At 70.4% G+C, this 111403-nt stretch carries 108 protein-coding genes and 4 pseudogenes (2 of these 112 running past the window's edge); 59 read left to right on the top strand and 53 right to left on the bottom strand.

All coding sequences use genetic code 11. From position 1 onward, the window contains the following. Together G4Z16_RS11320 and G4Z16_RS11315 are read left to right on the top strand one after the other, a co-directional pair. Positions 1-1262 carry the 3' portion of a thymidine phosphorylase gene (locus G4Z16_RS11320; RefSeq protein WP_197354372.1) on the top strand. 19 nt of this gene lie to the left of the window's left edge, so the window shows 1262 of its 1281 coding nt (coding positions 20-1281); the start codon falls outside the window, past its left edge; it ends in the stop codon at positions 1260-1262. Between the two features lie 136 nt (positions 1263-1398). Then, entirely contained in the window at positions 1399-1989 is a 591-nt protein-coding gene (locus tag G4Z16_RS11315; protein ID WP_197350696.1) for a Uma2 family endonuclease, read from the top strand. Between the two features lie 19 nt (positions 1990-2008). Here G4Z16_RS11315 and G4Z16_RS11310 read toward each other — a convergent pair whose 3' ends face one another. Then, positions 2009-3322 (bottom strand): MFS transporter, encoded by a 1314-nt coding sequence (locus tag G4Z16_RS11310; protein ID WP_197350695.1) that lies wholly within the window; start codon positions 3320-3322, stop codon positions 2009-2011. A 90-nt stretch (positions 3323-3412) separates the two neighbouring features. On the opposite strand from G4Z16_RS11310, the gene G4Z16_RS11305 reads away from it, so the two are divergent. From G4Z16_RS11305 to rox, 3 genes are all read left to right on the top strand, one after another. Then, a complete protein-coding gene (locus G4Z16_RS11305) occupies positions 3413-4354 on the top strand; it encodes a LysR family transcriptional regulator (protein WP_197350694.1) in 942 nt (313 codons plus the stop codon). A gap of 27 nt (positions 4355-4381) precedes the next feature. After that, positions 4382-5263: a class I SAM-dependent methyltransferase gene (locus tag G4Z16_RS11300; protein ID WP_246530795.1), complete on the top strand. Its 882-nt coding sequence runs from the start codon at positions 4382-4384 to the stop codon at positions 5261-5263. A 305-nt stretch (positions 5264-5568) separates the two neighbouring features. Continuing rightward, a complete protein-coding gene (rox, locus tag G4Z16_RS11295) occupies positions 5569-7095 on the top strand; it encodes a rifampin monooxygenase (protein WP_197350693.1) in 1527 nt (508 codons plus the stop codon). Positions 7096-7218: 123 nt separating this feature from the next. Here rox and G4Z16_RS11290 read toward each other — a convergent pair whose 3' ends face one another. After that, positions 7219-8013, bottom strand: a complete 795-nt coding sequence (locus G4Z16_RS11290; RefSeq protein ID WP_197350692.1) for an alpha/beta hydrolase — start codon at positions 8011-8013, stop codon at positions 7219-7221. A 150-nt stretch (positions 8014-8163) separates the two neighbouring features. On the opposite strand from G4Z16_RS11290, the gene G4Z16_RS11285 reads away from it, so the two are divergent. Then, positions 8164-9285 (top strand): adenosine deaminase, encoded by a 1122-nt coding sequence (locus tag G4Z16_RS11285; protein ID WP_197350691.1) that lies wholly within the window; start codon positions 8164-8166, stop codon positions 9283-9285. Between the two features lie 178 nt (positions 9286-9463). After that, complete coding sequence (locus G4Z16_RS11280; protein ID WP_197350690.1) at positions 9464-9727, top strand: ATP-binding protein; 264 nt, start codon at positions 9464-9466, stop codon at positions 9725-9727. A 90-nt stretch (positions 9728-9817) separates the two neighbouring features. Here the strand turns inward: G4Z16_RS11280 and G4Z16_RS11275 are convergent, their stop codons facing one another. The 5 genes from G4Z16_RS11275 to afsQ1 all read right to left on the bottom strand — a co-directional run bounded on the left by G4Z16_RS11275 (position 9818) and on the right by afsQ1 (position 13770). Continuing rightward, entirely contained in the window at positions 9818-10015 is a 198-nt protein-coding gene (locus G4Z16_RS11275) for a PspC domain-containing protein (RefSeq protein WP_197350689.1), read from the bottom strand. A gap of 80 nt (positions 10016-10095) precedes the next feature. Then, positions 10096-10689, bottom strand: a complete 594-nt coding sequence (locus G4Z16_RS11270) for a VanZ family protein (RefSeq protein ID WP_197354368.1) — start codon at positions 10687-10689, stop codon at positions 10096-10098. Positions 10690-10733: 44 nt separating this feature from the next. Further along, complete coding sequence (locus tag G4Z16_RS11265; protein WP_246530794.1) at positions 10734-11381, bottom strand: hypothetical protein; 648 nt, start codon at positions 11379-11381, stop codon at positions 10734-10736. Next, positions 11378-13096, bottom strand: coding sequence for an ATP-binding protein (locus G4Z16_RS11260; protein ID WP_425508069.1), 1719 nt, complete (start codon positions 13094-13096; stop codon positions 11378-11380). Before G4Z16_RS11260 ends, G4Z16_RS11265 begins: the two co-directional genes overlap by 4 nt. After that, positions 13093-13770, bottom strand: a complete 678-nt coding sequence (gene afsQ1 / locus G4Z16_RS11255) for a two-component system response regulator AfsQ1 (protein ID WP_078505381.1) — start codon at positions 13768-13770, stop codon at positions 13093-13095. The genes G4Z16_RS11260 and afsQ1 overlap by 4 nt, the downstream gene beginning before the upstream one ends. A 237-nt stretch (positions 13771-14007) precedes the next feature. Between afsQ1 and G4Z16_RS11250 the strand changes: the two genes are divergently transcribed. Continuing rightward, the gene (locus G4Z16_RS11250) at positions 14008-14775 is read left to right on the top strand and encodes a SigE family RNA polymerase sigma factor (RefSeq protein ID WP_197350688.1); all 768 of its coding nucleotides are present in this window, start codon (positions 14008-14010) and stop codon (positions 14773-14775) included. A gap of 354 nt (positions 14776-15129) precedes the next feature. Here the strand turns inward: G4Z16_RS11250 and G4Z16_RS11245 are convergent, their stop codons facing one another. Continuing rightward, a complete protein-coding gene (locus G4Z16_RS11245) occupies positions 15130-15765 on the bottom strand; it encodes a hypothetical protein (protein ID WP_246530793.1) in 636 nt (211 codons plus the stop codon). 215 nt (positions 15766-15980) lie between these two features. Here G4Z16_RS11245 and G4Z16_RS11240 point away from each other — a divergent pair, with 215 nt between their 5' ends. Both G4Z16_RS11240 and G4Z16_RS11235 read left to right on the top strand, forming a co-directional pair. Further along, positions 15981-16301, top strand: coding sequence for a hypothetical protein (locus G4Z16_RS11240; RefSeq protein ID WP_197350687.1), 321 nt, complete (start codon positions 15981-15983; stop codon positions 16299-16301). Between the two features lie 16 nt (positions 16302-16317). Continuing rightward, positions 16318-16584 carry a hypothetical protein gene (locus G4Z16_RS11235; RefSeq protein ID WP_197350686.1) on the top strand — a complete coding sequence of 89 codons (267 nt, stop codon included), beginning with the start codon at positions 16318-16320 and terminating at the stop codon, positions 16582-16584. A 158-nt stretch (positions 16585-16742) separates the two neighbouring features. Here G4Z16_RS11235 and G4Z16_RS11230 read toward each other — a convergent pair whose 3' ends face one another. The 5 genes from G4Z16_RS11230 to deoC form a co-directional block, all read right to left on the bottom strand. Next, the gene (locus G4Z16_RS11230) at positions 16743-16994 is read right to left on the bottom strand and encodes a type II toxin-antitoxin system RelE family toxin (RefSeq protein WP_197350685.1); all 252 of its coding nucleotides are present in this window, start codon (positions 16992-16994) and stop codon (positions 16743-16745) included. Then, positions 16991-17245, bottom strand: a complete 255-nt coding sequence (locus tag G4Z16_RS11225; RefSeq protein WP_246530792.1) for a type II toxin-antitoxin system Phd/YefM family antitoxin — start codon at positions 17243-17245, stop codon at positions 16991-16993. Before G4Z16_RS11225 ends, G4Z16_RS11230 begins: the two co-directional genes overlap by 4 nt. 103 nt (positions 17246-17348) lie before the next feature. After that, on the bottom strand, positions 17349-18209 hold the full coding sequence (locus tag G4Z16_RS11220) for an aldehyde dehydrogenase family protein (protein WP_197354358.1): 861 nt from the start codon (positions 18207-18209) through the stop codon (positions 17349-17351). A 190-nt stretch (positions 18210-18399) separates the two neighbouring features. After that, positions 18400-19839: an aldehyde dehydrogenase family protein gene (locus G4Z16_RS11215; RefSeq protein ID WP_197350684.1), complete on the bottom strand. Its 1440-nt coding sequence runs from the start codon at positions 19837-19839 to the stop codon at positions 18400-18402. A gap of 7 nt (positions 19840-19846) precedes the next feature. Beyond that, a complete protein-coding gene (gene deoC, locus G4Z16_RS11210) occupies positions 19847-20854 on the bottom strand; it encodes a deoxyribose-phosphate aldolase (protein ID WP_197354356.1) in 1008 nt (335 codons plus the stop codon). Between the two features lie 124 nt (positions 20855-20978). On the opposite strand from deoC, the gene G4Z16_RS11205 reads away from it, so the two are divergent. Beyond that, positions 20979-21791, top strand: coding sequence for a PH domain-containing protein (locus G4Z16_RS11205; protein ID WP_197350683.1), 813 nt, complete (start codon positions 20979-20981; stop codon positions 21789-21791). A gap of 541 nt (positions 21792-22332) precedes the next feature. Beyond that, entirely contained in the window at positions 22333-22725 is a 393-nt protein-coding gene (locus G4Z16_RS11200; protein ID WP_197350682.1) for a hypothetical protein, read from the top strand. Between the two features lie 321 nt (positions 22726-23046). Here the strand turns inward: G4Z16_RS11200 and G4Z16_RS11195 are convergent, their stop codons facing one another. The 5 genes from G4Z16_RS11195 to G4Z16_RS11175 form a co-directional block, all read right to left on the bottom strand. Beyond that, positions 23047-23514, bottom strand: coding sequence for a hypothetical protein (locus G4Z16_RS11195; RefSeq protein WP_197350681.1), 468 nt, complete (start codon positions 23512-23514; stop codon positions 23047-23049). Beyond that, positions 23511-24110, bottom strand: coding sequence for an ArsR family transcriptional regulator (locus G4Z16_RS11190; RefSeq protein ID WP_197350680.1), 600 nt, complete (start codon positions 24108-24110; stop codon positions 23511-23513). Before G4Z16_RS11190 ends, G4Z16_RS11195 begins: the two co-directional genes overlap by 4 nt. 99 nt (positions 24111-24209) lie before the next feature. Next, positions 24210-25934 carry a phospho-sugar mutase gene (locus tag G4Z16_RS11185; protein WP_197350679.1) on the bottom strand — a complete coding sequence of 575 codons (1725 nt, stop codon included), beginning with the start codon at positions 25932-25934 and terminating at the stop codon, positions 24210-24212. A gap of 81 nt (positions 25935-26015) precedes the next feature. Beyond that, positions 26016-26834, bottom strand: coding sequence for a purine-nucleoside phosphorylase (locus tag G4Z16_RS11180; RefSeq protein ID WP_197350678.1), 819 nt, complete (start codon positions 26832-26834; stop codon positions 26016-26018). 714 nt (positions 26835-27548) lie between these two features. Continuing rightward, positions 27549-27986 carry a gamma-glutamylcyclotransferase family protein gene (locus G4Z16_RS11175; protein ID WP_197350677.1) on the bottom strand — a complete coding sequence of 146 codons (438 nt, stop codon included), beginning with the start codon at positions 27984-27986 and terminating at the stop codon, positions 27549-27551. Between the two features lie 129 nt (positions 27987-28115). On the opposite strand from G4Z16_RS11175, the gene G4Z16_RS11170 reads away from it, so the two are divergent. Further along, positions 28116-29576 carry an NAD(P)H-quinone dehydrogenase gene (locus G4Z16_RS11170; protein ID WP_197350676.1) on the top strand — a complete coding sequence of 487 codons (1461 nt, stop codon included), beginning with the start codon at positions 28116-28118 and terminating at the stop codon, positions 29574-29576. A gap of 156 nt (positions 29577-29732) precedes the next feature. Continuing rightward, positions 29733-30707 carry a DeoR/GlpR family DNA-binding transcription regulator gene (locus G4Z16_RS11165; protein ID WP_246531270.1) on the top strand — a complete coding sequence of 325 codons (975 nt, stop codon included), beginning with the start codon at positions 29733-29735 and terminating at the stop codon, positions 30705-30707. A 128-nt stretch (positions 30708-30835) separates the two neighbouring features. On the opposite strand, the gene G4Z16_RS11160 is transcribed toward G4Z16_RS11165, so the two are convergent. Further along, on the bottom strand, positions 30836-32608 hold the full coding sequence (locus G4Z16_RS11160) for an acetyl/propionyl/methylcrotonyl-CoA carboxylase subunit alpha (RefSeq protein ID WP_197350674.1): 1773 nt from the start codon (positions 32606-32608) through the stop codon (positions 30836-30838). A gap of 412 nt (positions 32609-33020) precedes the next feature. Here G4Z16_RS11160 and G4Z16_RS11155 point away from each other — a divergent pair, with 412 nt between their 5' ends. Next, entirely contained in the window at positions 33021-33503 is a 483-nt protein-coding gene (locus G4Z16_RS11155; protein ID WP_246530791.1) for a hypothetical protein, read from the top strand. A gap of 68 nt (positions 33504-33571) precedes the next feature. Here G4Z16_RS11155 and G4Z16_RS11150 read toward each other — a convergent pair whose 3' ends face one another. From G4Z16_RS11150 to G4Z16_RS11135, 4 genes are all read right to left on the bottom strand, one after another. Beyond that, positions 33572-34216 carry a Maf family protein gene (locus tag G4Z16_RS11150; RefSeq protein ID WP_197350673.1) on the bottom strand — a complete coding sequence of 215 codons (645 nt, stop codon included), beginning with the start codon at positions 34214-34216 and terminating at the stop codon, positions 33572-33574. 46 nt (positions 34217-34262) lie between these two features. Next, positions 34263-34400, bottom strand: a complete 138-nt coding sequence (gene mmpB, locus G4Z16_RS11145) for a morphogenic membrane protein MmpB (protein ID WP_175437755.1) — start codon at positions 34398-34400, stop codon at positions 34263-34265. Positions 34401-34519: 119 nt separating this feature from the next. Further along, entirely contained in the window at positions 34520-34771 is a 252-nt protein-coding gene (locus tag G4Z16_RS11140; protein WP_197350672.1) for an acyl-CoA carboxylase subunit epsilon, read from the bottom strand. Positions 34772-34785: 14 nt separating this feature from the next. After that, a complete protein-coding gene (locus tag G4Z16_RS11135; protein WP_197350671.1) occupies positions 34786-36378 on the bottom strand; it encodes an acyl-CoA carboxylase subunit beta in 1593 nt (530 codons plus the stop codon). A gap of 158 nt (positions 36379-36536) precedes the next feature. On the opposite strand from G4Z16_RS11135, the gene G4Z16_RS11130 reads away from it, so the two are divergent. The 5 genes and pseudogenes from G4Z16_RS11130 (at position 36537) to hutH (ending at position 43374) form a co-directional block, all read left to right on the top strand. Continuing rightward, positions 36537-37484 carry a biotin--[acetyl-CoA-carboxylase] ligase gene (locus G4Z16_RS11130; protein WP_197350670.1) on the top strand — a complete coding sequence of 316 codons (948 nt, stop codon included), beginning with the start codon at positions 36537-36539 and terminating at the stop codon, positions 37482-37484. Between the two features lie 252 nt (positions 37485-37736). Then, a complete protein-coding gene (locus tag G4Z16_RS11125) occupies positions 37737-38978 on the top strand; it encodes an adenylate/guanylate cyclase domain-containing protein (RefSeq protein WP_197350669.1) in 1242 nt (413 codons plus the stop codon). Positions 38979-39087: 109 nt separating this feature from the next. Further along, positions 39088-39897 carry an enoyl-CoA hydratase/isomerase family protein gene (locus G4Z16_RS11120; protein ID WP_197350668.1) on the top strand — a complete coding sequence of 270 codons (810 nt, stop codon included), beginning with the start codon at positions 39088-39090 and terminating at the stop codon, positions 39895-39897. 196 nt (positions 39898-40093) lie between these two features. Then, a pseudogene (locus G4Z16_RS11115) lies at positions 40094-41308 on the top strand (GGDEF domain-containing protein); the annotation flags it as partial. 518 nt (positions 41309-41826) lie between these two features. Then, entirely contained in the window at positions 41827-43374 is a 1548-nt protein-coding gene (hutH, locus tag G4Z16_RS11110; protein ID WP_197354352.1) for a histidine ammonia-lyase, read from the top strand. Between the two features lie 438 nt (positions 43375-43812). Here hutH and G4Z16_RS11105 read toward each other — a convergent pair whose 3' ends face one another. Beyond that, positions 43813-44148, bottom strand: a complete 336-nt coding sequence (locus G4Z16_RS11105; RefSeq protein WP_197355068.1) for a hypothetical protein — start codon at positions 44146-44148, stop codon at positions 43813-43815. Positions 44149-44275: 127 nt separating this feature from the next. On the opposite strand from G4Z16_RS11105, the gene G4Z16_RS11100 reads away from it, so the two are divergent. Beyond that, positions 44276-44770: a hypothetical protein gene (locus G4Z16_RS11100; protein ID WP_197350666.1), complete on the top strand. Its 495-nt coding sequence runs from the start codon at positions 44276-44278 to the stop codon at positions 44768-44770. Positions 44771-45000: 230 nt separating this feature from the next. After that, positions 45001-46242, top strand: a complete 1242-nt coding sequence (locus G4Z16_RS11095; protein ID WP_197350665.1) for a L,D-transpeptidase — start codon at positions 45001-45003, stop codon at positions 46240-46242. A 124-nt stretch (positions 46243-46366) separates the two neighbouring features. Here G4Z16_RS11095 and G4Z16_RS11090 read toward each other — a convergent pair whose 3' ends face one another. Beyond that, positions 46367-46897, bottom strand: a complete 531-nt coding sequence (locus tag G4Z16_RS11090) for a type 1 glutamine amidotransferase domain-containing protein (protein ID WP_197350664.1) — start codon at positions 46895-46897, stop codon at positions 46367-46369. Between the two features lie 144 nt (positions 46898-47041). After that, entirely contained in the window at positions 47042-48367 is a 1326-nt protein-coding gene (locus G4Z16_RS11085) for an MFS transporter (protein ID WP_197350663.1), read from the bottom strand. Positions 48368-48867: 500 nt separating this feature from the next. Between G4Z16_RS11085 and G4Z16_RS11080 the strand changes: the two genes are divergently transcribed. After that, complete coding sequence (locus G4Z16_RS11080; RefSeq protein WP_197350662.1) at positions 48868-49422, top strand: hypothetical protein; 555 nt, start codon at positions 48868-48870, stop codon at positions 49420-49422. A gap of 339 nt (positions 49423-49761) precedes the next feature. Here G4Z16_RS11080 and G4Z16_RS11075 read toward each other — a convergent pair whose 3' ends face one another. The 4 genes from G4Z16_RS11075 to G4Z16_RS11060 form a co-directional block, all read right to left on the bottom strand. After that, on the bottom strand, positions 49762-50136 hold the full coding sequence (locus G4Z16_RS11075; RefSeq protein WP_343070798.1) for a hypothetical protein: 375 nt from the start codon (positions 50134-50136) through the stop codon (positions 49762-49764). A gap of 53 nt (positions 50137-50189) precedes the next feature. Continuing rightward, positions 50190-51044, bottom strand: a complete 855-nt coding sequence (locus G4Z16_RS11070; protein ID WP_197350661.1) for a hypothetical protein — start codon at positions 51042-51044, stop codon at positions 50190-50192. Then, positions 51041-51919: a MerR family transcriptional regulator gene (locus G4Z16_RS11065; protein WP_197350660.1), complete on the bottom strand. Its 879-nt coding sequence runs from the start codon at positions 51917-51919 to the stop codon at positions 51041-51043. Before G4Z16_RS11065 ends, G4Z16_RS11070 begins: the two co-directional genes overlap by 4 nt. A gap of 95 nt (positions 51920-52014) precedes the next feature. Next, positions 52015-52536, bottom strand: a complete 522-nt coding sequence (locus tag G4Z16_RS11060) for a DinB family protein (protein WP_197354348.1) — start codon at positions 52534-52536, stop codon at positions 52015-52017. Between the two features lie 227 nt (positions 52537-52763). Here G4Z16_RS11060 and G4Z16_RS11055 point away from each other — a divergent pair. Next, positions 52764-53105 (top strand): annotated as a pseudogene (locus G4Z16_RS11055) (helix-turn-helix domain-containing protein); the annotation flags it as partial. Between the two features lie 245 nt (positions 53106-53350). Here the strand turns inward: G4Z16_RS11055 and G4Z16_RS11050 are convergent. The 5 genes from G4Z16_RS11050 to G4Z16_RS11030 form a co-directional block, all read right to left on the bottom strand. Beyond that, positions 53351-53962, bottom strand: coding sequence for a ClpP family protease (locus G4Z16_RS11050; RefSeq protein WP_197350659.1), 612 nt, complete (start codon positions 53960-53962; stop codon positions 53351-53353). A 1-nt stretch (position 53963) separates the two neighbouring features. Beyond that, positions 53964-54617 carry a ClpP family protease gene (locus tag G4Z16_RS11045; RefSeq protein WP_197350658.1) on the bottom strand — a complete coding sequence of 218 codons (654 nt, stop codon included), beginning with the start codon at positions 54615-54617 and terminating at the stop codon, positions 53964-53966. Positions 54618-54905: 288 nt separating this feature from the next. Next, on the bottom strand, positions 54906-55571 hold the full coding sequence (locus G4Z16_RS11040) for an MmgE/PrpD family protein (protein ID WP_197350657.1): 666 nt from the start codon (positions 55569-55571) through the stop codon (positions 54906-54908). Continuing rightward, positions 55571-56890 carry an MmgE/PrpD family protein gene (locus G4Z16_RS11035; RefSeq protein WP_197350656.1) on the bottom strand — a complete coding sequence of 440 codons (1320 nt, stop codon included), beginning with the start codon at positions 56888-56890 and terminating at the stop codon, positions 55571-55573. The genes G4Z16_RS11040 and G4Z16_RS11035 overlap by 1 nt, the downstream gene beginning before the upstream one ends. A gap of 110 nt (positions 56891-57000) precedes the next feature. After that, positions 57001-58539 carry an SLC13 family permease gene (locus G4Z16_RS11030; RefSeq protein ID WP_197350655.1) on the bottom strand — a complete coding sequence of 513 codons (1539 nt, stop codon included), beginning with the start codon at positions 58537-58539 and terminating at the stop codon, positions 57001-57003. Between the two features lie 146 nt (positions 58540-58685). Here G4Z16_RS11030 and G4Z16_RS11025 point away from each other — a divergent pair, with 146 nt between their 5' ends. The 4 genes and pseudogenes from G4Z16_RS11025 to G4Z16_RS32445 all read left to right on the top strand — a co-directional run. Next, positions 58686-59528, top strand: a complete 843-nt coding sequence (locus tag G4Z16_RS11025; protein ID WP_197350654.1) for an IclR family transcriptional regulator — start codon at positions 58686-58688, stop codon at positions 59526-59528. 386 nt (positions 59529-59914) lie between these two features. Then, positions 59915-60786 (top strand): annotated as a pseudogene (locus G4Z16_RS32450) (FHA domain-containing protein); the annotation flags it as partial. Positions 60787-61013: 227 nt separating this feature from the next. Beyond that, positions 61014-62294, top strand: coding sequence for an ATP-grasp domain-containing protein (locus G4Z16_RS11015; protein ID WP_197350652.1), 1281 nt, complete (start codon positions 61014-61016; stop codon positions 62292-62294). Between the two features lie 338 nt (positions 62295-62632). Then, positions 62633-62743 (top strand): annotated as a pseudogene (locus G4Z16_RS32445) (VOC family protein); the annotation flags it as partial. Between the two features lie 55 nt (positions 62744-62798). On the opposite strand, the gene G4Z16_RS11005 reads toward G4Z16_RS32445, so the two are convergent. After that, complete coding sequence (locus G4Z16_RS11005) at positions 62799-63803, bottom strand: Ppx/GppA family phosphatase (protein ID WP_197350651.1); 1005 nt, start codon at positions 63801-63803, stop codon at positions 62799-62801. 230 nt (positions 63804-64033) lie between these two features. On the opposite strand from G4Z16_RS11005, the gene G4Z16_RS11000 reads away from it, so the two are divergent. Both G4Z16_RS11000 and G4Z16_RS10995 read left to right on the top strand, forming a co-directional pair. After that, complete coding sequence (locus tag G4Z16_RS11000) at positions 64034-64468, top strand: DUF1622 domain-containing protein (protein ID WP_197350650.1); 435 nt, start codon at positions 64034-64036, stop codon at positions 64466-64468. After that, positions 64465-64707, top strand: coding sequence for a hypothetical protein (locus G4Z16_RS10995; RefSeq protein WP_197350649.1), 243 nt, complete (start codon positions 64465-64467; stop codon positions 64705-64707). The genes G4Z16_RS11000 and G4Z16_RS10995 overlap by 4 nt, the downstream gene beginning before the upstream one ends. Before the next feature lie 24 nt (positions 64708-64731). Here G4Z16_RS10995 and G4Z16_RS10990 read toward each other — a convergent pair whose 3' ends face one another. Continuing rightward, on the bottom strand, positions 64732-65829 hold the full coding sequence (locus G4Z16_RS10990; protein WP_197350648.1) for a DUF4037 domain-containing protein: 1098 nt from the start codon (positions 65827-65829) through the stop codon (positions 64732-64734). 402 nt (positions 65830-66231) lie between these two features. On the opposite strand from G4Z16_RS10990, the gene G4Z16_RS10985 reads away from it, so the two are divergent. Then, positions 66232-66579, top strand: a complete 348-nt coding sequence (locus G4Z16_RS10985; RefSeq protein ID WP_197350647.1) for a GntR family transcriptional regulator — start codon at positions 66232-66234, stop codon at positions 66577-66579. Positions 66580-66604: 25 nt separating this feature from the next. Further along, complete coding sequence (locus G4Z16_RS10980) at positions 66605-67090, top strand: hypothetical protein (protein WP_197350646.1); 486 nt, start codon at positions 66605-66607, stop codon at positions 67088-67090. Between the two features lie 75 nt (positions 67091-67165). Here G4Z16_RS10980 and msrA read toward each other — a convergent pair whose 3' ends face one another. The 3 genes from msrA to mca are packed head-to-tail and all read right to left on the bottom strand — an operon-like array spanning position 67166 to position 69033. Continuing rightward, positions 67166-67831, bottom strand: a complete 666-nt coding sequence (gene msrA / locus G4Z16_RS10975) for a peptide-methionine (S)-S-oxide reductase MsrA (RefSeq protein WP_197350645.1) — start codon at positions 67829-67831, stop codon at positions 67166-67168. Positions 67832-67865: 34 nt separating this feature from the next. Continuing rightward, positions 67866-68159 (bottom strand): hypothetical protein, encoded by a 294-nt coding sequence (locus tag G4Z16_RS10970; protein ID WP_197350644.1) that lies wholly within the window; start codon positions 68157-68159, stop codon positions 67866-67868. A gap of 4 nt (positions 68160-68163) precedes the next feature. Next, entirely contained in the window at positions 68164-69033 is an 870-nt protein-coding gene (gene mca, locus G4Z16_RS10965; protein ID WP_197350643.1) for a mycothiol conjugate amidase Mca, read from the bottom strand. 113 nt (positions 69034-69146) lie between these two features. Here mca and G4Z16_RS10960 point away from each other — a divergent pair, with 113 nt between their 5' ends. After that, positions 69147-69608 carry a DUF4307 domain-containing protein gene (locus tag G4Z16_RS10960; protein WP_197350642.1) on the top strand — a complete coding sequence of 154 codons (462 nt, stop codon included), beginning with the start codon at positions 69147-69149 and terminating at the stop codon, positions 69606-69608. 131 nt (positions 69609-69739) lie between these two features. Then, positions 69740-70237, top strand: coding sequence for a transcription elongation factor GreA (greA, locus tag G4Z16_RS10955; RefSeq protein WP_070019663.1), 498 nt, complete (start codon positions 69740-69742; stop codon positions 70235-70237). Positions 70238-70383: 146 nt separating this feature from the next. Here the strand turns inward: greA and G4Z16_RS10950 are convergent, their stop codons facing one another. The 3 genes from G4Z16_RS10950 to ilvA form a co-directional block, all read right to left on the bottom strand. Continuing rightward, entirely contained in the window at positions 70384-71250 is an 867-nt protein-coding gene (locus tag G4Z16_RS10950) for an ABC transporter permease (protein WP_197350641.1), read from the bottom strand. Then, the gene (locus tag G4Z16_RS10945; RefSeq protein ID WP_197350640.1) at positions 71247-72302 is read right to left on the bottom strand and encodes an ATP-binding cassette domain-containing protein; all 1056 of its coding nucleotides are present in this window, start codon (positions 72300-72302) and stop codon (positions 71247-71249) included. Before G4Z16_RS10945 ends, G4Z16_RS10950 begins: the two co-directional genes overlap by 4 nt. 249 nt (positions 72303-72551) lie before the next feature. Next, complete coding sequence (ilvA, locus tag G4Z16_RS10940) at positions 72552-73796, bottom strand: threonine ammonia-lyase (RefSeq protein WP_197350639.1); 1245 nt, start codon at positions 73794-73796, stop codon at positions 72552-72554. 284 nt (positions 73797-74080) lie between these two features. Between ilvA and G4Z16_RS10935 the strand changes: the two genes are divergently transcribed. From G4Z16_RS10935 to G4Z16_RS10925, 3 genes are read left to right on the top strand one after another with little or no spacing between them, the layout of a single operon-like run. Further along, positions 74081-74530 (top strand): MarR family winged helix-turn-helix transcriptional regulator, encoded by a 450-nt coding sequence (locus tag G4Z16_RS10935; RefSeq protein ID WP_246531267.1) that lies wholly within the window; start codon positions 74081-74083, stop codon positions 74528-74530. Between the two features lie 45 nt (positions 74531-74575). Continuing rightward, positions 74576-75190, top strand: a complete 615-nt coding sequence (locus tag G4Z16_RS10930) for a sigma factor-like helix-turn-helix DNA-binding protein (protein WP_197350638.1) — start codon at positions 74576-74578, stop codon at positions 75188-75190. Then, complete coding sequence (locus G4Z16_RS10925; protein WP_197350637.1) at positions 75187-75435, top strand: hypothetical protein; 249 nt, start codon at positions 75187-75189, stop codon at positions 75433-75435. The genes G4Z16_RS10930 and G4Z16_RS10925 overlap by 4 nt, the downstream gene beginning before the upstream one ends. A gap of 86 nt (positions 75436-75521) precedes the next feature. Here G4Z16_RS10925 and G4Z16_RS10920 read toward each other — a convergent pair whose 3' ends face one another. Continuing rightward, positions 75522-76688, bottom strand: coding sequence for a cystathionine gamma-synthase (locus G4Z16_RS10920; RefSeq protein WP_197350636.1), 1167 nt, complete (start codon positions 76686-76688; stop codon positions 75522-75524). Positions 76689-76797: 109 nt separating this feature from the next. Here G4Z16_RS10920 and G4Z16_RS10915 point away from each other — a divergent pair, with 109 nt between their 5' ends. Together G4Z16_RS10915 and G4Z16_RS10910 are read left to right on the top strand one after the other, a co-directional pair. After that, positions 76798-77970 carry a hypothetical protein gene (locus tag G4Z16_RS10915; protein WP_197350635.1) on the top strand — a complete coding sequence of 391 codons (1173 nt, stop codon included), beginning with the start codon at positions 76798-76800 and terminating at the stop codon, positions 77968-77970. Between the two features lie 154 nt (positions 77971-78124). After that, positions 78125-80161 carry a thioredoxin domain-containing protein gene (locus G4Z16_RS10910; RefSeq protein WP_197350634.1) on the top strand — a complete coding sequence of 679 codons (2037 nt, stop codon included), beginning with the start codon at positions 78125-78127 and terminating at the stop codon, positions 80159-80161. A 73-nt stretch (positions 80162-80234) separates the two neighbouring features. On the opposite strand, the gene G4Z16_RS10905 is transcribed toward G4Z16_RS10910, so the two are convergent. Then, positions 80235-80888 carry a TetR/AcrR family transcriptional regulator gene (locus G4Z16_RS10905; protein ID WP_197350633.1) on the bottom strand — a complete coding sequence of 218 codons (654 nt, stop codon included), beginning with the start codon at positions 80886-80888 and terminating at the stop codon, positions 80235-80237. 38 nt (positions 80889-80926) lie between these two features. Next, positions 80927-82522: an MFS transporter gene (locus tag G4Z16_RS10900; RefSeq protein WP_246530790.1), complete on the bottom strand. Its 1596-nt coding sequence runs from the start codon at positions 82520-82522 to the stop codon at positions 80927-80929. A gap of 133 nt (positions 82523-82655) precedes the next feature. Here G4Z16_RS10900 and G4Z16_RS10895 point away from each other — a divergent pair, with 133 nt between their 5' ends. Next, on the top strand, positions 82656-83867 hold the full coding sequence (locus G4Z16_RS10895; RefSeq protein WP_197350632.1) for a pyridoxal phosphate-dependent aminotransferase: 1212 nt from the start codon (positions 82656-82658) through the stop codon (positions 83865-83867). 72 nt (positions 83868-83939) lie between these two features. Here the strand turns inward: G4Z16_RS10895 and G4Z16_RS10890 are convergent, their stop codons facing one another. Continuing rightward, positions 83940-84341 (bottom strand): SCO4983 family protein, encoded by a 402-nt coding sequence (locus G4Z16_RS10890; protein WP_197350631.1) that lies wholly within the window; start codon positions 84339-84341, stop codon positions 83940-83942. Between the two features lie 211 nt (positions 84342-84552). Further along, on the bottom strand, positions 84553-86421 hold the full coding sequence (locus G4Z16_RS10885) for a phosphoenolpyruvate carboxykinase (GTP) (RefSeq protein ID WP_197350630.1): 1869 nt from the start codon (positions 86419-86421) through the stop codon (positions 84553-84555). Positions 86422-86713: 292 nt separating this feature from the next. Here G4Z16_RS10885 and trhA point away from each other — a divergent pair, with 292 nt between their 5' ends. Beyond that, entirely contained in the window at positions 86714-87520 is an 807-nt protein-coding gene (trhA, locus tag G4Z16_RS10880; protein WP_197350629.1) for a PAQR family membrane homeostasis protein TrhA, read from the top strand. A gap of 94 nt (positions 87521-87614) precedes the next feature. On the opposite strand, the gene G4Z16_RS10875 is transcribed toward trhA, so the two are convergent. Further along, on the bottom strand, positions 87615-89240 hold the full coding sequence (locus tag G4Z16_RS10875) for an N-acyl-D-amino-acid deacylase family protein (RefSeq protein WP_197350628.1): 1626 nt from the start codon (positions 89238-89240) through the stop codon (positions 87615-87617). A 40-nt stretch (positions 89241-89280) separates the two neighbouring features. Next, complete coding sequence (locus tag G4Z16_RS10870) at positions 89281-90552, bottom strand: amino acid deaminase (protein WP_197350627.1); 1272 nt, start codon at positions 90550-90552, stop codon at positions 89281-89283. Between the two features lie 119 nt (positions 90553-90671). On the opposite strand from G4Z16_RS10870, the gene G4Z16_RS10865 reads away from it, so the two are divergent. The 5 genes from G4Z16_RS10865 (at position 90672) to G4Z16_RS10845 (ending at position 95590) form a co-directional block, all read left to right on the top strand. Further along, on the top strand, positions 90672-91754 hold the full coding sequence (locus G4Z16_RS10865) for a sugar kinase (RefSeq protein WP_246530789.1): 1083 nt from the start codon (positions 90672-90674) through the stop codon (positions 91752-91754). Continuing rightward, positions 91751-92515, top strand: coding sequence for an IclR family transcriptional regulator (locus tag G4Z16_RS10860; protein ID WP_197350625.1), 765 nt, complete (start codon positions 91751-91753; stop codon positions 92513-92515). Before G4Z16_RS10865 ends, G4Z16_RS10860 begins: the two co-directional genes overlap by 4 nt. After that, on the top strand, positions 92512-92925 hold the full coding sequence (locus G4Z16_RS10855; RefSeq protein WP_197350624.1) for a RidA family protein: 414 nt from the start codon (positions 92512-92514) through the stop codon (positions 92923-92925). The genes G4Z16_RS10860 and G4Z16_RS10855 overlap by 4 nt, the downstream gene beginning before the upstream one ends. 138 nt (positions 92926-93063) lie before the next feature. After that, positions 93064-94530: a GntP family permease gene (locus tag G4Z16_RS10850; protein ID WP_197350623.1), complete on the top strand. Its 1467-nt coding sequence runs from the start codon at positions 93064-93066 to the stop codon at positions 94528-94530. Positions 94531-94690: 160 nt separating this feature from the next. Then, entirely contained in the window at positions 94691-95590 is a 900-nt protein-coding gene (locus tag G4Z16_RS10845; RefSeq protein WP_197350622.1) for a S1 family peptidase, read from the top strand. A gap of 219 nt (positions 95591-95809) precedes the next feature. Here the strand turns inward: G4Z16_RS10845 and G4Z16_RS10840 are convergent, their stop codons facing one another. Next, entirely contained in the window at positions 95810-96868 is a 1059-nt protein-coding gene (locus G4Z16_RS10840) for a chitinase (RefSeq protein ID WP_246530788.1), read from the bottom strand. Positions 96869-97087: 219 nt separating this feature from the next. On the opposite strand from G4Z16_RS10840, the gene G4Z16_RS10835 reads away from it, so the two are divergent. The 12 genes from G4Z16_RS10835 to G4Z16_RS10780 all read left to right on the top strand — a co-directional run bounded on the left by G4Z16_RS10835 (position 97088) and on the right by G4Z16_RS10780 (position 108885). Further along, positions 97088-98470: an Nramp family divalent metal transporter gene (locus G4Z16_RS10835; protein ID WP_197350621.1), complete on the top strand. Its 1383-nt coding sequence runs from the start codon at positions 97088-97090 to the stop codon at positions 98468-98470. 218 nt (positions 98471-98688) lie between these two features. Beyond that, on the top strand, positions 98689-99780 hold the full coding sequence (locus tag G4Z16_RS10830; protein ID WP_197350620.1) for a hypothetical protein: 1092 nt from the start codon (positions 98689-98691) through the stop codon (positions 99778-99780). A 3-nt stretch (positions 99781-99783) separates the two neighbouring features. Further along, positions 99784-100515 carry a Flp pilus assembly protein CpaB gene (cpaB, locus tag G4Z16_RS10825; RefSeq protein ID WP_197350619.1) on the top strand — a complete coding sequence of 244 codons (732 nt, stop codon included), beginning with the start codon at positions 99784-99786 and terminating at the stop codon, positions 100513-100515. Between the two features lie 15 nt (positions 100516-100530). Next, positions 100531-102600, top strand: a complete 2070-nt coding sequence (locus tag G4Z16_RS10820) for a CpaE/TadZ family protein (protein WP_197350618.1) — start codon at positions 100531-100533, stop codon at positions 102598-102600. Positions 102601-102661: 61 nt separating this feature from the next. After that, positions 102662-103057, top strand: a complete 396-nt coding sequence (locus G4Z16_RS10815; RefSeq protein WP_246530787.1) for a TadE family protein — start codon at positions 102662-102664, stop codon at positions 103055-103057. Between the two features lie 31 nt (positions 103058-103088). Next, entirely contained in the window at positions 103089-104441 is a 1353-nt protein-coding gene (locus tag G4Z16_RS10810; RefSeq protein ID WP_197350616.1) for a TadA family conjugal transfer-associated ATPase, read from the top strand. A 123-nt stretch (positions 104442-104564) separates the two neighbouring features. After that, on the top strand, positions 104565-105509 hold the full coding sequence (locus G4Z16_RS10805; protein ID WP_197350615.1) for a type II secretion system F family protein: 945 nt from the start codon (positions 104565-104567) through the stop codon (positions 105507-105509). Between the two features lie 10 nt (positions 105510-105519). After that, the gene (locus tag G4Z16_RS10800) at positions 105520-106419 is read left to right on the top strand and encodes a DUF5936 domain-containing protein (protein ID WP_197350614.1); all 900 of its coding nucleotides are present in this window, start codon (positions 105520-105522) and stop codon (positions 106417-106419) included. Positions 106420-106714: 295 nt separating this feature from the next. Next, positions 106715-106918, top strand: a complete 204-nt coding sequence (locus tag G4Z16_RS10795) for a hypothetical protein (RefSeq protein WP_197350613.1) — start codon at positions 106715-106717, stop codon at positions 106916-106918. 53 nt (positions 106919-106971) lie between these two features. Next, complete coding sequence (locus G4Z16_RS10790) at positions 106972-107505, top strand: hypothetical protein (protein WP_343070797.1); 534 nt, start codon at positions 106972-106974, stop codon at positions 107503-107505. Positions 107506-107537: 32 nt separating this feature from the next. Beyond that, a complete protein-coding gene (locus G4Z16_RS10785; RefSeq protein ID WP_197350612.1) occupies positions 107538-108128 on the top strand; it encodes a hypothetical protein in 591 nt (196 codons plus the stop codon). 4 nt (positions 108129-108132) lie between these two features. Further along, positions 108133-108885 (top strand): OmpA family protein, encoded by a 753-nt coding sequence (locus G4Z16_RS10780; RefSeq protein ID WP_197354339.1) that lies wholly within the window; start codon positions 108133-108135, stop codon positions 108883-108885. Between the two features lie 54 nt (positions 108886-108939). Here the strand turns inward: G4Z16_RS10780 and G4Z16_RS10775 are convergent, their stop codons facing one another. Both G4Z16_RS10775 and mgrA read right to left on the bottom strand, forming a co-directional pair. Further along, the gene (locus tag G4Z16_RS10775; protein WP_197350611.1) at positions 108940-109116 is read right to left on the bottom strand and encodes a hypothetical protein; all 177 of its coding nucleotides are present in this window, start codon (positions 109114-109116) and stop codon (positions 108940-108942) included. Positions 109117-109680: 564 nt separating this feature from the next. Continuing rightward, on the bottom strand, positions 109681-110733 hold the full coding sequence (mgrA, locus tag G4Z16_RS10770; RefSeq protein WP_197350610.1) for an L-glyceraldehyde 3-phosphate reductase: 1053 nt from the start codon (positions 110731-110733) through the stop codon (positions 109681-109683). Positions 110734-110802: 69 nt separating this feature from the next. Between mgrA and G4Z16_RS10765 the strand changes: the two genes are divergently transcribed. Continuing rightward, positions 110803-111403, top strand: partial view of an isoprenyl transferase gene (locus G4Z16_RS10765; protein ID WP_197350609.1) — the 5' portion only. Its footprint extends 200 nt past the window's final position; 601 of the gene's 801 nt are visible here — the first part of the coding sequence; it begins with the start codon at positions 110803-110805; its stop codon lies beyond the right edge, outside the window.

Genomic DNA, 111403 nt, shown 5'->3' with positions numbered 1-111403 from the left:
TCCGTAAGAAGCGCGACCGGGGCAGGCTCACCCCCGAGCAGATCGACTGGGTGATCGACGCCTACACGCGCGGCGAGGTCGCCGACGAGCAGATGGCGGCGCTGGCGATGGCGATCCTGCTCAACGGCATGTCGCGCCCTGAGATCGCGCGCTGGACCGGGGCGATGATCGAGTCCGGCGAGCGGATGGACTTCTCCGGCCTGCGGCGGCCCACCGCCGACAAGCACTCCACGGGCGGCGTCGGCGACAAGATCACGCTGCCGCTGGCCCCCCTGGTCGCGGCCTGCGGTGCGGCGGTGCCGCAGCTTTCGGGCCGCGGACTCGGCCACTCCGGGGGCACCCTCGACAAGCTGGAGTCGATCCCCGGCTGGCGGGCCTCGCTGAGCAACGAGGAGATGCTCCGCGTCCTGGAAGATGCCGGGGCGGTCGTCTGCGCGGCCGGCGCGGGCCTGGCCCCCGCGGACAGGAAGCTGTACTCGCTGCGCGACGTCACCGGCACCGTGGAGTCGATCCCGCTGATCGCCAGCTCCATCATGAGCAAGAAGATCGCCGAGGGCACCGGTTCGCTGGTGCTCGATGTGAAGACCGGCTCCGGCGCCTTCATGAAGACGCTGGACGACGCGCGTGAACTGGCATCCACCATGGTCGAGTTGGGGAACGACCACGGCCTGCGGACCCGGGCGCTGATCACCGACATGGACACCCCGCTGGGCGCCACCGTCGGCAACGCCCTCGAAGTGCGCGAATCCGTGGAGGTGCTGGCGGGCGGCGGCCCCGCCGACGTGGTCGAACTCACCCTCGCCCTGGCCCGCGAGATGCTCGCAGCCGCCGGTCTGCCCGACGCGGACCCGGCGAAGGCGCTCGCCGACGGCAGCGCCATGGACCACTGGCGCCGCATGATCTCCGCGCAGGGCGGCGACCCGGACGCGACCCTCCCCTCGGCACGCGAGAAGCAGCCCGTCATGGTGCCGTCGTCCGGGATCCTCACGCGGCTCGACGCCTACGCCGTGGGCCTCGCCGCCTGGCGTCTGGGCGCCGGCCGCGCCCGCAAGGAGGACCCCGTGCAGGCGGGCGCGGGCATCGAGCTCCACGCCAAGCCGGGCGACCCGGTCACGGCCGGCCGGCCGCTGATGACCCTGCACTCGGACACCCCGGAGAAGTTCCAGTACGCGCTGGAGGCCCTGGCGGGTTCGTACGACATCGCCCCGGAGGGCACCGAGTTCGCGGTCACGCCGATCGTGCTGGAGCGCGTGGGGGAGTGACTCCGGGGCGGTGCGCGGTGCCTCGGCGAGGCGCGGACGGCCTGTGACGTTCCCTTTCGGGTGATGGCGATCAGTAGCGCCGTGCTCGTCCCTTTCGGCATGCTGGAGTCGGTGACGTACCGAGAAGGAGACCGCCATGAGCGCACTCACCCTCGACCACGGTCCGGCCGGAGGCCAGGAGTGGGACGACCTGGTCCGGATGTGGGAGCAGACGGACGGGCCCGAGGGCACCAAGGTGGAGATCATCGAGGGGATCGTCACCGTGTCGCCGCCGCCCGCCAACAGCCACAACAGCATTGCCTGGAAGATCCAGCGCCGCCTCACAGCCGTCATCCCGGAAGACTGGGGCATCTACCAGACCCTGGGCGTCGCCGTTCCCTCCCGGAGCGGCCTCTACATCCCGGACCTGGTCGTAGCCCCCGAAGCCGTGCTGCACGAACCCGGCAACTACATCCCCGCCGCCGCGGCCGAGCTGATCGTCGAGATCACCTCGCCCTCCAACGTCGGTCACGACCGCATCGTCAAACCCGCCGGATACGCGCAGGCGGGCGTCCCGCTGTACCTGCTCGTGGACGCCCACGCCCCCGGCGGTCCGACCGTGACCCTCTACGGAGAACCCGTCGGCGACGTCTACCGCGTGCACACAGCGGTCAAGACCGGCGAGGACATCCACCTGCCCGCACCCTTCGAACTCACCCTGGACACGGCGGACTTCCCGGAGGCGTGAGTGGGGCGAGGTGCCCCCGTCAGGACCGCGCTTCGATGAGGCGGCGACGGCGGACGGCGGCGGCGCTGCGCGTGCCGTAGTACGTGACGCCTGCCGCGAGGGCCATCGCGCCGAGCGTGAGCGCGACCGTCGCACCCCAGCCGCCCCCGGCGAACGCAGCGGCACCGAGCGCGCCGCCGAGCGAACTGCCGGTGTAGTAGGCCATCTGGTAGAGCGCCGAGGCCTGCGCGCGCCCCTCCGTCGCCGTGTGGCTGACGGAGCCGGAGGCCACCGCGTGCCCGGCGAAGAAGCCCGCCGTGATCAGGACCAGCCCGGCTGCGACCGCGACGAGGTTGTCCAGGAGGCTCAGCAGCAGCCCGGACGACGCCGTGACGATGCCCGCGTAGATCATGCCGCGCCGCCCCAGCCGGGCGTTGAGCTTGCCCGCCGTGGCGGAGGTCGCCGTACCCACCAGGTAGATGGCGAAGACGGAACCAATCAGCCCCTGCGAGAGCCCGAAGGGCTCGGCCACCAGCCGGTAGCCGATCACCGTGTAGACGCCGCCGAAGACGACCATGAACAGCAGGCCGATCGCGTACAGCCGCACCAGCAGCGGATTGCTCAGATGGGCCGAGACGGTACGGGTCAGGGCGCGCGCGTTCAGCGGGCTCGGGCGGAAGTGTCGGGCACGCGGCGCCAGCAGCCGGAAGGCCGCCACGCACAGCAGCGAGGCGACGGCCACCGACGCGAGCCCGATGCGCCACCCCCAGGCTTCGGTGACCCATCCGCTGAGGATGCGGCCGCTCATGCCTCCGACGCTGTTCCCGGCGACGAACAGCCCCGTCGCGCCCACCAGATACTTGCCGCGTACCTCGTCGGCGAGATAGGCCATGGCCGAGGCCGGTACGCCCGCGATCGCTGCTCCCTGCAGGGTGCGCAGCGCGATCAGCGTCCCCAGATCGGGTGCGAGCGGCACCGCGAGAGCCAGCGCGACGGCCACCGACATCGACACGGTCAGCATGCGGCGCCGCCCGAATCGTTCCGAGAGGGCGGCCAGTGGCAGCACCGCCAGCGCGAGGCCGATCGTCGCGCCCGAGACCGTCCAGCTCGCCGAGCCGGGGTCGGCGTGGAGATCGCGCGAGATCTCCGGGAGCAGCGCCTGCGTTGAGTACAGCAGGGCGAACGTCGCGAGGCCCGCGGCGAACAGCGCGAGGCGCATCCTGCCGTGGCCCGGGTCGCCCGGGCTCAGCTTGGTGGCGTCGTCGTCGCGGGACACGGAGGTGGTGGTGGACTCGGGAGGACTGGCGTCGGCGGCGCCCGCGGTGGCGGACGCCTCGGTATCGGCGGAGGGCATGCTTCGACGCTACGATTCACTCATTGATGCGTCCAATGCACAGAACTTCCATGACCGTTCCTCTCACGCATCAGTACAGCTGAGGAAGGTATGTCACCGGCACGCAACGAAAAAGACATCCCTGTCACATCCGACTGGGGTGCGTCGCTCACCCCGCGCCTCGCGCAGTTCGCGGCCGTGGCACGCCACGAGCACGTCACGCGCGCCGCGAATGAACTCGGCGTTCCCCAGTCCACGCTGAGCCGTGCCATCACCCGCCTCGAGGACGACCTCGGCGTGGCCCTCTTCGCCCGGCGTGGCCGCACCGTCTCCCTCACCCCCGCCGGCCGCACCTTCCTCGCCTCCGCCGAGCGGGCCCTTACCGCCGTCGAGCAGGCAGCCGAGTCCGTACGCGCCGACGCCGACCCCGGAAAGGGCAAGGTCGCCTTCGGGTTCCTGCACACGCTCGGCTGGGAGACCGTCCCGGTCCTGATCCGGGCATTCCGCGCCGACCATCCACGCGTCCGCTTCGCCCTCGTGCAGAACTACGGCGAGGCCATGCTGGAGCGGCTGCGGGCCGGGGACCTCGACCTGTGCCTCACCTCTCCCGTGCCCGACGCCCCCGACCTGGTCGCCCGGCGCCTCGCCGAACAGCGGCTGCGGCTCGTCGTACCCGACGACCACCGGCTCGCCTCCCGTCGCCGCGTCCGTCTCGCAGAGGCGTCCGACGAGCCCTTCGTGACGCTGGAGCGCGGGTACGGGATGCGCCGCATCCTCGAATCCCTCTGCGCGGAGGCCGGGTTCACGCCGCGGATCGCGTTCGAGGGCGAGGAGCCGGAGACGATCCGCGGGCTCGTCGCGGCCGGACTCGGCGTCGCCCTGCTGCCCCCGCCGCCCGTGCCGCGCCCCGGCGTCCGCGAACTGGCCGTCACCGCGCCGCGCGCGGTACGCGAGATCGGCGTCGCCTGGCTCGCGGGGCGGCCCGACACGCCGCCTGTCGCCGCGTTCAAGAGCTTTCTGCTCAGCCGACGCGACAGGCTGCTCGCGGGGTGAGGATCCCGTACGGACGAGGAGGACCACGTGCACACACATGCCGGTCACGAGCACGACGACATCGACTGGGACGCCATGGCCGACGAGCTCGAAAGAGAAGCCGAACTGCGTATCCCCTTCGTCGAGGAGGCTCTCGCGTGGCTGCGCGGCCTGCTCCTCGAGGGCGGCTGCGGGCCCGACACGGCCGACCGCCTGCTGGACGTCGGCTGCGGGCCCGGGGTCTTCACGGCGCTGCTGGCACGGACGTTTCCGCAGGCCGAAGTCGTCGCCGTCGACGGCGAACCGGGCCTGCTGGAGCGTGCCCGTGACCGCGCGGCACGGGAGGACGTCGCCGGGAACGTGACCACGCAGGAGGCCCAGCTCCCCGACGAATTCGGGGCTCTGGGCGACGCGGACCTCATCTGGACGAGCAACGTCATCCACCACATCGGCGACCAGCAGGCGGCGCTGGACGCGCTGGCCGGATCGGTGCGTCCCGGGGGTCTGCTCGTCGTCGTCGAACGCGGCCTCTCGCCCCGTTTCCTGCCGCGCGACATCGGCATGGGCCGGCCCGGCCTTCTGGCCCGCCTTGAGGCGGCGAACGAGGAGCGCTACACCGCCATGCGGGAGGCCCTGCCGGGCCACACCCCCTGCGTCGAGGACTGGCCCGCGATGCTCGCCCGCGCGGGCCTGGTCCCCGCCGGCACCCGCACCTTCCTCACCGACCTCCCCGCACCACTGGAGGCCGGGGCCCGCGGCCACCTGTACGACAGGCTGCAGCGCTCCCGCGACACCTTGGGGGAGTGGCTCACGCCCGACGACACGAGCGTCCTGAACGCGCTCCTCGACGACGAGGCGCCCACGGGCATCCTGCACCGCTCGGACGCCTTCTATCTGACGGCCACCACGGTCCACGCGGGGCGCCGCTGAGGCGGTGGCCCGGCGGATACGGCCGGGCTGCCGGCGGTCCCGACTGCACCGTCGTCAGGGCCGGTTGGGGCTCGGGCGGGCACGACGGGGCGTCCGCCCAGCGACAAACAAAAGGGCAAGGAGAGCGCCTCTCCCTGCCTCTCTCAACGTATAGCGCGTGGGGGGCCTTGCCGCAAGGCCGGGGTCGTGCCGCAGAATGTCCCGGCCGGCGCCGGAACCAGCGGAAATCAGAGATTCACGCAATACGTGGGTGTTTGTCGTCGGGGGACCCGGCCCGGGTTCGAGCTTGTTGAATGGGGGATTCGATGATCGATGTGATCGTGGTCGGCGGCGGACCGACCGGCATGATGCTGGCCTGTGAGTTGAGGCTGCACGGCGTGCAGGTGCTCGTGCTGGAGAAGGAGGCCGAGCCGGTGAAGTACGTCCGCTCGCTCGGCCTGCACGTGCGCAGCATCGAGGTGATGGACCAGCGCGGTCTGCTGGAGCGGTTCCTCGCGGAGGGCAAGAAGCATCCGGTCGGCGGCTTCTTCGCCGCCATCGGCAAGCCCTCGCCCGAGGGGCTGGACACCGCGCACGGGTATGTCCTCGGCGTCCCGCAGCCCGTCACCGAACGCCTGCTGACCGAGCGGGCTGTCGAGCTCGGCGCGGAGATCCGGCGCGGCTGCGAAGTGATCGGGCTGAGCCAGGACGAGGACGGGGTGACCGCGGAGCTGGCGTCCCCCGGCACCGGGGACATCGCCGACGGGGGAGGGCATGCGGCCGCCGATGGCGGGGCAGGCGCGCGGCTGCGCTGCCGGTACCTCGTCGGCTGCGACGGCGGCCGCAGCACGGTGCGCAAGCTGCTCGGTGTCGGCTTCCCCGGCGAGCCCAGCAAGGCCGAGACGCTGCTGGGCGAGATGGAGGTCACCGAGGATCCGGAGAGGGTGGCCGCCGTGGTGACCGAGATCCGCAGGACCCAACTGCGGTTCGGCGTCGGGCCTTCCGGCAACGACGGGACGTACCGCGTCGTCGTGCCCGCCGCGGGGATCGCCGAGGACCGCTCGGTACCTCGCCCACCGGCTACGCCCTCATCGGCGGGGGTGCCCCCGGTGACTCTCGAGGAGATCAAGAAGCAGCTGCGGGCGGTTGCCGGCACCGACTTCGGCGTCCACTCCCCGCGCTGGCTGTCCCGGTTCGGCGACGCCACGCGGCTCGCGGAGCGATACCGCGTCGGCCGGGTCCTGCTGGCCGGGGACGCCGCGCACGTCCACCCGCCGGTCGGCGGGCAGGGCCTCAACCTCGGCATCCAGGACGCGTTCAATCTCGGCTGGAAGCTGGCCGCCGAGGTGCGCGGCCGGGCACCGGAGGGGCTGCTCGACAGCTACCACGCCGAACGGCACCCCGTGGCCGCCGACGTGCTGGACAACACCCGTGCGCAGACCGTGCTGATGACCCCCGAGCCGGGTCCCTGGGCCGTGCGCAAGCTGGTGTCGGAGCTGATGGACTTCGAGGAAGTGAACCGGTACCTGATCGAGAAGATCACCGCGATCGGGGTCCGCTACGACTTCGGTGAGGGGCACGAACTGCTCGGCAGCCGGATGCGGGACGTGAAGCTGAAGGGGGGCCGCCTCTACGAGTTGCTGCACGGTGGCCGCGGACTCCTGCTCGACCGGACCGGTGCACTTTCGGTGGCCGGCTGGGACGACCGGATCGACCACGTCGTCGACGGCAGCGAGGAACTGGACGTGCCCGCCGTCCTGTTGCGCCCGGACGGTCATGTGGCCTGGGCCGGTGAGGACCAGGCGGATCTGCTCGGAACGCTGCCGAGGTGGTTCGGCGCGCCCGTCGGCTGAACGCGGGGTCGCGACACTGAAGGGTGATCGTGACGGGGGAGGCCGGACGACGGCCCACTGGCGCAGGGGCGCACGGTGGGCAGGCCGAGTGACGACCGTCCGGGCACCGCGCTGGGGATACACCTAGCGGCGCAGGCTCTGCCCGAAACCCGTCGCCAGCGGCATCCGCAGGCCCAGCGGCGGCGGCGCCGCCATGGCGTCGACGACGGGGCGCGCGAAGTCCCGCCCGCACACCGTGCCGAGGACGAAGTTCTCCGCCAGCGCGACGACCTCCGCGTTGTGCTGGTGGAGCCGGTGTCCGTCCGTGTGCACCTCGAACCGGCACACCTCGGCGTTCGCCTTCTTCGCGCGCTCCGCCAGCCGGTAGGAGAGTTCCGGGTCGGTGTGCTCGTCGTCGGTGCCGTGCACGAACAGCACCTGGCGCCCGATGAGTTGCCTCACGGGCTCCTGCTGCTCCGGAGCGCCCGCGCCCTCGGTCGAGGGTTCCGGGAGCCATGTCGAGAGCGCCAGTACGGACGTGACCATGGGATGCCCTGCCGCGCGCAGCGCTGCGCGTGCGCCGACATCGATGCCGACCAGGCACACCGGCACGTCGCCGTAGCGCCGGACCACCTCGGCGACCGCCCACTCCGCGTCGCCGGCTGGGTGCGCCGCGTTCCCGTTCCAGCCGCGGTAGCGGTAGTGGACGACATGAGCCACCAGCGACGTCTCCGGCTCGCCGTGCTGCGCCCCGCGCACCAGCCGCCGCGCGAGCGGCCGTACCGCTGCCGCCGCGACGGCCGAGCGCCGCCGCGCGCTGTGCTCCATGCCCCCGCCCGGCAGCAGCAGGACCACCGCGTGCGGTGCCGCCCCGGACGCGTCCGCGCCCATCGCCCGCCCCAGTCGGGCCTCCCGCTCGGGCAAAGCTTGCTGAGCCATGAGGAAGACGATGGCAGAAGCGGGGGTGCACGTCGGGTGTCCGGGGATCACCATTGCGTATCGAAGCGGGCGGCTCCGTCCAACTACCGGCGGCGAAACGGAAGTTGTGGTGCAGATGCCATCTACGCGCGTAGGAGCTAGAGTACATGGATGACGAGCCAGACCCTCAACACCATTCCCAACCCCCAGCAGATCCGCCGTGCTCCGAAGGCACTGCTGCACGACCACCTCGACGGTGGCCTGCGGCCCGCGACCATCGTCGAGCTGGCCGCCGAGGCGGGGTACGACGCACTCCCCGAGACCGATGCCGACCGGCTGGAGAGCTGGTTCCGCGCATCCGCCGACTCCGGTTCCCTGGAGCGCTATCTGGAGACGTTCTCCCACACCGTGGGTGTCATGCAGACCCGGGAGGCGCTGACCCGGGTCGCCGCCGAGTGCGCGGAGGATCTCGCCGCCGACGGCGTGGTCTACGCGGAGATCCGCTTCGCGCCGGAGCAGCACCTGGAGAAGGGCCTCACGCTCGAACAGGTCGTGGAGGCGGTCAACGAGGGCTTCCGCGAGGGTGAGCAGCGGGCGCGGGCCGACGGCAACCGCATCCGGGTCGGCGCCCTGCTCACGGCGATGCGGCACGCGGCGCGTGCCCTGGAGATCGCCGAACTCGCCAACCGGTACCGCGAGTTGGGCGTCGTCGGCTTCGACATCGCCGGTGCCGAGGCGGGCCACCCGCCCACGCGGCACCTGGACGCCTTCGAGTACCTGAAGCGTGAGAACAACCACTTCACGATCCACGCCGGTGAGGCCTTCGGGCTGCCCTCCATCTGGCAGGCACTGCAGTGGTGCGGCGCCGACCGGCTGGGCCACGGTGTGCGCATCATCGACGACATCCAGGAGGACGGCGGCGGTTCGGTGAAGCTGGGCCGTCTCGCCTCGTACGTACGGGACAAGCGCATCCCGCTCGAGCTGTGCCCCACTTCCAACCTCCAGACGGGGGCGGCGCCTTCGTACGAGGAGCACCCCATCGGGCTGCTGCGGCGGCTGCACTTCCGCGCCACGGTGAACACGGACAACAGGCTCATGAGCGGCACGAGCATGAGCCAGGAGTTCGAGCACCTGGTGAGGACGTTCCACTACACGCTCGACGACATGCAGTGGTTCACGGTCAATGCGATGAAGTCGTCGTTCATTCCTTTCGACGAACGTCTCGCGATGATCAACGAGGTGATCAAGCCCGGCTACGCCGAGCTGAAGTCGGAGTGGCTCTTCCGCGACTGAGCCACGGCAAGGCTGTGACCTGCACTCGCGTCGCCGCGGCGATGGCGGCCCGGTGGCGCGGGCGGGCCGGTCACGCGCCTGCCGGGGGCATCCGCGGACGTTCCGGCATGTTTGCCGCGCCGATACCCGCATCGCTACGTTTCGCCGGACTGCCCCACACACGACGGGACGTAGCACGATGCATCAGGTAGCCAGGAAGATCCTCGGAGTCGCCGTGCTCGGCGCCGCCTTCGCCTCGGCCGGCACGGGGGTCGCCTCCGCCGACACCCTCGGTTCCGTGACGAAGAACCCCGCAGCCAAGGCGGTGGACGGGGACGACACCGCGGCGTCGGTCAAGGGCGCCGTGAACCGTGCGGGGCAGAACGTGCTGCAGAAGAACGGCAGGACGATCGGCGTCAACGGCCCGGTCAGCGAGTCGCTGGGCGGCGCCCCGCGTATCTGAGGGTCTCCGCAACGGCGGAACACGCAGCGGGCCGCACATCGCTCGATGTGCGGCCCGTCCTCGTATCCGGCCCTCGGGGAGCCCGCCGGCTCACCAGGCCGTGCGCTCCTCCTCGTTGGGCAGCAGGATCCACAGCGCCAGGTAGATCAGGAACTGCGGTCCCGGCAGGATGCAGGAGACCACGAATATCAGGCGCATGGTGTTGGGCTTCATCCCGAAGCGGCGGGCCAGTCCGGCACACACACCGCCGATCATCCGGCCTTCGCGCGGGCGGGTAAGTGCTGGCATGACGCGACTCCTTCACTCCGTCTGGTTGCTCGGTATCCGCGGTTTCCACGTTAGGGAGCGTCCACACTTGTGACGTCGGTCTACGGAGCGATCCCGACCCTGGCCGCTCTCGGGGGCGCACTCCCGCCGGCCTCGTCCCGCAGGGGGAGCGCGTCGGATGCGCCCGTACCGTGGACGGAGCCACCCCATGGGGCCATGTCATCGGATCTGCGCCGCAGCCATGCCCGTACCAGCGGGAAGACCAGCAGGCAGGCGAGGGCCACTCCCGCGGTGTTCAGCAGCACCGAGTCGACGTCGACGGAGTGCCCGGGAACACCGGACTGCAACAGCAGTATCGCCGAGGAGATGAGCGCCCCCGCGGAGACCGTACGGGCGCAGGTCACGGCCAGCGGACGCTCCGCTCGCCCCGACGCGAGCGGCAGGAGCACGCCCAGCGGAGCCAGCAGCGCCAGATCCCGTGCAAGGCCGCGCAGCGCTTCGAGCGAACCCTCGGCGAGGTCCGAGCGGATCGTGGCGAGGGGCTGGAGATTCGCGGGCGCGACCCACGGCACGGGGAGCGGACGCAGCGCCAGCCATCCGACGACGATCAGATACGCGATCAGCAGGACGAGTCCTGCGACGCGGATTCGGGAAACGGGAGCGGCGGTACCTCCGCCACGGCCATGACGCTGCACACCACCAAGGACGCCGCGGTCCTGCGGCTGGTTCCGGGACGTGGTCACAGTGGTGTACCGGCCGTCGCGGCGGCTTCCGGGTGCGTGCGCAGCGCGGTGTCGCACGCGAAGCTGCGCACCGGCTCCTCCGCGCCGCCGTCCGTGGCACGGCCGCCGAGTATCACGGAACGGTCCGTGCCTGCGGCGGCCGTGTCCGCGTACGTGCAGACGATCTGCGCGAGCGCGAACGACGGCAGGTCCTTCAGCGGCCTGCTCAGCCGCAAGGTCGCGGGCGGATCGCCCTCGCGCGGCCCGGAGACCTTCAGGTCGCCCGGCACTGCCGTCTTGAAGCCGGCGGCCTCCTCCTCGGAGTCCGGCTGCGCCCGCAGGGCGTCCAGCAGCCCGCGGGCGACGGGCAGCCGCTCCGAGTCGTCGCCGTCCGGCAGGGCCACACGCCGTTCGACGGGTGAGACCCGTGAGCCGCACGCGAGATATACGCGCACCGGCAGATTCCCGCCGTCGTCCTCGTCGGCCGTCTCCCGGGAGCCGGGCAGCACACAGCCCACACGGGAGGGCGCGGCGCCGGCGTCGACGGGCACGGACGTGGAGCGGATGCCGCAGCCGGAGGCGAGCGCGCCGAGCAGTGCCAGGCCCGTGATCCCGGCCCGCAGCCGGCGCCGGGCCGTGCCGGGGTGCCGTGGCGTACTCCTCAACGGTCTCCCCCCTTCCCGCTGTCCTGCCCGTCGTCCCCTCCGCGGTCCGGGCCGCGCCGACCGCAGTCAGGCCGGCGCTCCACGCCATCGCCCCCGTCCTGGCCCGGTTCGTCCTCGTACGACTCGCGGGGCAGGCGGAGGGTGAAGACGGCGCCGCCGTGCTCCGTGTCGTTGCGGACGGAGATGGAGCCGCCGTGGATGTGTGCGTTCTCCTGCGCGATCGACAGCCCGAGACCGCTGCCCTCGGAGCGTGGACGGGACGCGCTGGCCTTGAAGAAGCGGTCGAAGACGTGCGGCAGCATCTCCTCCGGGATGCCCGGCCCGCGGTCCGCCACCTCGATCAGCAGCTCACCCGCGCCGCCCGCGGCCGTCTCCTCGGTCCGCACCGAGACGCGCACGGGGGAGCCGCCGTGCTTGAGCGCGTTGCCGATCAGATTCGCCAGGATGACGTCGAGCCGGCGGGGGTCGAGCCGTGCCATCAGGCCCCGGTCGGCGTCGAGTTCGACGGCGTCCAACCATGCGCGGGCGTCTATGCAGGCGGTCACCTGGTCGGCCACGTCCACGTCGTCGAGGACCAGCTTCGCCGTGCCGGCGTCGAAGCGTGTCACCTCCATCAGGTTCTCCACCAGGTCGTTCAGGCGGCGGGTCTCGCTGACCACCAGCTGCACCGCGGGCGCGATCATCGGATCGAGGTTGTCCTGCTCCTCCTCCAGGACCTCGGTGACCGCTGAGATCGCCGTCATGGGCGTGCGCAGCTCGTGCGACATGTCCGCGACGAAGCGCCGCGAGGACTCCTCCCGCGCGCTCAGGTCGGCGACCCGGTGCTCCAGAGACTCCGCGGTCTGGTTGAACGTCCGCGACAGCTCGGCCAGTTCGTCCGTGCCGGAGACCTTCAGCCGGGTGTTGAGCTTTCCCTCGCCCAGGCGCCGCGCGGCGTCTCCGAGCCGCCGTACGGGACGCAGCACGGTCGTCGCCGCGGCCTGCGCGATGAGCATCGCGCCCACCAGCGCCAGCCCGGTGGCGATGCCCAACGACCAGGCCAGTGAGTTGAGATCGTCCCGTTCCGGGGCCAGCGACTTGCGCATGTAGCCGGACGGCGTCGGCCCTTCGCCGATCATCTTGGCGCCGCCGACGAGGAAGGGCTCGTTGCCGCCTTCCTCGGAGGTCCGCTGCCAGTACAGGTGGTACGGGTAGGAGTTGCCGCTGTCGACGGGGCGGCGCTTGGCGACGGCCGCGCGCAGCCGGGGCGGTACGTCCCCCATGGTGAAGGCCCCGGGGTCCGAGGCGACGGCGCAGCGGGAGCCGTCGGCGACCTCACCGGTGAGCAGCACCTCGTAGTTCTGCGTCGTACCGCTCATCTTCTCGGCGGCGTCGCGCAGTTGGCGGCAGTCGTAGCGACGCGGCAGGCTTCCGGCGTTGTCCTCCATGGACTTGCGGAAGTCGTTGAGGGCGGCGTTCTGGGTGCGGGTGAGGACGGCGTCCCTGTTGAGCCAGTACGCGATCCCCGAAGCGGAGACCGCGGCGGTCAGTGCCACCAGGGCGAAGACGACGACGAGCCTGAGCCGCAGGGTCGGCAGCACCCCGGCGAACCAGCCGCGCACCCGGTCATCGGGCTGGGGGTCCCCTTGCGTCCGGTCCTGCTGTGTCCTGTCCTCCTGCCCCCGGTTCCCGGGGTCTCTGCCCCGCTCCGGCGTCGGCTGCGCCGGGGCGGTCACTGCGGGGCGTCCAGCCTGTATCCGACGCCGCGGACGGTACGGATCAGCGTCGGCGACGACGGCACGTCCTCGACCTTGGCGCGAAGCCGCTGCACGCACGCGTCGACGAGGCGCGAGTCGCCGAGGTAGTCGTGCTCCCAGACCAGCCGCAGCAGTTGCTGCCGGGACAGGGCCTGACCCGGCCGCCTGCTCAGCTCCAGCAGCAACCTCAGCTCCGTGGGCGTCAGTTGGAGGTCCTCGCCGCTCTTCGTCACGGTCATCGCGGAGCGGTCGATGACCAGACTGCCGAACGTCGCCGCGTCGTTGGACTCGCGCTCGCCGCGCCTCATCACGGCCCGGATACGCGCGTCGAGCACCCTGCCCTGCACCGGCTTGACCACATAGTCGTCGGCTCCGGACTCCAGACCCACGACCACATCGATGTCGTCGCTCCTGGCCGTCAGCAGGATGATGGGCAACTGGTCGGTGCGCCGGATGCGACGGCACACCTCGAATCCGTCGATCCCCGGCAGCATCACGTCCAGCACGATCAGGTCCGGCCGCTGCTCACGCAGCAGTTTGAGGCCGTCCTCACCGGACGCGGCGGTCACCACTCGGTGACCCTGCCGGGTCAGGCCCATCTCAAGGGCCGTACGGACAGCGTCGTCGTCCTCGATCAGCAACAGGAAAGGCACGCCGGCCATTCTGTCCCATGCCCCCCTTTCACTTCGACACTACGGTCCTGCTCCCTGCCCGCCACGGCACACCGTCCGCGGTCCGTGCGGGGCGGGAGACCGCAGCTCAGGCGGCAGGACACGGCCACTCAAGTCCTTGTGACACCGCTGTGACAGTCGGGGGACCTGGCGATGAAATCGACCGTGCAATGTGTACGTCATCAGCGAGCGACCAGGTTTGCCCGAGGGGGGCGCAAGATGAACACACTGCACAAGGACAACGTCAGCGCAGTCATTCACACGCGCCTGCACACCCCGTCGGTTCCGGGAAACCCGACGAACAAGGTCGCCGAGAAGTCCGGGACGTTCGGACGTGGGTGCGTCCGTTCTGCCGGGCGTGCACGGCCGCCGCACATCACTGCGGTGGAGGGCCTTCGAGGGGAGGCCCGCAGCACGGGGGACGGTGAGTACAGGGAGGAGCCGGGAGCACGGCAAGAGGCCGCGTCGGAGGCGGAGTTCACCGCCTACGTACGCGAGCGCCGCGCCTCCCTGTACGCCACCGCCTACCACCTCACGGGAGACCGTTTCGAGGCGGAGGACCTGCTGCAGAGCGCGCTCTTCTCCACGTATCGCGCGTGGCACCGCATCAGCGACAAGGCGGCGCTCGGCGGATACCTGCGCCGCACCATGACGAACCTGCACATCAGCGCGTGGCGCCGCCGCAAGCTGAACGAATACCCGACGGAGGAGCTGCCGGAGACCGCCGGCGACCAGGACGCGATGCGCGGCACCGAACTGCGCACCGTGCTCTGGCAGGCGCTCGCCCGGCTCCCCGAACTGCAGCGCACCATGCTGGTGTTGCGCTACTACGAGGGGCGTACAGACCCGGAGATCGCGGACATACTGGGCATCAGTGTCGGCACGGTGAAGAGCAGCATCTGGCGTTCGCTGCGCCGCCTGCGTGACGACGAAGTGCTCAGCTTCGGCAGGGACCAGGAGGAGTCGTTCGGCGAACTGGTCGCCTGACCGCAAGGACCCGAGGCGGGTGAGAGCCGGGGGATGGGCCCTCGCCGACGCCTCGGACGAGGGGCTGGGGAGCCCCGAGGGGGGTGCACCGGGGGAACAGAGGGGGAAAACGGGGACCCGTCCGGGGGGACGGGACGAGAGAGCGGGTACGGGCAACCGGGGGGTCTGTCCGAACCCGCTCTCTCCCTTTCTGACCCTTCATGTGCCGCCTTGTGTGGGCTTGTCAGGTCTTGATCCCGCCTGAGTCCGTGTTGTGCCGTCCGACGGCGTCCCGGGGGCGTGCGTCGTCCGCGCGCACGGCGTGGGTCGGGCCGCGGCGTGCACGGCCCGCCCCGACAGGCCGCAGCCGCCGTCTCACATCCGGGTGCGGGTGGGGCGCGCCTCCCGCAGCTTCCTGATCCGCTCGGCTGCCTCGTCCCTCGCGCACGGATACGCGCCCAGTTCACGGTGCCGCGCCACGATCCCGCCCTCGGCCCGCAGCAGCCGCCAGCCGCGGCGCACCAGGAACAGCGCCGACTTGCGACCCTCCCGCAGGTCCCGGAGCAGCCGCCGCCGGAACGTCGTCGACGGGCGTCCGCGCAGGCAGATCGCGTCGGCGAGCAGGCCCAGTTCGCGGCAGCGGGCCACGATGTCCGCGGCGAAGATTCCCTCGGCGATGAAGAGCCGCGCGCCGTCCAGCGTGAGCGTCTCCTTGCCCACGCGGGCGCTCGACGCGATGTCGTAGAGGGGCACGGTCGTACGTCCCGTCGCGCACAGGTCGCACACGGCGGCGACGGCGGCGTCGGCGTCCCAGGAGGCGGGCGAGTCCCAGTCCACGCCTATCCCGTGCGGGAGTTGGGGCAGCGTGGGGTCGCCGGCCTCCTTGTAGAAGTCGTCGAGACGCATGACGGGCAGCCCGCTGCGCGCGGAGAGACGGGACTTCCCGGAGCCGGAGGGCCCGGTGAGCAGAATGACGCGGGGCGAGCGCGATATGTCACGGGGATCGGTCACGAGAGACCATTGTCGGCCATCCCGGCGCGCACCGTACAGGCCGGGACTTCAAGGCCGCTGCTTTCAGGGCAGCAAACGAGACTCACTTGTTCGGAATCCTCCCTTTGACCTCACCAGTTCGTGTTTGGCCGATATGGAGTCCTTACACCTGGTAGAGCCATCTGGTACGCACTGTTACGGGAGTCATGCGGCAATCAAGCACAACGGGGGGATTCATGGGCGCGACCAAGGTTGAAGTCGCCGAGCTGAACAAGGCGGTGGGTGAACTCGCGGAGATCCAGATGGAGTTCCGCAAGGCGGACGACAAGGCTGACGACGTCGTACGCCACGCCGGCACCAAGCTGCGCAAGGCGGGCGGCCGGCAGACCTCCGCGGCCCTCGGTGACTTCGCCAACCGGTGGAACGGCCAGGTCAAGCACTTGCACCAGCAGATGCAGTCCGTGGCCGAGAAGCTGAAGTCGTCCGCCGACAGGTACACCCTGCGCGAGATCGAAGAGAACGCCAAAAGGCGGAAGATCCAGGCGGACTTCGGCTGACGAAAGGGGGGCGCTGATGCTGACGTACGCGCAGGTCAACGAAGCCGATTTCTCCGGAATCCAGCAGGCCGCCCAGGCGTGGCGCCAGTTACGGGCCGCGTACGAGGGCCTCGGCGAGAGATACGAGAACCAGGTTCGGCGCCGTCTTCATCAGCGCTGGAAGGGCAAGACGGCTACCTCGGCCGGACACACCATCGTCCAGTGCAAGAGGCAGACTTCCGAGGCGGCCGGTGAGGCCGGGCGTATGTCGAAGCTGCTGGACGACAGCTCCCGACCCCGGTAGCACCGGGCAACGCCGGCGCGCGGCAGATCTCGCGCCGGCCTTCTTGCGGCACGCGGTGAAGGACTGCGACGAACCACCGTCGCTCCCCGAATCTGTGAAGGTGCGGTCGTAAGGGGATGGCCAGGCCCGGGGGTGCGGCCCCGGAGCGGGGAGACAACTCAGCCCACGCGGTCCAGGTGCATGACCACGATGATGACCTTCGATTGGAAGATCTCGTAGATGACGCGGTATCTGCCGATGTGAATGCGGCGGAGATACTGGGATCCCAGCTCGGTGCTGCCCGCCGGGCGCGGCTCGTGGGCGAGGAGATCGACGGCCTCGTATACCTGGGACAAACCGTCCGGGTCGTCCTTGAGGAACCGCGTTGCCGCACTGGCGGCTTCGGCCTCCCAGGTGACGCGGAGGTTCACTGGCCCAGTCCCAGGCGCCGACCCAACTCCTCGTGGGAGACGTACTCGTCGGTGCCTGCTGCGACCTTGGCCCGGTATCGGGCGATGGCCAGTTCGTCCTCGAGGTCCATCAGGTCCTGGGGGTTGATCAGTATGGCGGCTGTGTGCCCGTGGTCGGTGATCGCGATCCGGTCGTGGGAATGTGCCGCGCGGCGCACCAGCGTTCCGAACTGGGCCCGAGCCTCGGTCATGGGGTAGGAGGCGTCACTCATGCGCAGAAGTGTACACTTCTGCCTGGCGGCTCGTGTACCGACCAGTTGTCGGTACACGAGCCGGATGAAGATGCCGGTTCCCGGCCGGCGCGTCGCGACGCCCTCACACCCCGATCGGGTGCCAGACCGTCTTCGTCTCCAGGAAGGCGAGCAGCCGGGAGATGCCGGGGTCGGCGGACCAGTCGGCGCCATCGGTGCCCGCCTCGTCCGGGCGCAGCACCCGCTTGAGGTTCTCCGCGGCCGTCGTCTCCAGCTCCTTCGCCAGTTCGGCGTCCCCCGCGGCGCCCGCCAGGTCCAGGGCGTTGACGTCCTGGTGGGCGGCGAGCGTCGCCGCCACCTCGCGTGTGCGGCCGGAGAGGACATTGACCACGCCGCCCGGCACGTCCGAGGTGGCCAGCACCTCCGACAGCGACAGCGCGGGCAGCGGCGCCTTCTCCGACGGCACCACGACGGCGGTGTTGCCCGTGACGATGACGGGCGCGAGCACCGAGGCGAGGCCCAGGAAGGAGGACTCCTGAGGGGCCAGCACGGCGACGACACCGGTCGGTTCGGGAGTCGAGAGGTTGAAGAAGGGGCCGGCGACGGGGTTGGCGCCTCCCGCGACCTGCGTAATCTTGTCGGACCAGCCCGCGTACCAGACCCAGCGGTCGACGGCCGCGTCGACCTGTGCTGCGGCGGCCTGTCCCGACAGCCCTTCTGCCGCGGCGACTTCGGCCGCGAACTGCTCGCGCCGCCCCTCCAGCATCTCGGCGACGCGGTACAGGATCTGGCCCCGGTTGTAGGCCGTCGCGCCCGACCAGCCGCCGAATGCCTTCCGCGCGGCCGCGACGGCGTCGCGCGCGTCCTTGCGTGACGACTGCGGTGCGTTGGCCAGCCAGTTGCCCTCGGAGTCGGTCACCTCGTACACCCGTCCGCTCTCGCTGCGCGGGAACTTGCCGCCGACGAAGAGCTTGTAGGTCTTCATCACGTCGATCCGCGCCGGCCTGCGCAGCGAAGTCCGCGCCGCTGCCGGGGCCTTGGCACCCGGAGCCTTGGCACCGGCCGCCTTGCCGGACTTGGCCGACTTGGCTGCCTTCGCCGGCTTGCCCGCCCGGGCCGTGTCTGCTGCCCCGGCCGCCTTGGAGGGCCCGGCCTGCCCGGCCTGCTTCGAGTTGTCAGACATCGAGGTAAGCCTCCAGACCGTGACGCCCGCCTTCGCGGCCGAATCCGGACTCCTTGTAGCCGCCGAAGGGCGAGGTCGGATCGAACTTGTTGAACGTGTTGGCCCAGACGACGCCCGCCCGGAGCTTGTTCGCCATGGACAGGATGCGTGAGCCCTTCTCCGTCCAGATGCCCGCCGAGAGTCCGTACGGCGTGTTGTTGGCCTTCGCCACCGCCTCGTCGGGGGTGCGGAAGGTCAGTACGGACAGCACCGGCCCGAAGATCTCCTCGCGGGCGATCCGGTGGGCCTGGCTCACGCCGGTGAAGAGCGTCGGCGGGAACCAGTAGCCGTTGCCGGGCAACTCGCAGGGCGCGGACCAGCGTTCGGCGCCCTCGGCCTCACCCGAGTCGGCCAGCTCCTCGATCCGGGCGAGCTGCTCGGCGGAGTTGATGGCTCCCACGTCGGTGTTCTTGTCCATCGGATCGCCGACGCGGAGCGTGCTCAGCCGCCGCTTCAGCGACTCCAGCAGCTCGTCCTGGACTGATTCCTGCACCAGCAGCCGCGAGCCCGCGCAGCAGACCTGCCCCTGGTTGAAGTAGATGCCGTTGACGATGCCCTCGACCGCCTGGTCGATCGGGGCGTCGTCGAAGACGATGTTGGCGCCCTTGCCGCCCAGTTCGAGGGTGAGCTTCTTGCGCGTACCGGCGACGGTACGGGCGATCTGCTTGCCCACCGCGGTCGAACCGGTGAAGGCGACCTTGTCGATGCCGGGGTGCGCGACCAGTTCGGCGCCCGTCGAGCCGTCGCCCGTGACGATGTTGACGACGCCCTTGGGCAGGCCCGCCTGGCGGCACACGTCCGCGAAGAAGAGCGCCGAGAGCGGCGTCGTCTCCGCGGGCTTGAGCACCACGGTGTTGCCCGTGGCGAGGGCCGGTGCGATCTTCCAGGCCAGCATCAGCAGCGGGAAGTTCCACGGGATGACCTGCCCGGCGACGCCGAGCGGGCGCGGGTCGGTGCCGAATCCGGCGTGCGCGAGTTTGTCGGCCCAGCCCGCGTAGTAGAAGAAGTGCGCCGCGACCAGGGGAAGGTCGGCATCGCGCGTCTCCCGGATCGGCTTGCCGTTGTCGAGCGTCTCCAGGACGGCCAGCTCACGGGAGCGTTCCTGGAGGATGCGGGCGATGCGGAAGATGTACTTCGAGCGCTCGGTGCCCGGAAGTGAGGACCAGCCGGGGAAGGCCGCACGGGCGGCGCGCACCGCGGCGTCGACGTCCTCCCCGTCGGCCTGCGCGACCTCGGAGAGCACCTCCTCGGTGGCGGGGGAGACCGTCTTGAAAACCTTGCCGCCGCCCGCCTCGCGGAACTCGCCGTCGATGAACAGCCCGTAGGACGGGGCGATGTCGACGATCGCGCGGGACTCGGGCGCGGGTGCGTACTGGAAGATCTGCTCAGTCATCTCTGCCTCAGTCCACCGTCACGTAGTCGGGACCGGAGTAGCGGCCGGTGCTCAGCTTCTGGCGCTGCATCAGCAGGTCGTTCAGCAGGCTGGAGGCGCCGAAGCGGAACCAGTCGGGGTTCAGCCAGTCCGGCCCGGCCGTCTCGTTGACGACGACCAGGTAGCGGATGGCGTCCTTGGCGGTACGGATGCCGCCGGCCGGCTTCACGCCGATCTGCGTGCCGGTGGCGGCACGGAAGTCGCGCACGGCCTCCAGCATCAGCAGCGTGTTCGGGAGCGTGGCGTTCACGGCGACCTTGCCGGTCGAGGTCTTGATGAAGTCGGCGCCCGCGAGCATCGCCAGCCACGAGGCGCGGCGGATGTTGTCGTACGTCGAGAGCTCACCGTTCTCGAAGATCACCTTCAGGTGGGCGGGCTCCTGGCCCTGGGGCCGTGCGCATGCCTCCTTCACGGCCTGGATCTCCTCGAAGACCTTGCCGTAGGCGCCGGAGAGGAACGCGCCGCGGTCGATCACCATGTCGATCTCGTCGGCTCCGGCGGCGACCGCGTCACGGGTGTCGGCCAGCTTCACGGACAGGGCGGCGCGCCCCGAGGGGAAGGCGGTCGCGACGGAGGCGACCTTGATCCCGGCTCCGCCGCCCGCGGACAGGGCCCGCTTGGCGGTGGCCGCCATGTCGGAGTAGACGCAGATCGCCGCGACCTGGGGCGTGGTGCGGTCGCTCGGATCGGGGTTGGCGCCCTTGGCGCACAGGGACCGCACCTTGCCGGCGGTGTCGGCCCCTTCGAGGGTGGTCAGGTCGATCATCGAGATCGCGAGGTCGATGGCGTACGCCTTGGCCGTCGTCTTTATCGAACGTGTGCCGAGGGTCGCGGCGCGGGCTTCCAGCCCCACCGCGTCGACGCCTGGCAGCCCGTGCAGATAGCGGCGCAGCGAGGCGTCGGAGGCGGTCACGTCCGCGAGCGCGGACGCCGACGCGGAGGCTGTGGACGCTGTGGCTGTGGACGCAGAAGACATGGTCACCAGAGGAGCATATCTACACGCGTAGCTCTGCCGGTAGGGGCCATCTCGTACGGGATGAGCCAGATCGATGCCGAGCCGCAACGTCCCCCGTACGGGGGGTCCGGCAGAATCAGGCGTCATGACCAACGAGTCCCGACCCGAGAGCGACGGCGGATCCCGGACGCAGGAGGAGAAGTCCCCGCACGCGGCCGGCGACGGCACGCAGCCCGGCGCCACGACCGAATCGGAGGGCGCACCGCAGTCCGGCGGGGAGTCCGCCGCGGGCCCCGCCGGGCAGGCTGAGCCGCAGGTGTACGCCGACCGCTGCTACCGCTCGCCGGGCGCCCTGGCGGGCGGCGTCCTGCTGCTGCTTCTCGCGCTCTGGCTCGGTGCGGACGTTCTCGTCAACGGGGACGGCCGCACGCGGCTGATCGCCGCCTTCGGGCTCCTCTTCGCCGTCCCGCTCGTCGTCGCCTTCACGCTGCGCCCCGCCGTGTACGCCGGGCAGCAGCGGATGCGCGTGAGGAACCCCTTCCGCACCATCACGGTCCCCTGGGGCACGGTCGAGGGCCTGCGTGCGGGCTACTCCAACGAGGTCGTGGCAGGCGGCACCAAGTACCAGCTGTGGTCGATCCCGGTCTCGCTGCGGGCGCGCAAGCGTGCCGCCCGGCAGACCGAACGTGCCGAGCGCGCCGCTGCCAGCGGGGAGACGGCCAACGCCCTGGCGCGGCCCACCGGCCTGTTCGGGCTGGGCGGTGTACCCGGAGCGGACGACGGCGGCGAGAAGCGCGCCCCGTCGGACAAGGCGATCGACGATCTGCGGGCCCTGGCCGCCGACAACGGCGAGAAGCCCGCGGCGCAGGGCGAGGTCACCGTCCGCTGGGCATACGAGATCGCGGCCCCCGCCCTCGTCGGCGCCATCGCCCTCGCCGTCCTCTTCGCGGCGGGCTGAGACGGGTTCAGGAACCGGGCCGTTCGGGGGAATTCCCCGCGACGGCCCCGCGGAATTTCCACGGTGCAAGCGGGTCCTCGAAAATGTCCGCGTTCTGCTGCGAAGAGGAAGCGGCGGCGGTGCCTGGCGGCGTTTTTCTCATTCTTGTGCTACGGGCACCGGGGGCGTTCGTGTACCGGTCCGTGGGGAGCGCCGATGCACGGTGAACTGCCGTGAATCCGGCCTCCGCTTCCGTGAGTTGGCGCACGGGCGCCCTCGCGCTCACCAGGTACGACGCGCGCCCGCGAACCTGTCTCAATGCTCGCTCGTGCGGGTGAAATCCCATTTGCTGCCCTGCGCCCGGCGAACCGATTCTCTGAATGGCCGCACGGCAGAGCGGCCCACTCGGAGGCCAAATGCATATCGTCAGCAGAATCGAGTTCTCTTGTTTCATTGCCATTCGGTGGGGAATCTGAGCGCAGCCCTTCACCGGGCATTCGGCCAAGCCGGCCGAGCAACGAGAAAGCGAGAGACAGAAGTGAAGATCAGAAAATCTCTGGCAGTGCTGGGAGCGAGTGCCGCGCTGGCGCTCGGGTTCGGCGGAGTGATGGCGCCTTCTGCCCAAGCCCACGGCCCGGCCTCCATCTGGGACTACGCCACGTACACCCAGTCCGACCCGCAGACCGGCGTCACGCGCGCCGGTGGCGCTGTCGCGATGCGGGGTGGTGCCTCGGCGGCGGAGCCGGCTTCATCCAGCTCCCTGCACTGCTATAGCGCCTACGTCTCGGGGCGGGCCTCCGTGGTCTCGTGCTCGGGCATGCGCTGGCGCGCCTACGCCGACTGCTCGGACGGCCGGCGCTACGTCACGCCGACGGCGATGTCTGGTGCGCATCGGGCGGTCGTCTACTGCCCGCGCGGCACGAGCGCCCTCGACGGCGGTGCGTACGGCCGCTGACCCACGGCGCCGAGCCTGATCTCCGGCCCGCCGAGGGCTTCTTCGGAAGTCCTCGGCGGGCCTTCTGTCGTACGGGCGCGAGGACGGTTGCCGCGCCGTCGAGCGGGGAGACGCCGCGCGGGGCCACGTGCCCGCACGCAGGCCACGAACGTGCCGTCCGGCGGTCCGGCGGCCTGGCGGTCCGGCGTCATCACGGTCGACGACGCGGCACGTGCGGCCCGTACGGTCAACGGCAACCTTCCCTTGGCAGGGCAGGCGGAGCGCTGAACTCCCGGGCTGCGGACGGGCGTTCGCCCCGTGGGTGGTGCCGCGCCCATCGGGTCAGAATCGCGGCATCTCGGGGATCGCCTTCTCGGCGAGATCGATGAGCGCCTCGACCTTCGGCAGATCCGCCGTCAGCTCCTCCGCGGTCACCGACGGCGCCTCGGACGAGCGGTACTCGACCTCGTTGCGGCGCGTGCGCATGCGGTTGAAGGGCCGGAGGACGTTGCCGAGCGGTGGGTCGAGCTGCGCCCGTACGGCTTCGTAGACCGCCCTGTGGCCGCCCCGGCTGGTCGCGCGCAGCCCCTGGTTCTGCAGGACCGCCGCCAGGGCTCTGCGCGCGGCGTCGTACGCGAGGGTGTAGGCCCCCTCCGGGTCCGACCTCAGGAGTTCACGCGCGGACGCGACGTGGGTGCGGCTGCGGCGCAGTTCGGCCTCGGCCGCCTGCTGGGACGCGGGCACCCGCTCGATCTCGCCCCGGGTGATGAGCTTGTCCACGACCGGGCGCCCCTGGTTCCAGCGACTCATGGCGATGCCCCCTGCCCTTGATCCAGTTGGAGTTCGACCAGCGGCCGCTCGCGGACGCTGGTGAGGAACGGGTCGCTCGTGGGCGAATTCCACGACGACGCCGTGACGCGGTGGATGTTGACCTCGCGCTGAAGGTCGCGGCCCGCACGTTCGGCCGCGTCGAAGAGTTCGTCGGGGTCCGGGCTGCCGACCACCAAGACGTCCACGTCGGCGGGCTGCTGCCCCGGCTCGCCGAGGTAACGGGCCGCCCAGGAACCGTAGATGAACGCCCGCTCCACCCCGTCGATCTCGCGCAGGCTCTCGGTCAGCAGTGGCACGGGCCCGAACGACATCGCGATCAGCTCGGTCAGGGGGCGCACGAGCGGCGTATCGGAACGCACCGCCACCAGGCGCGTGCGGCCGACGTTCCTGGAGGTGAGGACCCCGGCCTCGGCGAGGCGGTTGACCTCCCGCATCACCGCGGTGTGCGACGCCCCGAGTTCACGGGCAAGCTCGGTCAGGCTGTACTCCCGCTCGGGGTGCAGGAGGACGAGGGCGAGCAGTTCTCCTTGCAGCCGTGAGCGCAGCAGCGGCAGGAGGGGCGGTGAAGTCTTCACTGGACGCACAATATCGTGCGCCCAGTGAAGACGACAAGCTCTCGGGGGTCTGGACCGGCAGCGCCCGGACCCGTGGGCTCGCGCCCCGGGGCCGTTCGCTCAGACGCCCGCCGCGGCTGCCAGGTCCGCCTTCAGCTCGGCCAGCACCGACTTCGCCGCCGTACGTGCCGCAGCCAGTGCCGCCTGGTCGCGGACGGCGACGACGACCTCCAGGTAGCACTTGAGCTTCGGCTCCGTACCGCTGGGACGCACCACCACGCGGGCCTTCTCCACGCCCGCATCCGGGTCGCCCGCCAGCTGGTACCGGAGCCCGTCCGTGGGCGGCAGCAGGTCGGCGCCCTCGCTCAGATCCTCCGCGGAGACGACGGCCAGGCCCGCGAGCGAGGCCGGCGGGGCCGCCCGCAGGCGCTCCATCGCCGAGGCGATGAGCGAGAGGTCCTCGACGCGCACCGATAGCTGGTCCGTCGCATGCAGCCCGTGCTCGACGGCAAGATCGTCCAGCAGATCCGTCAACGAGCGGTCCGCCTGCTTGAGTTCGGCTGCCAGTTCGGCGACGAGCAGCGCCGCCGTGATGCCGTCCTTGTCGAGTACGCCTTCGGGGTCGACGCAGTACCCCAGCGCCTCCTCGAAGGCGTAGCGCAGGCCGTCGACCCGTGCGAGCCACTTGAAGCCTGTGAGCGTCTCCTCGTACGGCAGATCCGCGGCACGTGCGATCCGCGAGACCAGGGAGGAGGACACGATCGACGTGGCGAACGTGCCCCGCGCCCTCTTGTGCACGAGGTGCGTGGCGAGCAGCGCACCGACGTCGTCGCCGCTCAGCATGCGCCAGCCGCCCTCGGCGGCGCGGTCCGGCACGGCGACGGCGCAGCGGTCGGCGTCCGGGTCGTTGGCGAGCACGAGGTCGACGGGACCGGACGTGGCCGCGGTTTCACGGGCCGTCTCGAAGGCGAGATCCATGGCCCCGGGCTCCTCCGGATTGGGGAAGGAGACGGTGGGGAAGTCCGGGTCGGGCTCCGCCTGCCGCCGCACCGGGACCGGCTCGGGGAATCCCGCCCGGCGGAAGGCGGCGAGCAGCGTGCTGGAGCCGACGCCGTGCAGCGCGGTGTGCACGGTCCGCACGTCCCGCGGCATGCCCTCCGTCAGCACAGAGCCCGTACGGGCCAGGTAGCTGTCGACGATGTCCTCGCCGAGCACGTCCCAACCCGACTCCGGGCGTGGGACACCGGCCAGCGGGCCGACCGCGTCGATCCTGGCGGCGATCGCGGCGTCGGCCGGCGGGACGATCTGCGAACCCCCACCCAGATAGACCTTGTAGCCGTTGTCGCGCGGCGGATTGTGGCTGGCGGTGACCATCACACCCGCGACGGCGCTCAGCCGGCGGATGGCGAACGCGAGCACGGGGGTGGGCAGCGGACGCGGCAGCAGGGCCGCCCGCAGACCGGCGCCGGTCATGACGGACGCCGTCTCGCGGGCGAAGTCGTAGCTCTTGTGGCGGGCGTCGTAGCCGATGACGACCAGCCCGTGGCGGTCCTGGCCGTCCTGGCCGCTCCGCGCGGGCGTCTGCTCGCGCACATACGCGGCGAGGCCGGCGGCGGCCCGGATCACGACGGAACGGTTCATCCGCATGGGTCCCGCGCCCAGCTCACCGCGGAGCCCCGCCGTACCGAACTGGAGGGTGCCCGAGAAGCGGGCGGCCAGTTCCGTGCCTCCCCTCTCACCGTCGGCCTCGATGAGCTTCGCCAGCTCCTCGCTGGTCTCCGGGTCGGGATCCTCGGCCTGCCAGGCCCGGGCGCGGGCGACCAGCTCCGTCACATCCTGCTGCACAGCTCTGCCTCTCTCTTCTGCGTCCCCGGGTGCGGCCCGCGGTGTGGAGGTTCCGGGCTGCCGTGACGGCGGCCCGCCCGCTCACATCCGGTTCAGCACCTGTGCCAGCAGCGAACCCATGCGGGCGGCCGACTCGCGGCCCGCCTGAAGCACTTCCTCGTGATTGAGGGGTTCACCCGTCATGCCTGCCGCGAGGTTGGTGACCAGCGAGATGCCGAGCACCTCCGCGCCCGCCTCCCGGGCGGCGATCGCTTCCAGCACGGTGGACATGCCGACAAGGTCCCCGCCGATCGCGCGGACCATGCCGATCTCGGCGGGGGTCTCGTAGTGAGGGCCGGGGAACTGGACGTAGACGCCCTCCGTCAGCGACGGATCGACCTCCTGGCAGAGCGTGCGGAGGCGGGGGGAGTACAGGTCGGTGAGGTCGATGAAGTTGGCACCGACGATGGGGGAGGTGGCTGTGAGGTTGATGTGATCCTTGATGAGCACGGGCTGGCCCGGCACCATGTCGCCGCGCAGACCGCCGCAGCCGTTCGTGAGCACGACGGTCTTGCAGCCCGCGGCAACCGCCGTACGCACGCCGTGCGTGACGGCGGCGACACCGCGCCCCTCGTAGAAGTGGGTGCGGCCGAGGAAGACCAGCACCCGCTTGTCGCCCAGCTCATGGGAGCGCACGGTGCCTGCGTGGCCCTCGACGGCCGGTGGGGGGAATCCGGGCAGCTCCGTCACCGGGAACTCGGACTCGGGGGCCCCGAGCGCGTCCGCGGCGGGAACCCATCCGGAGCCCATCACGAGGACGACGTCGTGGCTGTCCGTACCGGTCAACTCCCGAAGCCGCGCGGCGGCGGAATCGGCGGAACGGTACGGATCGTCGGCGGTGTTCGAGGCTGATTCGTTCACGCGATGAGCGTAGCGGTTTCGAGCCTACGCGCGTAGAGGGTCCCGGGGGTCGGTCCGGGGTCCGGGTGGCCCCTTGGGGTGGCCGGGTTCGCCATCGGTCCGTCTTGGGTGGCGGGGGCGTGCCGCTCCGGGGGGCATGTCCGGGCGGCATGATTTACGGCCGACCACTGGGAACCAGATCGCAAGGTGCGCATCGGCCACAAATCACGTTTAAGCCCGGCCCAAGCCCCCCTGCGCGCCCCGCCCCCTCCGCGTCGTTCAGCGACTCTCCCCCGGTGGGACCAGGAGATCCGTAGCCTCCCCTCCGGCCCGGGCCCGGCCAACGTCGTCATCGGCGAACCAGCCCCCATGGCAGACGAGTTGCACCATCGCGACTCGGCGAGCGGCTGGAGGAGGCCACCGGCTGGAAGCCGCGGTGGGCAGTCCGGCCCACCGGACGACGGCGTACCGGTACGAGAGGCGCAGCCGCGAGACGGCAGGAGGGTGTGGGTCGTGAAGGGGGATGGTTCCGGGGCCATTGGGGTCTCCCCAGCGAAGCGTGGGGAAGTGATTTGTGCCGACACAGAGCTCACGGAACTGGTTCCGTGGGTCGGCCGTAAATCATGCCGCCCCGGGGCCGCCCCCGGAACGGCCCGCACCCGCACCACCCACGAACCGACTGCGCACACCGGCAACCACCACGCACAAACCCGAGGCGCACGACCGACCGCGCCCCTAACAGGGCCGTTTGCGGATTTCCATCACGTAGTCGTGGGGTGCGCCCGCTGATTCCGCCGCGTCCGCGATGTCGCCCAGGTAGCGGGCCGAGGGCAGGCCGCCCTCGTAGCCGTTGAGGACGTAGCACCAGGCCGTCGTCTCGCCGTCCAGCGTGTGGACGCGGAGCTTCGTGCGCCGGTAGATGCCCATGCCGACGCCCTCCCACCGGTCCAGGGCCTCCTCGTCCATGGGCGCGATGTCGTACAGCGCCACGAAGACCTGCGCGACCGGCGCCTCGACGACGGTCGCCAGCGCACCCTCCCAGCCCATCTGCTCGCCGCCGAATGTCAGGCGCCAGTCGGTGACCCAGCCTGTGCCGCGCAGAGGTGAGTGCGGAGCTCGGCGCGACATCAGCCGCGCGTCGAGGTTCGCGGCGTAAGCGGCGTAGAGGGACATGACGACGAGGGTACGGGAGTCGGTCGTCGCGGCGGTGGTGGCTGGAGGGTGGCGCTGGTCTGCTCCGGCACATCGGAGTGCCCTGCCCGTGCGGGGGTGCGGCACGCACCCGCAAGCATGTGCGGGACAATGGAGCATGTGACTCGGATCGTGATCATTGGTGGCGGACCCGGCGGCTATGAAGCCGCCCTCGTGGCGGCGCAGCTCGGCGCCGAAGTGACCGTCGTGGACTGCGACGGTCTGGGAGGCGCGTCGGTACTGACCGACTGTGTGCCCTCCAAGACCCTCATCGCCACGGCCGAGGTCATGACGAACTTCGACTCCTCGTACGAGGAGCTCGGCATCCGCGTCGAGGACAGCACCCACGATCCGGACGACCCCGCCCGTGTCGTGGGCGTCGACCTCGGCAAGGTCAACCGCAGGGTGAAGCGGCTCGCGCTCGCGCAGTCGCACGACATCGTCGCCTCCGTGACGCGTGCGGGCGTGCGAGTGATGCGCGGCCTCGGCCGACTGGAGCCGTCGCGGGGGCCGGACGGTTCGCGCGAGGTCGTCGTCACGCCGACCGGTGACGCGGCCGGTGAGGCCGAGGAGCGGCTCGCCGCCGACGCCGTGCTGGTCGCGACCGGCGGGCACCCCCGTGAGATCCCGGACGCGCAGCCGGACGGCGAGCGGATCCTCAACTGGAAGCAGCTGTACGACCTGGAGGAGCTGCCCGAGGAGCTGATCGTGGTCGGCTCGGGCGTCACGGGCGCCGAATTCGCGGGCGCCTACCGGGCGTTGGGCTCGAACGTCACGCTCGTCTCGTCGCGGGACCGGGTGCTGCCCGGTGAGGACCCGGACGCGGCCGCCGTGCTGGAGGACGTCTTCCGGCGCCGCGGCATGAACGTGATGGCGCGTTCCCGCGCGGCCTCAGCGAGGCGCGTCGGCGACAAGGTCGAGGTGGAGCTGCAGGACGGCCGCACGATCACGGGAAGCCACTGCCTCGTCGCCGTCGGCGCGATCCCCAACACGGCCGACATGGGCCTGGAGGAGGCCGGGGTCCGGCTGAAGGACTCGGGCCACATCTGGACCGACAAGGTCTCCCGCACGTCCGCGCCGGGCGTCTACGCGGCGGGTGACTGCACCGGTGTCTTCGCGCTCGCGTCGGTCGCGGCGATGCAGGGCCGGATCGCGATGTACCACTTCCTCGGGGAGACGGTCACCCCGCTGAACCTGAAGGCGGTCTCGGCGAACGTCTTCACCGACCCCGAGATCGCCACCGTCGGCTACAGCCAGGCCGACGTGGACAGCGGCCGGATGGACGCCTGGTCCGTCAAGCTTCCGCTGCTGCGGAACCCGCGGGCGAAGATGCAGGGCATCCGGGACGGGTTCGTGAAGCTGTTCTGCCGACCGGGCACGGGCATCGTCGTGGGCGGTGTCGTCGTCGCGCCGCGTGCGAGCGAGCTGATCCACCCGCTGTCGGTCGCGGTCGACAACAACCTGACGGTGGGGCAGATCGCGAACTCCTTCACCGTGTACCCCTCGCTGACCGGCTCGATCGGCGAGGTCGCGCGGCAACTGCACACGCGGAAGACGGCCCAGGACGACTGAACCGGCTGGCAGGTTCGTCCAGTTGTGTCTATATCACGCGGCAAGTACAGCTACGGACAACTTCCAAAAATCGACGAAAACTGCTGAAAGCAGACGGTCGTTGGGGTTACTGTCAGTTCCGTGTTCGCTGCAGAACGTCGCCAATTGATCCTGGAAATGGTGCGCGCCAACGGAGCCGTGTCGCTCCGAGAGCTCGCCCGCGTCGTCCAGACCTCCGAAGTGACCGTGCGCCGTGACGTACGTGCTCTGGAGGCAGAAGGGCTGCTGGACCGCCGGCACGGCGGCGCCGTCCTGCCCGGTGGATTCACCCGTGAGACCGGATTCCCGCAGAAGTCCCACATGGCCACGGCGGAGAAGACGGCCATCGCCGATCTCGCCGCGGGCCTCGTCGAGGAGGGCGAGGCCATCGTCGTCGGCGCCGGGACGACCACGCAGGAGTTGGCCCGGAGACTGGCCCGCGTGCCGGGTCTGACCGTCGTGACCAACTCCCTGCTCGTGGCACAGGCGTTGGCCCACGCCAACCGCGTCGAGGTCGTGATGACGGGGGGCACGCTGCGCGGCTCGAACTACGCGCTGGTCGGCAGTGGCGCCGAACAGTCCCTCCAGGGGCTCCGTGTATCACGGGCCTTCCTCTCCGGCAGCGGGCTCACTGCCGAGCGAGGACTCTCCACGTCCAACATGCTCTCGGCGAGCGTGGACAGGGCGCTGGTGCAGGCCGCGGCGGAGGTCGTGGTCCTGGCCGATCACACGAAGCTCGGCACCGACACGATGTTCCAGACCGTCCCCACGGACGTGATGACGCGCCTGGTGACGGACAAGCCGCCGCCCCAGGACGACCGCGCCGGCACCGAGTTGCAGGCGCTGGCCGACCAGGGCGTGCAGATCACCGTCGCCGGCATGACCCCGGCAGGTGCCGCCGAGGCGCCGGGCCCCGTGCAGGGCTCGGGCGGACGCGGCTCCGGGGGCGAGAAGGGGCAGGGTCGCCGGGACGTGCCGATGCCGGGCCAGCGGCGCAACATCCCGCCGGGCGGCGGCGGTTCCCAGCCGTCGCAGCTGCGCAGTGCGCCCGCGCTGCCCGAGCAGTCGCCCGTCGGGAACCGGGTGGCGGACCTGGCCCCCAGGCGGCGCTGAGGGGCTCCTGGACACGGATGCGCCCGCCGTCCCTCAACAGGGACGGCGGGCGCATCCGTTCGGGCTCAGCACGGGCCCGGTGCTGAGCCCGTACGACGCTCAGCCGTACGGTCCGCGGCCTCTGCCCTTCAGTCCTTGATCTCGCAGATGACGGTGCCCGCCGAGAGCGAGCCGCCGATCTCCGCGTGCAGGTCCTTGATGGTGCCGGAGCGGTGCGCGTTGAGGGGCTGTTCCATCTTCATCGCCTCCAGCACGACGACGAGTTCGCCTTCCTCGACGTGCTGTCCCTCCTCCACCGCGACCTTGACGATCGTGCCCTGCATCGGGGAGGCGAGCGCGTCACCGGAGGCGGCGCTGCCGGCCTTCTTGGACGCCTTGCGCTTGGGCTTCTTGCTGCCGCCGCCGGCCGGTGCCGCCGTCACGCCCAGCGAGGAGGGCAGTGAGACCTCCAGCCGCTTGCCGCCGACCTCGACGACGACGGTCTCGCGGGTGCCCTCGTCCTCCTCGGCGTCCGTGCCCGGAGCGGTGAACGGCTTGATCTCGTTGACGAACTCCGTCTCGATCCACCGGGTGTGGACGTCGAAGGGGGTGCCCGAGCGGCCGTTGACCTCCGGCGCGAAGGCCGGGTCCCGCACCACGACGCGGTGGAAGGGCAGCGCGGTGGCCATGCCCTCGACGGTGAACTCCTCCAGCGCGCGTGCGGCCCGCTCAAGGGCCTGCTGCCGCGTGGCTCCGGTGACGATGAGCTTGGCCAGCAGCGAGTCCCAGGCCGGGCCGATGACGCTGCCGGACTCGACACCCGCGTCCAGCCGCACGCCGGGGCCGCCGGGCGCATCGAAGGTGGTCACGGTGCCGGGCGCGGGAAGGAAGTTGCGGCCCGGGTCCTCGCCGTTGATGCGGAACTCGAAGGAGTGACCGCGCAGTTGCGGGTCGTGGTAGTCCAGCGTCTCGCCGTCGGCGATGCGGAACATCTCGCGCACCAGGTCGATGCCGGTGACCTCCTCGGTCACCGGGTGCTCCACCTGCAGACGGGTGTTGACCTCGAGGAAGGAGATCGTGCCGTCCTGGCCGACGAGGAACTCACAGGTGCCGGCGCCGGAGTAGCCCGCCTCCTTCAGGATGGCCTTCGACGCGCGGTACAGCTCCGCGTTCTGCTGGTCGGTGAGGAAGGGCGCGGGCGCCTCCTCGACCAGCTTCTGGTGGCGCCGCTGCAGAGAGCAGTCACGCGTGGAGACCACCACGACGTTGCCGTGCTTGTCGGCCAGGCACTGCGTCTCCACGTGCCGCGGACGGTCCAGATAGCGCTCGACGAAGCACTCGCCGCGTCCGAACGCGGCCACCGCCTCGCGCACCGCCGACTCGTAGAGCTCCTCGACCTCGTCCAGGGAGCGCGCGACCTTCAGGCCGCGGCCGCCGCCGCCGAACGCCGCCTTGATGGCGATGGGCAGCCCGTTCTCCTCGGCGAAGGCCACGACCTCCGCCGCACCCGAGACGGGGTCCTTCGTGCCGGCGACCAGCGGCGCACCGGCACGTTCCGCGATGTGCCTCGCTGCGACCTTGTCGCCGAGGGAGCGGATCGCGTCCGGCGGCGGGCCGATCCAGGTCAGGTTCGCGTCGAGCACGGCCTGTGCGAAGTCGGCGTTCTCGGAGAGGAATCCGTAGCCGGGGTGCACCGCGTCGGCACCCGAATCGGCCGCGGCCTTCAGGACCTTGTCCATGTCCAGGTAGCTGGCAGCCGGAGTGTCACCGCCCAGTGCGAACGCCTCGTCGGCAACCCGGACGTGCAACGCGTCCCGGTCCGGCTCGGCATAGACGGCGACGCTGGCGATCCCCGCGTCCCGGCAGGCACGGGCGACACGAACAGCGATTTCGCCGCGGTTGGCGATGAGCACCTTGCGCACGATGACTCCCTACTTGGCGCTGCGCCGCAAGTGGATTTGATGTGGTGAGTGGTGCGAGTTTAGGTACTGACCACACCACTGGCCGAGTCGCCCACAGGCGTGAGCTTTCCCACACGGACTGTGACGTGCGGCCGTCACCGCCCTCGGTGTTTCCCGTCATCCCAAGGTACGCCGGGTTTCCGGTGAAGCTCGGGGATCTTCTGATGTGGTCAAGGTCTCCGCGAGGCCCCCGGTGAACGAGGGCCTCGTCTTTGTGGGGTTCCTATGAATCGCGGAGGGAAACTTTGCTTCGCGCCGGGCCTCTTGCCCGCCGTGATACCCGTAAGTAGCGTTCACGGTGCCCTGGTGGCGTACTCCAGGTAACGAAGAACATCGGGCCATGGCCGATGAAAAGCGGAAGTAGGTGGGCGAGGTGGGGCTCCGACGATCGGTGGCCGCGGCCGCGGCGCTGATACTGGTGGTCGAGGCGGTCGGCATCGTTCTGCTGAACATATTTCTCGGCATGGTCGTGGACGAGCAGCAGATGTCCATGGCGGGGCTCGAACCACGCTCGATGTCACTGTCCGCCGTGGTCGCGGGCGCGCTCTTCGGTGCCTATCTGCTGCTGTGCGCGCTGGTGTTGGCCCGTACGGCGATCCGCGACAGGGCGCCCGTGGGGCTGCTGCGCATCGTGCTCATCAGCGCCGCGGTGGTGCACGGATTCCTGGGCGCGGCGTCCGTGGGGCTGGTCGGCTGGGTCGCGTTCCTGTTCATGATGGTGGTGCTGGGGCTGATCGTCTGGTCCCTGCTGTCCTACGGCGTCGAGGAGACGGCCGCGGAAGGGACCGAGGAGACCTCCCCGGACAACTCGCCGCCCTCGTCGGCCGGTCCGCATCCGGAGCCCTCGGCACCGTAGAGGCGGAACACGGGCTCGGCGACCGGGCCCGGCCGGTGCTCCGCCCCTGAGCGGGCGCCCCGTTGCCCTCAGGACCACAAGTCCGTGATGCCGACGCCCATTTGCGCGAGGAGATCGCGCAGCAGCGGCAGCGAGAGCCCGATCACCGTTCCGTGGTCCCCCTCGATGCCCTTGATGAACGGCGCCGAGCGGCCATCGAGCGTGAACGCGCCCGCGACGTGCACGGGTTCGCCCGTCGCCACGTAGGCGGCGATCTCCTCGTCGGTGGGCTCGCCGAAGTGCACGGTCGTGGAGGCCGTCGCCGAAGTGCCCGTGCTGTCACGGCTGTCGAGGACGCAGTGCCCGGTCTGCAGCACGCCTGAGCGCCCGCGCATCGCCTTCCAGCGCGCCGTCGCCTCCTCCGCGTCGGCGGGCTTGCCCAGCGGCTCACCGTCCAGCTCCAGCACGGAGTCGCAGCCGATCACGAGCGCGTCGGCGGCCTCCGGGAGTGCCGCGACGGCCTGCGCCTTCGCCTCCGCGAGCACCCGCGCCAGTTCGCCGGGCGTCGGCGCGGACAACCCGTCCTCGTCCACGCCGCTGACGATCACGTCCGGCGAGAATCCCGCCTGCCGCAGCAGGCTCAGCCGGGCCGGGGACGCGGAGGCGAGGACGAGCCGGCGCACCGGCTGCCGGGGCTGCGGCTGCTGCGAGGAAGAAGCGGAAGAAGAGGCCATGGGCGCAATCGTAGAGACCCGGCAGGGGCCGCCCGCCGGGCAGTCCCTAGGCGTCCGGCCTGACGTTGGCCAGCACGACGGAGGCGATCACGACGACGGGCAGCAACCAGTAAAGGCGCCGCAGCATCGCCAGCGTCGCGCGCATCTCCTTCGGAGGCTCGTCGCGGGGGTCGGACCACAGCATGAATTCCATGCTGCGGCGGACGCCGTTGCCGCGCCTGAGTACGCGTACTCATTCCCGCCCGTTCACGCTCCGCGCCCGGAGCGGATCCGGTCCGGGCGCGGAGCGGTGTCCAGGTCGGTTCAGGCGGGCCAGAACGCCGTTCGCCACGCCTTCGGGCCCGGGTGAGGGACACGGCGCGGGACCGTACGGGCTGGGTCCGACCACTCGTCGGCGGTCCGGGAATCCGGCGCCTGCGGGGCCACCGCGGCCGCCCGCGCCCTGACCACCGCGAGCGCGGCGGCCAGCTCCTCAGGGGTCGGATTGCCCCGCACCACCTTGATCGGCGGGAACGGCGGGTTCTCCCCCTGCTCCTCTGTCGTCGGGTCGAGCATGGCGAACGGCCTCCTCACAGCGGGATGTTGCCGTGCTTCTTCGGGGGCAGCTGCTCGCGCTTCGAACGGAGCGTGCGCAGACCGCGGGTGATGTGACGGCGGGTCTCGGACGGCATGATCACAGCGTCCACATACCCGCGTTCGGCCGCGGCATACGGATTCAGCAGCGCGTCCTCGTACTCCTGCGTCAACTCAGCCCGCAGTCCCTCCCGTTCCTCGTCGTTCTCCACGCCGGCGAGCCGCTTGCGGTAGAGGATGTTGACCGCGCCCTGAGCGCCCATGACGGCGATCTGCGCCGTGGGCCATGCGAAGTTGAGGTCGGCGCCGAGGTGCTTGGAGCCCATGACGTCGTACGCGCCGCCGAAGGCCTTCCGCGTGATCACGGTGACCAGCGGCACCGTCGCCTCCGCGTAGGCGTAGATGAGCTTGGCGCCGCGCCGGATGATGCCGTCGTACTCCTGGTCCGTGCCCGGCAGGAAGCCAGGGACGTCGACGAAGGTGAGGACGGGCACGTTGTACGCGTCGCAGGTGCGCACGAAGCGTGCCGCCTTCTCGCTGGCGTCGATGTTGAGGCAACCGGCGAACTGCATCGGCTGGTTGGCCACCACACCCACGGACTGGCCCTCGATCCGTCCGAACCCGGTGATGATGTTCGGGGCGAACAGCGCCTGCGTCTCCAGGAATTCACCGTCGTCGAGGACGTGCTCGATCGCGGAGTGCATGTCGTAGGGCTGGTTCGCGGAGTCCGGGATGAGCGTGTCCAGCTCGCGGTCCTCGTCGGAGGTCTCGAGGTCCGCGTCCTCGGGGAAGACCGGGGGCTCGGAGAGGTTGTTCGACGGCAGGTAGGACAGCAGCGCCTTGACGTACTCGATGGCGTCCTTCTCGTCGCCCGACATGTGGTGCGCGACGCCGGACGTGGCGTTGTGCGTGCGGGCGCCGCCCAGTTCCTCGAAGCCCACGTCCTCGCCGGTGACCGTCTTGATGACGTCGGGCCCGGTGATGAACATGTGCGAGGTCTGATCCACCATCACCGTGAAGTCGGTGATCGCGGGGGAGTAGACGGCGCCGCCGGCGCACGGGCCGACGATGAGGCTGATCTGCGGGACGACGCCGGAGGCGTGCACGTTCCTGCGGAAGATCTCCGCGAACAGGCCGAGCGCCACGACCCCTTCCTGGATGCGGGCGCCGCCACCGTCGTTGATCCCGATGATCGGACAGCCGTTCTTCAGGGCGAAGTCCATGACCTTGACGATCTTCTCCCCGTACACCTCGCCCAGCGACCCGCCGAAGATCGTGAAGTCCTGCGAATAGACGCAGACGGGACGGCCGTCGACCGTGCCGTAGCCGGTGACGACACCGTCGCCGTACGGACGGTTCTTCTCCAGGCCGAAGTTGGTGGAGCGGTGACGGGCGAACTCGTCCAGCTCCGTGAAGCTGCCCTCGTCGAGCAGCAGATCGACGCGCTCACGCGCGGTCAGTTTCCCCTTGGCGTGCTGTTTCTCCACCGCGCGCTGCGAACCCGCGTGCGTCGCCTCCGCAGCGCGGCGTTCGAAATCCGCGATCTTGCCCGCGGTCGTGTGGATGTCTGGGCTCTCCTGCTCGGACATCTGCGTGCGGCTCCTACTCGTCAGCGTGCGGCTACCGGTTCGTAGGCTATCCGCGAAGAAGCCGTTCGTCGGTGCGGCGTTGGCCACACTCTTCACCTGCACCGGTACGGCTCCGGCCGAGCGGGCGGCGGCACGGGACGCGGGCCTACGCTGACGCCATGACGCCGAACCCCTCCGGAGACCCGGGCCGCTGGTCCGACCTCAGCCGCCCTCCGCTCAACGCGGCCGCGCTGCGCCGTGCGCTGACCGGAGCGGACAGCATCTGGACGTCGCTGGAAGTCGTCGAGCGCACCGGCTCGACCAACACCGACCTGGCCGCGCGTGCACGCGACGGGAGCGCGCACGAGGGAGCCGTCCTCGTCGCCGAGGAGCAGACGGCGGGCCGGGGCCGGCTGGAGCGGGAGTGGAGCGCGCCGCCGCGCTCCGGCATCTTCGTCTCGATGCTGATCGTGCCGCCGGTCCCGCAGGAGCGCTGGGGGTGGGTGCCGCTCCTCGCCGGGGTGGCGACCGCGAGCGCGCTGGCCCGCACGGCGGGCATCGACACCAAGCTGAAGTGGCCCAACGACGTCCTCGTGGACATCGGGGGCGAGGAGCGCAAGACCGGCGGCATCCTGGCGGAGCGCACCGACGTGACCGCGGAGCAGGGGAGCGGTGAGGAGGGGAACGGCGAGGAGAAGCGATCCGGCGGCGCCGGGATCGTCCTCGGCATCGGCCTCAACGTCTCGCTACACGAACCGGAGCTGCCCGTACCCTCCGCCGGCTCGCTCGTCCTCGCCGGGGCACAGGCCGCCGACCGCGACCCGCTGCTGCGTGCGGTGCTGCGCTCCGTCGAGGACTGGTACGGGCGCTGGGCCGCCGCCGACGGCGACCCCGTCGCCTCCGGCCTGCTGGAGGCCTACGCCGCCGGATGCGCGACGCTCGGCCGCCATGTGCGGGCGGAGCTGCCCGGCGGCGGGGAGCTCGTCGGCGAGGCCGTGGCCGTCGACAGCGACGGACGGCTCGTCATCGGTACCGAGGAGGGCGTGCAGCGGCCCGTCGCGGCGGGCGACATCGTGCATCTGCGCGGTGACGGCGGCCACGGGAGCGACGGCGGCGCGGAGGCCTGACCTCCGGGCGTTCCCGGCGCCCCGCAGGCACCCCCACAGGCGCGGGTCGCACAGGGTAGATGTTCCGCCGAGCCGGTGGTCCGCTTCTGATGGTCCGTTCGCAGAGGGGCCTGTTCAGCGCGCTGCTGCCGTATTGTTGGCACGCGGCGGAGGGGACACGGATGTGAGGCGTCCCGGTGATCCCCGGAAGATCTCAGCAAGAGAACGGAAGGGCAGTGCGCAGGGACGACCGGACCTGGCAAGGGGCGGACAGTGGCCGAGAATGAACCGGACATTCCCGCGCGTACGTCCGGGTCGCAGTCGGCGCCGGAGCCGGGGAGCGGGCAGGGGGTCGCAGGACCGGGCCGCGCCGCACGGACCGGCGGCTCCGACGGCAACGGCGAGGCGCCGTTCGAATTCCCCGCGACCTCTGGCGGCGCGGACGCACAGCACGGGCCGGACGCCGGCGACGGCACGGATCCCGAGGCCCCCTTCGAGGACGACGAGGACGACCCCAGCGCCACACGCATCGAACAGCTGATCCTCGGCTCGAAGCGGCAGTACACCCCCTTCCAGGCGGCCCGGGCGGCCGGTGTCTCCATGGAGCTCGCCTCCCGTTTCTGGCGTGCGATGGGCTTCGCCGACGTCGGCCAGGCCAAGGCCCTCACCGAGGCGGACGTGCTGGCGCTGCGGCGGCTCGCGGGCCTCGTCGAGGCGGGGCTGCTCAGCGAGCCGATGGCGGTGCAGGTCGCCCGCTCGACCGGGCAGACCACGTCGCGGCTGGCCGACTGGCAGATCGACTCCTTCCTGATGGGGCTCACGGAGCCGCCCGAGCCCGGCATGACGCGCAACGAGGTCACCTATCCGCTGGTCCAGCTGCTCCTGCCCGAGCTGGAGGAGTTCCTGGTCTACGTGTGGCGGCGCCAGCTCGCCGCGGCCACCGGCCGGGTCGTACAGGCCCTGGACGACGAGGACACCATCGACCGGCGGCAGGCGATCGCCTTCGCCGACCTGGTGGGCTTCACGCGCCTGACGCGCCGTCTGGAGGACGACGAACTCGGCGAGCTGGTCGAGGCGTTCGAGACGACGTCCGCCGATCTGGTCGCCGCGAACGGGGGCAGACTCATCAAGGCCCTCGGCGACGAGATCCTCTACGTGGCCGAGGACGCGGGCACCGCCGCGGAGATCGGCCTGCGGCTCATCGAGACCATGGCGAACGACGCGACGATGCCCGAGCTGCGCGTGGGCATCGCATTCGGCACGATGACCACGCGCATGGGCGATGTCTTCGGCAACACGGTCAATCTCGCGAGCAGGCTGACGTCGATAGCGCCGAAGGACAGGGTCCTCGTGGACGGCGACTTCCGCGCGGAACTGGTCGCCTCGGGAGACGCACCGGAGTCGGAGAAGGAGACCGAGGACCTCTCGGACTACCGCTACGCGCTGCAGCCGCTGTACCAGCGGCCGGTTCGCGGCCTCGGAGTCGTCGAGCCCTGGATGCTCAACCGCCGCTGAGGAGTGCTCACTTCGGGGCGGGCTCATCGTCTTGTGTACCGGCCGCCGGGATGCGGACCGTAGTCTGATGCGCGTCGATCCTGAGCGCGTGTCAACCACGGAGGGCCGCATGAGCACGGTGAGCGAAGAGCGTTACGGCGAGTGGATCGTGGTCCGCAGGGACACCGGAACCCACGTCGCCGAGCTCGTACTGGACCGGCCGAAGGCCATGAACGCCGTCTCCGCCGGGCTCGCCGCCGATCTGGTCGAGGCGTGCACCGCTCTCGGCGGGGACCGGACCATGCGTGCCACGGTGCTCAGCTCCAGCAACGACCGCGCGTTCTGCGTCGGCGCGGACCTCAAGGAGCGCAATGCCCTGAGCGACGCCGACCTCAGCCGCCACCGGCCGACGGCCCGCGCCGCCTACACCGGGGTGCTGGATCTGCCGATGCCGACGATCGCCGCCGTGCACGGGTTCGCACTCGGCGGGGGCTTCGAGCTGGCGCTCTCCTGCGACGTGATCGTCGCCGACACCACCGCCGTCGTGGGGCTGCCAGAGGTGTCCGTCGGCGTCATCCCGGGCGGTGGCGGCACGCAGCTGCTGCCCCGCAGGGTCGGCGCGGCCCGCGCCGCCGAGCTGATCTTCTCCGCGCGCCGGGTCGAGGCGGCCGAGGCTCGCGAGATCGGCCTCGTCGACGAGCTCGTCGAGGCGGCGGAGGACCGTGCCGAGGCACTCGCGCTGGCCGGTCGCATCGCCGGGAACTCGCCGGTGGGTCTGCGGGCCGCGAAGCGTGCGCTGCGTACGGGCTGGGGGCTGGACCTGTGGGCCGGGCTGGAGATCGAGGACGCCGCCTGGCGCACCGTCGCCTTCTCCGGTGACCGCACCGAGGGCGTCGCTGCCTTCAACGAGAAGCGGAAGCCGCAGTGGCCCGGGGAGTGAGGCGCTGACGGCCGGCCGCCGGGGAGCCGCCCACGTCCGCGTTTCGCGCGGGAGTAACCCGTACGGCAGGTCCGCGCGCGGGCTTCTCGTGCACGCCCGTACGGCTGTGCCGGCGCGGCAGGGACGGCCGTAGGGGCTGCCGCAGTGGCGCTGCCGGCCCGAGAGGATTGTCCGGACTCGTCCTAGCCTGAGTCTCATGGGAGAGGACGAACGGCTGCGGGCTGTCGTCGAGCTGGCGCAGGCCATGGCAGGGGCACAGCGCTTCTGCGAGGCGCACCCCCGCCACTCGACGCGCCGCGAGGTCGCGCACGCCGCGGCCCTGCGGGCGTGCGCCGCGATGGACGCCGCCTTCGCCGCCCTCTCCGCCTGGGACCGCGCACGCGGACGGCTGGACGTACTGGTCAACGTGGGCGAACTCGCCCCGGGGGAGAGCGAGTTCCCCGACGACGAGTCCTACCCGGTGCACGACTTCCCCGAGATCACCGAGCCGCTTCCGGAACGGTGGACGGCGGAGGGCGACGAGGAGCCCCTCGCCTGGATCACGACCGCCCAGGGGGAGGGTCACGACGGCGACGGCCCTCCCGGTGCGGCCCCCCGCCACGCACGCGTGGCCGCCCTGCGCCGCCGTGGCCGCGGCTGCTGTGTCGTGGCGCCGATAGTGCTGCGCGGGCGCGCCTGGGGCGAGCTGTATGTGGCCCGCCGTCAGGGGGCGCCGGTCTTCGGCCGTTCCGACGCGCAGTTCGCGGCCATACTGGCCGAGATCATCGCCGCCGGGATCGCGCAGAACGAGCAGCTGGAAGAGGTGCGTCGGCTCGCGTTCACCGACCAGCTGACGGGCCTGGCCAACCGCCGGGCCATCGAGGGCAAGCTGGATGACGGTCTGGAGCGGCACCGCGAGGACGGCACCGTGGTGAGCCTCGTCGTCTGCGACGTCAACGGCCTCAAGCGCGTCAACGACGAGCTCGGCCACGCCGCCGGGGACCGCCTGCTGGAGCGGTTCGGGATGGTGCTGTCGATGTCCGGGGCGAAGCTTCCGGGTGCGCTGGCGGCGCGCCTGGGCGGCGACGAGTTCTGCCTGCTGACGGTGGGCCCGCCCGCGGACCAGGTCGTACGTGCCGCGGAGGAGGTCTGCCGCAACGCTCTCGGGCTGAGGGGCGGCGAAGGAGTCTCCTGCGGCGTCGCGTCCACAGGGCACCGGATAGGCCCGATACGTTCGGCGGCCCGTCTCTTCCGGTTGGCCGACGCCGCGCAGTACAGGGCGAAGGCGGCGCGAGCGCTCGAACCGGTTGTCGCGGGTCGCCAGGGCGGCATCGAGGATCCCGTGGTGCGTCTCGCCGACGCCTCTGAGGCCGAGGAGGCCTCGCCGGCACCGGCGGTCGGCGACCGCCGCCACTTCCGGGGCCACACTCCGAAGCCGGACGAGGCCGGGGTCGCGGAGCCCGGGCCGAACGACCAGCACGATCCGCCGGACCCTCGAGGCCGGCAGGACCGGAACGCACAGGGCGGGGCAACGGAGGGCGGGGAGCATCGGCGTCGGGGGCCGCAGGACCGGGGGACGGACCGCACGGACCCGGCGAACCCTTCGGGCCCTCCGGAGTCGCCGGAGCTGCACATACGCCCCGGACGCCCCGACGGCTCCGCCCACGAGCACGGCAACCCGGGCGGCACCCGCGGGCCGGAGCGGCACGGACCGCGTGTCCGGAGCCCCGAGCTGTGAGCCGCTGACATCAGGCATCGGTGTCCGTCCGCCGCGTGGTCTCCCGCACTGCCTCCGGCCCAGCGCACACGCGCCTCGGCGGTCCTCCTGCGGCGCCTGGCCCCCACGGTGAAAAGTCGCCGGGGAAGGCCTCGCACCCTCCCGCGTCCCGTCCGTGCGGACCCCGGCCGTGACAGGAATCGATTCACTCTTTAGGGTGCCTGAATATGAGTATGCACACCGTGGTGCTGGGCGACTCCGGCACGAGCCCCGAAGACGTCATCGCCGTCGCCCGGGACGGCGCCCGTGTGGAGCTGTCGGCGCAGGCTGTGGCGGCACTCGACGCCTCCCGGCGTCATATCGAGGAACTGGCCGCCAAGCCCGAGCCCGTCTACGGCGTCTCCACCGGCTTCGGAGCCCTCGCCGTCCGGCACATCAGCCCCGGCCTCCGCGCCGAGCTGCAGCGCAACATCGTGCGCTCGCACGCCGCCGGCATGGGCCCGCACGTGGAGCGTGAGGTCGTGCGCGCGCTGATGTTCCTGCGCCTGAAGACCCTCGCCTCGGGCCGTACGGGCGTACGGTCCGAGGTCGCGCGGTCCATCGCGGCACTGCTCAACGCCGGCATCACCCCCGTCGTGCACGAGTACGGCTCCCTCGGCTGCTCCGGCGATCTCGCGCCGCTCTCCCACTGTGCGCTGACCCTCATGGGCGAGGGCGAGGCAGAGGGTCCCGACGGAACCGTGGAGCCCGCCGCGGAACTCCTCGCCGCCCACGGCATCACGCCCGTGGAACTGCGCGAGAAGGAGGGGCTCGCCCTCCTCAACGGCACGGACGGCATGCTCGGCATGCTCCTGCTCGCCTGCGCGGACCTGGCCCGCCTCTTCACCTCCGCCGACATCACCGCCGCGCTCACGCTGGAGGCGCTGCTCGGCACCGACAAGGTCCTCGCGCCCGAGCTGCACGCCATCCGCCCGCACCCGGGGCAGGCCGCCTCGGCCGCCAACATGCTGAAGGTGCTTGCCGGTTCGGGTCTGACGGGACACCACCAGGACGACGCTCCGCGCGTCCAGGACGCCTACTCGGTGCGCTGCGCCCCGCAGGTCGCGGGCGCCGGACGTGACACGCTCGCTCATGCCCTCACGGTCGCCCGGCGCGAACTCGCCTCAGCCGTCGACAATCCGGTGGTGCTGCCCGACGGTCGCGTGGAGTCCAATGGCAACTTCCACGGGGCGCCCGTCGCGTACGTGCTCGACTTCCTCGCCGTGGCCGCCGCGGACCTTGCCTCGATCGCGGAACGCCGGACCGACCGCCTCCTGGACAAGAACCGCTCCCACGGCCTGCCGCCGTTCCTGGCCCACGACGCCGGCGTCGACTCCGGCCTGATGATCGCCCAGTACACGCAGGCCGCCCTGGTCAGCGAGATGAAGCGGCTGGCCGTCCCGTCCTCCGCCGACTCGATCCCTTCCTCGGCGATGCAGGAGGACCACGTGTCGATGGGCTGGTCCGCGGCGCGGAAGCTGCGCAACGCGGTCGACGCCCTGACCCGTGTGGTCGCCGTCGAGCTGTATGCCGCGGCACGCGCCGTCGAACTGCGCGCCGTGGGCGGGCGGTTGACGCCGGGCGCGGCGTCCCGCGCGATCGTGGACGCCCTGCGCGAGGCAGGCGTGGACGGGCCGGGACCCGACCGGTTCCTCTCCCCGGACCTGGCGGTGGCCGAGCGGTTCGTCGGGACGGGAGCGCTCGTCAGGGCGGCCGAGTCGGTGACGGGCGAACTCGCCTGAGGCCCGGATCGGAGTCCCGCGAGACCTGATCCGGTTCCTCAAGGGCATGTGGCCCGTACACAGCAGTGGCTGCGGCTTGCGACGGGCCCGGACGGCCGTCACCGGGGGCGTGCGACCTTCGCCGGATAGCGGTCAGTCATCGACGCCCTCGAGCGCGTGACGTACCAGCCGGCCTCTACGGCCCGGAGTCCGGATCAGTGGCACGACAGCCAGAAGGACGAGGCCTACGGGGACTTCCTGCGCGGCCACGGAGACCTCCTGGCGACGCTCGCCCACATCACCGGCCTGTTCAGCAGGACCGACGAGGACCATCTGCACGAGCAGGCACCCCAGATGTGCGAGGCGGCCGAGCAGGCGCAGCGGTACCGCACTCGCCTCGTGGAGGCCGCGCGACGTGCTTCAGCAGTCCGTCGACAGGAACGCTCCGGGTCAATACAACTAGCCGGTCCTGCGGCGGCGGGCCCGGGCGATCATGGCACCGCCCGCACCGGCCACTCCGAGTGCGCTCAGGACGAAGGGCGAGGTGAAGCCGTCCTGGCCCGGCTCCTCTCCGGCGGACGTCCGGTGGGCCCGGCCGTCGGCGGAGTCCCTCGGGTACGAGGAGGAGTCCGGGTACGACGTCGCGGCATGGCGCGCGCCGCCGGTGCCGGGCGCGTCGGGGGTGGCCTTCGCCGAGGGGACGAACAAGAGGGCACACAGCACCGCACCCGCCCCGGTGGCCGTCATGAGGGCCCGGCGGTGAGAGGAGATGCTGGATCGTCCGGCTGCGGGCACGGAGCAAGCCCCTTCCGAGTGCTGTCGTCGTCCGGTCGCGCCACGAACTGGCGGCACGGTGGCCGATGTTATAGACAGCCGCGGGTCGTACGGAAGCCGAGCCTCCGTTCCGTCCTACGCTCCGGACATGGCTGCCGACGAGACAACGCGTACCGAACCGTCCGACACCTCCGTACTGCCCTCGCCGCACATCAGGCTCCGCGTCGACCTGGTTGTCGAGATCGCCGACGCGGACGCCCTGACCAGGTCGGCTCTTGATCACGTCGCGCGTGACGAGCTGATGCCGGACGAGGAGCGCGCGGACGCCGAGGAGATCATCAGCGGGGACGCGGGGGAGGCGCTGGCCTGTCTGGTCGACCCCTTCGACCTCGTCAGGGAGCTGCCGGGAGTCGAACTCGCGCATGCCAGCTGGGGCAGTGAGGAGATGGACGCGGACGATCTCGACGCGTTCTCGTTCCTCGACGGCGCGGGCGACCTCGACGACCGCGAAGGCGAGGAGACCGCCGGCCTCCTGGAGAACGGCCCCGAGGACTTCGACGAGCCTCTCGGCGACGACCGCGACGAGCACCTCCGGGAAGGGGTTCGGAGCGAGCTCCGCGGCCTCGACGGCGCGCGCCGCTGAGTGTAACGCGTCACAGATCTGACGGATTGTCCGCCGAGGCGTATTCGCAGGTCACAGGCTTCTCTCGCGAGGAATTCCCGTCGGCACGTGTCCTGGAACACAGTTTTGTAACTCGTGGAACCGGTCACCTGCCGAAGTGCGTTCCAACCCTTAGAGCTGCGTCACACATGTCCGGGTTGGTCCGGCGGGGGATGTACGTGGTGAATTCGGGGAGCTTGGGATTCGATGCAATGGAGAAGCCTGTGACGACGCTGGGTAAGCACCGCAAGGCTGTATCGGCCACGGCCATGGTGCTCGGCGGCGTACTCACGCTGGGTGCCTGCGGTTCGTCCGGCACCGACAGCGGCGACGCCAAGAACGCGAACTCGGAAGCGCACGGCAAGAAGAGTTCGGAGGCTCGAATAAAGATCGCCTCCAAGGACGGTTCCGAGGGCGCGAGCATCAACAACGGCGGCAACGTCTCGGTGAGTCAGGGGAAGCTCACCTCGGTGAAGCTGACGGCCGTCGAGGCCGGCACGAGTGTCACCGGCACCATGTCGGGCGACGGCAAGTCGTGGAAGCCGCAGCAGCAGCTCGAGCGGGCCACCCAGTACAAGATCACGGCGAAGGCGAAGGACGGCGGGGGCCGCAAGGCCGTCGAGAACTCGACCTTCACCACGGTCTCGCCCGACAACAGCTTCATCGGCACCTACGCCGGTGAGGACGGCCAGACCGTCGGTGTGGGCATGCCGGTCTCGATCAACTTCGACAAGCCGATCACGAACAAGAAGGCCGTCCAGTCCGCGATCAAGGTCAACTCGACCAGCGGCCAGCAGGTCGTCGGGCACTGGTTCGACGGAACCCGCCTCGACTTCCGCCCGCAGGAGTACTGGAAGCCCGGCTCCAAGATCACCCTCGACCTCAAGCTCGACGGGGTGAAGGGCTCGCAGAACATGACCGGCGTCCAGAACAAGAAGGTCACCTTCAACGTGGGCCGCTCGCAGGTCAGCACCGTCGACGTCAACAGCCACCAGATGACCGTGGTGCGCGACGGCCAGAAGCTCAAGACCATCCCCATCTCCGCCGGCGGGGCCAAGAACCCCACGTACAACGGCAAGATGGTGATCTCCGAGAAGCACAAGGAGACGCGGATGGACGGCAACACCGTGGGCTTCGGTCGCAAGGGCGAAGAGGGCTACGACATCAAGGACGTCCCCCACGCCATGCGGCTGTCGACGTCCGGCACCTTCATCCACGGCAACTACTGGGGCGCGCCGTTCGGTTCGGGCAACACCAGCCACGGCTGCGTCGGTCTGAAGGACACCCGCGGTGCGCACGACAACAGCACCGACGGCGCCTGGTTCTACTCGAACTCGATGATCGGCGACGTCGTCGAGGTGAAGGGCTCCCCGGACAAGACCGTCCAGCCGGACAACGGCCTCAACGGCTGGAACATGAGCTGGGCGCAGTGGACGGCAGGCTCGGCAGTCTGAGCCGGGTTCCGGCACGCGCGTAGGACACGCGGCAACGCAGGAGGGGCGGGGCACAGGTCGCACGACCCGTGCCCCGCCCCTCCTGCGTCCGTCACGAGGTCGCGGGGGTGGCGAAGTACCAGCTTCAGCCGCTCAGTTGGGTCACCACGGCGTCGTTGAACACCTTGAGGTCTCCCGGCTTCCGGCTGGTGACGAGCGTGTACGTGCCCTCGTCCACGACGACCTCCTCGTCGACCCAGTGGGCGCCGGCGTTGCGCAGATCGGTCTCCAGGCTCGGCCACGACGTGAGCGTGCGGCCGCGCACGACGTCCGCCTCGATCAGCGTCCACGGGGCATGGCAGATCGCCGCGACGAGCTTGCCCGTCTCACAGAACGTCTTCACCAGTCGCACGGCGTCGTCGTCCAGCCGCAGCGCATCCGGGTTCGCCACTCCGCCGGGCAGGAGCAGGGCTTCGTACTGATCGGCCGCGGCCTCGTCGACCGTCTGGTCCACCTGGAAGGTGTCGGCCTCGTCGAGGTGGTTGAACGCCTGGATGCGGCCCGCCGTCGTCGACACCAGCCGGGGCGTGTGCCCGGCGTCCTTCACGGCCTTCCAGGGCTCCGTCAGCTCCACCTGCTCGACCCCTTCGGGGGCCATGAGAAAGGCGATGCGCATTCTGGCCACTTCCTTCCGCGCGCGGTCTGCGCGAGGGATTCTTCGCTTGCCCTGACCGGGTCCCCGGTGTCGCGCACGTCATGCCCGGGACTGCCCGGCAGCGGGCAGGTCAGGAGGGCCGGGGCAGGGGGAAGGCGCGGCGTATCAGGCCGCCCTGTCCGCCTCGTCGAGGGAGCGGTGAACCGTCGAGAGCAGCACGGCGCCCGCGGTGACGCTCACCGCGCCGAGGATGAAGGGGACATGGGCGTTGTAGTGCTCGACGAGCTTGCCCGCGGCGAAGGGCGCCAGGCCTCCGCCGATGAAGCGCACGAAGCCGTACGTCGCGGAGGCGACCGGACGCGGCACGGGCGCGATGCTCATCACGGCAGTCGTGACGAGGGTGTTGTTGACGCCGATGAAGGCGCCGGCGGCGATGACCGCCCCGATCACGACCCAGCGCTCGCCGGGGAAGATGCCGATCACGGCCAGGTCCGCGGCCATGAAGAGCAGATTGCCGTAGAGCGTGCGTGGGGTGCCGAACCAGCCGCGCAGCGCGGGCGCCCCGAACACCGCGAACACTGCGACGAGCAAACCCCACGCGAAGAAGACCCAGCCCAGTTCGATCGCATCGAGGTCCATCAGGAACGGCGCGTAGCCGAGCATCGTGAAGAAGCCCCAGTTGTAGAGAAGGCCGGTGAGGCTGGTGGTGGCGAGCGCGCGGTGACGCAGAGCCGCGAGCGGTTCGACGAGCGATTCGGGCCGCTCGGGGGCCTTCGTGCGGGGGAGAAGCACGGCGGTGGCGACGAGCGCGCCCGCCATCAGGACGGCCACGCCGAAGAACGGTCCGCGCCAGCTGACGTTGCCGAGCAGTCCGCCCAGCAGCGGTCCGGTGGCGATGCCGACGCCGAGCGCCGTCTCGTACAGGACGATCGCGCCCGCGAAGCCACCGCTGGCGGATCCGACGATGACGGCGAGGGAGGTCGCGATGAACAGCGCGTTCCCCAGGCCCCAGCCGGCGCGGAATCCGATGATCCCGTCGATGCTGCCGGTCGCTCCGGCGAGTGCCGAAAAGACGACGATGAGGACGAGACCGGCCAGGAGGGTCCGCTTGGCGCCGAGCCGGCTGGAGACCCACCCGGTTATGAGCATCGCGACGGCGGTGACGACCAGATAGCTGGTGAACAGCAGCGTCACCTGGCTGGGAGTGGCGTCGAGCTGGCTGGAGAGCGCGGGCAGTATCGGGTCGACGAGCCCGATGCCCATGAAGGAGATCACGCAGGCGAAGGCGACGGCCCACACGGCTTTGGGCTGGCGGAAGGGGCTCTCCGCACGGGGGTGCGGCGGCCGGTCGTGCGACGTGCGGGACCGGGAGCTGCCGGCCGCCGGGCTCCCGGAGTCCGTGCCGGAAGGCGCGAGCCGGGCGGCCGTGCGGTCCGTCGTCCGGTCCGGTCCGGCCGGCGCCTCGGGTGTGGTCGTCTCCGGCCCGTTCATTGAGGGGCGTCCCTTCGATTCGGTGCGGAGCCGTCCCGGTGGGGTTCGGCTGTGCGGATGTGCGCCACGCAGTTCGGTGTACGCCACATCGAAATATATCGATGGCCGATACAACTAGACAATGACAGGTGTCACGACCGTGCCCTCTGTGAGGCCCGGGGTGATCACCGCATGTCGCCACAGGAACGCCTACGCGAAATCGATTTCGTGAAGACCTGTGAATGTCACCTGCGATTTCCGCGCCGGGACAGTGGCTGGTTGGCGGCTCATTTTCCGCTTCCTGAACCCTTTTTGGGATCTGCTCCTTGTGTCTGGAGTGTGAAAACCAGCGTCCATTGACGCGTCACCGTCAGACTTGTACCGTCCCGCAACGAAATCGATTGCTCGCACTTCCGCAGGTCACCGCAAGGCCCAGGGGAGTGGCGAGCGTTACAGGGTTCCGCGCCAGCAGGGATGCGTATCTACGCGCGTTCCTGTCCCCACCTGGAAGGAAATACCCGATGACGTTCACCACGAAGATCAGACGCAAGACGGTGATCCGCGGCGCCAGCGCGATGGCCGCGGCCGTGCTCGTCGCCGGCGGACTGGCCGTGACGGCCAGCGCCGGTGAGGCCGACGTGAAGGCCAAGGACAAGCGTGCCAACGCCGAGATCCTGGACGAGAAGTGCGCGGTCCCGCCGGACTTCGACGCCGCCATCATCAACACCGTCCACGACGTCGCGACTCAGCGTGGCGTGAATGACAAGGTCATGCTCGCCGCGTTCGAGGCCGGCTGGGTCGAGTCCCACATGAACAACCTCAACTGTGGCGACCGCGACTCGCTCGGCGTCTTCCAGCAGCGGCCCAGCGCCGGCTGGGGCACGCCCGAGCAGATCCTGGACCCGGTCTACGCGACCAACGCGTTCCTCGACCAGGCCATCCCGAACGACCAGAACGACCCGAGCATGACCGCCGGTCAGCTCGCCCAGAGCGTTCAGCGTTCCGCCTTCCCCGAGCGCTACGACCAGAACGAGGCCAAGGCCCGGGAGATGATCAACACAGCTGCCAACAGCTGACGCACGCGGTTCCTGCTCCACCACGGGTGATACGCGGCCGCCTGCGGCCGCGGGGGAATGCGAACGAAGGAGCCGGGGGCACCGCCCGGGCCGTCAGTCCCCCTGGCTTCGCCGGGGGGACCCCCGGGGGACAACCGGCTCCGCCATGCGGAACGAGGCGAGCGGCCGTCCTGTCGGCGTCCTGATCCCGTCCTGATCGAGGTGCGCAGGCCGTTGCCCGGTCCATGGCGGACGGCACCGGAGCCACCGGTGCCGTCCGCCGACCCGCCTGGCTGCGCGCTGCGGGAGGGCGGCCGGTTTATCGGCGCCAAGCGGCGGTCCTCGCAGCGATCCCGTGCCTCAGACGTTCTCGTCCATGCGGATCGCCTCGCGCAGACTCTCGCGGGCCTTGTGAGAACCCCCGTCGTGCTCCTCGAGCAGCACCCTGGCTATCGCGTCCAGTTTGCGCTGGAGCGCGTGCTCGGCGCGCCGCTCGGTGTTCTTGAGCAGGGCGAGCAGCAGCAGACTCACCGCGGCCATCATGTCGCCCACGAAGATCATCCAGCTCACCGGCACGGGCGTGACGTGCACGACGACGAACGTGACTATCAGGAGCAGGCAGAAGCCGTAGAAGACCGGTGAGCCGGTGACATTGGAAGCTGTCTCGGCCATGCGCTCGAAGCGGCCCCGTTGGTCGCCGCCTCGCTCGGCGGGGTGCTGGAGGGTCATGGTCATTCCGTTCCTGTCGGTACCGGACGCATGACGTGCGTGTACCCGGCGACCGGACGTCACCCTCCCGCCGGCACGCCGGCGGCCGGTTTCTCCCGCAGCGCTGCGAGCGCGGGGCCCGGATCGTCGCAGAAGAACCGGACCGTGCTCACGCGTGCCTCGCTGCCCAGCGGACGCACCGCCGTGACGGGCTCCGCGAGTTCCACCACCACGTTCGTGCGGGAAGAGACCGCCACCGCGAGCCGCCTCTCCTCGACGGAGACCATGCCGCGCTCGTTGTAGTTGTGCGCGATCCGTACGGAAGTGATGAGCGGGCGAGGTATCCGCAGGTCGAAGAACGCCCCGCTGCGGATGCGCAGTTCGCCGCCGGTGACGACGTGGGGACGGGTCACGCCCGCCGCCCAGATCGCCAGCACCGCGGCCGTCGCGTACAGATCCAGCACCAGCATCACGGTGCGCAGACCGGCCGGTGCGCCCAGCCCCCGCAGCAGCACCTCCGTGCCGGCCGTCTCCAGGACCGTCACGAAGAGGATGAGCAGCAGGAACGGGCTCTGTTCGCGCGAGTACGGGACGGCGACGGCTCCCGGCGGCACGCCGTCGCGCCGGCGGGCGATCCACAGGGCGAGGCTCACCATTCCCCGCACGTCGAAGGACATGACGCGGCGCACCCGTGCCGGCACCAGGGAGTCCACGGTGGCCCGAAGTGCCGTACGGCGGTCCGAGCCCTCGCGGACCGCGGCCCCGTAGAGCCGGTACGCGGTGACGCCCTCCAGCACGAGCACCGCCGTGACGGCCAGTTCGGCCGCCACGAGGACGGACTCGGGGAGCGCGACGCCGGAGACGAGCAGCACCACCGTCAGCGCTTCCGCCGGGAGGACGGCGAAAAGGGCGGCGCGGGCGGTCTTGAGCATCATGTCCCCCCACCTTCCTGGTCCTGGTCCTGGTTCCGTGCCCGGTCCGTCATGGCGGCCACGGCGAGGCGGAAGACCTCCGCCTGCGCGGGGGGCATCTCGGCGAACACTGCTTCCATCGACCGCCCCTCCTCCCAACGCCCGGGGACGGCCCGGGTCCCGGGCCCGGTCCCGGGCCGGCTTCCCGAAGGGCTCTCCGAGCCGGACGGTCGCAACTGCTCCGGTGCCGAATGGAGGTTCTCGATCATCAGTGCAGCCATCTCCTCGGGGATGTGAGCCGCGAGGTCCGCGGCGAGCGGCGCCACCCGGGGATCGGAGGGCGAGGCCTCGGTCAGCTCGTCGAGGCGTTCATAGAGGGCCTGGCCTCGGGCGACGGCCTCGGGCTCGGTGAGCGGCCGCAGCAGGCCGAGAAGGCGCTCCCGTTCCTCGGGCGGCGCCATGGCGCACACGAGCGTGAGCATCTCGCGATCCGTCTCGGCGAACTCCGAGCCACCGGTGGGCAGTTCGCGCAGGACGGCCGCCATCTCGGGGGACACCGCCGAGTCGGGGTGCAGGTCGGGGTCGGCCAGCAGGGCCGCGAGCCGCTCGCGCCGCTCGCCGATCGTCGCCTGCTGCCGCGCCAGGTCGGCGTCCAGCTCCATGAGAACCTCGCGCAGTTCGAGGTCCCGGTCCTCGGCCAGCACATCGCCGATCTCGTCCAGGGACAGCCCCAGCTCCGCGAGCCGCCGTACCCGCGCGAGCACGACGGCGTCGCGCAGCCGGTAGTCGCGGTAGCCGTTGGAGAGCCGTACGGGTTCGGGGAGGAGCCCGAGGCGGTGGTAGTGCCGCACGGTCCTGGTGGAGACTCCGACCAGGGCGGCGAGTTCGCCGATTCGCATGCCTTGATTGAAGACCTTGACGTAACGACAAGGTCAATACGATGGCCGCGCGGCGCCCGCGGGGTGTCTTCCCGGGGGGCTGGGGCTCGGTGCCGCTACTGGCCGACGCGTCCGTCGATGCGCTCGCGGAGCAGGTCCGCGTGGCCGTTGTGGCGGGCGTACTCCTCGATCATGTGCACGAGCACGTCCCTGAGGGTCAGCGGCTCCCCTTCGTGCGTGACGGAGAAGTCCATGCTCGGCGCGTCCCGTACGAACCGCTCCGCGAAGGCGACCTCCGCACGCCATGTCTCCCACGCCTCGGCGACGACCTCCGGCTCCGCGACCGCTCCGTTGAAGTCGCCGTCGCGGTCGGCCTCGGAGCGGTAGTGCCGCGGAACGTCCTGCCCGGCCAGCACGCGCCGGAACCAGCTCTGCTCCACCCCCGCCATGTGGCGCACCAGGCCCAGCAGCGACAGGTTGGACGGCTCGACGGAGCGCCTGCCCAGTGCGGCGGCGTCGAGACCGGAACACTTCATCTGAAGCGTCAGCCGCTGGTCGTGCAGGTAGCCGGTGAGGGAGGCGCGCTCGTCCTCGTATCCGTCCTGGGAGCGGGGATCGTCGTCGGGGTGCACGAACATGTCCGACCACCCGAAGCGCCGCTCGGGCCCGTGCTCCGCTGCTGATTCCGCGACAGTCTCCATTCCCTGAGCTTCCACCGAACGGGCGTGCGCTGCCACGGAATTTCCGCCCGCCCGCCGGACTGGCCCCAGGCCGGGGGTGCGTGCGTGCACCGGCTCGTTTCGCCGGTGGCGGAAGTGCACGCCGTCCCCCTTCCGGCTCGGCGCGGCGCTCCTAATCTGAAGTGGTGAGCACACACCCGCCCGACAGGGCCCGCGTCGTCCCACTGCGTCCGGCCACTGCCGTGCCGGTTCCCGAGGCCACGGCGCCCGCGGCCAAGGAGCCGCTGTGGCGGCACGTCGTCGGCGGCGTGCTGCGCGGCGAGCGCCTCGCCCAGGAGCGCACCCTCAAGGACGTGGCCGAGGCGGCCCGGATCTCGATGCCCTATCTCTCCGAGGTCGAGCGGGGGCGCAAGGAAGCCTCGTCCGAGGTGCTCGCCGCTGCCGCCCGGGCGCTGGGCCTGAGCCTGGCCGAAGTGCTGGGCCTGGTCCAGGGCGAGCTGGAACGCCGTGCGCGGCCGGGCCGTCCGTCCGTGGTCCGGCGGGTGGCGCCGCCCGCTCCCGCCGCTTCGCCGCCGGCTGCGCCCACGGCGGCCGGCGGCTCCCTCCCCGACGGCCTCGACGGCGACTGTGCGGCCGCCGAGGAGAGCGATGACGCCACGGTCACGTCCGTGTCGACGCTGAGCACCCGGCGGGCCGCCGCCCGGCCGGCGGGACCACGGCCGGGCGACGTGCGGCTCGCCGCTTGAGGAACCCCGGCGGCCACGGCACCGCATCAGGCCGCCGCGGCCGCCAGCTGCCGTCGGCTGAGCACCTCGTCGGCCAGCCCGTACGCGACGGCCTCGTGCGCGGTGAAGACCTTGTCGCGGTCCATGTCCGCCCTCAGGGCCGCGACTTCGTGGTGGGTGTGCCTGGAGAGGATCTCCTCCACCTCGGAGCGGATCCTGAGCATCTCCTTGGCCTGGAGGCTCAGGTCGGAGACGGTGCCACGGCTGCCGCCGCTCGCAGGCTGGCCCAGCAGCACGCGCGAGTGCTCCAGCACGAACCGCCGCCCGGGATCGCCCCCGGCCAGCAGCACGGCGGCGGTCGACGCGGCCTGACCCACGCAGAACGTCGAGATCGGAGCGCCGACGAAGGTCATCGTGTCGTAGATGGCGGTGAGCGAAGTGTAGGAGCCGCCAGGCGAGTTGATGTAGATCGCGATCTCGCGTTCGGGCGCCGAGGACTCCAGGTGGAGCAGCTGTGCGATGACGACGTTGGCCACCCCGTCGTCGATCTCCGTGCCGAGGAAGATCACGCGCTCGGAGAGCAGCCTGCTGTAGATGTCGTACGCGCGCTCCCCCTGCGGAGTGCGCTCGATGACGGTCGGGATCGTGTACTGGCTCATCTCAGAGACCCACCCTCCGCTTCGGGGCGGCCGGGCGTACGTCGTCCAGCGACTCCACGACCCGGTCCACCATCCCGTACTCCAGGGCCTGTTCGGCCGTGAACCAGCGGTCGCGGTCGCCGTCCCGCGAGATCGTCTCCTCGCTCTGGCCGGTGTGCTCGGCGGTGATCCGCTCGATGGCCTTCTTCATGTACTGGAGGTTCTCGGCCTGGATCGCGATGTCCGCCGCCGGTCCGCCGATGCCGGCGGAGGGCTGGTGCATCATGATCCGCGAGTTGGGGAGCGCGTAGCGCTTTCCCGCCGCTCCCACCGTGACGAGGAACTGGCCCATGCTCGCGGCGAAGCCCATGGCCAGCGTGGAGACGTCGTTGGGGATCAGCCGCATCGTGTCGTAGATCGCCAGCCCTGCGGTGACCGATCCGCCGGGGCTGTTGATGCACAGGCTGATGTCGGTGCGCGGATCCTCCGCGGAGAGCAGGAGCAGCTGCGCGCAGACGCGGTTGGCGGAGGCGTCGTCGACCTCGCTGCTCAGGAAGACGATGCGCTGCGTGAGGAGCTGCGCGGCCAGATGATCGTCGAACCGCGACCGGACGGTGTCCCCCTCCTCGGCCCGCGGGGGCGAGGCGAGGTCCAGTGGAATGGCGAGTGGCGACATGGGCCCTCCTGATCGTGATGCGTCCGCGGCGTCGTCCGCGGCTCTCACTTCAGCTTTGGCCTGTCAGGGGCGCCACGTCAGCGATCTCGCCCCGCAGCAGATTCGCCCAGGGCAGAGCGCACCGTCCGCGCAGGTCGCGGCACATGGGCGGACGTGTGGAGGGCACGCGCCCGACCGCCCGGGCGAGGGCAGGGTCATGCCGATCACGCCGTCGCCGTCCACGACGGGCAGGGCCCGGTCGCGCGCCGCGGCGGCCTGCGCGGACCGGGCCCTCGTCGCAGGGGCGGGTCAGCCCGTCCCCACGACCGCCTCCGCGTACCACCGGGTGCCCAGGTCCCGCACCAGCTCCTGCGCGTCCGCGTCGGGTGCGAGCAGGGCGAGGAGCCCCCGGCGGCCTTCGACCGGCGCCTCCGGTGCGGTGAACCCGCGGTCGCCGAGCAGCGCGGCCTCGACTCCGTCCGCAGCCGCGAGGCCGGTGCGCAGGGCGGTGACCTCGCGGGGCTCGTCGGAGCTCCCCGTGGCGCTGGTCACCTGGGTGGCGGCGAGCCCGAGTGCGTACAGCCCGCCCGCGGGCGCCGTAGACGCGGCCAGCGCGGCGCCTACGACGGACAGTTCGTCCGGCCGAACCCCCAGGGCGGCCGCCATCCTGCACGCGATCTCGCATCCGAGCACGGCCGCTTCCTCCGCGCGCGCGCCGTTGCGGTGGCGGGCCGCTGCGGCGGTCGCGGCGACCAGCGGGTGGTGGCCGGCATGCACGAGCGCCGTCGCGGCCTCCAGCGCGTCGGCGCGGGGATCCCCGTCCGGGTAGGCCGAGCGCAGGGCCGCCACGTGCTCCTCCTTGGTGGGAGGAGAAGCCGCCGCGGCAGGATCTGGCACCGCCGCGCGCAGCCCGTCCGGAACGGAGGGCTCTGCGGACAGAGCGAATCGAACCAGCGAACCGCTGACCTGCGTCATCAGTTCTCCTCCCCGGTGCAGGCGTTCATGAGCGCGGTCAGATAGGCGGGTCCCTCGCCCGCGACGGCCCCTGCGACGGAGTCCGTCCTCCCGGGCAGCACCGGGTCGATGAGGCGCGAGACCTTGCCGTGCAGGTCGTCCTCCGTCATCGGCACCTGCTCGCTGCCGCGTGCCGCCGCAACGTGGTGCCGCAGCGTGGTGCCGTCCGCCATGGTCACCACGACCTCGGCCTCCGCCCGGTCGCGTTCCGGCGAGGCCACGAGGCGTACCTTGCCGCGCATCCGCTCCATCGCCTCCGAGGTGACGAACTCGTCCTCGTACGCGGAGAGATCGACGAGTCCGAGCAGCAGGCCCGCAGCCACGCCGTGCACCGTGGAGAACCGCGCCCGCAGACCGTCCGCCGGGTCGGGGTTCCCCGTGAGTTCGGGGACCAGCGGATGGCAGTGGACCTCGACGCCGGCGACCTCATCGGCTCCGCCCGCGTCCCGGATGGGCGCGGCGAGGTGTTCGCCCGCCTCGATCGCGGGGTGCGTGACGATGCCGCAGGGGTACGGCTTGAAGGTGTTGCGCCGCAGTTCGAAGCGGTCGCCGAGTCCGCCGAGGAACTGCCGTTCGTCGTACTCCCTGGTCAGCCGGGCGGTGAACTCCCCGAGGGCGTCGCCCGGTGCGGGTGCGCCCGCGGCGGCGAGCCGCGTCGCCAGCAGGCCGTTGGCCGCGGCCTTGCCCGGGTGGAACGGCTTCGTCATGGTGCCGAAGCCCTCCCGCATGCCGAGACCGCGGCTGATTCCCCACGACAGCGCTGCCGCCAGGCGCTCACCGCGCAGGCCGAGCAGCAGGGCGGACGTCGCGGCCGCGCCGAACGCCCCGCAGGTTCCCGTGATGTGCCAGCCCAGGTCGTAGTGCGAGGGAGAGACGGCCACTCCAAGGCGCAGTTGGAGCTCGCAGCCCCACGCGTAGGCGGTCAGCACGTCCGTCGCGGACGCGGCGCCCGCCTCGGGTTCGAGGGCGGCCAGCACGCCGAGGCAGGCGGCTCCCGGATGGATGACGGTGGCCAGGTGTGTGTCGTCGAAGTCGTCGAGATGTGCTGCGATCCCGGTGGCGAGCGCGGCGTCGAGCGGAGCGGTCCTCTCCTTGCGTCCCGGTACGCGTGCGGCGCCCCGGGAACCGGAGACCACCGCGTCGACCGCCTGGTGCCGGCTGGCGCCGATCGCGGTCCCTGCCACGTTGAGCAGAGTGCGGCGTGCCATGGTGAGCACGTCCTCGGGCAGGGGCTGCTCCACCGCCTCGGTGATCACCTCGGCTGTGCGGCTGCTGACCAATGAAGTCCCTCTTCCATCCTGCGTGTTCGCTTCGGTTGACCGGGTCGGTCGTCCGGTTCGGTCCTCCGGCTCGGTCGTCCGGTTCGTGAGCGGCGTGGTGGCGCCCGTGGTCACAGGCCCAGCAGCGGTCCGATCGTCAGCACCCCGGTCACCAGGACCGTCATGCCGAGCACGTCGAAGACGACTCCCGTACGGACCATGCGCGTGATGGGGATGAGCCCCGAGCCGTAGACGATCGCGTTCGGCGGGGTCGAGACCGGGAGCATGAACCCGTAGCCCGTCGCCGCGGTGGCCACCAAACCGGGGATGAGCGGGTCCACGTGGAGCGCCTGCGCCATGGGCAGCACGATCGGCAGCACGATGCCGACGCTCGCCGTGTTGCTCGTCGACTCGGAGATGAGCACCCCGGTGACGGCCGCCAGGATCGTCACGCTCGTCAGCGAGGAGACGCCGATCAGATCGGACAGCGCGCCGCCGAGCGTCTTGGCGAGGCCCGTGTCGGCGCTCAGGGTGCCGAGCACGATGCCGGCGCCGAAGAGCAGGATCGTGCCCCAGTCGATCTTCGCCGCGTCGGACCACTCCAGCGTGGCCTTGTTCCCCGGCCCCGGCAGCGGCAGCAGGAACAGCAGCGTGGCCGCGAGAATCGCGGCCACGCCCTCGGTGACGTGAGTGGCGATCAGTTCGGCGAAGGGGTGCTCCTCGCCCAGGACGGCCTGCAGGACGCTGGGGGAGACCCACAGCAGGACCGCGACCGCGAAGGCGATGCAGGTGTTCCGCTCGCCCGGGCTGAAGGTGTGGAGCTTCGCCCGCTCGGCGGCGACGTACTCCTCGGCTCCCTCCAGCCGCTTGACCTCCGGGCGGTTCAGCAGCAGGAGGACCACGCACAGCACGACGAACATGACGAGCACGATCGGCGCGAACAGGCCGACCCAGTGCAGGAAGTCGATGTTCTCGCCGGTCTGCTCCTCGATCAGCTGGCGGCCGATGAGCTGGTGCGGTGCGCCGACGGGCGTGAAGAGCCCGCCGATGCTCGCCCCGTAGGCGACCATCAGCAGCAGCGCGATCGAAATGCGCGAGCGGCGCAGGTCATGGCCGGAATCCGCCGCGCTGATCGAGCTGACCGAGGAGATCATGCCGAGCGCGATGGGGAACAGCATCGCCACCGTCGCCGTGTTGGAGACGAACGCGGATATCGCGGCGGCGAGGCACCCGAAGGCGATGACCATGCGTGCCGGTGAGCGGACCACGCCCCGGACGGCCAGCAGGCGCAGGGCGATGCGCCGGTCCAGTCCGTGCACGGTCATGGCGCGGGCGATCACGAAGCCGCCGAGGAAGGTGAAGATCGTGTCGCTGCCGAGCGCGCCGAACACGGCGTCCTCGTCGCCGACTCCCAGCAGCACGCACAGCGCGATGGCGAGCAGCGCGGTGACCGCGAGGGGTATCGCCTCCGAGATCCACCAGATCATCACGAGCGCGAAGATCGCGGTGAGTGTGCGCTGCGCGGTCGGCAGCCCGCCGCCGAACAGCAGGACCGCGGCGAAGGCGAGGGGCCCCAGGAGCAGTCCAACGCGGTGGCGCGCGTGGTCGAAGCGTTCCTGTCGGTCCTGCGCCCTCTCCGTCTCCGGCTTTGTTGCCGTCGTCGTCTCCACCCCGGCCTCCTGTGCGGCTCTGCGGCTCTGGCCCGATAGCTGCCCATATTGCGGTACGGCGTTTTGGATTGCGGGCACGATAGAGTCGGCCGTCCACAGTGCGCAAGGGACCGGCACGGGGAAACGAAGGCGGGAGTGCGACGGGCGTGGGGGACACGAAGGGCGCGGGGGGCAAGGTGTCAGGGCAGCACGGCGTGCCTGGCGTGCAGTCGATCGACAGGGCCATGTCGCTGCTGTCGGTCTTCTCCACGGCACGGCCGGTCGTCGGGGTCTCCGAACTCGCCCGTGCGACGGGCCTCGCGCGCGGCACCGCCCACCGGCTGGTGGCCGCCCTCGTCTCGCACGGGCTGCTGACCCAGGTGCCAGACACGACCAGCTACTGCCTGGGCCCGCGCCTGCTGGGCCTGGCCGAGGTCGCACGCCAGCAGATCTCGCTGGAGGCGCAGGCCGGACCGGTCATGGCGTGGCTACGCGACCGCAGCACCGAGACGGTGGGCCTGCACATCCTCGACGACCTGCCCAGCAGGCGCACGATCGCCCAGGCCGAGTCCCCGCACGCGCTCCGGCGGACCTACACCGACCTCGGTGCGCCCCGTCCCCCTTATCAGGGCGCCCCCGGCAAGCTGCTGCTCGCGCACGCCGGCGAGGAACTGCGCAGGCGTGTGCTGGAAGGAGCGATTCCCACCGCGGACGGGGAATCCGAACTCGACGCCGCCGACCTCACGTCCGAGCTGACCGCGATCCTGCGGGACGGATTCGCACTGTCGCTCCAGGAGCGCGTGCCCGGCGTGGTGGCTCTCGCGGTTCCCGTGCGGGACCACCGCGGAGTCGTCGCGGCCGCGCTCAGCATCTCGATCCCGTCCGTACGTGCGGGACGGGACGAACTCCTCGCCCTGGTTCCACTGGCGGAAGAGGCGGCCGAACAGCTCTCGGAACGCCTCGGGTACACGGGCGCGAACCCCGCGCCGACCGGCCCTGCGCAGCCCTGAACCCAAACTGGGTTTCGGGATCGCTTGACGGGCGGGCAAATCGGAGTAATCCTGGCAATTGGGTCGGTGAATAACGAGAGGGCCTTGTAAAAGGGGCACCTTTCGGCACCGGCCGGGTTCCCGGTGAATTCTGAGAGGCGTGAAAGCGTCGATCAGGATTTCCGGGGGCCATGTGTACGCACGGAAATCGCTCCGACCCGGGCCGACGGCCCGGGTTTTCTTGTGTGGCAGTGCTCCCATGGTCCTCCGACCCGCGTGAGCGCCCTTGCCATCGGCGTCCCTCCCGCTGCACCCGGTGCCCGTCGGGATCCGGAAAGTCCACCCTCCTTCGCGCGCTCACCGGCTACCGGCCCGCCTACCGCGGCGACGTTCTTTACGACCACCGGGATCTCGACGTCATGCAGCTGCTGCGCGGTCTCGCCGACGGCGGCCGCACCGTCCTGGTCGTCACGCACTCCATGGCCGAACTGTCCCTGTGCGACCGGCTGTTGGTGATGCCCCCAGGGGTTCGGTGGCGTACTTCGGCCCGCCGGACGACGCGCTCGGCTTCCTCGGCCACGAGAGCTGGGCCGATGTCTTCTCGGCCTTCGAGAACCATCGCGAGGACGACTGGGAAGGGCGCTGGCGATTCCCGGCAGTACGAACTCTGCGCCGCGGAAATCGACTCCGCCGTCCCGCCGCCGGCGCCGGGCGGCCGTCCGGACAGGCCCCGCCGGGCCTCGCTGCCGCCCAAACCGCAGCGCTGGCTAGGGCAGTTGTGGACGCTGGTCCGCCGCTATGTCTCCGTCATCGCCTCGGACAAGGGCTTCATGGCGCTGATGCTTGTGCTGCCTGCTAGTGCCCACAGCCGTCGAGGTCTGCGTGGTGATCAGCGCGCTGGGCTTCACGTCGATGATGTTCGGTCTGGTCATCTCCTCGCTGGTGAAGACCCCCGAGAAGACCATGCCGCTGCTCGTGATGTTCGCCGTCGTCCAAGTCGTGTTCACGGGTGTCCTCTTCAAGCTGTTCGAGGCACCGGGCCTCGAACAGGTCGGCTGGCTGATGCCTGCGCGCTGGGCCGTGGCAGGGGCCGGCACCACACTCGACCTCGCGCACACATTGCCGCCATGGGACTCGAACGGCCGGACGACCTCGACCCGCTGTGGGCCCACACGGTCACCCAGTGGGCTTCGACCTCAGCGTGCTCCTGGCGCTGGGCCTGGCCTGCGGCTTCGCCGTCGCCCGCCTGCTGCGACACGAACCCGAGGCCATGCGGGACCAGCGCTCCGGAGGCGTCGGTCGAACACCAAGCGAACAACCCTGGCGAGCGGGCGGCTGCTTGTCGCGCGGCGGTGTGGCATGCCAAGGGAGGGGTACCGCAGTCATCCCGAACTTGGGAGCAGCAGGTGCCGGTTACCGCCGGGTCGGCGGAACCACTCGGAACGGCCGGTGAACCCGCGGTTCTCACACGTGAGCAGGAACGACGAACGCAGGGAAGTGACTCGAATGGTCAGCAGGCCGGAGAACGTTTTCGTACTGGGCCTCGACGAACGCAACCATGAACTCTTGCACGATCTGCCCCACTTGTCCGCATATCGCTTCCATGCGCTGCTCGGCAAGGAGGAGCTCATGGAGGATGAGCATGTGCCCCTTCGAAGTCTGATCGAGAAGGCAGAACGCAGGTTGGAGGCGTTCGACGGGCCCATCGACGCGATCGTGGGGTACTGGGACTTCCCGGTGAGCTCCATGGTGCCGATCCTGTGCGAGCGCTACGGCCTGCCGGGCGCTTCGCTGGAATCGGTCGTGAAGTGCGAGGACAAGTACTGGAGCCGGCTCGAGCAGCAGAAGGTCTGCGACGCGCACCCGGGATTCGCCCTGGTGGACCTCGATGATCCGAGCCGGCCGGCGGAGCTCCGCTTCCCGATGTGGCTGAAGCCGGTGAAGTCGTACTCGTCGGCCCTGGCGTTCCGGGTGGAGGACAACGAGCAGTTCGACGACGCCGTCGCCCAGATCCGGGACGGAATCGGCGGGATCGGCGAGGCATTCGACGTCGTGCTGTCGAAGTTGGACCTTCCGCCCGAGGTCGAGGCGGCGGGTGGCCAGGCGGCGTGCCTGGCCGAAGAGGAGATCTCCGGCCGGCAGCTCACCGTCGAGGGCTACAGCATCGACAGCAAGGTCCACTGCTACGGCGTGATCGACTCCGTCCTGTACGAGGGCACTTCCAGCTTCCTGCGGTACCAGTACCCCTCCTCCGTACCGGAAGCTCTCGCCGAGGAGATGTGCGACATCTCCACCCGGGTCGTGCAGCAGGTCGGCCTGGACAACTCGACGTTCAACATCGAGTTCTTCTGGGACCAGGAACGGGACCGCCTGGACATCATCGAAGTCAACCCGAGGCTCTCGCAGTCGCACGCCCCGCTGTTCGAGTACGTCGACGGCGTGCCCAACCACCAGTGCCTGATCAGCCTCGCGCTGGGCCGGGACCCCGAACTGCCGTACCGCAAGGGCGAGTACAAGGTCTCCGGGAAGTGGTTCCTGCGGCGGTTCTCCGACGGGTACGTGAGCCGGAGCCCGAGCGAGGACGACATCGCACGGGTCGAGCGAGAGGTGCCCGACACGATCGTGGACATCACCGCCACCCAGGGGCAGCGCCTGTCCGACCTGTCGGCGCAGGACAGCTACAGCTACGAGCTGGCAGCCCTCTACATCGGCGCTCAGGACGAGGCCGAGCTGGAGGCGAGGTACCAGCGCTGCGTCGAACTCCTGCCCTTCGAGTTCGAGGACTAGGAGGCGGTGCAGGCCGTGCCGTCGTGGGACCGCCTGGCTCGGGCAGAGCACTTCGGTGTTGACGCGGTGGTTCGCGGGACGCGGTGACGCGGTGAAGGGGCAGGGTTGCGGTGACGCGGTGAGGGCGCATGGCCGCGGCTCGACCGGACCGGTCCGGAATCCTGGCCCGCGCGGTGCCGGAATTCCGGGCTCTCCCTCTCCCAGGGGCGGGACAGCACCTTGCTCGATGCCCACAGGGCTCGCACCGAGCGAGCCTCCGTAGCTGCCGACGCGCGGCCCGAGATGAAGTACGGAGGACGCCATGGCTCTTGTGAGGTTCTGTCTCGTCGCCCTGGACTGTCCTGGGCCTCGGTGCCAGGCCACTCGACCTCGATGACGACAACGGTGCGAGGGGTTTCCGGGTCTACGCGGACCCGGCCGGCCACCCGTTCTGCCTCTGCAGGGAGTAGCCGGCGGGGCGCCCACAGCCGGGGGTTTCCATCCGCTGAGCGGCGCCGGTTCCCGTCACCGGGTACTGGCAAGGTGCAAGGGAGCCCGGTTCCTGTTCGCGGTGTCGTCCTCGGCAGCCTGCGATGTCCACCACGTGGCATCGCCGTCCTCGATCAGCCGCAGCAGGATCCCCTCCCGTACGGCCCATGGGCAGACCGTCACCGTCTCGATGCCCATCAGCTTCAGCGCGGTGTGCCCGACGACGGCGCCCGCCAGCGACTGTCCGGCGCGAGCTGCGGAGATGCCGGGAAGCCCGGTGCGCTCGGCTGCGGGCATGGACCGCAGCTGGCGGACGGCCTCGCGGAGGTCGGAGCGGGCCATCTCGCGTTGCACGAAGGGCCCGTGGCGGCCCGGCGGTGCTCCGGAGAGCCGGGCCAGCTGCTGAAAGGTACGGGAGGTGACGACCGTGGTCTGCGGCGTCTCCCAGCGGACTCGTGCGGCCGCGTCGCGCAGTTGATGACGGACGTGGCGACGCAGGGCCTTGATGGCCTGCTTCGACGGCGGGTCCTGCTCGTGAAGGAATTCGCGGGTCAGCCGGCCGGCGCCCAGTGGCAGGGAGACGGCGAAGCCCGGCAGCTTCCCCCGGCCCACGGCCACCTCGAGCGAGCCGCCGCCGATGTCGAGCAGGGCCAGCGGCCCGGCACGCCAGCCCATCCAGCGACGGGCCGCCAAGAAGGCCAGCTCCGCCTCGACCTCGCCGGGCAGGATGGCCAACCGCACGCCGCTGCCGTCCTGTACCGCTTGCAGCACCTCCGTGCAGTTCGGTGCGTCGCGCACGACGGCGGTGCCGAAGGCGAGTGGAGCGGACACTCCCCACCGTTGCGCCTCCTGCTGGGCCGCGGCCACGGCGTCGGTGAGTTGCTGGACCGGCGCGTGAGCGAGCCGGCCGTCACGGCCCACGTGCTCCGCCAGCCTCAGCCGTCGCTTGGAGGTGTGCACCGGCAGTGGCACCTGCCCCTCCGCGTCCGCGATGACCAGGCGCACAGTATTCGATCCCGCATCGATCACTCCGACTCGCATGCCCGCCTGAGTACCCCTCAGGCGCCGGAAGACTCCCTGGTCGGGGGGCCTGGAGTGGGTGAATCCGACTGGACGAACCCCCTGAGCCCGTGGCGGCGGTGGACCCGAACCCGTGGCGGCGGTGGATCCGAACCCGTGGCGGGGCGATGGATCCGGGCCGGGTGTCTGCCATTGGAAGGGCCTGGAGTCGCTCCGTGAGAGGCGATCCAGCGGGCGGGTAACGGCCAGACATGATCCTTTCGTGGGAGGTACTGCCGGAGTCGAATCTGCGTGAGGCTATCGGTGTCCTCGTACGTCTGGTGGAGACCGCAGGCGCGTTGATCATTTTTGTGGGGGCGGTCTGGGCGTTCGGCAGTTTCATCACGTCCGTGGTGCGTGGCAGGGGGCACGTGAAGGGGTTCAACCGGATCCGGCTGACCCTGGGCAGATATCTCGTGCTGGGGCTCGAATTCCAGCTGGCGGGCGATGTGCTGCGTACCGCGGTGGCGCCCAGTTTCACCGAGATCGGGCAGCTCGCCGCGATCGCCGCCATCCGGACGGCGCTCAACTACTTCCTGGGCCGCGAGATCGCCCATGAACGTGCAGAGCTCGAACGCGACGCCGCGGCAGAACCTCAGCCGGACGCCGGAGCCGGTCCTGGCGGAGCGAAGGGCGCCCTGGGGTGAACGCTGCGATCGAGGCGGGCGCGCTGCTGATCACCGCGGTCGGCGTCCTGTCCTTCCTGGTGGCCTACGCGGCCACGCGCACGATCCGCGTCGCCCTGCCGCTGCTCCTGGACTTCCTCATGGCGGCAGGACTGATCCGCCTCGCGGGCGACCTGTCATGGAGCAGCATCCTGCTGACGGTCGCGATCATCGCCGTCCGCAAGGTCGCCGCGTTCGGCATCGCAGAGAAAAGCACCTGAGCGAATCGGGTCCCGCCGAACGCTTCACGGCAGGGCGTCGAGGACCCCACGCACGAGGCGCTGCTCCGCGAGGAAGTCGGTGCTGTCCGCCCACTGATCCACGCTCCCGGTCAGGGGCAGGGCGCGCAGCTCGGGGTCGGTGACGGTCTCCAGAAGGGCCTCGGCGAAGCGTTCGGCGTGCAGCACCTGGAAGGGGCGGCTGTGGTAGGGCCGACGCGTCGGGTCCACAGGCCGGGCAAGCCCGGTGGCGTTCTGCAGCTCGGCCACGCCCTCGTACGCGTCGCACAGATGGCGTTCTCTCGCCGGGTACTTCGTCGCGGTCAGCGCGCCCTGCAGCGACGGCGTCAGCTCTCCCGCGGCCTGCAGGCGTCCGAAGGCCCTGCCAAGCCACTTGCTGTACGGCGCATACCGCCGCTCCAGCAGCAGGCACAGCCGCATCAGGTCGCGCACCAGCCGCCCTGCGACCACCGAGGACCCGATGTCGTCCCCGACCTCCGCACAGCGTCCGACGAACGCCTCTTCCTGGGAGACGCGCTGCCACTGGCAGGCCAGCAGATACCGCCACACCTGGTCGGGATACCAGGCCAGTTGCCGCCGCACCGAAGTCAGGGTCCCCGGCCCGTCGTGGAACACCGCGCCATTGGTTACCTCGGCGAGCTTCTGCTGCGGCATCGCCAGCCAGTCATGGATGGCCGGTTCGGCGTTCCCGGCGTCGATGCCGAGCCGGGCGTTCAGCCAGCCGCCGACATCGGTCACGGAGACCCGGTGATTGACGGGTCCGTCCGTGGGGGCCATGTGACCGACCGGGTCGGCCGGATCGCCGTGGCTGAAGTGCGTGGGCCAACCGCGCACTTGCTTCGGCAACCGGTCCGACAGGATCCGATGCAGGTCCCCTCGGTGCGCGTCGGCCTCATCCGGCGCCAGGAACAGATCCAGTCGCGGACCCCACTCGTGGTCCGCCGACCGCGCGGTGTCGAAACCAAGCACCTCCGATCCGCTGCCGACCCGAGCAGCCGCGTATCTCAGCCCCGGATACTCGCTGTCGAGGATCGGCCGTACCGCGTCCTCGTAGAAGACCCGTGACAACTCAAGACCCGGGAGGAACTCAGCGGGAGCCGTCATGCGCTCAGCCTGCTGAGTCCGCCTCCCGGCGGCCAGCGAATTTCAGCTTCGAGCCGTATCCCGCCGCCCGCTGGGCCTTCTGATGCGTGGCGGTCGCCTTCGCAGGCGCCCGTGCTGCGGCTGGTCGCGCCCTTCCGCACAGGGCCCGCGGCACGCGGCGGACCGCTCGGCGCCGGGGGACATCGGTCAGCTATCGGAATCACCCGTGCTCCGGGCACTGCCATCGCGGTGCGCACATCCGGAGTCGCGGAACGTCGCGGCGCACGTGGTGAGCGCTGGGCGGGATCGTCGACGAAGGTGGCCTGGCAGTCCCGGAGCCCGTGTGACGAGTGGGCCAGGATTGTCGCCGGTCTGGTCCGAGGGGTTGACGCGACGACTCATGGTGCTAATGGTGCTAGCACCATGAGATGGGTAATCGATCATTCGTCGCGAGAGCTGCTGCAGCACCAGATCGCCAGTTGTGTCCGTCAAGACGTGGCTTCGGGTGAGTTGACGGTTGGTGAGCAGCTTCCTCCGGCGGTTGAGCTGGCGGAGGCTCTGTCGGTCGACCGCAACACCGTGCTTGCCGCCTACCGGCAGCTGCGGGACGAGGGCTTGCTGGAGTTTCGCCGGGGCCGCGGGGCGCGGGTCGCGTCAGCCGTCACGGAGCCGGCCCCGGTCACCGAGGCAGCTCGGGCCCTGGTGGCCGTGGCTCGCCGGCACGGGCTCGGGCGCAGCGAATTGATACGCCTCATAGAGGAGTTGACGTGATCCACCGAGAGGACGGTGCCCAGTGATGGCATCCGCATTCGCTGGCCGGGGCCGGTACTCGATCTACACCGGGCGCGTCACGAACTGGCCCATGGTGGTTCTCAGCGTCGTGCCGATGGCACCGCTGCTGGTCATGGGGGGTTCGTCGAACGAGAATTGGCGTGGCTTTGTGGTACCGCTGCTGGTCGCCGCCGCCGTTGGGCTCGTGAACGCGCTGACCGGGTCCAGCGTCAGGACGGCGGCGGGTCCCAACGGGATTTCGGTCAGGTTCGGGCCGCTCGGGTGGCCGCGCTGCACCTACGGCCTCGAACAGGTCGAGCGTGCCGAGGTGATCGATCTCCACCCGTGGTACGTGGCCTTCGGGTTCTGGTGGACCCCTCGCCGTACGTATTGCACAGTCCGCTCCGGGCCGACCTTGCAGCTGACCTTGCGAACCGGCCGAACCGTGACCGTCACCGTGCCGGACGCCCGCGCGGCTGTCATGGCGATCCACGAGGCCCAGTCTGCTTGAGGAGAGTGCGCCGCCCCGACCACGCCACCTCCGGCGCACCGCACAGCGCGGAATGATCTCGTCAGAGACCGTGGCTCACCCTTCGGCCGGCGCGACCCCCACCGGGCAGCTCACGCCCGTGCCGCCGATGCCGCAGTAGCCTGCCGGATTCTTGTCCAGGTACTGCTGGTGGTAGCCCTCGGCCGGGTAGAAGGGGCGGTCGGCCGCGGGGAGGATCTCCGTGGTGATCGCTGCGTGGCGGGCGGCGGTCAGCTCCTTCTGGTACGCGTCCCGCGAGGCCTCGGCCGCCGCCTGCTGGGCGGGGCCGTGGGTGTGGATCGCCGACCGGTACTGGGTGCCCGTGTCGTTGCCCTGGCGGAAGCCCTGCGTGGGGTCGTGGGACTCCCAGAAGAGCTTGAGCAGGTTCTCGTACGAGATCTTCGACGGGTCGAAGACCACGCGCACCCCCTCGGTGTGCCCGGTCATGCCGGAACAGACCTCTTCGTAGGTCGGGTTCGGGGTGTGGCCGCCCTGGTAGCCGACGAGGGTCGTCCAGACGCCGTCGGCGCGCCAGAAGATCCGCTCGGCGCCCCAGAAGCAGCCCATGGCGAAGTCCGCCACCTCAAGGCCCTCCGGGTAGGGGCCCAGCAGAGGGTTGCCGAGGACGGTGTGGCGCTCGGGGACCCTGAACTCGCGTTCGGGGCGGCCCGGCAGGGCCTCGTCCGCGGTCGGGAGGTGATTCTTGTGGCTGCCGAAAAGCATGGCGGAACTCCCGTCGTACGTCGTGTCGGACCGGTCAGACGCCGGGCCCGGAACTCTTCCCGTCACGGGCCGTCGCGGACGAGGAGGGGGCGGGCGAGGCGGAGGCCGCGGGCTTGTTGCCGTCGCCCGCGCCGCCCGCGGGCGTCTCCTCGAAGTCGACCTTCTGCATGTGCCGGTGCATCGACTTCATCAGCATCCACACCGCGATTCCCATCACGGCGAAGACGACGAAGCCGAGAACGCCTGGCGTCACCTTGTTCTCATCCAGGTCCTTCGCCAGCGGAAGGACCTGGAAGGCGGCGGTCTGGGCCGGACTCGTCAGGGTCATACCTTCAATTGTCGCGGATGCCCGCGAAGAGGTCGTCCTCGGGTAGCGACGTATCCACGAGGGACTTCGCGAGCTCGTACTCCTCCGTCGGCCAGACCTCCCGCTGGAACTCCAGGGGGACGCGGAACCAGCCGCCGTCGGGGTCGATCTGCGTGGCGTGCGCGATGAGCGCCTTGTCGCGGATCTCGAAGAAGTCGCCGCACGGCACGTAGGTGGTGAGCGTGCGCTCGCGGCCCATCGACTTCCAGCGCTCCAGCCACTCCCCGTAAGGGGAGTCCAGGCCGCGGTCCAGCAGGCCCTTGTGCAGGGCCTCGGTGCGCGGGCGGTTGAAGCCCTGGTTGTAGTAGATCTTCTGCGGCTGCCATACGGGGCCGGCCTCCGGATACTTCTCGGGGTCGCCCGCGGCCTCGAAGGCCGCCATCGAGATCTTGTGGGTCATGATGTGGTCGGGGTGCGGATAGCCGCCGTTCTCGTCGTACGTGGTCATCACGTGCGGTTTGAAGTCCCTGATGAGGCGCACCAGAGCGCCGGCCGCCACGTCCACGTCCTGCACGGCGAAACAGCCCTCGGGCAGCGGCGGCAGCGGGTCGCCCTCCGGAAGCCCGGAGTCGACGAAGCCGAGCCATGCCTGCTTCACGCCGAGGATCTCCCGGGCCTCGTCCATCTCCTTCTTGCGGACCTCGTGGATGTGCTCCTCGATGTAGGGATCACCCTGGAGCTTGGGGTTGAGGATGGAGCCCCGCTCGCCTCCTGTGCAGGTCGCGACCAGCACGTCCACCCCCTCGGAAACGTACTTGGCCATGGTGGCCGCGCCCTTGCTCGACTCGTCGTCGGGGTGGGCGTGTACGGCCATCAGTCGCAGCTGCTCAGTCAAGACTCGGTCCTCGTCAACTCGTCATGGCGGGCGACACCTATAGTGACCGAATCGGCATCCGGATGTATTCCCGATGTCCCCCGCCCATCGACGCGACGAAAGTGGACCCGGCCATGGCTGACGTGCGACGCGCTGACGGCGCCGGGCGCGCCCCCGCTGCCGACGGTCCGCCGGAGGGACGGTACGGGGCCTCGGGCGGTCTGGGGCGCGACGCGCGCACCGACCGGAAGCTGAAGATCGTCGGCGGGGTGCTGGCCGTGCTGTCGCTCGCGGGCGTCGCCTGGTTCGGCGCGGACTACATCGGCGGGCAGCCGGTGAGCGGTCAGGTGATCAAGTTCAAGGTGGTCTCCGGCCGTACGGTGGAAGTGCACCTCGAGGTCCGCAAGGACGCGGACGCGACGGGAGTGTGCACCTTGCGTACGCGTGCCGCCGACGGCGGTGAGGTCGGGCGCAAGGACGTCACCATCGCGGGCGGCGCGGAGCAGGTGGACCAAGTCGTTTCCGTACGGACCACGAGGCGTGCCACGAGCGCCGAGCTGGTGGGCTGCGAACCGCGGGAAACCGAAGGTCACTGAGACCGTACGCAGCGTTCGACCTTCTTCCCTTTTCCACCTGAATTGTTAGGCTCGTAGTTTCCGCCCCACCCCGAAGGCGCAGCCTCTGGGCAGGGCGATGTTTTTATTCCCAGTACCGACGAGGAGCACCTGTGACCCAGACCAGCGACAACGTCACCTGGCTCACCCAGGAGGCGTACGACCAGCTCAAGGCCGAGCTGGAGTACCTGTCGGGTCCTGCACGTACCGAGATCTCCAAGAAGATCGAGGCAGCTCGCGAAGAGGGTGACCTCCGCGAGAACGGCGGGTACCACGCGGCCAAGGAGGAGCAGGGCAAGCAGGAGCTGAGGGTGCGGCAGCTCGAACAGCTGCTGGAGAACGCCAAGGTCGGCGAGGCTCCCGCGGACACCGGAGTGGTGGCTCCCGGGATGGTCGTGACGATCGCCTTCGACGGTGACGAGGACGACACGGTGACTTTCCTTCTCGCTTCGCGCGAGTACGCGAGCTCGGAGATCGAGACGTACTCGCCGCAGTCGCCGCTGGGCAGCGGCGTGAACGGCAAGAAGGTCGGTACGGACGCCGAGTACGAACTGCCGAACGGGAAGATGGCGTCGGTGAAGATCCTTGAGGCGAAGCCGTACCAGGGCTGAGGCGCTTCACGCCCGCGGAGGGCCGCGTCCGGCCCGAGCAAAGGCGACGGGAAGCACCGCACCAGAGCAAGACACGGAAGCAGACAGCACTGTGGGCCCCGGCCGGAGAGGCCGGGGCCCACAGCTGTGCCGGCGCTGCCGGACTGTCAGGAGTTCGCCGACTTGTACTTGCGGACTGCCAGCGTGCGGAAGAACGCGACGATCAGGATCGACCAGATCAGCGACGCCCAGGCCGGGTGCTGCATCGGCCACGCGTCCGGCACCGGGTAGTTCGGGGGGAGGTTGCCGAAGAGCTCACGGCAGGCCTGCACCGTGGCACTGAACGGATTCCACTCGGCGAAGTGCCGCAGCACCGTCGGCATGTTCTGCGAGGGCACGAAGGCGTTCGAGATGAACGTCAGCGGGAAGAGCCAGATCAGCCCGCCGGACGTGGCCGCCTCGGGAGTACGGACCGTCAGGCCGATCAGCGCGCCGATCCAGGTGAAGGCGTATCCGAGCAGGAGCAGCAGGCCGAACCCGGCCAGCACCTTCAGCCCGTTCTCGTGGGTGCGCCAGCCGACGAGCAGTGCCACGAGGGCCAGCACTATCAGCGTGAGACCCGTCTGCACGAGGTCCGCGAGCGTGCGGCCCGTGAGCACCGCGCCGCGGGCCATGGGCAGTGAACGGAAGCGGTCGATGAGGCCCTTGTGCATGTCCTCGGCGATGCCCGCGCCCGCGCCCGCCGTGGCGAACGTGACGGTCTGGGCGAAGATGCCGGCCATCAGGAACTCGCGGTAGAGCCCCGGGTCGAGGCCCGCACCCGGCAGGTTGATGGAGCCGCCGAAGACGTAGCTGAAGAGCACCACGAACATGATGGGCTGGAAGAGCCCGAAGATGACGACCTCGGGGATGCGCAGCATCCGGATGAGGTTGCGTTTGGCGACCGTCAGGGAGTCGCGCACGGACTGGCGGAGACCGCCTCCGGCCGGGGCGGCCGGAGTGGGTGCCGTCGGTGCCGTGGTCGTGGCAGTCACTTGACGGCCTCCTTCTTCTGCTTCTTGTCCCTGCGCTTCTGCTTCTTGCCGGCCGCCGCTTCGCCGGCCGCCTCCGCGGCGCCGTTCTCTTCGCGCTCCTCCGCCGCGTGGCCGGTGAGCGTGATGAAGACGTCGTCGAGAGTGGGGCGGCGCAGGCCGATGTCGTCGATCTCGATGCCCCGGCCGTCGAGATCACGGATGATCTCGGCGAGCAGTTTCGCGCCACCCGTCACGGGCACCGTGAGCCTTCGGGTGTGGTGCTCGACGGTGACGCCCTCCGGGCCGGTGCCCGGCAGGCCGTGCTTGGCCAGGACGGCCTCGGCCGTGGCGATCTCGTCGCGGTCGTGCACGACGACCTCGACGCGTTCGCCGCCCGTCTGGGCCTTGAGCTGGTCGGAGGTGCCGCGGGCGATGACCTTGCCCTGGTCGACCACGGCGATGTCGTGGGCGAGGCGGTCGGCCTCCTCCAGATACTGCGTGGTGAGCAGGAGCGTCGTGCCTCCGGCCACCAACTCCTCTATGACCTCCCACAGTTGGAGGCGGTTGCGCGGGTCGAGACCGGTCGTCGGCTCGTCCATGAACATCACGGGCGGGTGGACGACGAGCGCCGCCGCGAGGTCGAGACGCCGGCGCATGCCGCCCGAGTACGTCTTGGCCGTGCGGTCCGCGGCGTCCGCGAGGTTGAAGCGCTCGAGCAGTTCGCCCGCCCTGCGCTTCGCGTCGCGCGCGGTGAGCTGATACAGCTGCCCGACCATCTGCAGGTTCTCCCTGCCGGTCAGATACTCGTCGATGGCGGCGAACTGGCCGGACAGGCCGATCGATCGCCGTACCTCGTTGGGTTGCTTGAGGACGTCGAGGCCGGCCACGACAGCCTTGCCGCTGTCGGGCTGGATGAGGGTGGTGAGCACCCTCACGGCAGTGGTCTTGCCGGCGCCGTTGGGCCCGAGCAGACCCAGCACAGTGCCCTCGGGGACATCGAGGTCGACGCCGTCCAGTGCCCTTACCTCGCCGAAGGTCTTCACGAGACCCTCGGCGTAAATGGCGCCTGGCATAAGTGGGCTCCCAGATGTGGAGAAGTAACGGTGAATGTCGAACAGGCCGGAGATATCCGGCATGCCATCAGATAGCCATACGGCGGACCCGTAGGCCAGCAGTATGAGTGAACGCGATACATCGCGTCAACCTATTGCGAAAGTTCGCGACAGTCGCGAGTGCTCCGATGTGGAGCTCAGGTGGTCGGGCCTGGGCGTTCGAGCGTGGAAGGCGGCTTCCCCGGCTGCCTTTCGCGGCGGGCCGACGGCTCAGCGCGTCAGCACCACCGTGTAGCCGGCCGAGCGCAGCTTGCCCGCGAGGTCCTCGCAGTGCTCCGGTCCCTTCGTCTCCAAGTGCAGCTCCACCTCCACCTCGTCGAGCCCGAGCCGTGGATCGGTCCGAACATGGCCCACGTCCAGGACGTTAGCGTCCGCCACTGACAACTCCCTCAGCAGTGCTGCCAGCGCCCCGGGCCGGTCGGTCAGCCGCAGTCGCAGCGACAGATAGCGGCCGGCGGCCGCCATGCCGTGACGCAGCGTCCGCTGAAGGACCAGGGGATCGACATTGCCTCCGGAGAGCACGGCGACGACGGGACCGTCGACCGTCTCCGGCCGGGAGAGCAGGGCCGCCACGGGACTTGCCCCCGCCGGCTCCACCACCAGCTTCGCTCGCTCCAGGCAGAGCAACAGCGCGCTGGAGAGAGCGTCTTCGGACACCGTACGTACCTCGTCGACGAGGTCGCCAACGATTTTGAACGGCACGTCCCCCGGCCGCCCGACCTTGATCCCGTCGGCCATCGTGGAGACCGAATCCAGCACCAGGGGCTTCCCCGCGGCGAGCGAGGGCGGATACGCCGCCGCTCCCTCCGCCTGAACGCCGATGATCCGTACGTCGGGCCGCAGTTCCTTGACCGCCACCGCGATGCCCGCGATGAGCCCGCCGCCTCCCACTCCCACGACGATCGTGCGGACCTCCGGGCACTGTTCGAGGATCTCCAGCCCGAGGGTGCCCTGCCCGGCCACCACGTCGGGGTGGTCGAAGGGGTGGATGAAGACCGCGCCCGTCTCCTCCGCGTGCTCCTGCGCCGCCCGCAGCGTCTCGTCGACGACTTGTCCGTGCAGCACGACCTCGGCGCCGTAGTCCCGCGTCGCGGCGACCTTCGGCAGCGGGGCGCCCTCCGGCATGAACACCGTGGAGTTCACACCGAGCAGGGAGGCCGCCAGCGCCACGCCCTGCGCGTGGTTGCCGGCGCTCGCCGCGACCACGCCGCGCGCACGCTCCTCGGGGGAGAGCCCGGCGATGCGCACATACGCGCCGCGCAGCTTGAACGAGCCGGTGCGCTGCAGGTTCTCGCACTTGAGGTGCACGGGGGAGCCGACGAGGTGCGTGAGGTGCCGGCTGCCTTCCAGCGATGTCGTACGGGCCACGCCGGTGAGCGTCTTCTGCGCGGCGCGCACGTCGTCGACGGTGACGGACGCTGTTACGCCCGTGGCGTCGGGGGCGGGGGAGACCATGGCGTCAGTGTCGCAGTTCGCGGCTCCGCGGGCGCCGCCCGGTGTCCACGGTGTTCACGCAGCACAGGTACGGCTCGGGCGCGATCCGTTTACGCTGGGCAGCAGAATCAGGTCTTTTCCGTGGAACTTCCCGAAGAAGCGAGCATCTCGGCATGCCCATGCAACCGGACATGATGACAGTGAACAGCACAGATCAGGCCCCGGATCAGGCCCTCGCCGGGCATGAAGCGGACCACGAGACTCTCGACCGCGCCGACCCGCAGAGGGGGCGCGTCCTGGACGCCATGCAGCACCAGGTCGCCGTCTTCGCGCGCCGCGCCGAGCAGACCCGTCTGGGCGGGATAGGCCAGGCGCGCAACTCCATGGACCGTGCCGCCTACCTGCTGCTCAACCGGCTCGAAGAGAACGGTCCGATGGGCGTCAAGGCCCTCGCCTCCGGGATGGGGATCGACTCCTCGACCGTCACCCGGCAGGTCGCGCCGCTCGTCGAAGGAGGCCTGGTCACCCGCACCACGCACCCCGAGGACGGCCGCGCCGTCGTTCTCAAGCTGTCCCCGCACGGCATCGCCCGGCTCCACCAGGTGCGCTCCTCCCGGCGCGAGCTGATGGCGGTGCTCACGGACGACTGGAGCGAGGAGGACCGGGAGACCTTCTGCAGGCTCCTGACCCGCTTCAACACCGCGATGCAGGGCATCCACCCCGCCACGGAGACTCCGGAAGTACCTCCCTCTTGATTTGATCAGTGCGCCTGGCGTCCCATTGCCGTACGGGAGGCGCAGGTGGGAGAGCGGCGTGCGCGTGAGGAGCGCCGCCGGGCCCGGGAGTTCGAGGCGTTCGTCGCGGGCGCGGCCGGCAGGCTGCTGCATGCCGCCACGCTGCTGACCGGTGAGCCCTTCGGTGCCGCTCCCGCCGCCCAGGAACTGCTCGTCGGCGCCCTGTCCCGTACGTACGCGGACTGGGACCGTCTGCGCGGCGAGGACCCTTACGAGCACACGCGCCAGGATCTGGCCGCACACTTCGCGCACACCGCCTGGCGCCACCGGCGTCCGCGCGGCGGTCTGCTGGACGCGCTGCCCCCGCAGGAGCGGCTGATGCTGGTGCTGCGGCTGTACGAGGGCGTGGCCGAGGAACAGGTCGCCGCAGCGCTCGGGCTGCCCGTGGAGCGGGTGCGGGCCCTGTGCACCCGGGGCATGGCGACGGTCCTCAGCCGCGGGACGAGAAACGGGGAGGAGAGCGGAACCCCGGCCGGCGCGGCGCATGGACCGGCGTCCGGTGCCGTGTCCCTGCTCGCGTCCCGCATCGTCACCGGTCTGCGGCACAGGGGAGCGGAGGCGGCCACCGGGACCGTGCAACAGCGCGACGGCGCAGGCCGCGAGCCGAGGGGGGCCGCATGAGACTTCCCGACCGCAAGGAGACCGAGGTCCGCCGCCTGCTGGAGTCCGCGCCCCCCGCCGCCGTGCCGACGGACCTGGCCGGGCGCGCCCTGGTCCGCGGCATGCGCATCGCGCACCGGCGGCGCACGGTCGCGCTGCTGCTGTGGGGGTTCTTCGCGGTGGCAGTGGCCGTCGCCGTGTGGGCCGCGGTCGCTGAGCCCTGGATGGTCCGGCCGGCCGTTACGACGCCACCGCTCGGCTGGTAGCGGCGCCGCCCCTTCGCCGAGCGGATCGTGGCCCTGACCGGCAGGGCGCCGGGGCGGGTTCCGGCCCCGGCGCCGTTCGTGCCCTTCTAGCCCAGCGCCTGCTGCAGATCCGCCAGCAGGTCCTCCACCGACTCGATGCCGACGGACAGCCGCACGAGGTCCGCGGGCACCTCCAGCGCCGAGCCCGCCGCCGACGCGTGCGTCATGCGCGCGGGGTGCTCGATCAGCGATTCGACGCCGCCCAGCGACTCCCCGAGCGTGAACAGGTGCGTTCGGTTGCACACCTCCACCGCCGACTCCTCGCCGCCCGCGACCCGGAAGGAGACCATCCCGCCGAAGGCCCGCATCTGCTTGGCCGCCGTCTCGTGCCCCGGGTGCGAGGGCAGCCCCGGGTAGTAGACCTGCGTCACCTTCGGGTGGGCCTGGAGCATCTCTGCCACGCGCGAGGCGTTCGCGCTGTGCCGCTCCATCCGTACGGCCAGCGTCTTCGTGCCGCGCATGACCAGCCAGGAGTCGAACGGGCCCGCCACTGCGCCCATCGCGTTCTGGTGGAAGGCGATCTCCGCGGCCAGTTCCGACTCGTCCAGTACGAGGGCGCCGCCGACGACGTCCGAGTGGCCGCCCATGTACTTCGTCGTCGAGTGCACGACGACGTCCGCCCCCAGCGCGAGGGGCTGCTGGAGATAGGGGCTCGCGAAGGTGTTGTCCACGACCAGCCGTGCCCCCGCGCCGTGCGCGAGCTGGGCGAGCGCGGTGATGTCGCTGATGCCGAGCAGCGGGTTGGACGGGGTCTCCACCCACACCGCCTTGGTGCGGTCGCGCAGTTCGGCGCGCACCGCCGCCGGGTCGGAGGTGTCGGCCACCGACCATTCCACGCCCCACCGTTCGGCGACGCGCGCGAAGAGGCGGAACGTACCGCCGTAGGCGTCGTTCGGGATCACCACGTGGTCCCCGGGCACGAGCAGGGTCCGCAGCAGGCAGTCCTCGGCGGCCATGCCCGACGCGAACGCGAAGGCGTTGCGCCCGCCTTCCAGGGCGGCGAGGTTCTGCTCGAGTGCGGTACGCGTCGGATTGGCGGAGCGGCTGTACTCGTAGCCGCCGCGCAGCCCGCCGACGCCGTCCTGCTTGTACGTGGAGACCTGGTAAATGGGCGGGACGACCGCACCCGTCGCGGGGTCGGCGGTCTGCCCCGCGTGGATCGCGAGGGTCTCGAAGCTCTGGGGCGTGTGCCCGCTGTCGCGCTGGTCGCTCATGGGGCGAGCGTAATGCGCCGTACGGTGTAGGCAGAGCGGCTCAAGCGAACCGCCTCAGACGATTACTCCTGTCACGTCCCGTCCGCGCACCAACGGGGAGAACGCAGCCATGGAAGCCCTGCTCGTGCTGATCGCACTGACCGCCATCTTCGGCGTCCTGGTCGCTCCGGCGATGCGCCGGCGGCGGCAGCGCCTGCAAGGCGCTCAGGGAGTCGCCCGCGCCGTCGACCCGGGCGCCGGATACGGCTTCGTACCGACCGAGCAGCTCGACGTGCGACTGCCGGGCCCCGACCACGAGTTCACCGAGGCGCTGGAGGAGACGCAGCGCACCCAGGACTGGCAGCCGGTCGCGAGGCTGCTGGCCCTCACCGGGGACGAGTGGGAACTGCGCTGGCAGCGCGTGCAGTCGATGGCGGGCGCGGCGGCGATGGAGCTGGCGCAGGCGCGCGCGCTCGGCGCACCGGAGTCACCGGCAACGGGCAAGGGCGGCTCCGCGGGCGGCGTCTCCTTCAGCAAGGGACCGGGCCTGCGTGACGCGAGCTGGCTGCGGCAGTGGCGCACCGAGCAGCCCGGCGACCCGGGCGGCGCCCAGGTCTACGCGCAGTTCCTGGTGTGGCAGGCCGTCGCCGACCCCTCCTCCGCCGACCACCGCATCATCCTGGAAGAGGCCCGTACGGTCTGCGAGGAGGCCGCGCGGCTCGCCCCCGACGACCCCACGCCGCACATAACCGAGCTGTTCATCGCACGCCATCTCTCCTACCGGCGCGCCGACTTCGAGGAACTGTGGGCGACGCTGCGGCGCAAGGCACCGCACCACATGGGCGCGCACATGGCCGCCCTGCCGTACTGGTCGGAGAAGGGCTGCGGCTCGCGCGCCGAGGCCGATGCCTTCGCGCAGAGCGCCGCCGCCCACGCGCCCGAGGGCACCCTGCTTCCCGCGCTCCCGCTCTTCGCCGCCTACGAGCACCTGCCGGAGGTCAACGTGGTGCGCGGCCTCTACCAGAGCGCCGAGATCGAGAAGGCCGTGGAGGCCGCGGAGTACGCGGTCGACCAGGTCGAGGCCGGCCACCCCGTGCGTCCGCACGTCCTGCACCTGCTGGTCTGCTTCCTCGTGCGAGCCGAACGGTACGGCGAGGCGATGGAGGCGCTGCGCGTCGTCGACGGATATGTGGGCGCGATCCCCTGGGCGGACTCGGGCGACCCGGCGAGCCACTACTCGGCCTACCGCGCGCTGGCCGTCTCCGGCTGGGAGGCGACGGGCGGCGACCGCGCCCAGATCTGACACGGCCCGCGGGACCGGAGGCGCCTGCCGCGCACCCTTCGCAGGACCGGCAGCACCAACATGAGACGGTCCGGCGGGTGGAACTCCGCTCGAAGACCTCCCCCGAGGGGTGCGGGGTACGCCCGCCCGGGAGCACGTCAGGCACGATGGACAGATGGTCAACCGACTCTCGGACGAGACGAGCCCGTACCTCCTTCAGCACGCCGACAACCCGGTCGACTGGTGGCCCTGGTCGGAGGCCGCCTTCGACGAGGCGCGCAGGCGCGGGGTGCCGGTGCTGCTCAGCGTCGGTTACGCCAGCTGCCACTGGTGCCACGTCATGGCGCACGAGAGTTTCGAGGACGAGGCCACCGCCGGATACCTCAACGCCCACTTCGTCCCCGTCAAGGTGGACCGCGAGGAACGCCCCGACGTGGACGCCGTCTACATGGAGGCCGTGCAGGCTGCCACCGGCCAGGGCGGATGGCCCATGACCGTCTTCCTCACGCCCGCGGCCGAACCCTTCTACTTCGGCACCTACTTCCCGCCCGCCCCCCGCCACGGCATGCCCTCCTTCCGGCAGGTGCTGGACGGCGTCGCCACGGCATGGTCGGAGAGGCGCGAGGAGGTCGCCGACGTGGCCGGCCGGATCGTGCGGGACCTGGCCGCGCGCAGCATCCGCTACGAGCAGCCGCAGCCGCCCGGCCCCGAGGAGCTGGCCTCGGCGCTGCTGGAGCTGACGCGTGAATTCGACGCCGAACGGGGCGGGTTCGGCGGTTCGCCGAAGTTCCCGCCGTCCATGGCGCTGGAGTTCCTGCTGCGCCACCACGCCCGCACCGGTTCCGAGGGCGCGCTGGAGATGGCCCGTGCCACCTGCGAATCGATGGCGCGCGGCGGCATCTACGACCAGCTCGGCGGGGGATTCGCGCGCTACTCCGTGGACGCGGGCTGGGTCGTGCCGCACTTCGAGAAGATGCTCTACGACAACGCCCTGCTCTGCCGCGTCTACGCCCACGCCTGGCGGAGCACGGGTTCCGACATGGCCCGCCGGGTCGCCCTGGAGACCGCGGACTTCATGGTCCGCGAACTGGGCACGCCCCAGGGCGGGTTCGCCTCCGCTCTCGACGCCGACAGCGACGACGGCAACGGCAGGCACAGCGAGGGCGCCTACTACGTGTGGACCCCCGGCCAGCTGACCGAGGTCCTCGGCGAGGAGGACGGGCAATGGGCGGCCGGCTACTTCGGCGTCACCGACGAGGGAACCTTCGAAGAGGGCGCGTCCGTGCTCCAACTCCCGGACGCCACGCAGCTCTCGGACGCCTCGCGTGCGGCGTCCGTACGGGAGAGGCTGCTGCGTGCCCGCGAACAGCGGCCGCGCCCCGCCCGTGACGACAAGGTCGTCGCGGCGTGGAACGGGCTGGCCGTCGCCGCGCTCGCGGAGACCGGTGCCTACTTCGACCGTCCCGACCTGGTCGAGGCCGCCTCCGCGGCCGCACGTCTGCTGACCGATCTGCACCTGAACGGCGACGGCCGCATCGCACGCACCTCGCGCGACGGCACGACCGGCTCGGGCGCGGGCGTGCTGGAGGACTACGCGGACGTGGCCGAGGGCCTGCTCGGTCTCTACTCCGTCACCGGAGAGGCCGGGTGGCTCGACACCGCCGGCGTACTGCTGGAGACCGTGCTCGACCACTTCACGGATCCCGACGGCGCGCTCTTCGACACAGCCGACGACGCCGAAGCCCTCATCCGCCGCCCGCAGGACCCCACGGACAGCTCCACCCCGTCGGGCTGGACCGCAGCCGCGCAAGCCCTGCTCTCCTACGCCGCCTACACCGGCAGTTCGCGCCACCGCGAGGCCGCCGAGCGGGCGCTCGGCATCGTGCGGGCGCTCGCACCCCGCGCCCCGCGCTTCATCGGGTGGGGCCTCGCCGCGGCCGAAGCCGTACTGGACGGCCCGAGGGAGATCGCCGTGGTCGGCCCGCACGCGGACCCCGGTACGGGGACGCTGCACCGTACGGCGCTGCTCGCGACCGCGCCCGGAGCGGTCGTTGCGCTCGGGGAGCCGGGCTCCCCGGAGGCGCTCGACGTGCCGCTGCTGCGGGACCGGCCGTTGCTGGACGGGAACCCGACGGCCTATGTGTGCCGCAACTTCACGTGCGACGCTCCGACCGCCGATCCCGAGGTCCTGGAACGGTCACTGCGGAGCTGATCGCCCGGGCCCTGAGGGCCTGGGGGTGTCCCCAACCTCACAGGGCAATACACCTAGGAGCCGGGCGAGCCACTCACTCCGCCCCGAGGGTCTGGGGGATTCCCCGTTCCACCACGCGCAGCGCCCGCTCGACGATCGCGAAGAGGTCCTCCTGCGGCTCGTCGCTGTTGGCCCAATAGAACATGGCCTCGGACATGGCACCGACCAACGCCCCTGTGCACACCCGCAGTTCGAGGGAGTCGGCATTCCGTCCGGTCCGCCCGGCCAGAGCGGCCGCCAGGATCCGTACCGTCTCCGACATCTGCTCGGTCATCCGGGCACGCAGCGCGGGCACTTCCAGGACGAGCCGGATCCGCTGGTGGGACTCGGCGGGCTCACGGCCGGGCTCCTGGCTCATGGCCTGCCCGATCACCTCCAGCATGGCCCTGCGGAGGGCTGTCACCGGCGGCTCGTCGGCGGGACGCGCCAGCAGCGCCTCGTGCATCAGCGGGTCGTACTCGTCGGTGAGGACGATGTCTTCCTTCGTGGGGAAGTAGCGGAAGACGGTGCTGGGGGAGACCTCCGCCTCGTCCGCGATCCGCTCGACGGACGTGGCGGCGTAGCCCTCCTCGTCGAAGAGACGGTAGGCGGCCTTCCGGATCGCCTGCCTGGTCTTGATCTTCTTCCGCTCGCGGAGGCCCGGACGGGACTCGGTAGCCGCGGAGGACTCGGTACGTGCAGGGGCCATGTGCCTCATTGTCCGCCATCCGGGCTCTCCGGGGCCAGCTATGCGCCTGGGACGGGGAGCGATCCAGGCCCTCCCCCAACCTCCGGCCGGGGGGACCCCCGAGTCTTGCCGTCCCCCTCCACTGCTTCCGCTTCCGCCTCCGGTATCTGCACATGGCCCCTATCCGGCAGCAGTGTCGTGATCACGGCGGCGGCGAGCGCGGCGACACCGCAGACCGAGAGCACCTGCGTCATGCCGTCGACGAAGGCCGCGTCCGCCGAGGCCGCCAGGGCCTGCGAGTTGAGCTTTCCGGCGATCGCGTGGGCGGCGATCACGGAGTCCCCGGCCGCATCCGCCGCGCCCGCCGGCAGCCCTTCCGTCGCGAGCTTTGCGGCGTATGTGCCGGACAGCAGGCTCCCCAGTGCGGCGATGCCGATCGCCGCACCCGTCTGACGCACGGTCATCAGCAATCCCGAACCGCTTCCGGCCTGCGCGGCGGGCAGCGCCGCCAGAGCGCCGTCCATGGCGGGCACCATCGCGAATCCGACGCCGAATCCGGTGACGGTCAGCCAGGTCGCCGTCAGCCCGTATCCGTCTCCCACATCGGTACGGGCGCCGAGGAACGCCGCGAACGCCAGCACCACCAGCCCGGCGCTGATCACCGGCCGAGACCCGAACCGCGCGGCCAGCGGCCCCGACCCGCGCGCCGCGACCAGGAGGCCCGCCATCAGCGGCAGCAGCCGCAGTCCGGTACCGAACGCGTCGACGCCGAGGACCGCTTGGAGGTACTGAGGCAGCACGAACAGCAGCCCGGCCAGCACGAGCGTGATCAGCGTCGCGGTGAACGCGTTCCGTGCGAACGCCGGCCGGGCCAGCAGCTTCAGGTCCAGCATCGGCCGCTCGACCCGGCGTTCACGCAGCACGAGCGCCGCCAGCAGCACCGGCGATGCCGCGAGAGCGGCGATGACGTACGCGTCGCTCCAGCCTCGCGCGGGTCCCTCGATGATGCCGAAGACGAGTGAGCCGAGGCCGGCGACGCTCAACACCGCGCTGAACACGTCCACATGGGGTGCCGACTCGTCGCGGGACTCGGGCAGCAGCGTCAGGCAGACGAGGATGCCGAGCGCGGCGAGCGGGACGTTGACGAGGAAGACAGAGCCCCACCAGAAGTGGTCGAGGAGCCAGCCCCCGAGGACGGGCCCGAGCGGCATGCCCCCGGCGACCGACGCGGTGATGATGCCGACGGCCTTGGTGCGCTCGGACTCGTCCGCGAAGAGGGAGGGGATCACGGAGAGCGCGAGCGGCGTGACCAATGCGGCCCCGAGCCCCATCAAGGTGCGGGCGGCGATGACCCAGCCGGCGTCGTCGGCGAGCCCGCCGAGCAGCGAGGCGGCGAGGAAGACGGCAAGACCCGCGACGAGCAGCCGGCGTCGCCCGAATCGGTCGCCGAGCAGTCCCGCGGGCAGCATCGCGGCGGCGAAGACGACGATGTACGCGTCCACGATCCACTGCATCTGCCCCGTACCGGCGCCGAGTTGGCGCCCCATCGCGGGGAGGGCGACGTTGAGGATCGTCAGGTCGAAACCCAGCACGAGCATGCTCGTGCCGAGAGCTGCGAGGGCCCACCAGCGGCGGGGATCGGGCTGTGTGGTCATGGCCAACTCCGAGTGTCAGTGTCTTTTGATAGTGACTCTCAAAAAGTTGGACCTGTCAAGACGGGAGCCCGGCCGTACCCCGGGTGGTCAATAACACGTGGCCGCGCACCAGGTCGGCCCGTAGGGTGGCGGAATGCAGGTGATCCAGTCGGCGAAGCTCGCAAACGTCTGTTACGAGATCCGGGGCCCGGTCCTGGAGGAGGCGATGCGGCTGGAGGCAGCAGGTCACCGCATCCTCAAGCTCAACACCGGCAACCCGGCACCCTTCGGGTTCGAGTGTCCGCCGGAGATCCTCGAGGACATGATCCGCAACGTGGGCGAGGCCCACGGCTACGGCGACGCGAAGGGGCTCCTCTCAGCTCGCCGCGCGGTGATGCAGCACTACCAGACGCAGGGCATCGAGCTCTCCGTCGAGGACATCTACCTGGGCAACGGCGTCTCCGAGCTGATCCAGATGTCGATGCAGGCGCTGCTCGACGACGGGGACGAGGTTCTCGTGCCGGCGCCCGACTACCCGCTGTGGACGGCCTCGGTCTCCCTCTCCGGCGGCAAGGCCGTGCACTACCGCTGCGACGAGCAGTCGGACTGGATGCCGGACCTGGCCGACGTCGAGAGCAAGGTCACAGACCGCACCAAGGCGCTCGTCGTCATCAACCCGAACAACCCCACCGGTGCCGTGTACGACGAGGAGATCCTGCGCGGTCTCACGGACATCGCGCGGCGCCACGGGCTGATCGTCTACTCCGACGAGATCTACGACAAGATCCTCTACGACGGTGCGACGCACACGCCCACGACCCTCGTCGCCCCCGACCTGCTCACCGTCACCTTCAACGGGCTCTCGAAGGCGTACCGGGTGGCCGGTTACCGCAGCGGCTGGATGGCCGTGTGCGGGCCGAAGGGCCACGCGCAGAGCTACATCGAAGGGCTGACGATCCTCGCCAACATGCGGCTGTGCGCGAACATGCCCGCGCAGCACGTGGTGGCCGCCGCGCTCGGCGGCCGGCAGTCGATCAACGACCTGGTGCTGCCCGGCGGGCGGCTGCTGGAGCAGCGCGACATGGTCCACGATCTGCTGACGCAGATCCCCGGTGTGACGTGTGTGAAGCCGAAGGGCGCGATCTACGCGTTCCCGCGCCTGGACCCGAAGGTCCACAAGATCAAGGACGACCGGGAGATGGTCCTCGACCTGCTGCGGGCCGAGCAGATCATGATCGTCCACGGCACGGGCTTCAACTGGCCCGACCCGGACCACTTCCGGATCGTGAACCTGCCGCCGGTGAACGAGCTGGAGGACGCGGTGACCCGCATCGGCGCCTTCCTGGAGGGCTACAGCCAGCCGTAGCCTCGCGGGGCGCAACGGGTTCGATTCCTGGTCCCGCCCCTGCCGTCGTCGGCGGCCGTCAGCACGTCGTGGTCACGCGGCAGTGAGGCCGAGGGCCGTGGCGTGGAAGTCGCGGCACTGGCTGGCCACCACCATCGCCGGTTCGTCGTTGCGGTACGTGGCGATCACGACGGCATGGCCGGCCAGGGTGTGCGCGCGGTGGTGCAGGGAATCGATGTGGGCCGGGTCGGCGTCATGGGCCGAGGGGTCCGCTCTGAGCGGTGCCGCGCGCAGGCGCGTGACCTGGGAGGCGAGTTCCTCCGCGGCCTCGTCCAGCTCGTCGGACGGGGTGAGGGCGCGCAGCTCGTCCGTCACCGTCAGCAGCGCCGTCAGGTGACCTGCCAGGCGGATGTCCAGCTCCTCTTCCCGCGAGCGGTGGGGAAAATCGGCGTCGGCCATGGCATGTACCGACTTGCTGCGGATCGGTTCGTACACGGTCGGCCTCCTGCCGTCACGTCGCCTGGATGCCAGCCTAACTTAGACTCGATCTAAAGTTGAGCCGTGTACATTTTCTGCCCGGACGACAAGTGCACCCGCGCCCGGCGACGGAGCGGCACGCACCGGGACCGGCCCCGACGGCCCACACACGACGGTGCCCCCCACCGAGAGGTGAGGGGCACCGTCTGTGGCCGGAAGACCGTGGGCGTCAGCCCAACCGCTCCACGAGGGCGCGGTGTTCGTCCCACAGCTCCTTCGGCGTGTGGTCACCGAAGGTGTTGAGGTGCTCGGGGACCATCGCGGCCTCGTCGCGCCAGACCTCCTTGTCCACCTCCAGCACGAAGTCGAGGTCCGAGTCCGTCATGTCGAGCCCGTCCCGGTCGAGGGACTCCTTCGTCGGGAGGATGCCGATGGGCGTCTCGACGCCCTCCGCCTCGCCGTTCAGCCGCTGCACGATCCACTTGAGCACGCGGCTGTTCTCGCCGAATCCGGGCCAGACGAACTTGCCGTCCTGGTCCTTCTTGAACCAGTTGACGTAGTAGATCTTCGGCAGCTTGGCCTGGTCGGCGTTCTTGCCGATGTTCACCCAGTGGGCGAAGTAGTCGCCCATGTTGTAGCCGCAGAAGGGGAGCATCGCGAACGGGTCGCGGCGCAGCTCGCCGGCCTTGCCCTCGGCGGCGGCAGTCTTCTCGCTGGCGACGTTGGCGCCGAGGAAGACGCCGTGCTGCCAGCTGAAGGACTCCGTCACCAGCGGCACCGCCGTCGCGCGGCGGCCACCGAAGAGGATCGCCGAGATCGGCACACCCCTCGGGTCCTCCCACTCCGGCGCGATGATCGGGCACTGCCCTGCCGGGGTGGTGAAGCGGGCGTTGGGGTGGGCGGCCGGAGTCCCGGACTCTGGAGTCCAGTCGTTGCCCTTCCAGTCGGTGAGGTGAGCGGGCGTCTCCTCGGTCATGCCCTCCCACCACACGTCGCCGTCGTCGGTGAGGGCGACGTTGGTGAAGACCGAGTTGCCCCAAAGGGTCTTCATGGCGTTGGCGTTGGTGTGCTCGCCGGTGCCGGGTGCGACGCCGAAGAAGCCGGCCTCCGGGTTGATGGCGTACAGCCGTCCGTCCTCGCCGAAGCGCATCCATGCGATGTCGTCGCCGATGGTCTCCACCGTCCAGCCCTTGACGGTGGGCTCGAGCATGGCGAGGTTCGTCTTCCCGCAGGCCGAAGGGAAGGCGGCGGCGACGTACTTGGACTCACCGCGCGGCGGCGTGAGCTTGAGGACGAGCATGTGCTCGGCGAGCCAGCCCTCGTCGCGCGCCATGACGGAGGCGATGCGCAGCGCGTAGCACTTCTTGCCGAGCAGTGCGTTGCCGCCGTAGCCCGATCCGAAGGACCAGATCTCGCGGCTCTCGGGGAAGTGGGAGATGTACTTGGTGCTGTTGCACGGCCAGGGCACGTCCTGCTCCCCGGCCTCCAGCGGGGCGCCGACGCTGTGGACCGCCTTGACGAAGAAGCCGTCCTCGCCGAGCTCGTCGAGGACCTGCTGTCCCATGCGCGTCATGGTGCGCATCGAGACGGCGACGTACGCGGAGTCCGTGATCTCGACGCCCAGCGCGGAGAGCGGGGAGCCGAGGGGGCCCATGCAGAAGGGCACGACGTACATGGTGCGGCCGCGCATGCAGCCGCGGAAGATGCCCCCAGAGCCTTCGGCCTGGGAGGTGCCCCCACCTTCGCCGTTCTCGCCCTGGAAGACGGCCCGCATCTCGTCAGGGGCCTTCCAGTTGTTGGTCGGACCGGCGTCCTCCTCCTTCTCGGAGCAGATGAAAGTACGGCCCTCGACGCGTGCGACGTCGCTGGGGTCGGAGGCGGCGTAGTAGGAGTGCGGCCGTTTCACCGGGTCCAGCTTGGTGAACGTGCCCTTCTCGACGAGCTCTTCGCAGAGGCGCTCGTACTCCGATTCGGAGCCGTTGCACCAGACGATGCCGGCCGGTTCTGTGAGAGCGGCGATTTCCTCGACCCAGGAGACCAGCTCCTGGTGGCGGGTGGGAACGGGGTTGATGGCGGGAGCCGCAGAACTGCGCGCCACGATCTCTCCAGACGTTGAGGGTTCGACGGATAACTGCACTGGTATCCGGATTTTTTGGCTTGCTGCTTCAACTCGCCCCTTGGGGGCCGCGACCCGGATGCGTTCGTGATGGTGCTGGGCTGGTGCGTCTGCGCGGCTCGCTCATCCGGTGTCACCCTTGCTCCTCTGAGCATGTGAGCGTATCGGCTGCCTGTCCAGATGGAAAGGATGTGTCCATCACCACTCCGATGAGCGGCATGGACCCTCGGAAGAGCATGTCGCCGGTTACGAACCCGTAGCTACGATGGGCCGTATGACTGACGCGCCTCGTCCGCTTGAGCCCGTGAACTGCGCGGACTCCGAAGACGACGCGGACGGAACCGAGAAGCCGGAAAGCACCGGCAGTTCTGCCGCAGCCTCCTTCGAGTCGGCCGCCGCGGCGGTGACTTCGGCCGCCTCCAGGGGTGCCGCGGCCTTTCCCGCGCTGATCAAGCCAAGGCTGCGCGGATGGCTGCACGCCGGGATGTTCCCCGCCGTCCTCACAGCCGGGATATTTCTCACCGCGCTCGCCGACAGCACCCGCGGCCGGATCGCCTGCGCCGTCTACACGCTGACGGCCTGTCTGCTCTTCGGTGTGAGCGCGCTCTACCACCGGGGCGAGTGGGGCCCGAAGGCGAACGCCGTACTGCGGCGCCTCGACCACGCGAACATCTTCCTGATCATCGCGGGGACGTACACGCCGCTGACGATCCTTCTGCTCCCCGCCGGTTCGGGGACGCCTCTGCTGTGGGGGGTGTGGGCGGCGGCCCTGTTCGGCATCGGGTTCCGCGTGTTGTGGGTCGGTGCTCCGCGCTGGCTCTACACGCCGTGCTACATCGCGATGGGGTGGGCGGCCGTCTTCTACCTGCCCGAGTTCATGCGCAAGGGCGGCATCGCCGTGCTCGTGTGCGTGATCGTGGGTGGCCTGCTCTACAGCGCGGGCGGTGTCGTCTACGGCATCAAGCGGCCGAACCCGTCACCGCGGTGGTTCGGATTCCACGAGGTCTTCCACTCGTTCACGCTGGCCGCGTTCGTCGTGCACTACGTGGGGATCTCGCTGGTGGCGTACCAGCACGCGTAGCCCTCGCCGGGCGGGCGGAACGGTTCGGTCCGGCGCGGGCCGCCCAGGTGCCGCCCACCCCGGCGTCCGCGCGGAACCCCGCGGCAGGCGGTGCCTAGGACGTCGGCGTGCGGCGGATGGAACGGCCCGCGAGGGCGTCCGTGCGGCGGCCGTCCTCCATGACGAAGCGGCCGTCGATCAGCACGTGCGGGATGCCGGTGGGCAGCACGCGCGGATTGTCGAACGTGGCGCCCGGGGCGACCGTCTCCGGATCGAACAGGACGAGGTCCGCCCGGTAGCCCTCCCGGACCAGGCCCCGGTCGGGGAGGCGCAGCCGTGCCGCCGGGCGCGAGGTGAGGTGCGCGACGCACTCCTCCAGGGAGAGCACGCCCAACTCCCGTACGTAGCGGCCGAGATACTGCGGGAAGGTCCCGTAGGCGCGCGGGTGCGGCTTGGCGCCCTGGAGGATGCCGTCGCTGCCGCCGGTGTGAGCCGGGTGCCGCATCATGTGGCGCACGTTCTCCTCGTGGCCCACGTGCTGGAGGATCGTCGTGCCGAGCCGGTCCTCGATCAGCAGGCGCCGGGCCGTGGTGAACGGCTCCTCGCCGTTCTCCTTCGCCGACTGCGCGACGGTCCTGCCGACATGGCCGGCCAGGGCGGGATCGTTGACCCCGGAGATCTCGATCGTGTCCCAGTCCATGGGGACGCCGTGGCAGCCGTCGGCGCCCTCCACCTCCATGACATGCCGGATGCGGGAGCAGGTCTCCTCGTCCGACAGCCTGGCGAGGATCGCCTCCGGACCGCCGGCGCTCGCCCAACTGGGCAGCATCGCCACGAGAGTCGTGCAGCCGGGGGTGTACGGATACGTGTCGAGGGTGATGTCCGCGCCGGCGGCGAGCGCACGGTCGAGCAGGTCCGTCAGCTCGGGAGCGCGGCCCTTGTTGACGCCGAAGTTCATGGTGGCGTGGGCGAGATGGAGCGCGCAGCCCGCCTCCCGCGTGACGGCGACCATCTCCTCGTAGGCATGGAGGGCGCCCTCGCCGTACGAGCGGTGGTGTGGGCAGTAGTAGCCGCCGTAGGCGGCCACCGTGCGGCACAGTTCGGTGAGTTCGGCGTCGGAGGCGTACATGCCGGGCGTGTACGTGAGGCCGGAGGACATGCCGACCGCGCCCTGCTCCAGGCCCTCGGCGACCAGGCGCCGCATGGCCTCGGTCTCGGCGGCGGTCGCGGGGCGGTCGTCCCAGCCGACGGCGAGCATGCGGACGCTGCCCTGCGGCACGAGGTAGGCGGCGTTGACGGCCGTGCCCTGGCGGTCGATGCGGTCCAGGTACTCGCCGACCGTGCGCCAGTCGAAGTCGACGGAGGTGTCTCCGGGCGCGCTGCCGTTCCAGCCGGTGATGGCGCTGCGCACCTCCGTGAGGGTGCGGTCGTCGACCGGTGCGTAGGAGAGGCCGTCCTGGCCGACGACTTCGAGGGTGACTCCCTGCGCTGCCTTGGCGGAGTGGTCGGGGTCGCGCAGCAGGGCCAGGTCGGAGTGGGCGTGCATGTCGATGAAGCCGGGGGCCACCACGAGCCCCGTGGCGTCGAGCGTCCGACGGGCCCCGGCCGTGCGGGCGCCGGTGCCGTCCGACTCCCGGGTGATGGCCGTGATGCGGCCGTCCTCGACGGCGACGTCGGCGCGGTAAGGGGCGCTCGTCCCGGAGCCGTCGACGATGTCGGCGTTGCGGATGAGCAGGTCCATGAGGGCGGTCCCTTCGGAGCCGGTGCGGGCCGTCCGCCCGTCAGAAGAACGTGCGGACGTAGCCGGTGACCGTGCCGTCCGCAGTCGTCTCGGGGATGAGCTGCCACTTGTCGAAGATCGTGCAGGGGTGTGACAGGCCGAGACCCACCCACTCCCCGACCTCCAGGGGCGCTTCGGTGCGGACCCAGGCGTGCTGGTCGGAGAGCGCCGTGACGGTGATGCCCTGCGCCGGGCGCGTCGTGCCGTCGCCGGCGCGCACGGTGTGGGGCTGCGGCAGGTGCAGGTCGAACGCGGCGTCGCGCTTGCCCGCGTTGAGGAACGCCTGGTCGGGAGCGGGACGGGAGACGACCTGCGCCCAGAGCGTGAACGCCGCCTGCAGCGCGCCCTCTTCGGGGATCCGGTTGAAGGGCGTCTTCTCCCGGTAGGCGCCGTCGTCGTGCGACACGTACGCGCCGGAGCGGAGCAGCTTCAGCACCGGCCGCGAGAGCGGCGGCAGTTCGGCGAAGACTTCGGCGACGGCGTCGAACCACGCGCTGCCGCCGGCGCTGAGCACGATCTCGGTGAGACCGTCGAAGCGTCCGGCGGCGTCGAACGCGGCCGCGAGCGCGTTGAGCCGGCGCAGCCACGCCGTGACCGTCTCGGGGGAGGCGTCGGGGACTTCGCCCTCGTAGCCCGCGACTCCGGCCAGCCGGAGGGTGGATGTGCCCGCGACGGCGGTGGCGATCGCTTCGCACTCGGCCTCCGTGCGGGCTCCCGTGCGGGCGCCTTCGCCGGCGGCGAGTTCGACGACGACGTCGATGGGACGCGCCGCCCCGGCCTCCTTCAGGGCGGCGTCCATCTGCGCGACGCCCTCGGTGGAGTCGGCGTAGCAGATGAAGCGGAAGTCCGGGTCGGCGTCGAGCTCCCGGGCCAGCCAGCGGAGCGCGGCGGGGTCGACGAGTTCGTTCCCGAGAAAGACGCGCCGGATCCCGAACGCCCGGGCCACGCGCACCTGATGGGGCACGGCAAGCGTGATCCCCCAGGCGCCGTGGGCGAGTTGGCGGTGGAAGAGCTGCGGGGCCATGGAGGTCTTGCCGTGCGGGGCGAAGGAGAGGCCGTGCCGCTGCGTGTAGGTCCGCATCAGGGCGAGGTTGTGCTCCAGACGCTCCGCGGACAGTGCGAGGACCGGCGTGGTGAAGCCCCCGGTGAAGAGGTTGCGGCCCTCTGCGGTGAGGTCGGCGACGGTGGAGCCGGCGGCGTCAGGGGGCAGCCCCTTGAAGCGGTGATCGATGCGCTCCTCGGCGAGGGAGGCGAGAGGGTCCGCGCCGGCCATTTGGACTCCTACTCCTCGGCATTGCTTCGTTGCGTTGCAGTAAATGCAATAGACATTGCGTATTTCGCTCAGAGCTGTTTAGCATCCCGCCGAACACCCGTCAATCGATGAGGGAGCGGATGCCGACAGTGGTGAGTACCGACGTCGTCTGCCTCGGCGAATCCATGGTCACGTTCCTGCCCTCGCAGGCCGGACGGCTCGCGGACGTGCCGTCCTTCGAGCGGGCGATCGGTGGGGCCGAGTCCAACGTGGCCTGTGCGCTTGCCGGTTCGGGGCACTCCGTGCGGTGGGTCAGCCGTGTCGGTGCCGACGGGTTCGGCGACCACCTGGTGGAGACCATCGCCGCGCGCGGGGTCGACATCGGCTTCGTCGGACGCGACCCGAGACGGCCCACGGGCATCTACTTCCGTACGGAGGGCGAGCGCCCCACCACGCTGGACGCAACCGGTGACAGCGGCGGCGCGGCCGAGGTCGTCTACTACCGCGCCGGGTCGGCCGCTTCCGCCATGTCGCCGCAGACCGTGGACCTCGGCACCGTCGACGACGCCGACGTGCTGCACGTCACAGGCATCACCGCCGCTCTGTCGGAGGAGTGCCTGGAGCTGATGCGCGTGCTCACGGGCCCGCGCCCGGACCGACCGCTCGTCTCCTTCGACGTCAACTACCGCGTCGGCCTGTGGGACCGGGCCGAGGCCGATGCGGCCCCCGGCCCCGGCGTGCTGCTCGAACTCGCCCGTGGCTGCGACGTCGTCTTCGCCGGCGAGGACGAGGCCGCCGCGGCGTGGGGCGTGACCGGCGGCCCCGAATCGCTCAGGGAGCGGCTGCCCGAGCCGGCGGTGCTCGTGGTCAAGCAGGGAGGTGAGGGAGCGACCGCGTTCGTGCGCGGCGACGAGGGCGGTGACGGCGAGGCCGCCGACACCGTCCACTTCGAGCCCGCCCTGCGGATCGACGTCGCGGGTGCCGTCGGTGCCGGAGACGGATTCGCCGCGGGGTTCCTCTCGGCGACGCTTCGCGGACTGCCCCTGGCCGAGCGGCTGCGGCACGGTCACCTCACCGCTGCGGCGGCCCTCACCGTGCCCGGCGATCTCGCGGAGCCGCCGTCGCGCGAGGTCGCCGACCGCCTGGTGGCCCTGGACGACGAGGACTGGCGGGCACTGCACCTCGGTCCCGGCTGGAACACAGGGAAGGCGGACCCGTCATGAGCCAGACCGTCGACCGCGCACTGAGCATCCTGCCCCTGCTGGCAGAGGGACCGGCGAACCTCGAGCAGGTCGCGAACCGGCTCGGCGTGCACAAGTCCACCGCGCTGCGGCTCCTGCGCACGCTCCACGAGCACGGCATCGTCCACCGCCAGCCCGATCAGCGCTACCGGCTGGGAACGCGGCTCTTCGCGCTGGCGCAGCAGGCCGTGGAAAACCTGGACGTGCGCGAGATAGCCCATCCGCACCTCGTGGAACTGAACGCGAGGACGGGCCACACCATCCACCTCGCCGTCCACGAGGAGGACGAAGTCCTCTACATCGACAAGGTGGAGAGCCGCTATCCCGTGCGGATGTACTCGCGGATCGGCAAACCGGTGGCCATCACGGTCGCCGCGGTCGCGAAGCTGCTGCTGGCCGATCTGCCCGAGCAGGAGCGGCGGTCGCTCGCCGAACGGCTCGACTACCCCCGCTACACCTCCCGTTCGATCACCGACTCCGCGGCGTTCCTCGCCGAACTCGCGAAGGTGCGCGAACAGGGCTGGGCCACCGACCTGGGTGGCCACGAGGAGTCCATCAACTGCGTCGGCGCCCCGGTGCGCGGTCCGGACGGGCGTGCCGTGGCCGCCATGTCCGTGTCGGCACCCAACGTCGTCGTGAGCGCCGAGGAACTCCTCACCCTTCTCCCGCTGGTGCGGCGCACGGCCGACGCCATCAGCGACGAGTACTCCGGAAAGACCCCAGACAAGGAACGGCAGCAATGAGCGAGAAGCCGGCCAAGACGGCCCTCACACCCTCCACCCACACCGCGCCGCCCGCGAAGTTCTCGCACGGCGTGCGCAAGGGCAACATCCTCCAGGTCGCCGGCCAGGTGGGCTTCGCGCCCGCCGTACCCGGCCAGGCGCCCGTACCGGTGGGCCCGGGGCTGCGTGAGCAGACGCTGCGCACCCTCGCCAACGTCGAGGCCATCCTGCAGGAGGGCGGGGCGAGTTGGGAGGACGTGGTGATGATCCGCGTCTACCTCACCGACACGTCGCACTTCGCGGAGCTCAACGAGATCTACAACGAGTACTTCGCCGACCTCACCGAGGCCCCGGCGGCCCGCACGACCGTCTACGTCGGCCTGCCTGCCGGGCTGCTCGTCGAGATCGACGCGCTGGCCGTTCTCGGCTGAGACGGACCGGGCCCCGCCCGGACGGCTCCAGGTCGCCGGTACGAACCGGACGCCGGATCCCGCACATCACCACCCCCCGCTTGTCCCCATCCCTGCGAAGAGTCACGGCTGTTGACACAGAAAATCCGAGGTCCACCCATGCTGCTCGCATCCGCGCCCGAGAAGGCGCCACCACACACAGGCGGCCTTCTCGCGCTCATAGGCGGCACCCCAGGTCTGCTGATCGTCGCCGCCCTGGGCATCGTGCTGCTGCTGTTCCTGATCATCAAAGTCCGGTTGCAGCCCTTCGTGGCGCTCCTGGGCGTCTCCATAGCCGTCGGCCTGGCCGCCGGTCTCTCGGTCACCGAACTCTTCGGCACCGTGCAGAAGTCCGAGGCCGTCTCCCTCATCGAGGACGGGATGGGCGGCATCCTCGGCCACGTCGCCATCATCATCGGGCTCGGCACGATGCTGGGCGCGATACTCGAGGTCAGCGGTGGCGCCGAGGCGCTCTCCAGCCGTCTGCTGGCCCTCTTCGGGGAGAAGCGCGCACCGCTGGCCATGGGGCTGACCGGCCTCATCTTCGGCATTCCGGTCTTCTTCGACGTCGGCATCTTCGTCCTCGCGCCGATCGTCTACGCCGCCGCCAAGCGCTCCGGAAAATCGATCATCCTTTACGCGATGCCGCTGCTCGCGGGCCTGTCGATGACGCACGCGTTCCTGCCGCCCCACCCCGGCCCGGTGGCGGCCGCGGGACTGCTGAAGGTCGACCTCGGCTGGATCATCCTGATGGGCATCATCACCGGCATCCCGGCCGTGATCGCGGCCTGGGCGTACTCCGCGTGGATCGGCAACCGCCTCTTCGTGGAGGTGCCGCACGACATGGTCGAGGCGGCCGAGGAGGCCAAGGCGGCGGTCGCCGCCGAGCAGAAGGCGGCAGGCGTCTCCACGGAGAAGCCCGTCTCGCTCGGCGTGGTGCTCGGCATCATCGGCACGCCTCTCATCCTCATCCTGCTGGCGACGTTCTCGTCCATCGCGCTCGACCCGTCGACGCTCCGCTCCGTCATCGAGTTCTTCGGACACCCCTTCGTCGCGCTGACGATCGCGCTGCTGCTGGCGTACTGGCTGCTGGGACTGAAGCGCGGCTGGTCGCGGCAGTCGCTGGAGACCGTCTCGACGGCCTCGCTGAAGCCGATCGGCAACATCCTGCTCGTCGTGGGTGCGGGCGGCGTCTTCGGCGCGGTCCTGGACGGAAGCGGCGTCGCCCAGGCGCTGGCGGACACCTTCGGCGACGCGGGACTTCCCGTCATCGTGCTCTCCTACCTGCTCTCCCTGGTGCTCCGGGTCGCGCAGGGATCGGCGACGGTAGCGATCGTCACCACCGCGGGCATCGTGGCGCCGCTGCTGTCGTCCGGTGACTACTCGCAGCCGCACATCGCCCTCGTCATCATGGCGATCTCGGCGGGTTCCATCTTCGCCTCGCACGTCAACGACGGCGGATTCTGGATCGTCTCCAAGTACTTCGGCATCTCGGAGCGGGACACGCTGAAGTCGTGGACGGTGCTGGAGTCCGTCCTGTCGGTGGCGGGCTTCGCCGTTGCGGCGGTGATCAGTCCGTTCGTCTAGGGCGGGCCTGATCGACGGCGCCCCGTGCGGAACATCACCCTCCGTTTCTGGGGGCGCCGTTGGGGTCTTGTGGGGCTGCCTCTCCTGCGCCAAGAATGCACGGCGTCACCCCCGACGAATCACCTTCACATTTGATTCGATCAAGGAGAGGAACCCCCACATGAAGAGACCTCTCGTCGGCATCCTGGCCACGGCATTCTTCGGAGCCGCCGCGGTCACCGGGATCGCCGTCGTCCCTTCGACCGCCTCCGCCGCCGACGCCCCCAAGGCCGAGGCCGCCAAGGAGGCGAAGGACACGAGGGCCGCCGACGCCAGGAAGGCCAAGGCCGCACCGGACTTCGCCGGCACCGTCGCGCTGAGCAACTGCTCCGGCTCGCTGGTGAAGATGCCCGAGTCGAAGGCGTCGGACCCGGGGCTCGTGCTCACCAACGGGCACTGCCGTGAGGCGGGCATGCCGGAGCCGGGCCAGGTCATCGTCGATGAGGACGTGAAGCGCAACTTCACGCTGCTCGACGCCAAGGGCGATGACGCCGGCTCGCTGACGTCCACGAAGATCGCCTACGGGACGATGACGGACACGGACGTCACGCTCTACGAACTCGACGCCACGTACGAGGAGATCAAGAAGGACACGGGTCTCGACCCGCTCGAGGTCCAGGCGGAGCACCCCAAGGAGGGCACCGCCATGACCGTCGTCTCCGGGTACTGGAAGGAGACCTACAGCTGCTCCATCGACGCCTTCGTGCCCGAACTGCGCGAGGACGGCTGGACGATGAAGGACTCGATCCGGTACACGAAGGAGTGCGAGACCAAGGGCGGCACCTCGGGTTCTCCGGTGATCGACGACTCGACCGGGAAGATCGTCGGGATCAACAACACCCGTAACGAGGACGGCGAGGAGTGCACCCTCAACAACCCGTGCGAGGTGGACAAGGACGGCAAGGTCACCGTTCACGAGGGCATCGCCTACGGGCAGCAGACCCACACCCTCACCAGCTGCGTCGCGGCGGGGAACAAGGTCGACCTGAGCCTGCCGGACTGCAAGCTGCCGAAGCCGTAAGCGTCGGGCCGCCAGTGTCGGAGCCCGGCGGCTGCCGGCCGGCGGCGTGGTGCGGCGGCACCATGGCGCCGGCCCGGCGGTGACCTCCGCACACGGCCGAGGACGGACGACGCCCCCGGACAAGCTGTCCGGGGGCGTCGCGTGCGTACGGGGAGGTGGGGGACACCCCGCAGCAGCCGGCGGGCCGCACCCGCGGAGGGAGCGGCCAGGGGCTCGGACCTACGGCAGTCCGTGCACGTGCGGGCCGACCGTGCCGGACCACTTGTTGCCGTTCGCCGCGTCCCAGTTGGTCGACCAGGTCATCGCGCCGCGGATACCGGGGTACTTCTTCTCCGGCTTGAAGCTTCCGCAGTTGGTGCCCTCGGCGAGGCAGTCCAGGGCGTCCGTGACGACCTTCGGGTCGACGAATCCCGAGCCCGCCGCGCTGGAGGAGGCCGGCGTGCCGATCCCCACCTGTGAGGGGTCGAGGCCGCCCTCCAGCTGGATGCAGGCGAGGGCCGTCAGGAAGTCGACGCCGCCCTGCGCGTAGGTCTTGCCGTCACAGCCGTTCATCGAACCGCTGTTGTAGTACTGCATGTTGACGACCGTCAGATAGTCCTTGATGTTCAGCGCGGTCTTGAAGTACTCGGTCGAGGTGGACTGCATGTCGATGGTCTGCGGGGCCATCGTCACCACGACGTCGCTCTTCTTGCTGTGGATGGCGTCCAGCGCCTTGGTCATGTAGGTCGAGTTGAGACCGTTCTCCAGGTCGATGTCGACCCCGTCGAAGCCGTACTCGTCCATGAGGGAGACGATGCTGTCGGCGAAGGCGCCGGCCGAGGCCTCGTCGGCGACGCTGACGGCGCCCTTCTCGCCGCCCACCGAGACGATGACCGACTTGCCCGCGTCGTGCTTGGCCTTGATGTCCGCCTTGAAGTCGTCCTCCGAGCCGTAGCCCGTCGCCGGGTCGAGCTTGAAGTCGACCTGGCCCGGCGTGCCCGTGGCGTCGGCGAAGGCCACGGCGATGATGTCGTAGTCGTCCGGCAGGTCGGAGAGCTTCTGGGTCGTCGCGCCGTTGTCGAAGTTCTGCCAGTAGCCCGTCACGGCGTGCGCGGGTACGGCGGATGCGCCGACGGCGGGGGCCTTTCCGGCGGACGGGGCCTTTCCGTCGGACGCGACCGCGCCCGCGCTGGCGGCGCCGGCTGTGAGCAGTCCGCCGAGGGTCAGCGCCGCCGCTGTGACGGCGGCGAGGACGCGGGGGCGTGCATACCAGTGGGACAGGAATCTTGCGCGTGCCACAACTGCCTCCGGGGTGGGGGGAGATGGGAGGAAAGGTGTCGAGCGTGGTGCGCGGGCCCTGCGCTTCGCAGACAAGATGGTCCAGACCAATTGCCTTGTCAAGACTTCCGGCAGCCGTCCGAGCTCTTGTATTGATCGCCCTCGGGGGATTGGATGCGCCGGACAAGGCCTCTTCACAGGCAGGGCACTTCCAGGGGACGAGTGCGAAGGCGGTCGGCGATGGCAACCGAGGACAGCGAGAAGAGCGGGGCTGCGGCCTCCACCCCGGACTCGTCCGGCGAGGGCAAGGGCGGCTCCCGGCCCCAAGTACGCAAAGCCAGCTGGAAGTTGATCGGCCCCGGCTTCGTGGTCGCCGCGACGGGAGTCGGCGCCGGTGACCTGGTCGCCACCCTGATCGCGGGAAGCAAGTACGGCTACACGCTCATGTGGGCCGCGGTCATCGGCTGCATCGTCAAGATCGCGCTCGCCGAGGCGACCGGCCGCTGGCATCTGGCCACCGGCCGCACCATCTTCGACGGCTGGCGCTCGCTCGGCTCCTGGACCACGGTCTACTTCGCCGTGTACGTCGTCATCTGGGGCTTCGTCTACGGCGGAACGGCCATGTCCTCCTCCGGGCTTCCCCTGGACGCGCTCTTCCCCGGCGTGCTCGACCTCAAGGGCTGGGCGATCATCACCGGCCTCGTGGGCCTGGTGTTCGTCTGGTTCAACCGCTACGCGGTCTTCGAGAAGGTCATGACGTTCCTGGTCGGCGTCATGTTCGTGGTCGTCGTCTACGTCGCGATACTCGTGTCGCCCGACATCGGCGCCAGCTTCGCCGGGCTGGTCCCAGTCCTGCCGGACGGTTCGGTCTTCTACACCCTCGGCCTGGTCGGCGGGGTCGGCGGCACCATCACCATGGCCGCGTACGGGTACTGGGTGAACGCCAAGGGCTGGACCGACAGCGGCTGGATGAAGATGATGCGGCTCGACAACCGCGTCGCCTACGTCACGACCGGCATCTTCGTCGTCGCGATGCTGATCGTCGGCGCCGAGTTGCTGCACTCCACGAGCATCGCGATCGCCGAGGGTGACAAGGGCCTGGCCGACCTCGACAAGGTGCTCGAGGACCGCTTCGGCGCGTTCACCTCCACGCTCTTCCTCATCGGCTTCTTCGCCACGTCCTTCACGTCGCTGATCGGCGTGTGGCAGGGCGTGAGCCTGATGTTCGCCGACTTCGTGGAGCGGATGCGCGCCGCCCGTAGCGCGAACGACGCGGACGGCGCGAACGCCGGCGGCGAGGGTGAAGGCGGCAAGGCCGGGGTGCAGGCCGTGGCCCGCGGTCAGCGTGAGCGGTCGCTGCCCTTCCGCGCGTATCTGCTGTGGCTGACCTTCCCGCCCATGACCCTGCTCTGGCTGGAGCAGCCCTTCCTGCTCGTGGTGATCTACGGCGTGCTCGGTGCGTTCTTCATGCCGTTCCTCGCGCTGACGCTCCTCTGGCTGCTCAATTCGGGCCGGACCCCGCGGGAATGGCGCAACGGAATTGTCAGCAACGTGATGCTTTTCGTATCGGGAATGCTTTTCATCGTGCTGTGCGTGCAGCAGGTGAGGGAGATTCCCTGGTAAACAGTCGCCGACGAAACGGCACGAATCCCGGCAGTCGGGGACGAGTGCCGGCCCGCGAGCCGATTGACCTACGGAGGGCGCGGGGTAAGGCAGTAGAGCGGGCGGGCCGAAGCTGTTCCGAGGCAGGGCTCCCGCCCGTAAGGTGTGGTGTCGTCAGATCAACATTGACGATCGGGTACTCGGACCGGACCGGTCCGACTTGGAGCTCGGGGGCGGGGATGACCACTGCAATAGCAGTCACCAGCCACGGCCACATGCTGCCCCCGCCGGACCGGCACACGCCGCGGGCGCATGTGTACCAGGCGCCGGACGAGCAGCCGTTCGACGTGGCGCTCGCACAGACGCAGCGGCTGATCGATCAGAACGGCCATCTGATCGTCGTCCATCCCACGACGCTGCCCAAGCCCTTCCTGCACAGGCTCCACGCCATCCGCTCGGTCCTGGAGAGCGACCGCATCGCGCTGATGCCGACGCCACTGCCACCGCTGGGCACCGCGGTCCTCGTCCGGCAGTTGAGGCAGCTCTCGCTGTGCGAGTTCAGCCCCGGAGTGCTGGGCGCCGCTGTACGGCTCCTCTCGCACTACATCTACGCGGGTGCACTGCTGAGTTCCGTCGCGAAGCTCGATCATCTGCCGCTCTCGTACACGACGGCCGCGAGGTCCTGGAATCCCAAGGCCCAGTTCGCGGTGCTGGCCACGCCCACGCCGCAGCTGGTGCGCACGGACAGCGGCGCCCGCGGCGTCGTCAGGGCTGCGCTCACGGGGCCCCAGTTCCCGACGCACCTCACCTATGCCAACGGTCAGCTCAACTCCGACTGGGTCACCCGCTCCCTGGCGCCGCAGTGGCGCGTCGGCAGCGTGCAGGAGGCGTATCTGCCGGCAGAAGCGTCCCGCTGGTGGGGGACCGCCAAGCTCGTGGAGTTCGCCGCCGCGATCCCGGACGTCTCGGTGCTCTACCGGCTGGTCTCCTCGGTGCGGCGGGACGAGTGCCACTGGTGCGGCCTCGAACTCATCGGTGACCGCTGCGCGTTCTGCGCCGCGCCCGCCCCCTACGGAACCGGCTCACGGAGGGCGGCGGCGGTGCGCCCGGCGCCCGCCCGCAAGCGCTCCGGTTCCGCGCTCTCCTCCCGTACCGCTTCCGCTTCCGGCGGTTCCTCCTCCGTCACCGGAGAGGACGAAGGAGACCGTACGGACAACTCCCGAAGGGGCGCCGGCCTCGGCGCCTTCCTCAAGCAGAGGCACGCGGCCGCCGCCGCACGCTCCGACTCGCAATCCAGTCACGCCGTTGTCGCCGATCCCCGAGGTCTGTAGTCCATGAATTCACGCCAGCGCCGTGGCGTCATCCTGCTGGTCGTCTCCGTCCTGTGTGCCCTCGCGGCGTTCGGGGGCGTGCTGACACTCATACGCGACGTGGAGTCGAAGGTCGGTCCCGAGACGACGGCGTACGAGCTCAAGGCCGACGTGCCGCCGTACAGGTCCCTGGACGAGGGGCAGTTCAAGAAGGTGTCCGTACCGAAGCGCTGGCTTCCGGAGACCGCTGTCACCGACCTCGACGAGGTGCGCGGCAAGGTCGCCACCAACAAGCTGCGCAAGGGGTCGCTGCTTCAGGCGGACATGATCGACGAGCGGCCCGAACTCAAGCCGGGCCAGCAGGAGATCGCCATCATGATCGACGCCGAGACCGGCGTCGCCGGCAAGATCAACTCGGGTAGCCGGGTCAATATCTTCGCCACCTTCGAGGGTGAGCAGCAGACGGGCGGCAAGGGCCAGTCGGCGAACCAGTCGAAGGTCATCGTCAGTGACGCGAGGGTCATCGACGTCGGGAAGCTGACCCCGTTCAAGGAGAACTCCGGCGACGAGGACAGCTCCCGGCTGAGCGAACGGGACGGCGTCCCCATCACCTTCGCCCTCTCCACGGCCGACGCTCAGCGCGTCGCCTACGCGGAGTCCTTCGCGGAGCACGTCCGGCTCGCCCTGGTGGCGCCGGGCGACGGCAACGACATCCCCGAGAGCGAGAAGACGTACACGCTCACCGGGGACAAGTGAGGCAGGAATCAGCCGATGGTCACCCGCATTCAGCCAGCCGTCAGCGACCAGGAAGCGGCCCGGTCGGTCCTCGGCCTGCTCAGCCAGCTCCCGGACAGCGAGCCGGTGCCGGCCGCCACCGACTCCACCCAACTGCTCGATTCCCTCGCGCGGTTGGCCGAGGGGACCGTGGCGGACCTGCCGGAGGTCGTGCTCGTACACGAACTCATCCGCCCGATGCCCGCGTTGGAGCTGATCCGTGAGATCGCGCTCCGCTTCCCGGCCGTCGGCGTCATCCTCATCACCCGCGACACCAGCCAGCCGCTCTACTCGGCGGCGATGGACGCCGGAGCCCGCGGCGTTCTCGGGCTGCCCCTCAGCTACGACGACCTGGCCGCGCGGGTCGGCGCCGCCGCCTCCTGGGCGGTGGGCGTACGGAAGCATCTGGGCACCCTGCCCGAGGAGACGGTCGGCCCCGGCGGCACCGTCGTCGCCGTGACGGGCGCCAAGGGCGGCGTGGGCACGACCCTCACGGCGGTCCAGCTGGCGCTCGCGGCACAGGCGTCGGGACGCGGCACGGCCCTGGTGGACATGGATCTGCAGTCCGGCGACGTCTCCTCGTTCCTGGACGTGCAGTTCCGCCGCTCGGCGGCCGACCTCGCGGGCATCTCCGACATCTCCAACCGCGTGCTCCAGGACGCCCTGTTCGCGCACGAGTCGGGGCTCGGGCTGCTGCTCGCCCCCGGCGAGGGTGAACGGGGCGAGGAGGTCGACGACCGCGCGGCCCGCCAGATCATCTCCGCGCTCAAGGCGCGCTACGACATCGTCGTGATCGACTGCGGCACCCAGCTCAACGCGGCCAACGCCGCCGCGATCGAGACCTCCGACAGCGCGGTGCTGCTGACGACACCGGACGTGATCTCCGTGCGGGCGGCCAAGCGCATGGTCCGGATGTGGGACCGGCTGCAGATCCGCAAGGCCGAGGAGACCGTCACCCTCGTCAACCGGACCTCGCGCTACACGGAGATCCACCCGGGGCTCATCGCCCGCATCGTTGGCACGTCCGTTGCCGGGACGACGATTCCCGCCGGCTACAAGGAACTTCACGCCGCCGTCGACGCCGGACGCATCCAGGATCTCGACGTCAAGAGCTCGGTCAAGCAGGCGCTGTGGTCCTTCGCGGCCGAACTGGGCCTCGTCACCGCGGCGGAGGTCTCGAGCAGCAGCGGCGGCAAGCACAGCCTCAAGGCGTCGAAGGGCCAGGGCGGACAGTCCAAGCAGGCGCTGTCCGAGAGCGGCACGGAGTCCGACGGTCGCGCCCTGCCTGCGGGCGGATCGGGGAGTTCCCAGGTCCAGGCTGTGCAGGGCAGCCAGGGTGCGGAACGCCCGTCGGGTCAGGCCGGCCGCGGAGCCCAGCGGCCCCAGACGGCACCGCCCGGCCAGTTTCCTCCGCCACGCACCCCCCAGGCCCGGCAGGGGAGCACCCCCGGGGGCAGCCGGCAGGCCCTGCCCCCCGGCGCTTCGGGCGGCGAGCACGGCATACCCGGGGAGGCACCGGCGGCGGCCGTGGGCAACGAATACCGCGACCACCGCAGGCCGCACGAGCCCAACAGCGCGGCGCCCTTCCACACCCGCACCCGCGTGGGTCCGGTGGGCCCCGACATCGGGCACGTATCGGGAGGCCGGCACGCACGTCAGCAGGTCGACGACCTCGACGACGAGGGCGAGGCGAGCGTGTGGGGCGACAAGGGCGCCGTCACGGTGGAGTTCGCGGGCATGGCGCCCGTCGTGCTCGCGGTCCTGGCGATCCTGTGGCAGTGCGTCCTCGTCGGCTACACGTTCTCGCTCGCCGGAAACGCCGCCGACGAGGCGGCACGCGCCGCGACGGCGGCCGCGCTGAACGGTGACCCGGAGGGCGCCTGCGAGTCCGCGGCGACGAAGCACCTGCCGGCCGAGTGGCGGGAGAAGTCGACGGTCAGCTGCACCCTCGACGGCCATCTGTGGAAGGCGGACGTCGACCTGTCGGCACCTGTCCTCTTCCCCGGTGCGGGAAAGCTCCCCTTCAGCATCACCGGCACGGCCGGCGCTGCTGAGGAGGGGAAGTGAGAGCGGCATGAGACGGACGCGGACGGCCCGAAGTGCACTGCCGGGCCGGGCACTTACGCAGGTGGCGCGAGCCCTGGGGGCACGTTCCCGGGCCGGCGCGGGGCGCGCGGAGCGTGAGCGTGGCGCGTCCAGCCTGGAACTGGCGGGCATGATGCCGCTGCTCCTGCTCGTGGCCATGGCCGCGATCCAGCTCGGCGTCGCGGGTTACACCGTCCAGCAGGCCGGTACGGGCGCCCGCGCCGCCGCACGTATCGCGAGCCAGGAGGACCTGGCCGAGGACTATGAGGCGACCGGCAAGGCGGCCATGTCCGACTGGACGGCGTCCCGCGCCAATTTCGACCTCGGAGGGGGAGAGGACGAGGTGCGGGTGACCATCACCGTCACCATTCCGTCCGTCGTCCCCGGCGTCGACGACTTCGGCGACGCGACCCGATCCGCGACCATGCCGCGCGACTGATCACCGCGAACGCACAGAGAGGAGGCCGGAGTTGAGTCTGCGGGCCCGTATGACCACCCCTGAGTCCCGGACACGTACCGGGGCGGCAGCCGACGGCGGCACCGCCCACCTCGTGTCCGCCTACCGCACGAAGCTCCTCGAAGAGATAGACCTCGCGGAGATGTCCGCCCTTCCCTCGTCGGAGCGCAGGGCCCGCCTGGAGCGCGTGCTGGGGCACCTCATCAGCCGTGAGGGGCCCGTACTGTCCACGGTCGACCGGGAGTTGCTGATCCGGCGCGTCGTGGACGAGGCTCTCGGGCTCGGCGTCCTCGAGCCGCTGCTGGAGGACGCCTCCATCACGGAGATCATGGTCAACGGACCGGATCAGGTCTTCGTCGAGCGGTCGGGCCACGTCGAGCAGGTGCCGGTCCGGTTCGCCTCCGAAGAGCAGCTGATGCAGACCATCGAGCGCATCGTCTCCACCGTCAACAGGCGTGTGGACGAGTCGAATCCGATGGTCGACGCCCGCCTGCCGTCCGGCGAGCGCGTCAACGTCATCGTGCCGCCGCTCTCGCTCACCGGCCCGACACTCACGATCCGGCGCTTCCCCCGCGCCTACGCGCTGCACGAACTGATCGCGATGGGCACGCTCGACGAGCACATCGTCGCGCTGCTGTCGGGCTTCATCCGCGCCCGCTTCAACGTGATCGTCTCGGGAGGCACGGGCAGCGGGAAGACGACCCTGCTCAACGCGCTCTCCGGGCTCATCCCCGACCACGAGCGCATCATCACCGTCGAGGACGCGGCCGAACTCCAGCTCCAGCAGCGGCACATCATCCGGCTGGAGACCAGGCCGCCCAACGTCGAGGGCCGGGGCCAGATCACCGTCCGCGACCTCGTACGGAACTCGCTGCGCATGCGGCCCGACCGGATCATCGTCGGTGAGGTGCGCGGCGGCGAGACGCTCGACATGCTCCAGGCCATGTCCACCGGTCACGACGGCTCGCTGGCCACGGTGCACGCCAACAGCGCCGAGGATGCGCTGATGCGACTGCAGACCCTCGCCTCCATGTCGGAGGTCGAGATCCCCTTCGCGGCGCTCCAGGACCAGATCAATTCCGCCGTGGACGTGATCATCCAGCTCGCCCGCTTCCCCGACGGCACGCGGAAGGTCACGGAGGTCGTTCTTCTCGCCTCGCACGGCCGCGAGGTCTTCCGCATCGCCTCCGTCTCCCGCTTCGACGCCGAGCCCATGGGCCCGGACGGCAAGGTGCACGGGAGCTTCGCGCATCTGCCCGTGCCGCGGCGCGCCGCGGACCGGCTCCACATGGTGAGCGAGACCGTACCGCCCCTCTTCGGGGTCGCGAACGAAGAAGGCCAACTGAGCACGAGGGAGGCGGAGTAGAGCGCCCCCGGGCGGCTCCGAGGCCCCACTGAGAGACGGAACACCCCACGCAGCACCGAACTCAGCACCGAACTCAGCACCACCACCGCACCCAGGACGGACCACAGGACCCAGGACCACGTCATGGACACCACCGCACAACTCGCGCTCGGCGCCTTCCTGCTGGCCGGCGCGCTCGCCGTCGCCGCGGTCATGGCGTTCGCGTCGGGACGCGCACAGAACAAGGAACTCCTCGAGCGCCTCGCCGAGGAAGCGGCGGGCCGCGAACTGCCGTCCGGCCGGCGCCGTGTCTTCACCGGCGTGGACAAGCAGCTGCGCGGCACCCGGCTGGGACACCGCGTGCAGAGCGGACTGGCCGCGACCGGACTCGACATCACGGCGGGCGAGTTCACCGTCTACGTTGCCGTCGTCGTCGCGGGCCTGTGGCTGGTCGCCGCCTCCGTGCTCGCGCCGTTCTTCGGGCCGATCGCCGCGGTGCTGGGAGTGCTGGCCGCCAGCGCCTTCCTCAGCCACCAACGGCAGCGCCGCACGGAGCAGTTCATCAGCCAGCTGCCGGAGCTGTCCCGCATCCTCGCCAACGCCACCTCGGCGGGCCTCGCACTGCGTACCGCGCTCGGAATGGCGGCGGACGAGCTGGAGGCCCCGGCGGGAGAGGAACTCAAGCTCGTCAACAACCAGCTGGCCCTCGGCCGATCCGTCGAGGACGCGCTGAACGAGCTAGCCGAACGTCTGCCGTCGCGTGAACTCGTCGTCCTCGTCACGACGTTGGTCCTCGCGAACCGCGCGGGCGGCACCCTCGTGGCGTCGCTGCGCAACCTCACCGACACCCTCGAGGAGCGCAAGGAGACCCGACGCGAGGTGCGCACCATGCTCGCCGAAGTGAACGCCACCGCCTTCACGGTGCCCGTGCTGGGCCTCGGCGCGATGCTGATGATGAACTCGATGATGCCGGGCGCCCTGGCCCGCGTGACGGGGTCCGCGGTCGGTCAGCTCGCGATCATCGGCGCCGTCGGCCTCTTCGCCACGGGCTTCTTCGTCATCCGCCGCCTCGGCAAGATCGAGATCTGAGGAGGAGACCATGAGCGCCGTTCTGCCCTTCCTCCTCGCCGGTGTCGCCGGTGTCGCCGTGTACGGGGCCATCGCGGGCATCCGCATGTACCGCGCCCAGATCGAGCTTCCGAGCGACCTCGCCGTCGCCCTGGAGGTCGGTGCGACGCGAACGACGGCCCGGGAGGCCGCAGTCGACCGTCTCGGCATGCCCCTCGCGCCGCTCGTGCTGCGTCTGATGGGCGAGGAGCGCGTCAACGCCAAGCGCCGCAAGATCGACCGCGCCGGCAACCCGGGCGGCCTGACCATCCACCGGTACGCCGCGCGCCGCGCCGCGTACGGGGTCTTCGGCGTCGTCATGGCGATCGTCGGACTGGTCGCCGACAGCTGGCTGTTCGCGTTCATCGTGCTTGCCTTCGGCTTCACTGCCGCGGAGCTCGGGATCCGGCAGGCCGTCCGCGACCGCAGGCACGTCATCGAACGAACCCTTCCCGACTTCCTCGACGTGCTCGCCGTCGTCGTCTCCGCGGGCCTGAGCTTCCGTCAGGCGCTGGAACGCGTGGCCGAGCACTACGAGGGCCCGTGGGCCGACGAACTGCGCATCACGCTGAGGCAGATGGACCTGGGCGTCAGCCGCCGCGCGGCCTTCGACGAGCTGCGCAAGCGCAACGACAGCGAGCAGGTAGACCAGTTCGTCACCGCCCTGCAGCAGGGCGAGGAACTCGGCGCGCCCATCGCGGACACGCTCATCCAGATCGCGACGGACATGCGCCGTACCGACGCGCAGAACGCCCGCCGGCAGGCCGCCAAGACGGTGCCGAAGGCGACGATGACGACCATCGCCTTCCTGTTGCCGGGGACGTTGCTGCTGATCGTGGCCACCTTCCTTCTCGGCTCGGACACCGACTTCGGTTCCGTACTGAACGGGTGACGTGATGACAGCCCAACGGCCAGGCCCCACAAGCGATTCCGCCAAACTCCACAGGCGTTCTTCCGACCCCTTCGTCGGAGGCGGCCGATGTGGCACAGTCTGCATCCGGACAACAACGGTGGGCGACGCAGCGGAGGAGAAGCCGGAATGACTGGTCGTCGGCTCGTCACCACTCTGTCCCGCGGCCGCGCCGCGGCAGCCCGTTTCACAAGTGTCAGGACCGTGCAGAACTACAGCAGACAGGCCGGGGGCGTGCCGTCGCGTCCCGACCCGGCCATCATCGAAGGAGATCGTGATGTCGAAGGCCATGCACCGCTGGCGCCACCGCGTCGTGGACAGACTGCACGGGCGCTGGTCGGATCGCGGCGCCGGAGCGATCGAATACGCGGGCGTCGTGATCATCGTCGCCGGAATCATCCTGGCGATCCGGGGCCTCGGGCTCGACGACGCGATCTCGGGCGGGATCGCGAAGGCCGTCAACCAAATCCTGGGCGACTGAGCAGACGCTTCGCGGCCCGGGACGAGGGCGCCACGGTGATCCTCTACGGCGCCGTGATCACAGGCTTGCTCTTCCTGGCCTTCGCCTTCTTCGCTGTGGCCCAGGCGGGAACCGTACGCAACGGCGGGCAGTCGGCCGCGGACGCCGCGGCGCTGGCCGCGGCGCAGGACGACCGGGACGAGCTCTTCGAGGACTTCCTCGACGCCATTCTCGAGGGCAAGTCCATCGAGGACATCCTCGACGGCCTCGGCTCGCTGTTCGGTGACGGCTGCGGCGAGGCCGACCACTTCGCCGACCGCAACCGCTCGGACGTCCTCAGCTGCGACGGGGTCAACAAGGACGGGCACAACGGGTACACGGTGAAGGTCCGCACCCGTTTCGACACGGGCGACACGATCGTCCCCGGCGCCGACAACAAGAAGGCCGAGGCCAGTGCCACCGCCGTCATCAAGCCCCGGTGCCAGCTCGTGGACGAGGGCAAGCTCATCGAAATCGAGTGTGACGGCAAGGACTTGACCATCGACCCCGAGGACCTCGACCTCAAGCTCGAACCGTCGGATCTCTTCTCGGTGGTTCTGGTCGATTGACTCGCGGACGACGAACAGGGGACGAGCTATCCATGACCATTCGGCGCGCCTTGAGAGCCCGCGGACGGGGGACCGCCGTCGCGGCCACCGCCGGCCTGGTGCTCGCAGTGGCAGGCTGCAGCAGCAGTGGTGACGACGGCGGGGACGAGGGGAAGAAGCCGGACGGCGCCTCCCAGGAGGACGGCAAGGGCGGCGCGGGCGGCTCGGAGGAGTCGAACGAAGTGCTCGCCCAGGTGAAGGGCGGCAAGGGCGGAAACTTCGTCCTGACCATCAACTCGGCACAGCGTGACGACTCCGGATTCACCACGTTCAAGGGGACGTTGAAGAACGAAGGTCCCTCGGTCGTGGTACTGCCGGGATGGGCCAGCGAGGAGTCCGAACTCAAGAACAACGGGCTCTCCATGGCCGGGGCGACAATGGTCGACAAGAAGGGCAAGAAGCGCTACTTCATCCTCCGCGACACCAACGGGCACTGCCTGTGCACCAGGTTCACGGGCGGTCTGGATCAGGGCGAGACGTCCGAGTGGTACGCCCAGTTCCCCGCGCCGCCCGCGTCGACGGCCTCGGTCGACTTCCAGGTCGCGGACATGCCCAGTGCGAGCGTGAAGCTGTCAGGTGAGTGACGCGATGAGGCTCCCCGCCGCGCACGTGCTGCGCACCGTCCTGTGTACATCCGCTTCGGCCGTGCTGCTGACGACGTTCTGCGCGAGCGGTGCCCGGGCCGACGACCCCACACCCAAGCCCACGGTCAAGGTCCCCAGCGGCCCGACGTCCCTGCCCGGAGCGGACGATCCCACGACCATCCCGACCACCGCCCCCTCCCTCCCCGGCGAGGGCGGCGCGCCGGCACCCGACTACAGCGAGCCGCCGGACAACATCGGGGACTCCAAGCCGCCGGTGAAGGTCGACCCGCAGGCCGCCGGGCTCAAGCTCGCCGACGGGGCGAAGCTCGCGCCGTCGAGGGTGCTCGACATCAAGTTCGTCACCGAGGACCTGAGCGGCGAGGAGCGCCGCGAGGACAGCACGGGGAAGACGAAGTTCACGCTCCAGGCGGAGGTCCTCTTCCCGAAGGACAGCTCGAAGCTCGACAGCAGCGCCCAGTCGCGCATCCAGGAGATCGCCGACGAGATCGACTCGCAGCAGGCGAACGAGATCAACGTCTTCGGCTTCACGGACGACCTCGGCTCCTACGAGCACGGGAAGGCGCTCTCGAAGAAGCGGGCCAACGCCGTACAGAAGGCGCTGGCCGAGGAGTTGAACTCCACGATCACCTTCAACGTGCGTGGCTACAGCGAGGATTACCCCATCGCGGACAACAGCAGCGAGGAAGGCCGGAAGAAGAACCGCCGTGTCGAGGTGTCCTTCCCCCGCCAGGGCTGACGGCCGGGGCGGGGGAGTCGCCGACGGGGCGCCGGGCGGTCGGGACGCGGGGGCTCAGGCCGCTCGCGTGACCGCCGCCTGAACGGCGTGCTTCCAGTCCGTACGCAGGCGGTCCAGCTCCGCGAGGTCCGCCTGCGACCAGATCGTACGGCCGGAGACATACTGCCGGATCGCCTCGTTGGCTTCGGCGATGGTCTGACCGTCGGATGCTGGTGGCTGGGAAGTGGACATGGGTCAAGACTAGGGGCTCCCACTGACAACGTCGGCCAAATAGTGGGCGATTTAGGTCACGTGACGCCAACTCAGCTCATGTAAACCCCTCATGGGGCGAGGCGCGACGACTGCCCCGTAACAGCCCTGACCGGCGCCTTCAGCGCGGTGATCATGGAGCACGGAGGTCCCGCGCAGACGCCGGGGCCCTCGAGCGCCGGCCCGCACAGTGAGGCACACCTCATTACAGGACGTCCGGCGTACGAAGCCGGACAGGGTGGCCGGTCCCCGCTCTTCCGTTCCCCGGCGTCAAGCCGGCGCTCGTCGCGGAGGTCGCTCTTGGGGGTACTGCACGCGGCCCGCCCTCGCCCGTGCGGAACCCCGGCGGGCCGTGCGCGCCCGGCCGTCACGGCCCGGATCGACACGTCCGGCAAGTCAGTTGGTCCCCGGACTGACCGGCCGCAGCGGCTAGGGTGGGAACCCCCCCTCGGGCCGGTCCGTATCCCCCCCACGGACCGGCCCGCTTTTGCGTTCCGGGCCGGTGCGTCCAGCCGCCCGGCCGGTCACCGGGCGACGGACCCGCCGTCAGCTCTCGCTGCTCCGGGCCCAGATGTTGGTGCCCGGCTCGGAGACCGCGTACGAGTCGATCTCCCGCAGTTCCTCGTCCGTGAGTTCCGGCCCCTCGAGCGCCGCCACGTTCGCCTCCAGCTGCCGCACGCTGCTCGCGCCGATGAGGGCGGACGTCATGCGCGGGTCGCGCAGCACCCACCGCAGCGCCAGCTGCGCGAGCGACTGGCCGCGCCGCCCGGCGATGTCGTTCAGTCCGCGCAGCCGCCGCACCACGTCCTCGGTCAGCAGGCCCGGGTCCAGGGAGGTGCCCTTCGAGGCGCGTGAGCCCTCAGGCACGCCCTGGAGGTACTTGTCGGTGAGCAGGCCCTGCGCGAGCGGCGCGAAGGAGATGCAGCCCATTCCCTGCGACTCCAGGATGCCGAGCAGGCCGTCCTCCTCCGTCCACCGGTTCAGCATTGAGTACGAGGGCTGGTGGATCAGCGGGCGAACGCCCATCTCTCGCAGCAGCGCGGCGGCTTCGCGTGTGCGCTGCGAGTTGTAGGAGGAGATCCCGGCGTACAGGGCCTTCCCCTGCCGCACGGCGGTGGCGAGCGCCCCCATCGTCTCCTCGAGCGGCGTCTCGGGGTCGAAGCGGTGGGAGTAGAAGATGTCGACGTAGTCGAGGCCCATGCGCCGCAGCGAGGCGTCCAGCGAGGAGAGCAGGTACTTGCGGGAGCCCCAGTCTCCGTAGGGGCCGGGGTGCATCGGGTAGCCCGCCTTGGTCGATATGACGAGTTCGTCCCGGTACGGCCTGAAGTCCTGGTCCATCAGCTTGCCGAAGTTCAGCTCGGCGGAGCCGGGCGGCGGGCCGTAGTTGTTGGCGAGGTCGAAGTGGGTCACGCCGAGGTCGAAGGCACGGCGGAGGATCGCGCGCTGCGTCTCCAGCGCGCGGTCGTCGCCGAAGTTGTGCCACAGGCCCAGCGAGATCGCCGGGAGTTTCAGTCCGGAGCGGCCGGTGCGCCGGTATTCCATGGAGTCGTAGCGGGCGTCGTCGGCGCGGTGCGGGTGCAGGGGGGAGTCGTCCGTCATGGGCCCTTCCTATCAGCAGGGCCGAAGCGGCCCGGCTTCATCCAGGGGCTTCACCCGCAGTAAGGTTCAATGGTCCCGGACTCGCCGAAGGAGGGGCCGACCATTTACAAGAAGCTTCGCGACCTGGCGTACAGGCTCTATGCCCGCCGGGTGGAGTACCGCCTCGACACCGACCAGGTGCCCAAGCACATCGGTGTGATCCTGGACGGCAACCGGCGCTGGGCGCGGGCCTCGGGCGGCACGACGGAGCAGGGCCATCAGGCGGGCGCGGAGAAGATCCGCGAGCTGCTCGGCTGGTGCGAGGAGACGGACGTCAAGGTCGTCACGCTGTGGCTGCTCTCCACGGACAACCTCAACCGCGCGGAGAACGAGCTCCTGCCGCTGCTCGGCATCATCGAGGACACCGTGCGGGACCTGGCCGCCGACGGCCGCTGGCGCGTCCACCACGTCGGCCAGCTGGATCTCCTGCCGGACCGTACGCAGCAGGTACTGAAGAAGGCCGAGGAGAAGGCCGGCGACATCGACGGGGTGCTGGTCAACGTGGCCGTCGGCTACGGCGGCCGACAGGAGATCACCGACGCCGTCCGCTCGCTGCTCGCCGACCGTGCCGCGGGCGGTACGAGGCTGGACGAGCTGGCGGAGACCCTGACTGTCGAGGACATCTCCGAGC

This window comes from Streptomyces bathyalis (assembly GCF_015910445.1).
Classification (GTDB): Bacteria; Actinomycetota; Actinomycetes; order Streptomycetales; family Streptomycetaceae; genus Streptomyces; species Streptomyces bathyalis.
This window is presented reverse-complemented; position numbering and strand designations above follow the sequence as displayed.

Excerpts from the sequence above, each read along its gene's own strand:
- G4Z16_RS11315 (WP_197350696.1), top strand. The coding sequence starts at position 1,399 with ATGAGCGCACTCACCCTCGACCACGGTCCGGCCGGAGGCCAGGAGTGG.
- G4Z16_RS11310 (WP_197350695.1), bottom strand. The coding sequence starts at position 3,322 with ATGCCCTCCGCCGATACCGAGGCGTCCGCCACCGCGGGCGCCGCCGAC.
- G4Z16_RS11305 (WP_197350694.1), top strand. The coding sequence starts at position 3,413 with ATGTCACCGGCACGCAACGAAAAAGACATCCCTGTCACATCCGACTGG.
- rox (WP_197350693.1), top strand. The coding sequence starts at position 5,569 with ATGATCGATGTGATCGTGGTCGGCGGCGGACCGACCGGCATGATGCTG.
- G4Z16_RS11290 (WP_197350692.1), bottom strand. The coding sequence starts at position 8,013 with ATGGCTCAGCAAGCTTTGCCCGAGCGGGAGGCCCGACTGGGGCGGGCG.
- G4Z16_RS11285 (WP_197350691.1), top strand. The coding sequence starts at position 8,164 with ATGACGAGCCAGACCCTCAACACCATTCCCAACCCCCAGCAGATCCGC.
- G4Z16_RS11280 (WP_197350690.1), top strand. The coding sequence starts at position 9,464 with ATGCATCAGGTAGCCAGGAAGATCCTCGGAGTCGCCGTGCTCGGCGCC.
- G4Z16_RS11275 (WP_197350689.1), bottom strand. The coding sequence starts at position 10,015 with ATGCCAGCACTTACCCGCCCGCGCGAAGGCCGGATGATCGGCGGTGTG.
- G4Z16_RS11250 (WP_197350688.1), top strand. The coding sequence starts at position 14,008 with ATGAACACACTGCACAAGGACAACGTCAGCGCAGTCATTCACACGCGC.
- G4Z16_RS11240 (WP_197350687.1), top strand. The coding sequence starts at position 15,981 with ATGGGCGCGACCAAGGTTGAAGTCGCCGAGCTGAACAAGGCGGTGGGT.
- G4Z16_RS11235 (WP_197350686.1), top strand. The coding sequence starts at position 16,318 with ATGCTGACGTACGCGCAGGTCAACGAAGCCGATTTCTCCGGAATCCAG.
- G4Z16_RS11225 (WP_246530792.1), bottom strand. The coding sequence starts at position 17,245 with ATGAGTGACGCCTCCTACCCCATGACCGAGGCTCGGGCCCAGTTCGGA.
- G4Z16_RS11220 (WP_197354358.1), bottom strand. The coding sequence starts at position 18,209 with ATGAAGACCTACAAGCTCTTCGTCGGCGGCAAGTTCCCGCGCAGCGAG.
- G4Z16_RS11215 (WP_197350684.1), bottom strand. The coding sequence starts at position 19,839 with ATGACTGAGCAGATCTTCCAGTACGCACCCGCGCCCGAGTCCCGCGCG.
- deoC (WP_197354356.1), bottom strand. The coding sequence starts at position 20,854 with ATGTCTTCTGCGTCCACAGCCACAGCGTCCACAGCCTCCGCGTCGGCG.
- G4Z16_RS11205 (WP_197350683.1), top strand. The coding sequence starts at position 20,979 with ATGACCAACGAGTCCCGACCCGAGAGCGACGGCGGATCCCGGACGCAG.
- G4Z16_RS11195 (WP_197350681.1), bottom strand. The coding sequence starts at position 23,514 with ATGAGTCGCTGGAACCAGGGGCGCCCGGTCGTGGACAAGCTCATCACC.
- G4Z16_RS11175 (WP_197350677.1), bottom strand. The coding sequence starts at position 27,986 with ATGTCCCTCTACGCCGCTTACGCCGCGAACCTCGACGCGCGGCTGATG.
- G4Z16_RS11170 (WP_197350676.1), top strand. The coding sequence starts at position 28,116 with ATGGAGCATGTGACTCGGATCGTGATCATTGGTGGCGGACCCGGCGGC.
- G4Z16_RS11165 (WP_246531270.1), top strand. The coding sequence starts at position 29,733 with ATGGTGCGCGCCAACGGAGCCGTGTCGCTCCGAGAGCTCGCCCGCGTC.
- G4Z16_RS11150 (WP_197350673.1), bottom strand. The coding sequence starts at position 34,216 with ATGGCCTCTTCTTCCGCTTCTTCCTCGCAGCAGCCGCAGCCCCGGCAG.
- mmpB (WP_175437755.1), bottom strand. The coding sequence starts at position 34,400 with ATGCTGTGGTCCGACCCCCGCGACGAGCCTCCGAAGGAGATGCGCGCG.
- G4Z16_RS11140 (WP_197350672.1), bottom strand. The coding sequence starts at position 34,771 with ATGCTCGACCCGACGACAGAGGAGCAGGGGGAGAACCCGCCGTTCCCG.
- G4Z16_RS11135 (WP_197350671.1), bottom strand. The coding sequence starts at position 36,378 with ATGTCCGAGCAGGAGAGCCCAGACATCCACACGACCGCGGGCAAGATC.
- G4Z16_RS11130 (WP_197350670.1), top strand. The coding sequence starts at position 36,537 with ATGACGCCGAACCCCTCCGGAGACCCGGGCCGCTGGTCCGACCTCAGC.
- G4Z16_RS11120 (WP_197350668.1), top strand. The coding sequence starts at position 39,088 with ATGAGCACGGTGAGCGAAGAGCGTTACGGCGAGTGGATCGTGGTCCGC.
- hutH (WP_197354352.1), top strand. The coding sequence starts at position 41,827 with ATGCACACCGTGGTGCTGGGCGACTCCGGCACGAGCCCCGAAGACGTC.
- G4Z16_RS11100 (WP_197350666.1), top strand. The coding sequence starts at position 44,276 with ATGGCTGCCGACGAGACAACGCGTACCGAACCGTCCGACACCTCCGTA.
- G4Z16_RS11095 (WP_197350665.1), top strand. The coding sequence starts at position 45,001 with ATGGAGAAGCCTGTGACGACGCTGGGTAAGCACCGCAAGGCTGTATCG.
- G4Z16_RS11090 (WP_197350664.1), bottom strand. The coding sequence starts at position 46,897 with ATGCGCATCGCCTTTCTCATGGCCCCCGAAGGGGTCGAGCAGGTGGAG.
- G4Z16_RS11085 (WP_197350663.1), bottom strand. The coding sequence starts at position 48,367 with ATGAACGGGCCGGAGACGACCACACCCGAGGCGCCGGCCGGACCGGAC.
- G4Z16_RS11080 (WP_197350662.1), top strand. The coding sequence starts at position 48,868 with ATGACGTTCACCACGAAGATCAGACGCAAGACGGTGATCCGCGGCGCC.
- G4Z16_RS11075 (WP_343070798.1), bottom strand. The coding sequence starts at position 50,136 with ATGACCATGACCCTCCAGCACCCCGCCGAGCGAGGCGGCGACCAACGG.
- G4Z16_RS11070 (WP_197350661.1), bottom strand. The coding sequence starts at position 51,044 with ATGATGCTCAAGACCGCCCGCGCCGCCCTTTTCGCCGTCCTCCCGGCG.
- G4Z16_RS11065 (WP_197350660.1), bottom strand. The coding sequence starts at position 51,919 with ATGCGAATCGGCGAACTCGCCGCCCTGGTCGGAGTCTCCACCAGGACC.
- G4Z16_RS11060 (WP_197354348.1), bottom strand. The coding sequence starts at position 52,536 with ATGTTCGTGCACCCCGACGACGATCCCCGCTCCCAGGACGGATACGAG.
- G4Z16_RS11050 (WP_197350659.1), bottom strand. The coding sequence starts at position 53,962 with ATGAGCCAGTACACGATCCCGACCGTCATCGAGCGCACTCCGCAGGGG.
- G4Z16_RS11045 (WP_197350658.1), bottom strand. The coding sequence starts at position 54,617 with ATGTCGCCACTCGCCATTCCACTGGACCTCGCCTCGCCCCCGCGGGCC.
- G4Z16_RS11040 (WP_197350657.1), bottom strand. The coding sequence starts at position 55,571 with ATGACGCAGGTCAGCGGTTCGCTGGTTCGATTCGCTCTGTCCGCAGAG.
- G4Z16_RS11015 (WP_197350652.1), top strand. The coding sequence starts at position 61,014 with ATGGTCAGCAGGCCGGAGAACGTTTTCGTACTGGGCCTCGACGAACGC.
- G4Z16_RS11005 (WP_197350651.1), bottom strand. The coding sequence starts at position 63,803 with ATGCGAGTCGGAGTGATCGATGCGGGATCGAATACTGTGCGCCTGGTC.
- G4Z16_RS11000 (WP_197350650.1), top strand. The coding sequence starts at position 64,034 with ATGATCCTTTCGTGGGAGGTACTGCCGGAGTCGAATCTGCGTGAGGCT.
- G4Z16_RS10990 (WP_197350648.1), bottom strand. The coding sequence starts at position 65,829 with ATGACGGCTCCCGCTGAGTTCCTCCCGGGTCTTGAGTTGTCACGGGTC.
- G4Z16_RS10985 (WP_197350647.1), top strand. The coding sequence starts at position 66,232 with ATGAGATGGGTAATCGATCATTCGTCGCGAGAGCTGCTGCAGCACCAG.
- G4Z16_RS10980 (WP_197350646.1), top strand. The coding sequence starts at position 66,605 with ATGGCATCCGCATTCGCTGGCCGGGGCCGGTACTCGATCTACACCGGG.
- msrA (WP_197350645.1), bottom strand. The coding sequence starts at position 67,831 with ATGCTTTTCGGCAGCCACAAGAATCACCTCCCGACCGCGGACGAGGCC.
- G4Z16_RS10970 (WP_197350644.1), bottom strand. The coding sequence starts at position 68,159 with ATGACCCTGACGAGTCCGGCCCAGACCGCCGCCTTCCAGGTCCTTCCG.
- G4Z16_RS10960 (WP_197350642.1), top strand. The coding sequence starts at position 69,147 with ATGGCTGACGTGCGACGCGCTGACGGCGCCGGGCGCGCCCCCGCTGCC.
- G4Z16_RS10945 (WP_197350640.1), bottom strand. The coding sequence starts at position 72,302 with ATGCCAGGCGCCATTTACGCCGAGGGTCTCGTGAAGACCTTCGGCGAG.
- ilvA (WP_197350639.1), bottom strand. The coding sequence starts at position 73,796 with ATGGTCTCCCCCGCCCCCGACGCCACGGGCGTAACAGCGTCCGTCACC.
- G4Z16_RS10935 (WP_246531267.1), top strand. The coding sequence starts at position 74,081 with ATGCAGCACCAGGTCGCCGTCTTCGCGCGCCGCGCCGAGCAGACCCGT.
- G4Z16_RS10925 (WP_197350637.1), top strand. The coding sequence starts at position 75,187 with ATGAGACTTCCCGACCGCAAGGAGACCGAGGTCCGCCGCCTGCTGGAG.
- G4Z16_RS10920 (WP_197350636.1), bottom strand. The coding sequence starts at position 76,688 with ATGAGCGACCAGCGCGACAGCGGGCACACGCCCCAGAGCTTCGAGACC.
- G4Z16_RS10915 (WP_197350635.1), top strand. The coding sequence starts at position 76,798 with ATGGAAGCCCTGCTCGTGCTGATCGCACTGACCGCCATCTTCGGCGTC.
- G4Z16_RS10910 (WP_197350634.1), top strand. The coding sequence starts at position 78,125 with ATGGTCAACCGACTCTCGGACGAGACGAGCCCGTACCTCCTTCAGCAC.
- G4Z16_RS10905 (WP_197350633.1), bottom strand. The coding sequence starts at position 80,888 with ATGGCCCCTGCACGTACCGAGTCCTCCGCGGCTACCGAGTCCCGTCCG.
- G4Z16_RS10900 (WP_246530790.1), bottom strand. The coding sequence starts at position 82,522 with ATGACCACACAGCCCGATCCCCGCCGCTGGTGGGCCCTCGCAGCTCTC.
- G4Z16_RS10895 (WP_197350632.1), top strand. The coding sequence starts at position 82,656 with ATGCAGGTGATCCAGTCGGCGAAGCTCGCAAACGTCTGTTACGAGATC.
- trhA (WP_197350629.1), top strand. The coding sequence starts at position 86,714 with ATGACTGACGCGCCTCGTCCGCTTGAGCCCGTGAACTGCGCGGACTCC.
- G4Z16_RS10875 (WP_197350628.1), bottom strand. The coding sequence starts at position 89,240 with ATGGACCTGCTCATCCGCAACGCCGACATCGTCGACGGCTCCGGGACG.
- G4Z16_RS10870 (WP_197350627.1), bottom strand. The coding sequence starts at position 90,552 with ATGGCCGGCGCGGACCCTCTCGCCTCCCTCGCCGAGGAGCGCATCGAT.
- G4Z16_RS10865 (WP_246530789.1), top strand. The coding sequence starts at position 90,672 with ATGCCGACAGTGGTGAGTACCGACGTCGTCTGCCTCGGCGAATCCATG.
- G4Z16_RS10860 (WP_197350625.1), top strand. The coding sequence starts at position 91,751 with ATGAGCCAGACCGTCGACCGCGCACTGAGCATCCTGCCCCTGCTGGCA.
- G4Z16_RS10855 (WP_197350624.1), top strand. The coding sequence starts at position 92,512 with ATGAGCGAGAAGCCGGCCAAGACGGCCCTCACACCCTCCACCCACACC.
- G4Z16_RS10850 (WP_197350623.1), top strand. The coding sequence starts at position 93,064 with ATGCTGCTCGCATCCGCGCCCGAGAAGGCGCCACCACACACAGGCGGC.
- G4Z16_RS10845 (WP_197350622.1), top strand. The coding sequence starts at position 94,691 with ATGAAGAGACCTCTCGTCGGCATCCTGGCCACGGCATTCTTCGGAGCC.
- G4Z16_RS10835 (WP_197350621.1), top strand. The coding sequence starts at position 97,088 with ATGGCAACCGAGGACAGCGAGAAGAGCGGGGCTGCGGCCTCCACCCCG.
- G4Z16_RS10830 (WP_197350620.1), top strand. The coding sequence starts at position 98,689 with ATGACCACTGCAATAGCAGTCACCAGCCACGGCCACATGCTGCCCCCG.
- cpaB (WP_197350619.1), top strand. The coding sequence starts at position 99,784 with ATGAATTCACGCCAGCGCCGTGGCGTCATCCTGCTGGTCGTCTCCGTC.
- G4Z16_RS10820 (WP_197350618.1), top strand. The coding sequence starts at position 100,531 with ATGGTCACCCGCATTCAGCCAGCCGTCAGCGACCAGGAAGCGGCCCGG.
- G4Z16_RS10805 (WP_197350615.1), top strand. The coding sequence starts at position 104,565 with ATGGACACCACCGCACAACTCGCGCTCGGCGCCTTCCTGCTGGCCGGC.
- G4Z16_RS10800 (WP_197350614.1), top strand. The coding sequence starts at position 105,520 with ATGAGCGCCGTTCTGCCCTTCCTCCTCGCCGGTGTCGCCGGTGTCGCC.
- G4Z16_RS10795 (WP_197350613.1), top strand. The coding sequence starts at position 106,715 with ATGTCGAAGGCCATGCACCGCTGGCGCCACCGCGTCGTGGACAGACTG.
- G4Z16_RS10785 (WP_197350612.1), top strand. The coding sequence starts at position 107,538 with ATGACCATTCGGCGCGCCTTGAGAGCCCGCGGACGGGGGACCGCCGTC.
- G4Z16_RS10780 (WP_197354339.1), top strand. The coding sequence starts at position 108,133 with ATGAGGCTCCCCGCCGCGCACGTGCTGCGCACCGTCCTGTGTACATCC.
- G4Z16_RS10775 (WP_197350611.1), bottom strand. The coding sequence starts at position 109,116 with ATGTCCACTTCCCAGCCACCAGCATCCGACGGTCAGACCATCGCCGAA.
- mgrA (WP_197350610.1), bottom strand. The coding sequence starts at position 110,733 with ATGACGGACGACTCCCCCCTGCACCCGCACCGCGCCGACGACGCCCGC.